Annotated in this window: 76 protein-coding genes and 1 tRNA gene; 38 read left to right on the plus strand and 39 right to left on the minus strand. The window is 39.5% G+C overall.

The features are described 5' to 3' along the window. Positions 1 to 46: 46 nt before the first annotated feature. Positions 47 to 1,212, minus strand: a protein-coding gene (locus tag AC2SLT_RS07590; protein WP_486547055.1) for an IS3 family transposase whose coding sequence is annotated in 2 segments (ribosomal slippage) — positions 47 to 942 and positions 942 to 1,212 — 1,167 coding nt in all. Because the reading frame shifts where the segments join, the coding sequence is not laid out codon by codon here. Positions 1,213 to 1,234: 22 nt separating this feature from the next. Further along, positions 1,235 to 1,552, minus strand: a complete 318-nt coding sequence (locus tag AC2SLT_RS07595) for a LysE family translocator (protein WP_486547056.1) — start codon at positions 1,550 to 1,552, stop codon at positions 1,235 to 1,237. A gap of 378 nt (positions 1,553 to 1,930) precedes the next feature. On the opposite strand from AC2SLT_RS07595, the gene AC2SLT_RS07600 reads away from it, so the two are divergent. From AC2SLT_RS07600 to AC2SLT_RS07610, 3 genes are all read left to right on the plus strand, one after another. Beyond that, positions 1,931 to 3,355 (plus strand): aminotransferase-like domain-containing protein, encoded by a 1,425-nt coding sequence (locus AC2SLT_RS07600; protein WP_486547057.1) that lies wholly within the window; start codon positions 1,931 to 1,933, stop codon positions 3,353 to 3,355. Between the two features lie 444 nt (positions 3,356 to 3,799). Next, positions 3,800 to 4,078, plus strand: a complete 279-nt coding sequence (locus AC2SLT_RS07605) for a type II toxin-antitoxin system RelE/ParE family toxin (protein WP_486547058.1) — start codon at positions 3,800 to 3,802, stop codon at positions 4,076 to 4,078. 57 nt (positions 4,079 to 4,135) lie between these two features. Continuing rightward, positions 4,136 to 4,435 (plus strand): HigA family addiction module antitoxin, encoded by a 300-nt coding sequence (locus AC2SLT_RS07610; RefSeq protein WP_486547059.1) that lies wholly within the window; start codon positions 4,136 to 4,138, stop codon positions 4,433 to 4,435. Positions 4,436 to 4,479: 44 nt separating this feature from the next. On the opposite strand, the gene bioD is transcribed toward AC2SLT_RS07610, so the two are convergent. From bioD to AC2SLT_RS07630, 4 genes are all read right to left on the minus strand, one after another. Further along, positions 4,480 to 5,214, minus strand: coding sequence for a dethiobiotin synthase (bioD, locus tag AC2SLT_RS07615; protein ID WP_486547060.1), 735 nt, complete (start codon positions 5,212 to 5,214; stop codon positions 4,480 to 4,482). Positions 5,215 to 5,489: 275 nt separating this feature from the next. Then, complete coding sequence (gene bioA / locus AC2SLT_RS07620) at positions 5,490 to 6,803, minus strand: adenosylmethionine--8-amino-7-oxononanoate transaminase (RefSeq protein ID WP_486547061.1); 1,314 nt, start codon at positions 6,801 to 6,803, stop codon at positions 5,490 to 5,492. A 618-nt stretch (positions 6,804 to 7,421) separates the two neighbouring features. Continuing rightward, complete coding sequence (locus AC2SLT_RS07625; RefSeq protein ID WP_486547062.1) at positions 7,422 to 7,910, minus strand: bile acid:sodium symporter family protein; 489 nt, start codon at positions 7,908 to 7,910, stop codon at positions 7,422 to 7,424. A gap of 189 nt (positions 7,911 to 8,099) precedes the next feature. Continuing rightward, positions 8,100 to 9,395, minus strand: a complete 1,296-nt coding sequence (locus AC2SLT_RS07630; protein WP_486547063.1) for an NCS2 family permease — start codon at positions 9,393 to 9,395, stop codon at positions 8,100 to 8,102. Positions 9,396 to 9,678: 283 nt separating this feature from the next. Between AC2SLT_RS07630 and AC2SLT_RS07635 the strand changes: the two genes are divergently transcribed. From AC2SLT_RS07635 to guaD, 4 genes are all read left to right on the plus strand, one after another. Then, positions 9,679 to 11,370 (plus strand): xanthine dehydrogenase small subunit, encoded by a 1,692-nt coding sequence (locus AC2SLT_RS07635; RefSeq protein ID WP_486547064.1) that lies wholly within the window; start codon positions 9,679 to 9,681, stop codon positions 11,368 to 11,370. Between the two features lie 65 nt (positions 11,371 to 11,435). Next, positions 11,436 to 14,105 (plus strand): xanthine dehydrogenase molybdopterin binding subunit, encoded by a 2,670-nt coding sequence (gene xdhB, locus AC2SLT_RS07640; RefSeq protein ID WP_486547065.1) that lies wholly within the window; start codon positions 11,436 to 11,438, stop codon positions 14,103 to 14,105. Then, complete coding sequence (gene xdhC, locus AC2SLT_RS07645; RefSeq protein WP_486547066.1) at positions 14,098 to 14,931, plus strand: xanthine dehydrogenase accessory protein XdhC; 834 nt, start codon at positions 14,098 to 14,100, stop codon at positions 14,929 to 14,931. Before xdhB ends, xdhC begins: the two co-directional genes overlap by 8 nt. A 55-nt stretch (positions 14,932 to 14,986) precedes the next feature. Beyond that, positions 14,987 to 16,357 carry a guanine deaminase gene (gene guaD, locus AC2SLT_RS07650; protein WP_486547067.1) on the plus strand — a complete coding sequence of 457 codons (1,371 nt, stop codon included), beginning with the start codon at positions 14,987 to 14,989 and terminating at the stop codon, positions 16,355 to 16,357. Between the two features lie 138 nt (positions 16,358 to 16,495). Here guaD and AC2SLT_RS07655 read toward each other — a convergent pair whose 3' ends face one another. The 7 genes from AC2SLT_RS07655 to AC2SLT_RS07685 all read right to left on the minus strand — a co-directional run bounded on the left by AC2SLT_RS07655 (position 16,496) and on the right by AC2SLT_RS07685 (position 27,897). Beyond that, positions 16,496 to 17,734 (minus strand): OmpP1/FadL family transporter, encoded by a 1,239-nt coding sequence (locus AC2SLT_RS07655; RefSeq protein ID WP_486547068.1) that lies wholly within the window; start codon positions 17,732 to 17,734, stop codon positions 16,496 to 16,498. Positions 17,735 to 17,851: 117 nt separating this feature from the next. Then, positions 17,852 to 19,537 (minus strand): AMP-binding protein, encoded by a 1,686-nt coding sequence (locus tag AC2SLT_RS07660; RefSeq protein ID WP_486547069.1) that lies wholly within the window; start codon positions 19,535 to 19,537, stop codon positions 17,852 to 17,854. Positions 19,538 to 19,989: 452 nt separating this feature from the next. Beyond that, complete coding sequence (locus AC2SLT_RS07665) at positions 19,990 to 21,687, minus strand: AMP-binding protein (RefSeq protein WP_486547070.1); 1,698 nt, start codon at positions 21,685 to 21,687, stop codon at positions 19,990 to 19,992. A gap of 321 nt (positions 21,688 to 22,008) precedes the next feature. Next, the gene (locus AC2SLT_RS07670) at positions 22,009 to 23,079 is read right to left on the minus strand and encodes a CaiB/BaiF CoA transferase family protein (protein WP_486547071.1); all 1,071 of its coding nucleotides are present in this window, start codon (positions 23,077 to 23,079) and stop codon (positions 22,009 to 22,011) included. Then, complete coding sequence (locus AC2SLT_RS07675; RefSeq protein ID WP_486547238.1) at positions 23,072 to 25,219, minus strand: 3-hydroxyacyl-CoA dehydrogenase NAD-binding domain-containing protein; 2,148 nt, start codon at positions 25,217 to 25,219, stop codon at positions 23,072 to 23,074. The genes AC2SLT_RS07670 and AC2SLT_RS07675 overlap by 8 nt, the downstream gene beginning before the upstream one ends. Positions 25,220 to 25,344: 125 nt before the next feature. Beyond that, positions 25,345 to 26,553, minus strand: coding sequence for an acetyl-CoA C-acetyltransferase (locus AC2SLT_RS07680; protein ID WP_486547072.1), 1,209 nt, complete (start codon positions 26,551 to 26,553; stop codon positions 25,345 to 25,347). A gap of 192 nt (positions 26,554 to 26,745) precedes the next feature. After that, entirely contained in the window at positions 26,746 to 27,897 is a 1,152-nt protein-coding gene (locus AC2SLT_RS07685) for an acyl-CoA dehydrogenase family protein (protein WP_486547073.1), read from the minus strand. A 193-nt stretch (positions 27,898 to 28,090) separates the two neighbouring features. Between AC2SLT_RS07685 and AC2SLT_RS07690 the strand changes: the two genes are divergently transcribed. The 16 genes from AC2SLT_RS07690 (at position 28,091) to AC2SLT_RS07765 (ending at position 50,240) form a co-directional block, all read left to right on the plus strand. Further along, on the plus strand, positions 28,091 to 28,747 hold the full coding sequence (locus AC2SLT_RS07690) for a TetR/AcrR family transcriptional regulator (RefSeq protein WP_486547074.1): 657 nt from the start codon (positions 28,091 to 28,093) through the stop codon (positions 28,745 to 28,747). A 284-nt stretch (positions 28,748 to 29,031) separates the two neighbouring features. Then, positions 29,032 to 30,309 (plus strand): NRAMP family divalent metal transporter, encoded by a 1,278-nt coding sequence (locus AC2SLT_RS07695; protein ID WP_486547075.1) that lies wholly within the window; start codon positions 29,032 to 29,034, stop codon positions 30,307 to 30,309. A gap of 97 nt (positions 30,310 to 30,406) precedes the next feature. Further along, positions 30,407 to 31,669 carry an NRAMP family divalent metal transporter gene (locus tag AC2SLT_RS07700; RefSeq protein ID WP_486547076.1) on the plus strand — a complete coding sequence of 421 codons (1,263 nt, stop codon included), beginning with the start codon at positions 30,407 to 30,409 and terminating at the stop codon, positions 31,667 to 31,669. Between the two features lie 250 nt (positions 31,670 to 31,919). Continuing rightward, on the plus strand, positions 31,920 to 32,669 hold the full coding sequence (locus AC2SLT_RS07705) for a hypothetical protein (RefSeq protein ID WP_486547077.1): 750 nt from the start codon (positions 31,920 to 31,922) through the stop codon (positions 32,667 to 32,669). A gap of 97 nt (positions 32,670 to 32,766) precedes the next feature. Continuing rightward, positions 32,767 to 33,723 carry a LysR family transcriptional regulator gene (locus AC2SLT_RS07710; protein ID WP_486547078.1) on the plus strand — a complete coding sequence of 319 codons (957 nt, stop codon included), beginning with the start codon at positions 32,767 to 32,769 and terminating at the stop codon, positions 33,721 to 33,723. Positions 33,724 to 34,065: 342 nt separating this feature from the next. Next, positions 34,066 to 34,959, plus strand: a complete 894-nt coding sequence (prpB, locus tag AC2SLT_RS07715) for a methylisocitrate lyase (RefSeq protein ID WP_486547079.1) — start codon at positions 34,066 to 34,068, stop codon at positions 34,957 to 34,959. A 147-nt stretch (positions 34,960 to 35,106) separates the two neighbouring features. Beyond that, positions 35,107 to 36,237 carry a bifunctional 2-methylcitrate synthase/citrate synthase gene (prpC, locus tag AC2SLT_RS07720; protein WP_486547080.1) on the plus strand — a complete coding sequence of 377 codons (1,131 nt, stop codon included), beginning with the start codon at positions 35,107 to 35,109 and terminating at the stop codon, positions 36,235 to 36,237. A gap of 310 nt (positions 36,238 to 36,547) precedes the next feature. Next, positions 36,548 to 39,202, plus strand: a complete 2,655-nt coding sequence (gene acnD / locus AC2SLT_RS07725; protein ID WP_486547239.1) for a Fe/S-dependent 2-methylisocitrate dehydratase AcnD — start codon at positions 36,548 to 36,550, stop codon at positions 39,200 to 39,202. Between the two features lie 319 nt (positions 39,203 to 39,521). Further along, positions 39,522 to 41,069, plus strand: a complete 1,548-nt coding sequence (locus tag AC2SLT_RS07730) for an alanine/glycine:cation symporter family protein (protein WP_486547081.1) — start codon at positions 39,522 to 39,524, stop codon at positions 41,067 to 41,069. Positions 41,070 to 41,279: 210 nt separating this feature from the next. Then, positions 41,280 to 42,209 (plus strand): hypothetical protein, encoded by a 930-nt coding sequence (locus AC2SLT_RS07735; RefSeq protein WP_486547082.1) that lies wholly within the window; start codon positions 41,280 to 41,282, stop codon positions 42,207 to 42,209. A gap of 139 nt (positions 42,210 to 42,348) precedes the next feature. After that, positions 42,349 to 43,608: a 2-methylaconitate cis-trans isomerase PrpF gene (prpF, locus tag AC2SLT_RS07740; protein WP_486547083.1), complete on the plus strand. Its 1,260-nt coding sequence runs from the start codon at positions 42,349 to 42,351 to the stop codon at positions 43,606 to 43,608. Between the two features lie 155 nt (positions 43,609 to 43,763). Continuing rightward, a complete protein-coding gene (locus AC2SLT_RS07745; RefSeq protein WP_486547084.1) occupies positions 43,764 to 44,306 on the plus strand; it encodes a GNAT family N-acetyltransferase in 543 nt (180 codons plus the stop codon). A 117-nt stretch (positions 44,307 to 44,423) separates the two neighbouring features. Beyond that, positions 44,424 to 46,271 (plus strand): ABC transporter ATP-binding protein, encoded by a 1,848-nt coding sequence (locus AC2SLT_RS07750; protein ID WP_486547085.1) that lies wholly within the window; start codon positions 44,424 to 44,426, stop codon positions 46,269 to 46,271. 14 nt (positions 46,272 to 46,285) lie between these two features. Beyond that, the gene (locus AC2SLT_RS07755; RefSeq protein ID WP_486547086.1) at positions 46,286 to 46,903 is read left to right on the plus strand and encodes a GNAT family N-acetyltransferase; all 618 of its coding nucleotides are present in this window, start codon (positions 46,286 to 46,288) and stop codon (positions 46,901 to 46,903) included. A gap of 84 nt (positions 46,904 to 46,987) precedes the next feature. Further along, positions 46,988 to 48,334, plus strand: a complete 1,347-nt coding sequence (locus AC2SLT_RS07760; protein ID WP_486547087.1) for a DUF2868 domain-containing protein — start codon at positions 46,988 to 46,990, stop codon at positions 48,332 to 48,334. A gap of 274 nt (positions 48,335 to 48,608) precedes the next feature. Next, positions 48,609 to 50,240, plus strand: coding sequence for a DUF3482 domain-containing protein (locus AC2SLT_RS07765; protein ID WP_486547088.1), 1,632 nt, complete (start codon positions 48,609 to 48,611; stop codon positions 50,238 to 50,240). A gap of 91 nt (positions 50,241 to 50,331) precedes the next feature. Here AC2SLT_RS07765 and AC2SLT_RS07770 read toward each other — a convergent pair whose 3' ends face one another. From AC2SLT_RS07770 to AC2SLT_RS07790, 5 genes are all read right to left on the minus strand, one after another. Further along, positions 50,332 to 51,324, minus strand: coding sequence for an ArsA family ATPase (locus AC2SLT_RS07770; protein ID WP_486547089.1), 993 nt, complete (start codon positions 51,322 to 51,324; stop codon positions 50,332 to 50,334). A gap of 88 nt (positions 51,325 to 51,412) precedes the next feature. After that, entirely contained in the window at positions 51,413 to 51,679 is a 267-nt protein-coding gene (locus tag AC2SLT_RS07775) for a cory-CC-star protein (RefSeq protein WP_486547090.1), read from the minus strand. 242 nt (positions 51,680 to 51,921) lie between these two features. After that, entirely contained in the window at positions 51,922 to 53,589 is a 1,668-nt protein-coding gene (locus AC2SLT_RS07780) for a carbon starvation CstA family protein (RefSeq protein ID WP_486547091.1), read from the minus strand. Positions 53,590 to 54,003: 414 nt separating this feature from the next. Continuing rightward, the gene (locus AC2SLT_RS07785) at positions 54,004 to 56,283 is read right to left on the minus strand and encodes a hypothetical protein (RefSeq protein ID WP_486547092.1); all 2,280 of its coding nucleotides are present in this window, start codon (positions 56,281 to 56,283) and stop codon (positions 54,004 to 54,006) included. Between the two features lie 73 nt (positions 56,284 to 56,356). Beyond that, complete coding sequence (locus tag AC2SLT_RS07790; RefSeq protein WP_486547093.1) at positions 56,357 to 59,011, minus strand: hypothetical protein; 2,655 nt, start codon at positions 59,009 to 59,011, stop codon at positions 56,357 to 56,359. A gap of 322 nt (positions 59,012 to 59,333) precedes the next feature. Between AC2SLT_RS07790 and AC2SLT_RS07795 the strand changes: the two genes are divergently transcribed. Both AC2SLT_RS07795 and AC2SLT_RS07800 read left to right on the plus strand, forming a co-directional pair. Continuing rightward, on the plus strand, positions 59,334 to 59,999 hold the full coding sequence (locus tag AC2SLT_RS07795; protein ID WP_486547094.1) for a hypothetical protein: 666 nt from the start codon (positions 59,334 to 59,336) through the stop codon (positions 59,997 to 59,999). An 89-nt stretch (positions 60,000 to 60,088) separates the two neighbouring features. Further along, complete coding sequence (locus AC2SLT_RS07800) at positions 60,089 to 60,652, plus strand: hypoxanthine-guanine phosphoribosyltransferase (protein ID WP_486547095.1); 564 nt, start codon at positions 60,089 to 60,091, stop codon at positions 60,650 to 60,652. A 345-nt stretch (positions 60,653 to 60,997) separates the two neighbouring features. Here AC2SLT_RS07800 and recD read toward each other — a convergent pair whose 3' ends face one another. The 3 genes from recD to AC2SLT_RS07815 form a co-directional block, all read right to left on the minus strand. Further along, entirely contained in the window at positions 60,998 to 63,343 is a 2,346-nt protein-coding gene (gene recD / locus AC2SLT_RS07805; RefSeq protein WP_486547096.1) for an exodeoxyribonuclease V subunit alpha, read from the minus strand. A 68-nt stretch (positions 63,344 to 63,411) separates the two neighbouring features. Then, the gene (locus AC2SLT_RS07810; RefSeq protein ID WP_486547097.1) at positions 63,412 to 67,995 is read right to left on the minus strand and encodes a UvrD-helicase domain-containing protein; all 4,584 of its coding nucleotides are present in this window, start codon (positions 67,993 to 67,995) and stop codon (positions 63,412 to 63,414) included. 25 nt (positions 67,996 to 68,020) lie between these two features. Continuing rightward, positions 68,021 to 72,685 carry an exodeoxyribonuclease V subunit gamma gene (locus tag AC2SLT_RS07815; RefSeq protein ID WP_486547098.1) on the minus strand — a complete coding sequence of 1,555 codons (4,665 nt, stop codon included), beginning with the start codon at positions 72,683 to 72,685 and terminating at the stop codon, positions 68,021 to 68,023. A gap of 442 nt (positions 72,686 to 73,127) precedes the next feature. Between AC2SLT_RS07815 and AC2SLT_RS07820 the strand changes: the two genes are divergently transcribed. From AC2SLT_RS07820 to cysE, 7 genes are all read left to right on the plus strand, one after another. Further along, positions 73,128 to 73,203, plus strand: a tRNA-Arg gene (locus tag AC2SLT_RS07820). Positions 73,204 to 73,561: 358 nt separating this feature from the next. Beyond that, on the plus strand, positions 73,562 to 77,194 hold the full coding sequence (dnaE, locus tag AC2SLT_RS07825) for a DNA polymerase III subunit alpha (protein WP_486547099.1): 3,633 nt from the start codon (positions 73,562 to 73,564) through the stop codon (positions 77,192 to 77,194). An 896-nt stretch (positions 77,195 to 78,090) separates the two neighbouring features. Next, on the plus strand, positions 78,091 to 78,783 hold the full coding sequence (locus AC2SLT_RS07830; RefSeq protein ID WP_486547100.1) for a hydrolase: 693 nt from the start codon (positions 78,091 to 78,093) through the stop codon (positions 78,781 to 78,783). Between the two features lie 186 nt (positions 78,784 to 78,969). Next, entirely contained in the window at positions 78,970 to 79,200 is a 231-nt protein-coding gene (locus AC2SLT_RS07835; RefSeq protein ID WP_486547101.1) for a DUF1427 family protein, read from the plus strand. A gap of 56 nt (positions 79,201 to 79,256) precedes the next feature. After that, on the plus strand, positions 79,257 to 81,149 hold the full coding sequence (locus tag AC2SLT_RS07840; protein ID WP_486547102.1) for an amidohydrolase: 1,893 nt from the start codon (positions 79,257 to 79,259) through the stop codon (positions 81,147 to 81,149). A 326-nt stretch (positions 81,150 to 81,475) separates the two neighbouring features. Beyond that, positions 81,476 to 82,447 (plus strand): RNA methyltransferase, encoded by a 972-nt coding sequence (locus AC2SLT_RS07845; RefSeq protein WP_486547103.1) that lies wholly within the window; start codon positions 81,476 to 81,478, stop codon positions 82,445 to 82,447. 131 nt (positions 82,448 to 82,578) lie between these two features. Next, complete coding sequence (cysE, locus tag AC2SLT_RS07850; RefSeq protein ID WP_486547104.1) at positions 82,579 to 83,493, plus strand: serine O-acetyltransferase; 915 nt, start codon at positions 82,579 to 82,581, stop codon at positions 83,491 to 83,493. 1 nt (position 83,494) lies between these two features. Here cysE and AC2SLT_RS07855 read toward each other — a convergent pair whose 3' ends face one another. The 6 genes from AC2SLT_RS07855 to pheA all read right to left on the minus strand — a co-directional run bounded on the left by AC2SLT_RS07855 (position 83,495) and on the right by pheA (position 90,688). Further along, on the minus strand, positions 83,495 to 84,166 hold the full coding sequence (locus AC2SLT_RS07855; RefSeq protein WP_486547105.1) for a hypothetical protein: 672 nt from the start codon (positions 84,164 to 84,166) through the stop codon (positions 83,495 to 83,497). A 39-nt stretch (positions 84,167 to 84,205) separates the two neighbouring features. After that, on the minus strand, positions 84,206 to 84,568 hold the full coding sequence (gene folB / locus AC2SLT_RS07860; protein ID WP_486547106.1) for a dihydroneopterin aldolase: 363 nt from the start codon (positions 84,566 to 84,568) through the stop codon (positions 84,206 to 84,208). Positions 84,569 to 84,644: 76 nt separating this feature from the next. Further along, positions 84,645 to 85,604, minus strand: coding sequence for an EamA family transporter RarD (gene rarD / locus AC2SLT_RS07865; protein ID WP_486547107.1), 960 nt, complete (start codon positions 85,602 to 85,604; stop codon positions 84,645 to 84,647). Between the two features lie 320 nt (positions 85,605 to 85,924). Further along, positions 85,925 to 88,222, minus strand: a complete 2,298-nt coding sequence (locus AC2SLT_RS07870) for a bifunctional prephenate dehydrogenase/3-phosphoshikimate 1-carboxyvinyltransferase (protein ID WP_486547108.1) — start codon at positions 88,220 to 88,222, stop codon at positions 85,925 to 85,927. Positions 88,223 to 88,417: 195 nt separating this feature from the next. Beyond that, on the minus strand, positions 88,418 to 89,521 hold the full coding sequence (hisC, locus tag AC2SLT_RS07875; RefSeq protein WP_486547109.1) for a histidinol-phosphate transaminase: 1,104 nt from the start codon (positions 89,519 to 89,521) through the stop codon (positions 88,418 to 88,420). Positions 89,522 to 89,593: 72 nt separating this feature from the next. After that, positions 89,594 to 90,688: a prephenate dehydratase gene (pheA, locus tag AC2SLT_RS07880; RefSeq protein WP_486547240.1), complete on the minus strand. Its 1,095-nt coding sequence runs from the start codon at positions 90,686 to 90,688 to the stop codon at positions 89,594 to 89,596. Positions 90,689 to 91,189: 501 nt separating this feature from the next. On the opposite strand from pheA, the gene AC2SLT_RS07885 reads away from it, so the two are divergent. Beyond that, the gene (locus AC2SLT_RS07885) at positions 91,190 to 92,137 is read left to right on the plus strand and encodes a transaldolase (protein ID WP_486547241.1); all 948 of its coding nucleotides are present in this window, start codon (positions 91,190 to 91,192) and stop codon (positions 92,135 to 92,137) included. A gap of 184 nt (positions 92,138 to 92,321) precedes the next feature. Here AC2SLT_RS07885 and AC2SLT_RS07890 read toward each other — a convergent pair whose 3' ends face one another. Next, positions 92,322 to 92,828 (minus strand): adenine phosphoribosyltransferase, encoded by a 507-nt coding sequence (locus tag AC2SLT_RS07890; protein ID WP_486547242.1) that lies wholly within the window; start codon positions 92,826 to 92,828, stop codon positions 92,322 to 92,324. Between the two features lie 586 nt (positions 92,829 to 93,414). Here AC2SLT_RS07890 and AC2SLT_RS07895 point away from each other — a divergent pair. From AC2SLT_RS07895 to AC2SLT_RS07905, 3 genes are all read left to right on the plus strand, one after another. Then, positions 93,415 to 93,579 (plus strand): rubredoxin, encoded by a 165-nt coding sequence (locus tag AC2SLT_RS07895; protein ID WP_486547110.1) that lies wholly within the window; start codon positions 93,415 to 93,417, stop codon positions 93,577 to 93,579. 249 nt (positions 93,580 to 93,828) lie between these two features. Beyond that, entirely contained in the window at positions 93,829 to 94,788 is a 960-nt protein-coding gene (locus AC2SLT_RS07900; protein WP_486547111.1) for an alpha/beta fold hydrolase, read from the plus strand. A 380-nt stretch (positions 94,789 to 95,168) separates the two neighbouring features. Continuing rightward, the gene (locus AC2SLT_RS07905) at positions 95,169 to 96,167 is read left to right on the plus strand and encodes an alpha/beta fold hydrolase (protein WP_486547112.1); all 999 of its coding nucleotides are present in this window, start codon (positions 95,169 to 95,171) and stop codon (positions 96,165 to 96,167) included. A gap of 253 nt (positions 96,168 to 96,420) precedes the next feature. On the opposite strand, the gene AC2SLT_RS07910 is transcribed toward AC2SLT_RS07905, so the two are convergent. The 8 genes from AC2SLT_RS07910 to cysS all read right to left on the minus strand — a co-directional run bounded on the left by AC2SLT_RS07910 (position 96,421) and on the right by cysS (position 107,177). Next, a complete protein-coding gene (locus tag AC2SLT_RS07910) occupies positions 96,421 to 96,825 on the minus strand; it encodes a DUF4377 domain-containing protein (protein ID WP_486547113.1) in 405 nt (134 codons plus the stop codon). 362 nt (positions 96,826 to 97,187) lie between these two features. Continuing rightward, positions 97,188 to 98,429 (minus strand): bifunctional glutamate N-acetyltransferase/amino-acid acetyltransferase ArgJ, encoded by a 1,242-nt coding sequence (gene argJ / locus AC2SLT_RS07915; protein WP_486547114.1) that lies wholly within the window; start codon positions 98,427 to 98,429, stop codon positions 97,188 to 97,190. A 212-nt stretch (positions 98,430 to 98,641) separates the two neighbouring features. Then, complete coding sequence (gene xthA / locus AC2SLT_RS07920) at positions 98,642 to 99,457, minus strand: exodeoxyribonuclease III (RefSeq protein WP_486547115.1); 816 nt, start codon at positions 99,455 to 99,457, stop codon at positions 98,642 to 98,644. A 118-nt stretch (positions 99,458 to 99,575) separates the two neighbouring features. Beyond that, positions 99,576 to 100,235, minus strand: coding sequence for a pyridoxamine 5'-phosphate oxidase (pdxH, locus tag AC2SLT_RS07925; RefSeq protein ID WP_486547116.1), 660 nt, complete (start codon positions 100,233 to 100,235; stop codon positions 99,576 to 99,578). A 72-nt stretch (positions 100,236 to 100,307) separates the two neighbouring features. Beyond that, positions 100,308 to 101,666: a phosphoglucosamine mutase gene (gene glmM / locus AC2SLT_RS07930; protein ID WP_486547117.1), complete on the minus strand. Its 1,359-nt coding sequence runs from the start codon at positions 101,664 to 101,666 to the stop codon at positions 100,308 to 100,310. A gap of 198 nt (positions 101,667 to 101,864) precedes the next feature. Beyond that, positions 101,865 to 103,337 carry an IMP dehydrogenase gene (gene guaB, locus AC2SLT_RS07935; protein ID WP_486547118.1) on the minus strand — a complete coding sequence of 491 codons (1,473 nt, stop codon included), beginning with the start codon at positions 103,335 to 103,337 and terminating at the stop codon, positions 101,865 to 101,867. 196 nt (positions 103,338 to 103,533) lie between these two features. Continuing rightward, positions 103,534 to 105,498: a mechanosensitive ion channel family protein gene (locus AC2SLT_RS07940; protein ID WP_486547119.1), complete on the minus strand. Its 1,965-nt coding sequence runs from the start codon at positions 105,496 to 105,498 to the stop codon at positions 103,534 to 103,536. Positions 105,499 to 105,719: 221 nt separating this feature from the next. Continuing rightward, positions 105,720 to 107,177 carry a cysteine--tRNA ligase gene (cysS, locus tag AC2SLT_RS07945; RefSeq protein ID WP_486547243.1) on the minus strand — a complete coding sequence of 486 codons (1,458 nt, stop codon included), beginning with the start codon at positions 107,175 to 107,177 and terminating at the stop codon, positions 105,720 to 105,722. Positions 107,178 to 107,723: 546 nt separating this feature from the next. On the opposite strand from cysS, the gene AC2SLT_RS07950 reads away from it, so the two are divergent. After that, positions 107,724 to 108,356 carry a cob(I)yrinic acid a,c-diamide adenosyltransferase gene (locus AC2SLT_RS07950; RefSeq protein WP_486547120.1) on the plus strand — a complete coding sequence of 211 codons (633 nt, stop codon included), beginning with the start codon at positions 107,724 to 107,726 and terminating at the stop codon, positions 108,354 to 108,356. Between the two features lie 309 nt (positions 108,357 to 108,665). On the opposite strand, the gene AC2SLT_RS07955 is transcribed toward AC2SLT_RS07950, so the two are convergent. Further along, a complete protein-coding gene (locus tag AC2SLT_RS07955) occupies positions 108,666 to 109,643 on the minus strand; it encodes a hypothetical protein (RefSeq protein ID WP_486547121.1) in 978 nt (325 codons plus the stop codon). 493 nt (positions 109,644 to 110,136) lie between these two features. On the opposite strand from AC2SLT_RS07955, the gene AC2SLT_RS07960 reads away from it, so the two are divergent. Beyond that, entirely contained in the window at positions 110,137 to 110,952 is an 816-nt protein-coding gene (locus AC2SLT_RS07960; RefSeq protein ID WP_486547122.1) for a glycerophosphodiester phosphodiesterase, read from the plus strand. A 125-nt stretch (positions 110,953 to 111,077) separates the two neighbouring features. On the opposite strand, the gene AC2SLT_RS07965 is transcribed toward AC2SLT_RS07960, so the two are convergent. Then, positions 111,078 to 112,748, minus strand: a complete 1,671-nt coding sequence (locus tag AC2SLT_RS07965; protein ID WP_486547123.1) for a fatty acid--CoA ligase — start codon at positions 112,746 to 112,748, stop codon at positions 111,078 to 111,080. Positions 112,749 to 113,528: 780 nt separating this feature from the next. Beyond that, positions 113,529 to 115,187, minus strand: a complete 1,659-nt coding sequence (locus tag AC2SLT_RS07970) for a fatty acid--CoA ligase (protein ID WP_486547124.1) — start codon at positions 115,185 to 115,187, stop codon at positions 113,529 to 113,531. Between the last annotated feature and the right edge of the window lie 156 nt (positions 115,188 to 115,343).

The following is a 115,343-nucleotide window of genomic DNA, read 5'->3' on the forward strand; positions in this document are numbered from 1 at the left end:
TGACCCCTGCTGTCAAATCCGTACACCTAAACTTGGGAGATTTTAATCAGGCAGCTTGACGATAGAAATCCATCCAAACTTGTCTTGGCGATCTCATACCTAAACTCTGCTGAATCCTGACTTGATTGTAATCTAACTCAATATATTTCAAGATGCTGTTGATTGCTTCAAATCGAGTTTTATAATTATGATGATATACCAGCTCATTCTTTAAAACGCCCCAGAAGCTCTCTATTGGCGCATTGTCATAACAGTTACCTCTCGCACTCATAGATCCTTTAAAACCGTGTTTAGTGATCATTTTGCGATAATCATCGCTGCAATACTGACTACCTCTATCTGAATGCACAATAAGTCCTTGGCTAGGTCTTTTATCTTTGATTGCTTTATTTAAGGCCTTACAGACTAAATCAGTCTTCATGCGTTTATCGATAGCGTAGCCAACCAGTTCTTTGGTATACAAATCTTTAACGCCTGCCAAATAAAGCCAGCCCTCATCTGTCCAGATATAGGTGATATCACTGACCCAGACACAATTAGGACGATTAACGCCAAACTTCTGTTTAAGCAGGTTAGGATAAACACGCTTGTTATGCTCTGAGTCCGTTGTCACTTTAAAGCGCTTATGACGTCTACATTTGATACCATGTTCTTCTTTGATACTACGTACCATATACTTGCTGACATCGTGTCCTTGTTCATTTAGGTGAGCATGCAGACGCTCATAGCCATATCGTTCTTTGGTCTTCCTGTGCGCAGCTTTTACAAGCAGCTCACAGTGATTGCGATGTATTTGCTGAACACTGATGTCACGCTTTTTCCAGTCATAGTAGCTTGATGGTTTGATATCAAGGTTTTTGCACATGGCTGTGATACTAAATTCATATTTGTGATGGTCAATAAAGGCGTACCTTACTGATCGTGTTTGGCAAAGTACGCCGTAGCCTTTTTTAATATCTCTCGCTCTTCTTGTGCTATTTTTAGTTCACGCTTTAAACGCTTAATTTCTTCAAGGGCTGAAACAAGCTCTGGATCGTATTGCTTAGTACCTTTGAGTTTGCCTTGATTGGCTTTTCGTTGCCAATTGGCTAGTGTCTGCATTGGTAGCCCTAAATGCCTTGCTGTGGCACTGACATTGCCACCATTATTCTCTATTGCTTTGACCGCTTCTGCTTTAAATTCTTCACTGTATCTTTTAGCTTTCTTTGTCATGGTAAACTCCTAATTGTCTTCCTTAGTTTACCAAGTTTTTATCTACGGTTTTTTCAGCATAGCTCATATGGTAAGCCAGCCATAACAAATAGCTCGTTCCCAATATTTTAATCATCAGCATCATAGTAGGGTGATTAACAATGACTGCTGCCATACCCCAATAACTCAGCCACAACATAATACCGACACCAAAACTGATACCCAGCATATGCCAACGGCATCCCCAATAGCCCCGTTTAAGACCACCTTGCAAAAGCATAATATTGTTTGGGCCAGGTGTAATTGAGTTGATTATCATAAAGACGGCTAAAGCTATAACGCTACCCTCAATGGCAACCATATCTAATTTCCTTAATAGCTAAAACCTAAAGACCATGTATTATTTCAATTGCGGATAAACTAACTATATAGACTATTAACTACACAATACCTATGCAATTAAAATAACAGTTAACAAACTGTCATGATTGGTAAAACATAACAGTTTTATAGTTTAAAGAATTTTAATTTTTTATTTAAAAAATATGAACCCATACAGTACAATACAGATTAAATAGCAATACTTATAATGCTATGATGGGTTACCTATGCAGTATGAATAGTAGACAGCTTTTTGCATTAAACCCGATAGTAGCAACTCCCGATAGTATCAACACCTTATCAATCAAACTGTCATTCATTACCAATTATTCAATACCTATCAAAAGAGCGTCATGTTATGTCTGAGACTTATAGCCTAAATCCAAACCTGACTAAGACTGAAGCAATTATAGAGTGGATCAATAAGCGCATTGAATGGCACGTTTACAAACCAAATCAGCGGGTGCCATCGGTAAGGAAATTAGCGATATTACTAGGGGTTTCAAGTTTTACCGTGTCTCAAGCGTACGAGCAGTTGGTGGCGACCAATGTATTGACAGCAAAACAAGGCTCAGGTTATTACGTGACTAATTTAGCCTTTGAGGATCAATCGCTAATGTCCACTGTCAAAGAGCAAGACAAGACGACTGATAAGACTCTGGAGATTGACACTAAGTGGCTAGTGCGACAGATGTTTTCTAAGACGCCATTAGATCGTTCACCGGGTTCTGGCGTATTACCGCTTGACTGGGTACGTAATGATAAGATGGCGTGGGCAATACGGCATGTTACCCATCAGGCGGATGATTTTATCTATGATTATGGAGATATTCAGGGCTATATGCCGTTAAGACAACACCTTGTCCAGTATCTAGCGATGCTTGGTATGCAGACCACGGCTGAGAACATCATCACCACAGCTGGTGTGTCGCAAGCTGTGCTAATCGTCACCCAGTTATTACTCAGTGAGGGAGATGTTGTTTTGGTTGATGAGCCTGGCTGGTTTTGGCTATCCAGTAGTTTGCAATTGCAAGGTATAAAAGTAATTGGCATTAAACGGGATCATCAAGGTCCAGATATAGAACAGATGACACTGATGTTTGAACGATATCGGCCAAAGCTATACCTGACCAATAGCGTCTTACACAATCCCACGTCCTATAACCTGCATCCCGCGCGTGTGCATCAGGTCTTAAATCTAATACATAAGTATGATGCTTATATTTTGGAAGACGACTTATATGCCGCCTTATTACCAGACAATACGGCACTTCGCTACTCAAGTTTGGATCAGTTTGAACGGGTATTTTATGCCACAGGTTTTTCTAAATATATGGCATCAGGTTGGCGAGTCGGGATGTTAGTTTGCCCCGATAAATTCATAGATGACATTATTGGCATAAAAACGTTAAGTAATATGACCACGCCTGAATTTGGAGAGCGAGTGATACATAAGCTCTGGACGCATGGCGAAAGCCGTCGTCAACTCAAGAAGCTGCAACAGCATTTGTATACGGCGCATCAACAGCTACGTCAAAAACTGACTAAGATGGGAATTGAATATCCTGAACACACTCAGTCAGGGATGTTTGTTTGGATTGATGTTGGATGTGATACTGCAAAACTTGCTCTTAAAGCGCATAATGACGGTTGGCTCATAGCACCGGGGCAACTGTTTAACCCAAATGGTGAATATTCGACAAACTTACGCCTAAACGTTGCCACTACCAGTGATGAGTTTTTGCAGTGGTTAGAGGGTTATATCTCTGATGCAAAAAAATAGTGAACACATGATTTTAAGCTAATCCTGCCATCCGCTTCTATCTTACTTGCCCACTGGAGCGGTGTCTAATAGCTAGAAATGTTCCTGTTATCTCGATACCACTTCTAGCTAAGTCACCACAACCAGTGGTCAAGCAAGTATATCCGCTACTGTCAGGGCTAAACCGCTCCTTCGAGTTAACCTTCGATTGCATCTACGAATCATTTAATCTGGAAAAAATACAAACTCAAACCCAATTCTCCAGTTTTAAATCGGGCACTCGCTCAAACTTTTTCGTGTTAAGGGTGTTAAGGGTGTTAAAGTGTTTGAAGGAACAATAACGAGGTGAAGTGATTATACATAATAAACTAATTGCTATTTATCGCTTATCGATATACAATAAAACCTAGTCAGTTAATTCATATTTGTTAGCACTACAAACAGAATACAGGTTGTCAAGATTTTATGATTGTTGATTTTAAATGTAGTGCAACACAAGCTCTTTTCGAAACAGGTAAGACTAAACGTTGGTCAAGTATTATTAGAGTAGCCGAGCGTAAGCTGTTACAGCTAGATAATGCCGTAGCCTTAGATGACTTAAAAGCTCCTCCAGGTAATCGATTAGAGCCACTAAAGGGTAGTAGAGAAGGTCAACACAGCATTCGCATAAATAACCAATGGCGACTATGCTTCGTATGGACAGAACAAGGCGCAACACAAGTAGAAATCGTTGACTATCACTGATTTGTATATTCCCTTAGCCATTAAAAAATAGCAGTAAGAATTTAGAGAGACAATATTATGATTAAAAATGGAATGCGACCTATTCACCCGGGTGAAGTATTGAGAGAAGATTTTCTTGAGCCTCTTGATATGAGCGCCAATGCTTTGGCTAATCATCTTGGTGTCACGCCAGCCCGTGTCAATGAAATTGTTCGTGAAAAGCGAGGTATAACAGCAGATACAGCATTGCGACTGGCTAAATATTTTGGAGGTAGTGCCCAGTTTTGGTTAAACCTACAATCGACCTATGAACTAAGACTGATTGAAAGTCAGAACCCCTCCTTTTTAGATGGTATTGAGCCTATTGAATATGCTTAATACTTTTTAACGGTAAGTTGTATTAATTTGTTCACTTCGTAATTCTAAATCAAACACTCGGCATAACTTTCAATAGTAGAATTGCAATCTTTATGTGTTGTTTCATCGGTATTAACGGCTAATTTATTAGGCAAATCAACCCAGTAAGTATCAGGATGATTATTAGCTAAGTAAGACTGTAAGTAGTCTTTAGTGCTATCCACAATCTCAACATCGGGTTCATAATTTGACGCTAAACGTTTGTCAGGTTGCCAATGATTGTAAATGACAGCATGTAAGGGCAGTGAACGAGACTTGATAGCCTCAATGCTCAGTAGCGTATGATTAATACTACCCAATCTTCCAGAAGTGACTAAGATAACAGGATAGTGTTGTGACGCAATATAATCCAAAGTTAATAACGAGTCAGTGAGTGGCACCATAAGCCCACCAGCGCCTTCTAACAGCACAATGTCATATTCTCGTTTCAGCGTATTGGTTGCATCGGAAATACGGCTTGGCTCAATAATTGTATTATCAAGTTTTGACGCTAAATGGGGCGAGGACGGCTTTTGAAGTACATAGGGACAAGTCGTCATATCGTTATCGCGCGCCTGTAAGTCTATGCCCATCATATTTCTATGCGTCATAATATCTTCAGCGATGCTGTCACACCCTGTTTGTACTAACTTTTGAGTGATGACTTTACAGCCTTTTTGATGTAAAACTCTGGCTAAACTGCCAGTAGCAATAGTTTTGCCAATATCTGTATCAATCCCTGTTATAAAATACACGCTCATAATTTTATTAACTCAATAGTATAATGAATAGCATAACCTAAATTCGTGATAATCAACTCATCAAATTTAAGGTTATAGTCATCCCTCTATAGCAAAGCAATGCATCTTATCTTTTGAAAAAACGGTCATTTATCTCATTTTAAATCTGTAAAGGTTAGCTCCCTTTCTTTTCCAAAGGAAGGGTTGGGGATGGATTTTTTAAATAAAATGGTAACAATGTCTTAAAAACACTTATCCAAAATTCAGTTTAGTTATTAAATTAACCATTGTTAAAACTATGGATTAAAATAGTCCGTTAAAACCTGCTTCAATCTATCGCATAACATCAATACTTCATCTTCCGTCATGATAATTGGCGGCATAATATAGACCAATTTTCCAAAGGGCCTAATCCAAACATTATGTTCAATCAACAAACGCTGAAACCTTGACATATCAACGGCGTCATGCAACTCAATTACACCAATAGCTCCAAGCACGCGTACATCCGCTACCTGATCAAAAGTGATTAATGGTTGCAAATATTGATTAAGTTGCTGTTCAATATGTAGCGCCCGTTTAGGATAATCATGCTCAATAATGAGCTCAATTGACGCCAAGGCCACAGAGCAGGCGAGGGGATTGCCCATAAACGTAGGGCCGTGCATTAAAGCAGAATATTCACTATTGGCAATGCGTTCAGCAACGTGACGCTGACACAATGTCACAGCAAAGGTCATATAGCCACCCATCAGCGCTTTACCTACTGTCATAATATCAGGCGATATGTCTGCATATTCACACGCAAACATCTTACCAGTACGCCCAAAACCTGTTGCAATTTCATCGGCAATTAACAAAATGTCGTAGTCATCACATAATTTACGTAGCAGCGTTAAATACTCAGGATTGTAAAACCGCATACCACCCGCACCTTGAACCACAGGCTCAATGATAAAAGTGGCCATTTGGTGCTGATTTTTTGCAAAAAATTCTGTTAGTTGTTGTTTACTATCGTCGTCTAAAGGTGTTTCAAATCCAGACTTAGGCTTATCAAAAAACAGTTGTATCGGTAACTGTTTGCCATAAATACTATGCATACCATTAACAGGATCGCAGATACTCATCGCATGCCAAGTATCACCATAATAGCCAGATCGGGTTGTCGCTATTTGATTGCGTTCAGCCTTATTTTGAGCCAATTGATACTGAAGAGCCATTTTTAAGGCAACTTCGACTGCAATACTGCCACTATCTGAATAGAATATTGCATCGAGGCCATTGGGTACTATTGTAAGAAGTTTTTTACCCAAATCGATTGCAGGTTGGTGTGTAAGACCGCCAAACATGACATGTGCCATCTTATTTAATTGGTTGCGAATAGCGTCATTCAATATAGGATGATTATAACCATGTATTGCAGCCCACCAAGATGACATGCCATCAATAAGCTGTTCACCAGATTTTGTATAAAGATACACACCATCAGCGTGATCAATGACTATGTTCGGATATTGCGGTGGCAATGTTGCGTATGGATGCCAGAGATGATTTTGATCAAAGGTGTTATTAATACTTTTATCGAAGTTATCAAAGTTTGAGTGTGTCATTATGATAGTCAGATTAATTTGATGATAGATATGTACGGATTTTATATATTTTAAATACATTAAGCTTATACTAGCTTGTTCAAAGCAAAACTACTATAGCGAGTTCTGAGTAATAATAACACTTAACGTGATGTTATTTGATTGTATTAAGGCACTTAAAACCGGTTGGTCTGTTTTCGCATAATGTATATTATGTTAAATAAGGTCTATATACGTATTGCCTATTCATATTATTTGAATCTGATTTATATATATACTACTGCAAATACTTGGCCATCTTAATCTAACAGATAAAACATAATAAGTAATTATGCTTTAAAAACTGCACTTCAGATTTGCACATACCTAGAACTATCACCCTATCTTTTTTATTCTGTGCAAATCTGAGAGCTACCTTTTAAATTATTAAGAGATCAAATTACTTTTTAAATCTTCTTTTGATTTATCAGTACCTAATTTAGTATTAAAACTTTTATCTGCCTCTAATGAAATACTTCCCTTCCGTTTATCCCACCAAATAAACATATTGGCCAATACAGAGCCTGAAACTGAATGCCATATAGTAGCCACAGCAGCTACTACAGCTGATTCTGCACTAGTTGGAAAGAATTTAGTGCTTTATCCTGTCGCTAATCCAGCATTTTGAACACCAACCTCTATAGCAAGTGTTCTTTTTTTGGCAGCATTAGTACCCACTATTGCTCCTGATAAATACCCTAGTATATAGCCTGAAAAGTTATGTATGGCTATAGCAACAATGGCAATAAAAGCTGATTCAAAGAGTTGTGCACCAAATATTGCAGCAACACCGCCGACAATACAAGCAAATGCAATTACAGCAACGCCCGGCATGACCTTTCGTACTGATTCAAACCAAGTTTTATTTTGAAATAGGATGTTAAAGATTGAACCAATAGCAACAGGCATCAAAGTTACTAATAGCATAAACCTAAACATACTCCAACCGTTCATTTCAACCGTTTGACCTACTAAATAAATCATCCATAGTGGAGTCACCACAGGAGCAATAATTGTTGAAAGTGTTGTCATGCCCACTGAAAAAGCAATATCTCCTTTTGCTAAATAGCTCCTAATCCCTATGATCATTTAATTAAAAATGAAGTAAAATATTTATTAAAAGCTATCTTAAAAAGTTTAATAAATTTTTAAATATAACTATAATGGAAAAAATATTTTTACTTTATAACTTATTTTTATTAATTAAACGACCTAAACTATTGAAACCTTAAACTCGATCAAATATTTGACCTTAGTAAGCTAAAACTAATTTAGAAACTAAGCAAAAATGTATTTAGCTAAAAGAACAACAGTAATCACCCATACAGCAACACTGATTTGAGAAAACTTGCCAGTGATTAATTTAACAGCGGTATAAGTAATAAAGCCTAATGCGATACCATCTGCTATAGAAAATGTTAATGGCATCAATATTAATGTTACTGCAGCAGGTGCGGCTTCTGTTAAATCATCCCAATCCACATCTTTTAATGTATAAAGCATTAATACTGCTACATAGAATATCGCACCTGCAGTCGCATAAGCTGGAATCATACCTGCTAAAGGCGCAAAAAATAAGCTTAATAAAAACAGAACACCTACCGTTACTGCCATTAACCCAGTTCGACCACCAGCAGCTACTCCAGCTGTACTTTCTACATAGCTGGTTGTAGAAGATGTGCCCAATACTGCACCGGCCACAGTTGCAGTAGAATCTGCAATAAGCGCTTTACCTAAATTAGGCACTTTTTCATCTTGCTTCATCAACCCTGCTCTCTTGGTCACTGCAATTAGTGTCCCAGAGGTGTCAAACAAATCAACAAACAAGAATGCAAATATCACACTAATCATACCAATATCAAAGGCACCAGCGATATCCAATTGCATCAAAGTAGGCGCAACCGGTGGAGGCATTGACATAAATCCGCCAAAGGCCACTTCACCGTAGATAACCCCTAATAGGGTGGTTAATAAAATACCTATGGTTACCGCGCCAGGCACATTACGATAGCTAAGCCCAATAATGACAATAAAGCCTAAAACAGCCATCGCAGGACCAAAGGTGGTTATTTCACCTAAAGACACAAAAGTGGCTTCATTAGCACCGACAATGCCCGCATTTTTTAAAGCAATAAACCCTAAGAATGCACCAATACCTGCAACAATACCTTGCTTTAAAGTATGAGGTATTGAGTTAATAACCCATTCTCGAATTTTAAATAGGCTTAATAGGATAAATATACAACCAGATAAGAATACGGCTCCTAAAGCTATTTGCCAAGTATGACCCATACCTAAAACAACACCATAAGTGAAAAAAGCATTCAAACCCATACCTGGCGCCAAGGCCAAAGGCAATTTGGCATATAGACCCATGATAAAACAACCTACCGCAGCAGCAACACAAGTCGCGACAAATACTGCCCCTTGATCCATACCAGCATCAGCCAGGATCATAGGGTTAACGAAAATTATGTAAGTCATGGTCAAAAAGGTAGTTATGCCCGCAACAATCTCAGTTTTGACGCTACTGCCCTTCTCCGAAATTCCAAAATATCTATCTAATGCACTCATAATGAATCCTTAATTGAGTAAGATATAAAATTACATACGAAACTAAAACTCTTGGAGCAATAACCATACCAATACAAAAAAATTAACTTTCAATTGTGGTGGCATATTTATTGCTATAAGCTTATCTATATAGTTAACCAATTAGTCAAGTTTTAATTCTAGGGTTATATCCAAGTGTTTAATTGAAGTTGTTTTTAACTATTAAAACAGTTTTTAACAATGATTGAATCAATAATGTGTAACCCTTATCCCAGCATAGAGTTAATAGTCAATAGAGAGTTAAATGATTGAATTTAAAGTAAATAATAGAGAATATAAAGTTGATGACATCAATCCAAATACTACGGTATTGGACTATTTAAGAAATACCCTTAACCTTTTTGATGCTAAAGAAGGGTGTGCAAGTGGTGATTGTGGTGCATGCACTATTTTGGTGAGAAAAACCACGGATTTAAATAACACAGGACGCTTTTATACTATTAACTCTTGTATCACTTTATTATCGCTAATGAATGGTTGTCAGCTATTCACTGCTTCCTACCTTGCTGACAACCCTAATAATCATCCTGAACAAGCCAAATTGCACCCTGCTCAACAAGCTTTAGTAGAGTGTCATGGTTCTCAGTGTGGTTTTTGTACCCCAGGTTTTGTCATATCATTGGCTTGTCTCTATGAAAATCAAAAAATAGAAAAATCGAATCATATTCAAGTGATTGATAGCTCTAATATAAACTCGATTGATGGTACAACACCTGATAGTGCTAACAGTAACAATAGCAACAATTCAGTTAGTGAAGATAAAGTGATAGCAGCTATTGCAGGGAACCTTTGTCGCTGTACTGGTTACAGACCTATCGTTGAGGCAGGTATAAAGATGTTCCAACCTCAGAGTAACAAGGAGGTATTTTCTAGATTTGATGGACTGGATTTAGTCGAGTATAAAAGTAAAACTAGCGAACAAAGTTCTATTCAACAATGTAAAGATGCACCAATTCCAGCTTTAAGTGATCAAGAAAACCAATTGTTTATACCTAAATCTCAGTCTGAGTTAGAACAACTATTAGCCTTATATCCTGATGCTATTTTATGGGCTGGCGGTACAGATTTAGGATTGAGTATTACCCAACAGTTTGTTGATTATAAAACCATCATCCAATTATCGAATATTAATGAACTTCAGCAATGGTCATGTGTTGAAAATAAAGAGAAAGGTATTCAAACCCTAATATTGGGGGCTGGCATGACTTATCAGCAGCTACAGAGCCCTTTAGAAGAACACATTCCACAGTTCGCCAAAATACTCAAGCGTATAGCCTCACCGCAAATTCGTAATATGGGTACAATCGGCGGTAATATTGCAAATGCCTCACCTATAGGTGACTTGCCCCCTATCCTACTCGCTTTGGATGCCAAAGTTCATATCAGGTACTGTCGTCAAAATAGTTCAAATCATACTAATTTGGATACCGCTCTAGTAGGGACTGACACAACTATAAACGAAGATATAAAAGGATTTGTTGATGAAATCATACCGTTAGCAGACTTTTTTATTAGTTATAAACAGACAAAAATACAATCTGGAAGTTATATCAAGGCCATTCATGTTCCGCTATTGGCTGAGCACCAGCAGTTAACGATTCATAAAATTAGTAAACGCTTTGAGGATGATATATGTGCCTGTTTATTAGCGTTAAGAATAGACGTAAATGAAGCTTCTAATGAGATTATTGATAGCCGTATAGGGTTAGGCGGCATGGCTGCCGTGCCTTTATTGGCATTAAATTCACAGCAAAAACTTACCAATGCTGCGTTAGAGATGGAGAGCTTTAAAGCTTGTGCCGCCGCTTTAGCAGAGGATGTGACGCCATTAAGTGATGTAAGAGCCAGTCGTGAGTATCGCATGCAGGTTATCCAGCGACTCATCATCCAAAGTGGTAAACAACTACTCACTAAATACACCACTCTATCTAATTAATAGAGTTTGTGAGTGAATTTAAACATTTAAATTAATATATACCCTGAAAATATAGAGACCTATCCATGAGCCATCATTCAGCGTTATTTGACAGCTATGAAGTAAGACGCAAGCGTCCCCCTAAGCACAAAATTGGTTCCTCATCTAAACATGACAGCGCCATTAGCCATGTTATGGGCAGTGCCGCCTATGTAGATGATATGGTTAAGCCAAACAATACCTTGTACATGGCGATTGGCAAAAGCGATATTGCTCACGCCAAAATAAAAAACATAAACTTGGAGGCAGTTTGGGCGTCTGAAGGTGTTGTGGATGTTATTTGCTATAACGAATTGCCTGCTGCAACCGATATCGGTCCGGTATTTAAAGGAGATCCTTTGATTGCAAATACAGAGGTAGAGTATGTAGGACAAACTATTTTTGCAGTGGCTGCGAGCAGTCATAGAGCTGCCAAAAAAGCGGCTGCAAAAGCCATAGTAGAGTATGAGCCCTTGCCTGCTATTTTGACCATTACTGAGGCATTAAAACGCAAGCAATTTGTGCGGCCCAGTTATAAGATGCAGCGCGGCAATGTGCTATCTTCTTTTAAAAATTCGCCTATAAAACTCACTGGCGCTATCCACATGCTAGGTCAAGAGCATTTTTATCTAGAAGGTCAGGTCGCATACGTAATGCCTTGTGATGATGGCGGTTTGGAAGTTTATACCTCTTCACAACACCCTAGTGAAGTACAGCAGCTGGTTGCTGAAGTTACAGGACTCCCCTTTCATAGTGTTAACACCATAGTCCGCCGTATGGGCGGTGCATTTGGAGGCAAAGAGACACAGGCCGCAGCTTGGGCTTGCTTAGCAGGTATAGTTGCAAAACGTCATAATAAACCGGTAAGCATGCGTTTAGACCGTCAAGATGACATGGTTGTAACGGGTAAACGTCATGAATTCTATAATAAGTATTCGGTTGCGATTGATGAACAAGGAAAGATAAAAGCGGTAGACATGCAGTTGGCTGCTTTATGTGGCTACTCCCCTGACCTCTCTGATGCTATTGTCGATAGGGCCATGTTTCATTGTGATAATGCCTATTACTATCCGACTGCTAGTATAGTGGGTCATAGATGTAAAACTCATACGGTCTCAAATACAGCGTATCGGGGTTTTGGTGGGCCACAAGGGCTTATGACTGCCGAATACATGATGGACCATATCGCTTATTCGCTAGGTAAAGACCCTTATGACATAAGACTTAAGAATTTATATCAAAATGGACAGCAAACCCATTATGGTCAACCTATAGAACATTTTGACTTAGCTGAGTTGATGAATAGCTTAGCCACAGACTGTGATTATAAAAAGCGTCGTAATGAGATTATTAGCTCCAACAAGCAAGCTGCATTACAAGACAGTCCTAAAAGAAGGGGTATCGCTTTAACGCCTGTTAAATTTGGTATCTCATTTACTGTACAAACCTTAAATCAAGCGGGTGCTCTGGTTCATATCTATACCGATGGCAGTATTCACCTGAATCATGGGGGTACTGAGATGGGACAAGGTTTATTTGTGAAAGTAGCTCAAGTGGTTGCTAATGAGTTTGATGTGGACTTAGATACGGTGAAGGTATCCGCCACTCGTACTGACAAAGTGCCCAACTCCTCACCTACTGCCGCTTCATCAGGGACAGACTTAAACGGAAAAGCCGCTCAGAATGCTTGCCAAATTATCAAAGCCAGACTGATTGAATTTGCCTGTGACACCTTTGAAATCGATGACTCTGATATTAGCTTTGAAAATAATCATGTATATATAAAACGGGCTAATAGTAATAACCAAACTGCTTCTAAAAGGGAGTCAAAAGTCTTCACCTTCGCAGAGTTCGTTACGCTCGCTTATAGAAATCGGGTAAGTCTTTCTTCCACAGGATTTTATAAAACCCCGAAAATATTTTATGAACGAGACAAAGCGTGGGGTCGACCTTTTTTATATTATTCATTGGGAGCGGCTTGCTGTGAAGTTGAAATAGATACCATAACTGGCGTATATCAAGTTGTTCGTTGCGATATTCTCCATGATGTGGGACAGTCGATTAATCCTGCGATAGATAAAGGTCAAATAGAAGGAGGCTTTATCCAAGGTATGGGCTGGTTAACCCAAGAAGAGCTTTTGTGGGATGAAAGTGGCAAATTAGCCTCAAACAGCCCAGCTAATTATAAAATCCCGACCGCCCACGACATGCCAAAGCAGTGGCAGGTTAAACTTTATAATCGTAAAAACAAAGAGCAGACGGTATATAACTCAAAAGCGGTTGGCGAACCCCCTTTTATGCTTGCAGCTAGTGTGTGGTGTGCTATAAATAATGCTGTGGCTAGCCTTGCTGATTATAAACGCAATCCGGAATTAACTATGCCGGCCACACCCGAAGCCGTATTAAAAGCGGTGATTAATCTTGAAGGTGGAGATTGGGAGAATAGCAGCCGTACAGAAGTACAAACCAAAAAACAGCCACAAAACCAGCAGCAAAACCAACATCAACAAGGGAGCCTATTCAGTTTATATACCCCTTATATAGAACATGCCACAAAGACCAATCCACCATATGTCTCTATAACTAATATTGAAAATGTGAAAAACGTGGAAAATAAAGAATCCATTTTTAGCTCCAAGGTAGAAGGTGGTAGAGGTCCAGCGCATACTCCTGTGAATAGTAGTCAATCAATAGATTTAGGCAAAAACAATGAATAGCCATAACAAAAGCTGGCATAGTGCATTGAATGACTGCCAAAATCATGGCATTGCTCACGTTTTGGCGACTGTGGTCAAAGTTAGTGGCTCGGCCCCTCGTGACTTGCAAACCAAAATGGTAATTACAGAAGATAAAAGCTATGACACGCTTGGCGGAGGTGGCTTAGAATTTGATGTGATTGCAACTGCTAGAGAACTATTAAATAAAAATATAGCCTGCAATAATAGTTTTGGTAATAAGCATCAGCATACCTCTGTCATTACCAAACACTATCCCTTAGGCGCTAAGCTTGGTCAGTGCTGTGGTGGTAGCGTTACCGTAATGTTTGAGTGTTTTAATCTGTCGCCGCCGCTATCGCTATTAATATTTGGAGCGGGACATGTCGCCAATGCGTTGATAAAAATATTATCTGAACTTGATTGCCAAGTCACTTGGATTGATAATCGAGAGGGTATATTTGATAAGAATACAGTCAAAAATCTTCCTCCTCATATCCGTACCTTTATTACTGATGACCCGACCGAATTTATTAAAGCCTACCCCACGCCTCAGTATGTTTTAGTTATGACTCACGATCATGACTTAGATTTTAAGATCGTTAAAAAAACCATCGAAATTTCTACCCCAAGTTTTGCATTTATTGGTTGTATCGCTTCAAAGACTAAAGCCAATCGTTTTAAGCAAAAACTCGATCAACGTGGTTTTACTGAAGATGCACTAAGTTTGCTTCACATGCCTATAGGATTGCCTATCGGCGGTAAACAGCCTATGTCGGTAGCCGTTTCGGTGGTGGCACAGGTGTTGCAAAAGTTTAATCAAAGCTAATTATTAATTTAACTAGCTTCTTTTTAGCAAATACTATATTTAAAGATAAAACTCTATGACTCTTCAAATTTATAAAGCTCGCTTATTGCATTATGTTGCCTCAAAAGATACTACTCAGACCACCTCAATAATGCCAGTAAATAAGAATGAAAATATCGTACCTGAATATATTGAAGAGGGTGCCTTAGTAGTTGATGCTAAAAAAGGAATTATCGTTAATTATGGGAAGGCAACTGACATTTTCGAGCAGTATTCTCTACAGCAGAGCTCTAATGTAATAAATGGCAATAAAGAAATACTAATACATGATTACTCAGACCGCTTAATAATGCCAGGCTTCATTGATACTCATGTACACTATCCACAGTTAGATATGATTGCTGCTTACGGAGAGCAACTATTAGACTGGCTTAACAACTATACCTTTGTAACCGAAGCGAACTATAACCAACCTGAATTTGCGTATCAAAAGTCCCAGTTCTTTTTGAATCAATTATTGGCTAATGGTACGACAAGCGCCATGGTTTTTGCTACCAGCGATTACTCTTCAGCTGATCAGTTTTTTAAGGCAAGTGACACCTTGGGTAGCCGCATGATTTGCGGTAATGTCTTAATGGATCAAAACGCCCCTTCAAATTTATGTGTAGAAACTTCTAAAGGAATTAAAGAGACCCAAAAACTTATAGATGAATGGCATGGTAATGGGCGGCAATCAGTGGCTATAACGCCAAGGTTTGCGATTACGTCCAGTCCAAAGCAGTTAAAGCTGGCAGGAGAGCTATACGCTCAAAACAAAGGGGTTTATTTACAAACGCACTTAGCAGAAAACCAAGATGAGATTACTGCGGTAAGGCAAATGCATACTAATTATTCTGGTTACTTAGATGTCTATGACCAGATGGGTCTGCTGGGTAGAAGGACAACCCTTGCGCATGGCATATACTTGAGCGATAGCGAATATAATAGACTACAAGAAACCGGGACCCAGATATCTCACTGCCCCACATCAAATTTGTTTTTAGGTAGCGGGTTATTTAATTTACCTAAAACCCTAAGTTATACTGGAGTGAGTATCGCAACCGATGTGGGCGCGGGTACCAGTCTAAGTTTATTAACCACATTAAATGAAGCCTATAAAGTTCAGCAGTTACAAGGTAATCGTTTATCAGCGCATCAAGGGTTGTATCAGATAACGTTAGGTAATGCCCAGTCTTTATGCTTAGACGATAAGATTGGTAACTTTTCGATAGGCAGTGAAGCTGATTTTGTGATAATAGATACTAAAGCCACAGCACTATTGCAACAACGACAATCGCAAACTAAAAGCTTAGAGGAAGAGCTGTTTGTATTAATGATGTTAGGCGATGATAGGGTCATTGAGTATACGTACATTTCTGGTCTATGTAGGTATCAGCGAGACTCCTAAATAATTTTATCGTACTTGCTTTTTAAAGCTTAAACAGTACGGAACCTAATAAAAAAAAGGAGGCATACATTATTGTATGCCTCCTTTTTTAATACAAATTATCAAGTTTGGATAAAATCTAAGCTTGCTATGAGAGATTTATTTAGAAGCGTATTCTAGTTTCATACCGACCACATAAGCATCGTTATCTTCAAACTTACCCATAGGTGCTTTGGTTGAAGATAGCTGAGTATCCGCATCCCCTAACATAAGATACTTACCCCCTAACGCAACAGACCATTCTGGAGTAACATTGTATTTAGCACCTAAACCAATGCTGTAGTAGCCTTCAGCTGGGCCTAGTACCGTGACAGGATTTCCAGCTCCTTTATCCCATCCAATAGTTCCAGAAACTGCAAGAGCTGGAGATAGACGCTTACCCAAGCCTAACTCAAGCATATAAGAATCATCTGAGTAGGCAACTAGAGGCGCTTTAGCAGTTTGAGCTAGTGTCTTAACATTCTTTTCTAATAATGGCGGCGTGATTTCAAAGCTTCCCCAAGGTACCCAGCGCGCCTTTGCCGTCAATAACGTTGTAGGGTTAAGACCAGTTTGAAAATCAATATTTATAGATTCTGGTAATTCAATCGTCGCCTGTTCATTGGTACGTGAAACTAATCCAAGTTGCTGAAGTTGAGGGTTTAAATTCACATAATCAATAGCTGGCATATGTTCACCAAACTTGACATCATGCTCTATCTTGGAACGATAAGTTATAGCCGCTTTTAAGCCTATTTCAGGTTTGACAAAAGCTGCACCAACCATATAACCATAATCTTGATCTTTTGGGAGATATAAATTATAACCATTAATAAGCGATAAGTTTTTCAAATTGCCAGATGTTTCAGCGCTCGCTAAATTTAGATCGCCTTCAAGCTTGCTAAGTACAGGGCCACCATAAAGTCTAAAGTTGTCATTCTGGCCAAGCTTAAAGTTCACTAAACCTGTAAAGGTATCAGACTTTACACTTGCTTTAGTATGGACATCGCCATTCACCAGCGGATTGTTGTCGCCTTCAACTTCAATTTCGGCACCAAAGGGCTGATCATAAAAAACCCCAACACTAACTTTGTCGTTTAAATCAGTTTTAACGCCATAACCATAGCCATTATAATCTTGAGCAACACCGTCATATTTTCTAGTGACGCCGTTATCAGTATATTCTCCCTTGGTTTCTGGACTAATACGATAAGCACTAGCGTAGGCGTAAGTACCCTCGTTAGTAAACTCTGCACTAGGTTGACCAGAGCGATCAAGACCAGCAGCGCCAGCTATTGAAGCGAAAGACACCAATGCTAAAGCACTAGCAAATTGATTTAGAGTGAAAGTTTTTGACATTGTACATTCTCCATTGCAGTATTATTAGCCACATCCATTGCGACTAAATGAGGGTTATTTTTGAAGGTAAATGATGACATATTTTATTTACCTTAGAGGATTCATTGTTTAGTTGATCTATTCTTTATTGCTCAAGGTACGTAATTTATGTCTTAATATTTTACCAACAGTAGACTTAGGTAGCTCATCAATAAACTCAATATGGCGCGGACATTTATAGCCAGCAAGATTTTTCTTACAGAACTCGTAAACCTCTTTTTCCGTTAAGCTCTTGTCGTCTTTAACGATGAACACTTTTACTGATTCACCTTGGGACTCATCTTCCACACCCACTACAGAGCACTCTCTGACTTTAGGGTGCATTTCAACGACACTTTCAACTTCATTTGGATAGACGTTAAACCCACTGACAATAATCATGTCTTTTTTTCTATCAAAGAGTTTGACATAGCCCTTCTCATCGATAGACCCAACATCCCCTGTTTTAAGGTAACCGTCTTTGGTAAAAAACTTACTATTATCTAAGTTATGATACCCGGAGATGACATTACCGCCTTTAAGAACAATCTCACCAATCTCACCAATACCTAGCGGATTTTCATTATCATCATAAATTTTAAGATCGATACCACATAAAGGCATACCTATCGAACCCGTAAATTCCTTATTCGTTAAGGGATTTGCGGTGCCAACACCAAGTGTTTCAGACATCCCCCACCCTTCGATAATAGGGACGCCTGTTGCTTCGTACCATTTTCTCGCCATTTCAGGTGTCGCTGCCATCCCTCCAGCCAATGAAAGCTTAAGCTGTGAGAAATCAATATCTTTAAATTTTGGATGTAAAAGTAATGCGTGAAATAAGGTATTAACGGCGGGAAACAGATGTACAGGCTCTTTACTTAGTAGCTTGACAAAGGCATCAATATCTCGAGGATTAGTGACTAGAAGAATATGTTGTCCTTTACGTATTCCTAAGAAAGATATGATTAAGGCAAAAATATGATACATCGGCAGAGCAACAACACTCGTAAGCTGGCCAAGGTTATTTAAATCATCATAAATTGGATTAAACCATTCGTCGTACTGTTTTGTCCCATACACTACATTGCGATGACTTATTAATATACCTTTAGCAACACCCGTAGTCCCGCCTGTATATTGAATCATGGCTAAGTCATCGGGCTTTGGTTGAGGGCGGGTATATTTTAGATTATTAGATTCATTTAAAATGGATTTAAAGTGAAGTACGGCATGTTCAGAGGTGGTCTTAATATGGTATTTAGGTACCATTTTTTTGACATATTTAGCAGCAAAGTTAACAATGGCGCCCTTAGTGGTACCAAGCATATCCCCTATTGAACTAACGACGACGGTTTTAACTGGGGTTTTTTCAATGATACTATCCATAGAATGGCAAAATGGCTCTAATATAAAGATCATTTTCGCATCAGAATCTATAAGTTGATACTTAAGTTCACGAGGAGTATAAAGAGGATTGACTAAAGTCAGTACCATACCGGCTCTTAATGCCCCAATAACTATTGGTAGATACTGATGTACATTGGGCATCATGACCGCAATGACTGAACCTTCAGGTAGTCCAGTACTTTGTATCCATGCTGCTATGTTACGAGAGATGTGATCGACTTGCTTATAAGAGTACGAAACGTCCATATTCGTCATGAATTTGTCATCAGCAAACTCGTTAAACGATTTTTCAAATAGATCGATGAGAGTATCATTATCGAAGGGTACGTCAGCGGCGACACCTTCAGGGTAGTTCTGAGTCCAAAATTTATCCATTGTTAACCTTCCATTGGTAATTAAGCTTAATTAAGCTCGCCTCTTCAGTGAGGCAATTATAATGTTAAACCTTCAAAAATCTATGTCTTAATAAGACGTTCATTTATGAAATTATGTAATTTATATATAATAGCCAAAAAATAACGTTATTACACTATTTTTTAAGTTATTTAATAAATTTTTTTAATAAATATATATCTTTGAGCTTGTTATCATTACAGAATACGTTCATTATTTCAACGAATTCATCCAATACAGACCATGATTAATTGATTTCAAGACATGAATAAGGGGCTAAATTCTAAAGTAAAGATTTAGACCCTTACACAATAAGAACTTACAATCACAACCCACGATTGGAATTTTGTCTAAAAAATTGTTAACTATGGGTTTCTAACAACTGTAAGATACAATATTCTATGAAATACTCTTATGCATTAGTAATTTACTACTCAAGCCTCTTCAGCGACGTCTTTACTCTCTGAACGAAGCTGATGTCTTAAAATTTTGCCAACGGTAGACTTAGGTAATTCATCTATAAACTCAATATGGCGGGGACGTTTATAGCCAGCAAGATTCTTTTTGCAGAACTCATGAATCTCATCTTTAGTTAACTTAGGGTCGTCTCTAACAATAAATACTTTGACAGACTGACCTTGTGAGTCACTATCAACACCGACCACAGAACACTCTCTTACTTTGGGATGCATTTCTACGACACTCTCAACTTCATTCGGGTAGACATTAAAACCACTGACGATAAGCATATCTTTTTTTCTGTCAAATAGTTTGACATAGCCCTTCTCATCAATAGCGCCCACATCACCAGTCTTAAGATAACCATCCTTGGTAAAGAACTGACTATTATCAAGATTATGATAGCCTGAAATGACATTTCCACCTTTAATGACAATCTCACCCACTTCACCAATATCGAGCGGATTTTCATCTTCATCATAAATTTTAAGATCTATACCACAGATTGGCATGCCAATTGAGCCTGTAAACTCTGTATTGGACAAAGGGTTGGCTGTCCCTACTCCAAGCGTTTCTGACATACCCCATCCTTCAATTATAGGGACACCTGTGGCCTCCTGCCATTTTCTCGCCATTTCAGGAGTAGCCGCCATACCGCCTGCTAAAGATAATTTAAGCTGTGAAAAATCTATGTCTTTAAATTTTGGATGTAATAATAAGGCATGAAATAAAGTGTTCACTGCTGGTAGCAAGTGTACAGGCTCTTTACTAAGCAGTTTTACAAACGCATCAATATCCCTAGGATTAGTGACTAATAAAAGATGTTGACCAGTGCGTAACCCTAGTAAAGATATAATAAATGCAAAGATATGGTACATCGGTAATGCAACAACACAAGTCAGTTGATCCTTACTATTTAAACCCTTATGAATTGGCTTAAACCATTCATCATATTGCTTAGTGCCATAGACTACATTGCGATGACTAATTAAAATCCCTTTAGCAACACCAGTTGTACCCCCCGTGTATTGAATCATAGCCAAGTCATCGGGCTTAATATCTGGACGAGTGTATGTCATCGTTTTAGATTGATTTAAAAGAGTTTTGAAGTCTAAAACTTGATGGTTTGAATTAGATTTGATGTGATACTTTGGCACCATTTTTTTGATATGTTTGGCTGCTAAATTTATTAAAGCACCTTTGGCAGTGCCAAGCATATCCCCAATGCTGCTGACGACGACCGTTTTAACGGACGTCTTCTCAATAATGTTATCAAGACTATGACAAAATGGCTCTAATATAAACAGCATTTTAGCATCAGAATCTATAAGCTGATGCTTAAGCTCACGCGGGGTATACAGAGGATTTATAAGAGTAAGCACCATACCAGCACGAAGCGCTCCGATCACAATCGGTAAATACTGATTCACATTGGGCATCATTATAGCCACGGTAGAACCTTGAGGGAGTCCAGTACTTTGAATCCAAGAGGCAATCGAATGAGATATTTGGTCAACTTGGGCATAACTATATGAAACACCTAAGTTTGTCATGAATTTATTTTTAGCAAAATTACTTAAAACATTATCAAAAAAGTCAATAAGAGTTTCATTATCAAAAGGAATATCAGAGGCAACACCCTCAGGATAATTATTAGTCCAAAATTTAGTCATCGTTAACCTTCCGTGGGCTATTAATAAGAGTCTCGAATAAGAGGTACTCAGTAATTTAATTTAAACGTTTAAATCTATAAGTCATATTGAGGTTAAATTCATACAGCCTATAAAAATAATAAACGTTGCGAAATCAATTTAAGGACAAGCCTCTAGGAGTAAGGCGGAAAGATAGGCCTTATAAAAATTTAAGGTATGAAAAGTTTGTAAATTAAATACGAATAAATTGAGTTATACTAAAACAGTATTAAAGTAGCTCTACAACGTTTAGTTAAAACAAGATTTAAAGCTACTTTAACCTCAATGCCATCCCTAGCTAACCTAGCTTACAACTTGCCAACCGGCTGTTGCCCCATATTCATCCTGATGAGCAAAAAGAGGATGATTTTGAGCCTCTGAAAGCGTTAACACAGGAGTAACGCAGACATCCGCCTGTTCAAACAGTTTTGACCAGTGTGATAAAGGTTGACTCGCAAACGTTTCAGCAATGCTCTGCATTGCTGCTTGACTCTCAGGTAGGTTTGGCATTACACCTCGTTGCCAATGCGTATTTTTTAGATCCGGAAGATCTAATACGTCGCATAACCCTTGCCAAAACTTTAGCTCAAGAGAACCAACCGCCATATATCTATCGTCTTTGGTTTTATAAAGTCGATAACAGGGCAATAAGCCACCTAAAAAGTCATACTGCGGAGCCGGTTTCTTACCTGACATCTTTTCAATCAATTTGCCAGTTGCTTTTGGCATGACTAGATGATTGTACAAACTGTGAGTCATACTGGTATTAATGTGTCTACCTTTACCGGTGTTTTTCGCAGCAATCACAGCTGCTAAAAGTGCTATAACGGCCGTATCACTACCACCCGCTAGATCTGCAAACTGTATATTAGGCATCGCTTGATCACCATCAGATGATTTAAGCTGATCGAGGACACCACTAAGCGCCATAAAGTTAATATCATGTCCTGCTTTATTGCTCCAATCGTGATTAACACCCTCACCTTCGGTAACACCATAACCTGTAATAGAGACAATAACCAATTTGGGATTAATGTCATGCAAAGCGGTTACATCTAATCCCATACCATCCAAAACACCAGGACGGAAACTATCAAGCATGACATCTGCATTTTTGAGATGCTCTTTAATAGTAGCAATGCCTTTTGGATCACGAAAATCGACTTTAAGTGTCGTTTTTCCGTGATTTAACGCATTGAATAGCTCACCAAATGCGCGCGCAGGATCACCATTCATGGGTTCAATTTTGACAATTTCTGCACCTAGGTCTGCAAGTAATCTGGTTGCAAAGGGTCCAGGTAGGTTACGCGTTAAATCGACAACCTTTAAGCCTTGTAAGCAGTCTGCCATTGGATCAGATAGCTTATCAGTCATCGTTAAACTCCTGATTAGATTCAGCCATCTTAACTAGAATGTTAGCAGGCTCGAAACGTTCACCATAAGCGGCAGCTAATTCGCGACTACGCTCAACAAATTTCGACACGCCAATCGAGTTAATAAATTGTAGCGTGCCGCCTTGATTTGGCGCGAAACCCCACCCAAAGATTGAGCCTACGTTAGCATCTGCAACTGATCGAACAACATTTTCTTCATAGCACTTAGCCGTTTCATTGGCTTGTACATATAACAAACGATCCACTAAATCTTGTTGTGATGGTTGATCATCCTTTGTTGGATACAAGTCAGTCAATTCAGGCCACAAGTGCTTCTCACCACTTTCAGGATAATCATAGAATCCTTTGCCTACTTTTTTACCTTCACGACCTAACTCTTGCACCATTTTCTCAATCACTGGCTGAGCAGGATGCGGGGTGAATGTTTTACCTTCCGATTCTAAAGCGCGTTTAGTCTGCTGCATGACATGCAATGACAGACTTAAAGACACCTCATCTTGTAGTGCTAAAGGAGGCATTGGCATACCAGATTTCATACCAGCCACTTCAATACTGCGTGGATGGATACCCTCACCTAACATTGCAATACCTTCTGATACATAAGTACCAAATACGCGTGATGTATAGAAGCCGCGGCTGTCATTTACCACAATAGGCGTTTTCGAAATTTGACCCACAAAATCGAAACTTTTAGCTAATGTAGCATCGTCTGTCTTTTCACCAACGATGATTTCTACCAATGGCATTTTATCAACAGGTGAGAAGAAATGCAGACCTATAAACTGATTAGGTCGTTTGCTGGCTTGAGCCAATTGAGTAATTGGTAGCGTTGAGGTATTAGACGCATAAATTGCTGTTTCTGGAATGACAGCTTCTGCATTACGGGTACATTCAGCTTTAATATCGATATCTTCGAATACCGCTTCAATAATTAAATCGCAGCCTTCTAAATCGTCATAAGATACTGTGGTCTTGATACGTGATAACAACGCCTCTTTTTTCTCTTGGTTTGAACGACCACGGCTAATAGCTTTGTCAAGCAAATTAGTCGAGTAGCTTTTTCCTTTTTCTGCACCTTCAATACTGGTATCTAATAGCACGACATCAATACCTGCTTTAGCTGAAACATAGGCAATACCAGCACCCATCATACCGGCACCTAGGATACCAACCTTGCTGACTTTAGATCTCTCAAACCCTTCAGGACGTGATTGACCTTTTTTAATATTGTTCAGCTGCTTCCATAAGGTGTTAATCATGTTAGTAGATTCAGGAGACAATGCACAAGCAACAAAATAGCGAGACTCTATTTCAAGTCCATTATCAATATCTACTAAGCAGCCCTCAAACACACATGACATGATATGAACAATAGCTGGATAATTGCCATGTGATTTTTGATTTGCCATAGCAGGGGCAATCGAGAAAACCTGTGCAACTTTAGGATGCTTACTATCACCACCCGGTATTTTAAACCCTTTTACATCCCAAGGCTGACTGACTTTAGGGTTATCTTTAATCCATTGTTTTGCTTGAGCAAGCATATCTTCTTTGTCGCTAGCAACAGCATTCAACAGACCAATTTCAAGCGCTTGTTGTGGACGCAGCTCTTTGCCTTGCGTCATCATCTCTAACGCTTTTTGAATACCAACAATACGTGGTAAACGCTGAGTACCGCCACCACCGGGTAGCAAGCCAAGTTTAACTTCTGGCAATCCAATTTTTGTTTTTGGTGAATCAACGGCAATACGATAATGACAGGCTAAGGCAAGCTCCAAACCGCCACCTAAAGCCGTACCAGTAAGAGCAGCAGCAACAGGCTTACCCGCTTTTTCAAGTTTACGTAAACTGGTTTTCAAATCTTCGACTAAATCAAAAGCTTGTTCAGCAGTTTTAATTTCAGCCAGTTGGTCAATATCAGCTCCCACCACAAAGGTAGATTTACCAGAGGTTAAGATTAAACCTTCGGCTTCCTCATCCGTAATAAAAGCATCGGTTAAAGTGGCAAAAGCTTCATTAAAGCCCTCACCAATAACATTCATTTTACGATCCGTTTGATCAATAGTAACGGTTACGATGCCGTTGTCAGCTTCTGCTGTAAAGTTATCTAGGGCATTAATGGCCTTTACGCTAGCTATACTCATTTTATATCCTTATTCATTATGCGCTAATTCAATATGCGTACGTTATTTACATGTCTTGGCTTCACTAAATATTAAGGTCAAGCTCTTAGACACGTTTAATATCACACACGCTCAATAATAGTTGCGATACCCATACCACCACCGACACATAGTGTAATCATGGCAGTATTTAGGTCACGACGTTCAAGCTCATCAAGTACCGTTGTCACTAACATTGCTCCAGTGGCACCTAAAGGATGTCCCATAGCTATTGCGCCGCCATTCACGTTGACTTTATCAAGTGACACACCTAAGTCTAGTGCTGTATTCATCGGAACGACAGCAAATGCTTCGTTAATTTCCCATAAATCAATGTCACTAGCCGTCATACCTGCTTTACGAAGTGCTTTCTGACATGCTGGCGTTGGGCCCGTTAACATAATAGTTGGTTCAGAACCTATGACTGATGCCATTGTGATCTTAGCACGCGGTTTAAGGTTTGCTTTTTCGCCTGCAGCTTTGCTACCGACTAAGCAAAGTGCCGACCCATCTACAATACCTGATGAGTTACCTGCGTGATGCACATGATTCACTTTTTCAATGGTTGTATATTTATCAAGTATCACACTATCAAAGCCCATTTTACCAGGCATAATAAAGGAGGGATTTAAACCTGCTAAAGTCTCTACAGAAGTATTTGGACGGATGGTCTCATCCTTGTCCAATAGCAGCATGCCATTAATATCCGTGACAGGAACGACGGACTTATCATAGTAGCCCTTCTCCCATGCAGCAGCGGCTCTTTTGTGAGATTCAGTGGCAAAAGCGTCAACGTCTTCGCGCGTAAAACCACGCAACGTCGCAATAGCATCCGCACCAACACCTTGTGGTACAAACTGAGTAGCATCATTAACACGGGGGTCCATATACCAGGCCCCGCCGTCTGAACCCATAGGGACACGGCTCATTGATTCTACACCGCCAGCCACAACCATATCTTCCATACCAGACATGACTTTAGTTGCTGCTAAATTAATAGACTCTAAGCCTGATGCACAAAAACGAGACAGAGTAACGCCTGCCACACTCTCATCCCAATCAGCATCAATAATAGCAATACGGGCGATATCAGACCCTTGCTCCCCTACAGGAGTAACACAGCCTAATACCAGATCATCAACCAAGCTGGTATCGAGATCATGACGTTTCTGCATTTCTTTTAATAGAGTGCGCACCAACCATATCGGCGTTGCTTGATGCAGTGAACCCTCTTTTTTACCTTTGCCACGTGGTGTACGAATGGCATCATAGATATAGGCAACTTCAGTCATATAAATCCCTTTTCTAGTTTTTTACAATAATTTATTTTAGAGCTGTTTGTTTACATCAAAACAGTTGATTAACATTACCATATTAGATCATGTTAAAGATAGTAGATTAAGCGAGAGATAAAAGTTTTAAGCCTAACTATTTGATGACCTGACATCATGCTCAAGTCACCAAAGTTTAGCTTAACGGATGCATTACATAAAACGTGAGGCTAGCTCTTTCATGATTTCATTGGTGCCACCATAGATTTTCTGTACACGAGCATCAGCATACATACGAGCGATTGGGTACTCACTCATATAACCATAACCACCAAATAACTGTAAGCATTCATCCATTGCCTTACATTGCTTTTCAGTTACCCAGTACTTAATTAGTGAAGCATGCGCTGCGGTTAATTTACCTTCTATCATTGACTCAATTGCAGCGTCACATAACGCACGTACTGCCAGATAATCTGCTTGAATTTCTGCCAATTTAAAGCGGGTGTTTTGGAACTTCCAAATAGGGCGACCAAATGCCTCGCGTTGTTTAACATAGTCTAAAGTAAGATCTAATGCTAGTTTGATAGCGCCACACCCACTTAATGCGATAATGAGACGCTCTTGAGGCAACTCTTGCATCATCTGAATAAAACCTAACCCCTCAAGACCACCAAGTAAGTTAGATTGTGGTACACGAACGTTACTGAAAAATAATTCTGAAGTATCCTGACCCGCCAACCCAGTTTTTTTCAGGTTACGACCACGCTCGAACCCTTCAAGCCCGTCTGTTTCGACAACGATTAAAGAAACGCCTTGTGCACCTTTATCACGATCTGTTTTACACGCCAATATTATAATATTGGCATGTTGACCATTGGTTATAAAGGTTTTTGAACCATTGATGATATAGTCATCACCATCTTTTACAGCATATGTTTTAATGGCTTGTAAATCAGAACCGGTAGTAGGTTCTGTCATTGCAATGGCACCCACATATTCGCCAGTCGCCATTTTCGGCAACCATTTCTTTTTTTGCTCTTCTGTACCCAAATGCAAAATATAAGGTGCCACGATACCTGAATGTACCATACCACCATAACTTGCTTGGTTAGCGTGTGCTTGGGCAAGTAAAATAGCCGCTTCATGACCAAAATCTCCGCCACCGCCACCGTATTCTTCTGGCATAGACGCACATAAAAAACCCATTTCACCCACTTCATTCCACGCTTCACGGTCAATCATACCGTTGTCGCGCCATTGCTCGTCTTTGTCTTCCCAGCTTTGGAACAATTTTAAGGCGCTTTCATATACCATTTCATGTTCTTCAGTCATCCAATTGCTTTTAAACGTATCAATACCCATCTCGTTAATCCTTAACCCATAAATTAGATTGTTGTATTAATGGTAATAATTATTACCAAAAAATATTACAATAGATGTGGTTCAAAACTCATATCTATCATTACTTACCGTTCAATCTTACAAAAGATTATTTTGCTAAGCAATCACTTGCTATAAAATAGTAATTATAATTACCGTATATTAAGGAGCTTTTATGAAATCAACTCATCCTCATCAACATGACTCTTTATTAAATGATAAAGCGCTAGCGCCTTTATCAAAAATTCGACCTGCGACCCTTGATAAAATTGAAAGAGCGGTTCACGAATTATTTGCTGGCGCTAATGCTCAAGACGTCACTATGATTCAAATCGCAAAAGAAGCGAATGTCTCGTTACAGACTTTATATAAATACTTTGGCGATAAGCACACGGTATTCCAAACGATTATGGATATCGTACTTGGGCGCCTTGCGAACCGGATGATGGATCATCTTCAAGGTATCGATAGTGTCAAAGAGCGTCTAAGAAAAACCTTGTGGGTTTGTTTCGATTTTGTGGACTCTCATCCTGATGCGGTGATGGTTTTAACCTCTGTATCTACTACAGATATACGTAAGATATCAATTTACGAAAATAAAGAGTTGATTGATGCCTTTACCAGTGTTTTGGCAGATGGTCAACGTCGAGCAGTACTCAATGATAAGGTACCGCTTTACGTCTTATTTGATGTGTTTATGGGCTTTGTAATGCGTATTGGTACCATGCAGGTCATTCGTCACGCACCGATGCCGTTGACTGAAAACTTTGATGACTTATTCTCCATGTTATGGCGTGCTATCTCTAAACCTGATATTGATACAAAAAGTTAAGTTTATACTAAAAATAATTTATAAGATTACCTAACTATTTTTGCAATTATCGATTGACGGTGTATTGTGCTCACGTTATATAATACCCCTTCGTTTTTTTTATACCTATATTATTGCCATTTTAAACAATTCCGTTTTTCATTTAATATTTACCAAAACTTATCAATAAAACAAACTAATGAGCTTCTTGATATCACACGTTAAGTCATGGATGTACTTATCGACTGATACCAGCTTTAATGGTGTAAACATATCTAATTATTAACTGACTCATAGAGGGAATTATGACGAAAGTGATTCATGATACTAAAGAGGATTCAGACATCAACAAAAAGGACAAACTAAGCTGGCGTATCTTTGGCCCAGGAATACTATTAGCGAGTGGAGCCGTCGGTGGCTCCCATCTCATTTCATCTACTCAAGCTGGTGCCATCTATGGTTGGCAATTGGCGATTATGATTATTCTAGCGAACTTTTTTAAATATCCTTTTTTTAGATTTAGCACTGATTATGTCTATGACAAAGGCGAATCTTTAATTGCAGGATATGCCAGAAAGTCACCAATTTATTTATGGGTTTACACTATTTTATTGATAGGATCTGCCGTCATTAGTGTGGGTGCCGTTACCCTACTATGCTCGGTTATTTTAGGATTCATGATTCCAGAGAAATTTACGCCATCTGCTGCCCTATTATCCATTATCGTCATAGGGGTGTCATGGCTAATGTTAATTGTGGGTCATTACAAGCTGCTTGACCGTTTTAACAAATGGATTATGGCATCGCTAATTATTACCACCTTGATTACGGTGTTTATTGCAGCAGGAAATCCTACGCCTATTGCAGCTGACTTTGTTGCTATGTCTCCTTGGAATATGGCTTCTTTAGGATTTATTGTGGCGTTAATGGGATGGATGCCAGCACCACTAGAGTTTGCTGCTATTACCTCAATGTGGACCGCGGAAAAAGTCAAAACGGATAAGACAACTTACTATCAAGGTTTGGTTGATTTTAGTGCCGGTTATCTTTTTAGTGCACTGCTAGGTCTTTGTTTTCTAGCCTTAGGCGTCTTTGTGCAATATGGTTCAGGGGTAGAGATTGAAATACAAGGTGGTGCCTATGTCACCCAGTTAATCAATATGTACACCGCAACCATCGGTGACTGGTCAAGATTATTAGTCGCCTTTGTGGCATTTATGGTGATGTTTGGCACGACGATTACCCTAATTGATGGCTATGGTCGTGCCCTTGCAGAGTCTACCCGTCTCATTAAAGGTGAATCAAAAGCAAGCAACCCGCAAATCCTATTTTGGACCAGTTACTCTGTTATAGGCTCATTAATCATTATTACCTTTTTCAAAGGTCAGTTAGGGTCTATGTTGAAATTTGCCATGATTTCAGCATTTTGTTTTGCGCCAATCTTTGGTTGGCTGAATTATAGCTTGATTAAGAGCGAGCAAAAGCTGTCTAAATCAATGACGATCTATAGTATAGCTGGGCTACTGTTTTTAGCTGCAGTTGCCCTATTATTTGTGGTTCAATTGATAGGTTTTATCGATTAATCCGCTTATAACCAACCCCCTTATGTCAAATCAAATCAGGCGGCTTGTACTTTTTTGTCTTTCACGCAATTCAAACTTAACTTAAGGGCATTATGTTATGACTCACCCAAATTCAGCATCGTCTACTGCACACTCTGAAACTATGCGATGGCGCACTTTTGGACCAGGAATCTTATTGGCAACAGCTGCTATTGGCGGTTCACACCTTATATCCTCTACGCAGGCAGGAGCCATTTATGGCTGGCAATTGGCGATAATGATAATACTGGCAAATTTTTTTAAATATCCATTCTTTAAGTTTGGCACAGATTATGTCTATGAAACTGGTGAATCATTAGTTGCTGGTTATGCTAAAAAATCGCCAGTTTATTTATGGGCGTTTTTTATATTATCTTTAGCGGCTTCTGTGATTAGCACGGGTGCGGTAGCGCTTATTGCAGCTACTATTTTAGGGTTTATGCTCCCTGAAAGTTTAGCAATATCCACCACGATTTTGTCATTGATCGTCATGGGTGTGTCTTGGTTAATCCTAATTTTAGGTCATTATAAGATGCTTGATAAAGTGACCAAATTGATCATGGTAGCATTAACTGTGGCAACCTTGGCTGCTGTATTCATTGCCGCTGGAAAGCCCACAGTGATGGCACCTGATTTTGTTGCGCCCTCTCCTTGGAACATGGCGACTCTTGGTTTTATAGTGGCGTTAATGGGCTGGATGCCCGCACCATTAGAATTCTCTGCGATCAATTCAATGTGGATATCGGCCAAAGTAGAATCAGATCATACAACGCATCGTCAGGGTCTGGTTGACTTCAATGTGGGCTTCATTTCAACCGCGCTTTTAGCATTAGTATTTTTGGCGTTAGGGGTCTTTGTACAATATGGCACTGGGGTTGAGATTCAGACACAAGGTGGTGCGTATATTAGCCAGTTGATCAACATGTATACCGCTACTATTGGTGAGTGGTCACAATTTTTAGTGGCCTTTGTGGCCTTTATGGTCATGTTTGGTACGACGATCACTTGTGCAGATGGCTATGGCCGAATCAATGCAGAAAGTTGGCGTTTAATAAAAAATGACGTCAAGATGGATGAAAAGCAGCTCTTATTTTGGATCACCTATACCTCAGTTGGTGGCTTCATCATCATTACTTTCTTTACCGGTCAACTTGGTTCGATGCTTAAGTTTGCAATGATTTCTGCCTTCGTTTCAGCCCCTATTTTTGGATGGCTGAACTATTCATTGGCTAAAAATCATCAAAAACTATCGCCAAGTATGAACTTATATAGTATTGCAGGATTGATCTTTTTAGGCGGTATCGCGCTTTTATTTATGGCTCAATTATTGAAGATCATTTAAAAGTTTCATTTATCGGTCAATTATATGATTAATGTAAGATAGCTATGTGTCAGACGTAAATAGGGCTGTTTGATGACAGCCCTTATTTATGTAGTACTGCTTGTTGATTTGGGTGTATCTATTAAATAGTTGTGGTGCATCGCCGCTATTTCATTGTATATTTGCTTATACAGTCTTTAATCTGCATTTTACTTTTAAAATGAATTGCTTTTAATAACAATAGTGACATGCCGGTTTTTACAGGGAGTTTATGAGTCGTATGAAAATTAATAAAGCAAACTCTACATATACCAAACATCAAGTTGGTGTTCGTTTATTACGCAGGAACCGCCATATATTTAGCGGTTTAATTATATTATTTGCAGCCCTAGGGTGTGATACACAAAGTGATCACCCCATGAGTCAAACTGTGCCCGTTGAGTTTGAAAATTGGCAGAGTGAGATTCAGGATGCTTATAACGATTTATCTAACGATGAGCAGCAGTTACTGAGTCGTTATATGCAGCGTATGCAATTAAGTGACGCTCAACAACAAGGCGCTACAACTCAAGTCACTATTGACGAGGCCATTGAACAGCAGCGCAAATATGAAGAATTGCACCCGAATAATCCTATAGGTCAGAAGACGGATGAAAACAGGGAGTTACAACGGGATCAATACCCTATTACTTTACTGCCTTATAAACCGAGTGACACTGATACTTTAAATAACGTAAAACTGTCTTTTGTTATGACGAATAAGAGTAATGTCCCTGTTAATGGCTTTAAAGGGACATTAATGCTTAACCATCCTGATTTTGCAAAACCTAAACCCGTGGTTATATCTCTGGTAGATTTCAACCCACCTCTGGCACCCAATGCGAACTATGAGTTCGACGCTGACGTTAATATTTCCGATGCCAAAGTATATGAGGCGATCAAACATCCTCAAAATATCAGCATAGAGGTCACTAAGGGCAGTTTAACCTTAAAAGATGGGCACACAATGGATTTTGAATAAGCTATTTTTAATAGTAGCTATCATAAACAGCAGCTATAGCTATTTTAGGTCAATAAAGCGGGTTCTTGATAATTATCGGCACCTTTAAGAGAAGTTAATGCAATTAAAAAGATTAAAAGCATTTCATACTGTGGCGCAACTAGGAAGCTTTAGTGAAGCCATTGATGCGACGGGGCTATCACAGCCGACACTAAGCCGGCTAATTAAGCAGCTTGAGGAGGATATTGGAGTAGAGCTTATCGATCGCTATCATCGCCCCCTGGAGCTAACCCCTGCTGGAGCATTCTTTTATGAAAAGGTTGATTCTATATTAAGGGAGCTTGACAGTAGCATAACTCTTACTCAAAAACTGGCTTATCCACCTGACAACCTAAACATAGGCTTTGTACCTTCAGTGTTATACGGCCTACTCCCTACCGTGATTTCAAGGTTAAAGCTGCGTTTACCTAGTTTAGATATTCATCTAAAAGATATCAGCTCATTCAGACAAGTTGACGCATTAAAAGCGGGTGAAATTGATGTCGGTTTCGGGCGTTTTGCACATGATGATGCTAATTTAAACCAGATATTATTGCGTCATGAGCGTTATGTAGCCGCTTTACCTAAGACACATGAATTAGCAAACCAGAGTGATATTCACCTCAAGCAATTACAAGATAGCCGTATAATCTTATATCACCAGACACATTTACCGGTATCCAATGTATCCATTACAGTTTCTGATAATAACGATGCGCCTTTATTGATTAGTGAGCCTTTACTGCATCTATTTTCAAAACAGTCAGCTTTACCCCACCATACTACTTCAGTTAGTGATATACAGGTTGCATTAGGTCTTGTAGCAGCAGGTGAAGGGATAACCTTGGTGCCTGATAGTCTTAAATCGGTACGTTCAGATCAAATTAGCTACCGCTCATTAATCCATGAAGATGCAACCTCTCCTATATATCTTTGTGCACTACAAGCGCCCACACATCCCGCATTTTCAATACTTTTAGACGTTGTATATGATATATATGAAGAACGCGGTATTACCTATCGGCGGATAAAGTAGTCAGATTTTAATTGTAACTAAATGTAAATTAATTTTAATTAAGTTTAAGGTTTTAATTTCATGTTCTGAATAATAATGCTTCGGAATCACTCAAATACGAATTTAAGTATTTAAAAAATAAATAAGTTTAATTTATATTAAATGATAATAAATATTAACTTATTATTATTTAGCTAACTCAATAGTCTAACCTCTTTTATCTAATTCATTTTGCAGGTACTCTACCAATATTCTACTTCTATTTTAGATTTCTGGATATATATCCTATTAATTAATTTTCTAGTAGCTTTCATTAATTTGAAAAAGAGTTATTCTAACTCAAATACAATAAAAGGAATGCCCATGAGTACTGAATCTGCTGGCAAGCGCTTTCGTAATGCCATCTCTGAACAAACGACTAATAATCAACCGCTACAAATCGTCGGCACTATCAATGCTTATACAGCAATGATGGCGACTCAAGTTGGTCACAAGGCAATATATTTATCGGGTGCTGGTGTAGCGAATGCCTCTTATGGACTGCCTGATTTAGGTATGACCAGCTTAGACAATGTATTAGAAGATGCCAGCCGTATTACCAATGCGGTACAAACGCCGCTATTAGTCGACATCGACACTGGTTGGGGCGGTGCTTTTAATATCTCCCAAACCATCAAAAAGATGGAAAAAGCAGGCGTGGCAGCTGTTCATATCGAAGACCAAGTGGCACAAAAACGCTGTGGTCATCGTCCTAACAAAGAAATCGTGTCTACCAGTGAAATGGTGGATCGTCTAAAAGCGGCTCTTGATGCCAAAGTTGACCCAGATTTTGTGGTTATGGCGCGAACAGATGCGTTATCTGTTGAAGGATTAGAGGCAGCCGTTGAACGTGCCGTTGCTTTTGAAGAAGCTGGCGCAGATATGATTTTCGCAGAAGCGTTAACTGACATTGAGATGTATCGCAAGTTTACCGATGTATTAAATATTCCTGTACTGGCTAATATGACAGAATTTGGACAAACGGATCTGTATACGACTGAACAGTTATTTGAGGTCGGTGTAGAGATGGTCTTATATCCTCTATCTGCTTTTCGTGCAATGAACAAGGCCGCATTAAATGTTTATCAACATCTATTAGACGACGGTACGCAGGAAAATGTTGTGGATACTATGCAAACTCGTATGGAGTTGTACGATTTCTTAAATTATCATGAATTTGAGCGTAAGCTTGACGAGCTTTTTGCTCAGAAGAAGTAATGTTTATCAAAACTAGTCTAAAAAGTTATTTGATATCAATCAAAAGTCTTATATAACATATTTTTATATGGTTAATATTTTTAGTACCAATAATCAATATCTACAATATCTACACTAACGCAACCTAATTATTTAAAGGAAAGTATTATGGCAGCAGGCAAGCAACTATCAGGCGCAGGTTTACGTGGACAAATAGCAGGTCAAACCTCACTATCTACCGTTGGTAAATCCGGCTCTGGATTAACTTATCGTGGATATGATGTCAAAGATTTAGCAGAAAATTGCATCTTTGAAGAAGTGGCTTATCTATTATTATATGGTGAGCTTCCTACTCAGACACAACTTGATGACTATAAAGCTGAGCTCAAAAAGTTACGTGACTTACCGCAAGCTTTAAAAGATGTATTAGAGCGTATACCTCAATCTGCGCACCCGATGGATGTGTTAAGAACGGGTTGTTCAATGCTAGGTAATTTAGAGCCTGAAGAAAGCTTTGATCAACAGCTTGATAAAACCAATCGTATGTTGTCCGCTTTCCCAGCAATTATCAATTATTGGTATCGTTTCAGCCATAATGGTGAAAAAATCGATTGTATGACTGATGCTGAAACGCTTGGTGGCCATTTCTTACAATTGCTTAAAGGTGAGAAGCCAAGCGAATTGCATGAAAGAGTGATGAACGTGTCTTTAATTCTATATGCTGAGCATGAATTCAACGCTTCTACGTTTACTGCCCGTGTTTGTGCCTCTACTCTATCGGATCTATTCTCTTGTATTACTGGAGCAATCGGTACGCTACGTGGACCTTTACACGGTGGTGCTAACGAAGCGGCTATGGAATTAATTGAAGGTTTTGATTCTCCTGAAGCTGCAGAATCTGGCTTAATGGGCATGCTAGAGCGTAAAGAAAAGATTATGGGCTTTGGTCATGCTATTTATAGTGATTCTGATCCTCGTAATGTGATCATTAAGCAATGGGCTGAAAAATTAGCCGCAGATGTGGGTGATGACGTGTTATACCCTGTATCAGTAAGATGTGAAGAAGTAATGTGGCGCGAGAAGAAACTATTTTGTAATGCTGATTTCTTCCATGCGTCAACTTATAACTTTATGGGCATTCCAACGAAATTGTTCACGCCTATATTCGTTTGTTCACGTTTAACTGGCTGGGCCGCTCATGTATTTGAGCAACGTTCTAACAACCGCATTATTCGCCCAAGTGCCGAATATATTGGTGAAGAACCAAGAGAAGTGCCCCCTATCGCTGAGCGTGGGTAATACTCTCTAAATTGGTAAAAAGGCTTCATCTTTATTATAAAATATTATGAGGATGCGGCCTTTTTAATTTTTAATACTCACTATCTCATCATCTAATATCTAGTCTACAAATCAACTTATATAAACCCTGCAAACAGAACTAAATGACAATGACCTTATAGCTTAACGAGCTTATCGACATATATTAAATAGTTTTTATAAAGATCTTATAAATCATATTAAATTTGCAATGAGTTTCATATTATTCTAAGGACAGCCAACTATGCCAAATCCCAATCAGCCCGTTCTCACTCACAAACACCCACAACCAATGAATTCCGACTTCAAAAAGCCATTGCCATTACCCAATGGTGAAGACAGTGGGTTATATTATTTCGATGTTGAACAAGCGGTTAATGATATTGAACCTGGTGCCTATGCCAAGCTACCTTTTAGCTCAAAGGTATTATGTGAAAATTTAGTACGTCGTTGCCCGCCAGAAGATTTAACCGAAGCCCTTTCGCAACATATTTATCGTAAGCAAGATCTAGATTTCCCATGGTATCCAGCGCGCGTTGTTTGCCATGATATCTTAGGACAAACGGCATTTGTGGATCTTGCAGGTTTGAGAGATGCCATCGCTGAAGAAGGGGGTGACCCATCAAAAGTAAACCCAATCGTTCCTACTCAGCTTATTGTTGACCATTCATTAGCGGTTGAACATGCAGGCTATGAAGAGAATGCTTTTGAGAAAAACCGTGCGATTGAAGAACGTCGTAACGAAGATCGTTTCCATTTTATCAATTGGTGTGAATATGCCTTTGATAATGTCAACGTTGTGCCTCCCGGCAACGGTATTATGCACCAAATTAATTTAGAAAAAATGTCTCCTGTGATCCAAGTAATTGCGGATAAAGCGGATGGTAAACCCGTTGCTTATCCTGACACTTTAGTCGGTACGGACAGTCATACTCCAATGGTTGATGCTCTTGGCGTTATCTCAATTGGCGTGGGTGGATTAGAAGCTGAAAGCGTCATGTTAGGTAACCCTTCTTATATGCGTTTGCCTAATATCGTTGGTCTAAATTTAACAGGTAAATTACAGCCAGGTATAACGGGTACTGATTTAGTACTAGCCATGACCGAATTCCTACGTAACGAAGGCGTTGTATCCGCGTATGTTGAATGCTTTGGAGATGGCGCTAGAAGTCTGTCTGTCGGCGATAGAGCGTCAATATCGAATATGACACCTGAATATGGTGCCACTGCGGTCATGTTCTCAATTGATGAGCAAACCATTGATTATTTACGTCTAACGGGTCGTACAGAACAACAAATTCGTGTTGTTGAAGCATATGCTAAGCAAACTGGGTTATGGGCAGACGGCATGAAAGATGCTGAATATGACCGTGTATTAAATTTTGATTTATCAAAAGTAGTGCGTAATATCGCAGGGCCTTCACGTCCGCATGCCCGTGTTTCTACCACTGATTTAGCGGAAGTCGGTATTGCTCACGCTGCTGACCAACCGCTTGTTGAGCCAGAAGATGGTTTGATGCCTGATGGTGCGGTAATTATTGCTGCTATTACCAGTTGTACCAATACCTCAAATCCCCGCAATATGATTGCTGCGGGAATCGTTGCCCGCAATGCGTTAGAGAAAGGTTTGGTTCGTAAGCCTTGGGTAAAATCTTCATTAGCACCCGGTTCAAAAGCGGTAAAACTGTACTTAGAAGAGGCTAATCTACTCCCTGATCTACAGCAACTTGGCTTTGATGTGGTTGCTTTTGCCTGTACGACATGTAATGGTATGAGTGGCGCCTTAGAACCAGAAATCCAGCAAGAAATCATTGACCGTGATCTATTCTCTACAGCCGTATTATCGGGTAACCGTAACTTTGACGGTCGCATTCATCCCTATGCAAAACAAGCCTTTCTTGCTTCTCCACCATTGGTCGTAGCTTACGCAATAGCGGGTACTATTCGTTTTGATATCGAAAAAGACTCATTAGGGAAAGATAAAGAGGGCAACGATGTCTACCTCAAAGACATTTGGTTTGATGACGCCGAGGTCGATGCGATTGTTGCCTCTGCGGTGAAGCCTGAGCAATATAACAAGGTTTATATACCCATGTTTGACGAAGGCGTTGTCGATGCAGAACGTCATGATGCAATTACTGACCCTCAGTACAATTGGCGTGAGATGAGTACGTATATCCGTCGCCCACCATATTGGGAAGGCACAATGGCAGAAGCCAATAAGCTTAAAGGCATGCGTCCGCTAGCGGTATTGGGTGATAACATCACTACCGACCATATGTCGCCTTCTAATGCGATTTTGCCAGATAGTGCTGCTGGTGAATATTTAGATACGATGGGACTACCAGCTGAGGACTATAATTCTTACGCTACGCACCGTGGTGATCATTTAACCGCTCAACGTGCTACCTTCGCTAATCCCAAACTATTAAACGAAATGGTTCGTGACGAAAATGGCGATGTCATTCAGGGCTCATTAGCTCGTGTGGAACCTGAAGGTAATGTGATGCGTATGTGGGAAGCGATTGAAACCTATATGACTCGTCAACAACCCCTTATCATTATTGCTGGTGATGGCTATGGTCAAGGTTCAAGCCGAGATTGGGCTGCTAAAGGCGTTCGTTTGGCGGGCGTTGAATGTGTTGTCGCTGAAGATTTTGAACGTATCCATCGTCAAAACTTAGTAGGAATGGGCGCCCTTCCCGTTCAATTTAAAGAGGGTACTACCCGTAAGACATTAAATATTGATGGTTCTGAAGTATTTGATATCGAAGGTGAAGTTTCAGCTGGTGGGGAGATGACATTGATTATTCATCGTACTGACGGTACAGTTGATAAAACGCCAGTTATTTGCCGTTTAGATACGGCGGATGAACTTAAAATGTATAAGTCTGGCGGTATGTTACAACGCTTTGCTAAAGAGTTTTTAGCCGGTGAAGTGATTTAAGTTATTTATCTTAAAAGACATCAATCCGTCTTAAATCACTTATCGATATTTATAAGGTTTTCTTAAGTTTTATTCAAAAGCATGACTTTCACTTTGTAGGAAGTCATGTTTTTTTATACCAAAATTCAAAATAAATTAAAAATATTTTTGAGTAGTTACAAATAATAATATATATTAACCTTAATGTTAGTTAGAAATAATAAAACGAAATCTTATTTACATATAAATAATTTACTTTATTTTATGCATTTTAACTAGCAAATATAAATTTACTTACTCGATGTTTGGGTTTTGCAATAAATTACTTAAAGAGAGACTTATGAAAAAACAATCCTTAATGGCGTTTATGCTGCTACTGTGCTCAACAGTAGCGCTAGCCGCAGAATCCGAACTGACGTCGTTGCAGAAATTTAGCGCTGGTGTTGATACAGCCATGGCCAATACCTTTGGCTGGTTTGTAAATGCAGTTTTCTACTCCGTACCCATTGCTGGTACTGCCTTTCCACTTATTGCTGGCTGGTTATTAATTGCAGCATTAATTTTTACCTTCTACTTTGGGTTTATTCAATTTAGAAAAATTGGACTATCTTTAGATATCGTACGGGGTAAGTATTCTGACCCCAATAAAAAAGAAGACGGTGAAGTCTCCCATTTCCAGGCTCTTGCTACTGCGCTATCAGGCACTGTGGGACTAGGAAACATTGCAGGCGTAGGTGCTGCATTAGCTATCGGTGGTCCTGGTGCAACATTTTGGATGATTTTAATCGGTCTTTTAGGCATGGCCTCTAAATTTGTAGAATGTACGTTGGGTGTTAAGTACCGTACTATTTTACCTTCAGGCGCCGTTTCAGGTGGTCCGATGTATTACTTAAGCCGAGGCCTAGCTGAACGGGGTATGGGCGGTTTGGGTAAGTTTTTAGCCGTCGGCTTTGCCCTTATGTGTATCCTTGGTAGCTTTGGTGGCGGTAATATGTTCCAAGGCAACCAAGCTTTCGCTATTATGAGCTCTACTTTTGATATTCCTTCACAATACGGCGTATTCTTTGGTATCGGTTTAGCGATTTTAGTTGGCATGGTTATTATTGGTGGTATGCCAAGAATTGCCACGGTTACCTCAAAGCTCGTGCCTTTTATGGCTATTCTTTATATCGGTATGAGTATTATTGTACTTTTTGGCAACTTCGCGCACATCGGTGCTGCATTTGGTCAAATTATTGATGGTGCCTTTACAGGTTCTGGTGTGGTTGGAGGATTTATAGGCGCCTTGATCCAAGGTTTAAAACGTGCCACCTTCTCAAACGAAGCGGGTATCGGTTCAGCAGCTATTGCTCACTCGGCAGTAAAAACGAACGAGCCTGCTACAGAAGGTCTGGTTGCGTTACTTGAGCCATTTATTGATACCGTTGTTATATGTACTATGACCGCGCTTGTTATTACTATTTCAGGTATGAATACTGCTCAGAATATCGCATTGGCAGGTGGTGAAGGTGCCTTAAGCGGTGTGGATCTAACCCGTGCAGCCTTTATGGAAACTGCCCCAATCTTCCAGTATTTCTTAGCCGTTGCCGTTATATTATTCGCTTTCTCTACAATGATATCATGGTCTTATTACGGTCTTAAGGCTTGGACCTATCTGTTTGGTGAAGGCAATATTAAAGAGTTAACCTTCAAATTAATATTCTGTGTGGTGGTTGTCATTGGCGCTACTATTCAGTTTAGTTTTGTTATCGATTTCTCAGATGCTGCCATTTTCGCAATGTCATTGTTTAACATCGTTGGTTTATACTTCTTAATGCCTGTCGTTAAGAAAGAAGTTCAATCTTATATTGACCGTGTTAAATCTGGTGAGATTAAAAAGTATAAATAAGCTTAATTAATTGTAATACATAACAGTTTGTTTATTATAAAGTCTCTTAAATTAAATTTAGGAGGCTTTTTTTATGTGGGTCATTTATTTCAGTCACTTTTGAGTATCAGGTGACATTTAGTGAAATTCATAAATTTAACATGGTTATAAAATACAAATTCCATCGTTTATTTTTAAATTGTAGATATATTAATAGGATATATTAATAGTTTGATAAACCCAAACGGTGTAATGATGATGACATCCAAGAGATATTTATTTTTATCAAGCGTTACAATGATTGCTTTGATCCTACTTGTATGCCTTACATATCTTGCCTTTGAATTTGATGATGGCAAGAACGAGTTTAATGCTAATAAATTTTTAGCCTCAGTAAGCCGCTTAACTCCTTTAAATAACTCCCTACCCCGCGATCAAAATAAAGCACCTATTTCCCTACAATACGAAGATCCCATTCGCTATATACAAACTAAAACCAACAGCAACGGCTATATAACCTCACCCCCGACTACAAACATTTCTTATGATGATGCAATCGCTAAAATAGAAAAAATTAGAACACAGCATCAACTTGACTATCAGAATGCTGTTTCGAAGGTGGAAAAACAACGTGTCATAGATAATGCTAGACAAGACTTTATAAAATCAATAACAACACTGCTGCCTTATTGGTATGGTACACCTTGGGACTATAATGGCACTTCAAATACCCCGCAAAAAGGGAAAATAGCCTGTGGTTATTACGTGACCACAGTTCTAGAGGATATCTCATTAAAAGTTGAACGTAATACATTAGCTCAACAAGCCTCAGAAAATATTATTAAAACACTGGCTGGCGAGAATCAAATTAAACGGTTTAGTAATAAGTCACTTGATGAATTTAATGACACGCTTAATAATTGGGGGGCAGGTCTATATGTCGTTGGCTTAGATTATCATGTCGGCTACATTTGGCATGATGGACAACATAGTCAATTTATCCATTCTACAATCATAGCCCCACGTGGTGTATTATCTGAACCTGCTAGCCGCTCAAACATTCTTGCAAATTCAAACTATAGAGTGCTTGGTAAAATTTCAGATAATGACACCTTAATATTAAAATGGATACTAGCGACTCCAATTCAAACCATCACTTAACACCCTCACTTCATTGTAATCTCTATAACCATTTTTAAATTTTAATCAATAGTTATGATTTAAGTGTCATTGAAAGTTATAATAAATAATAAATAGCAAGTTTTAATTTATAATTCATTTTTTATTTTAGGAATATGACATGTCTAATATGATCGACTCTCAACATTCATTCTCCCCTCAAATCTCTGTTCCCGCCACTTATATGCGTGGCGGTACGTCAAAAGGGGTATTCTTTAATTTAACTGATTTACCTGAAGCCTGCCAAGTGGCTGGGAATGCTCGTGATAACTTCTTAATGCGGGTAATAGGCAGTCCTGATCCTTATGGTAAACAAATCGATGGCCTAGGTAATGGCTCATCTAGTACCTCTAAGACAGTGATTTTGTCTAAGTCTGACCAACCCGATCATGATGTCAATTACTTATTTGGTCAAGTTAATATTAGCAAACCAATGGTTGATTGGGGTGGTAACTGTGGCAACTTAACCGCTGCCGTTGGCGCCTGTGCTATTAATATGGGACTGGTTGATTCAGAAAAAGCAGCCGCTAGTGTGGACGGTGCAATTCAAGGAATATGTGAGGTTCGTATATGGCAGCAAAATATCCGCAAAACTATTATTGCTCACGTGCCTGTCTATAAAGATGCTAATAATCAGGTGCAGGTTCAAGAAACCGGAGACTTTGAATTGGATGGGGTCACCTTCCCTGCCGCTGAAGTTAAAATTGAATTTATCGACCCCGTTGATTCATCGAGCGCCATGTTCCCAACTGGGAATCTTGTAGACGACTTTGATGTTTCTGGCTGCGACTTAAAACATGATAAAGTGCAGGCTACTTTTATTAATGCAGGTATACCGACGGTATTTTTGAAGGCTGAAGATTTAGGATTTAAGGGCACTGAACTTCAATCTGATATTAATAGTAATGACGCACTGCTTGCCAAGCTTGAGACCATTCGTGCCAAAGCTGGGGTGGCTATGGGGTTGTTCCAAAATGAATCAGAAGCTGCCAGTAGCCAACATATTCCCAAACTCGCTTGGGTAGCGCCTGCACAAACCTATACGGCCTCAAGTGGTAAAACAGTCAATGCGGGCGATATTGACTTAGTGGTCCGGGCGATGAGTATGGGGCAATTACACCACGCCATGATGGGTACAGCAGCGGTAGCCATTGCTGCGGCAGCAACCACGCAAGGCACGTTAGTAAATAAAGCGGCTAGTGATGGAAATGACACTGAACAATTATCCGAAGTTCGCTTTGGACATCCTTCTGGCACCTTACTGGTCGGAGGTAAAACGGAACTCGTCGAGGATCGCTGGCAGGCTAAAAAGGTATCAATGAGCCGTTCTGCCCGCCGTATTATGGTGGGACAAGTATTTGTGCCAACTGATAGTTTTTAAGGTATAGTCGCTATAGATAACTTGTATTCACAGTTTAAAGCTGGCTCTTTAAGAATAGCAGTAGCTTAATAATTCAAGGTTTTAGATACAGTGCCTGATTTGTATTACTATATCGCTATTACCTCATGTATCTTAATTTTATTGTAGGGATTAAAATGTTTATTCGAAGGATTGATGATTCATTGTCTTTAGCTTTATTACAACCCAGTTTTGCAAAAGACTATATCGCTATACTGGAAGATGAACGTGAGGAGTTATCCAATTATCTACCTTGGGTACAGTATGCTAAAGATGAAGAGTACTTCTGCTATTATATCAATAAAACGTTGCATGATTACGCAGAGGGCTCTTCACTTATTTGCGCCATTATTTATGACAAAAAGGTTATTGGTAGTGTTGGCATTAATGCGATCGATTATGAGGTTGAAAAGGCAAATTTAGGATACTGGATTAGCAAGCATTATCGCGGCAAAGGCATTATAACCCGTTGTACCAAAGAGATTATCCAAATAGCTTTTGATGAATTAGGTCTTAGTAAGATTGAAATTAAAACCGTCGTTGAAAACTTAGACAGTCGTGCTGTGCCTGAAAGATTAGGCTTTGCATTAGAGGGTATCATCACTCAATCAGAGCGAGTACATGATAGACTTGTTGATCAAGCTATTTATGGTCTACACAAAAGAAACTTTAGCAACTAGGCTATCCTTATTATTATAAAATTTACAAGGCTTCTGATAAATTTTAATAATTTATCGTATGATGGACTAACTGATAGTTCATTAGTTATTTTTATTTTTTAATTTAAGATAACCTATATGACTACTCCTCCACGTCGAGTCCCCTTGGATAATAAACCTCCCACAAAAAAAACAGAACGTGGCGCATTGCTTTGGTCAATTCTTAAAAAGTTGGCTGGGTTTGCCAAGCCTTATCGTACCCTAATTATTCTGACACTTACTTTAACAGTACTTGGGTCGTTTACAGCTCAGGTTAATGCGTTTGTACTTCAGTATACGGTCGATAGCTTAACCAACATAACAGCTCTACCTGATCCTTGGGAAGAAGGAATCAGGCTTTTAACATTCATCAGTGTAGTGCTACTTATCAAAGAGGTTCTGAATGCTGGTATATCGTTTGGTCAACGCTATTTTGGTGAGCGAATACGCATTAACTTATCTCGCGACTTATCACAAAAAGTGGTTGACCGAATTTTGACCTATCGAATGGCCTTTTATACCAGTCAAGAAAATGACAGTGGTAAATTACAAACCCGTATCGATCTAGGCGTTAGCAGTCTCACAAGCTTAGTTCAAAACTTCTTTATTGATATGTTGCCTCTATTTGCGACCGCTATCGTTTCGCTAGCCATCATGTTTAACGCCAACTTCTGGGTTGGTATGGTTGGGCTGATTATTGTACCCATCTACTTCTATGTCAGTCAAAGACAAGCCAATCGTCTACAAGGCTTTCGCCGTCAAATGCGTCAATACCGCGAAGCCAAAAGTGGCATGGTTATCTCGTTAATCAACTCTATTACAGTTATTAAATCTTTTGTGCGTGAGCCTATTGAATCTGAGAAGCATTTTGAGGTTCAGAAGGATATGACGGACAATCAACTTAAGATACGCAGTATTGCCTTTATTTATGATGCTTTAAAAAGCTTTATTGAACAAATTGGCGTCGTGGTTATTATTGTCCTAACCGCCTACTTCGTATTAAATGATCAAATGACCATTGGGATGATTATGTTTCATGTCATGCTATTTCAAAATGTGGCTGCCCCTATTCGTCAGATGCACCGCATATATGATCAGATAAACAACGCCCTAACGTATGCAGAAGGCTTCTTCGACATTATCGAAGACGATAGTCAAATTGAAACGGCAGGCAAGCTAACTTGTAAAGATATCAAAGGTCATATTGAGCTTAAGCACGTTGACTTTAGTTACCCTAATGGTAAGCAAGCATTGCAGGACGTCAGCTTTGAGATACACCCCAATCGTATCACCGCGCTTGTGGGTCTAAGCGGCGCTGGTAAGAGTACTATCATCAATTTATTGGTGAAGTTTTATGATCCGAGTCGTGGCACAATTTGTCTAGATGGTCGTAACCTTGAAGACTATAATACCCATGATTTAAGGGAACAGATCGGATTGGTATTGCAAAAAAACCATATTTTCTCAGGCACGATTAGTGAAAATATTAGTTATGGTGATATGGATGCCAGTAAAGAGCAGATTATTGATGCGGCTAAAAAAGCCTCTATTCACGAGCAAATTATGGGGTTACCTAAGGGTTATGATACCGAAGCTAAGTCGTTATCAGGGGGTCAACAACAGCGTATCGCACTGGCACGAATGTTTTTAAAAGATCCTCCCATTGTCTTTTTGGATGAGCCTACAGCGAGTCTCGATGCGGTAGCAAGTCAACAAATTAAAAAGAGCTTGGATCTTATTAAAAAGGACCGCACGGTTATTATTGTCTCTCATAATATCGCACAAATTATTGATGCAGATGATTTAGTGGTCATTGAGGAAGGACGTGTGATGGAAACAGGTACTCACGAAGAGTTGTATGCCCGTCAAGGTAAGTACTATGAGATATTTAATGCTATGTCCGATAGCCTAAATCTAGACAAAATCAGCCAGACCTTAAACAGCTAAAAAAGATATTAAATATGAGTGTAAGTTTTACAATAAAAAAATTCGATGAGCTAAGCGTAGTTGACTTGTATTATATTCTGCAAGCTCGCTCGCAAGTGTTCGTCGTTGAACAACACTGTGCCTATCAGGATATTGATGAGATTGACTTTGATAGTCTGCACTTGGTCGCCCATAAAAATAAATCATTGGTGGGGTATTGTCGTATTATTCCCCCTAATGTTATGGTTGAAAACATTAATCATACCGCCTCTGTAGGGTCTAACCAATCAAACCCTAATCCACGTATTGGCCGAGTTTTAGTGTTACCAGAACATCGAGGTAGCGGACTGGCGCGCGAGATCATGACGCGTGCTATCAAACACTGTTGCAGTAAATATGGCAAACGCCACATTAATATTGCCGCTCAAACTTATTTAATCGATTTTTATCAGTCTTTAGGGTTTGAGTCGGTCGGTCTACCCTATATGGAAGATGGGCTTGAACACATCGATATGGTGTTAAAGCAATCAAAGCGTAAAGCTGTAGCACTGCCTAAGATGTCATCTGGGTTAAGTGCTAAAAGCATACTGATTAACTTATTTTTATTTATAGTAGCGGTTGGTATTATGGGTCTGCTGTATCTACTCATTTAATACTCATTTAATTTTTACAGTATAGTTTGACTTATATTCTCTGACATAGTTTGTAACGGCAGACCCTACTCGATAAGGAATTACATGCTAACTAAACAAGACCAACTTACTGAGCTGGTTCGTATGCTTGAGTCCAGCAATCATGTCTTTGCAACAGATCCTCTGTTGATTACTGAGCGCCTGACCGATGAGGAGGCCACGCCTTTACAAAAAATACATCGCCGCGCTGAAAGGATCGATAGTAATGGATCCTTAGCAGGCATCCTCAACAAAATTGATGGCCGTATCAAAGGCATTATTTTGGCCATGAGTATATTGTGGTGTGTGTCAGGTTTTATGGGGTTGTTTGCGCTCCTGCAAGCCAATGTGGTTAATTTCTTTTATGTCCTTGTTTGTCTGCTTGGCTTTCATACGTTGATGCTGGTGGGATGGTTATTATTTACTCTCGTCAATAGAGGAAGCCAAACACCCAGTTTTATTACCAGCTTTATCAGTCCGAAAGCGCTCATTCGTGGTAAGGATGATGTCACTCAAGCAGCCGTTGAGCTATACGACCAGCAACTTCATCATACTGGCATGCGTTGGTATCTTAGCAAGTTTAGCCATCAACTTTGGCTTGCCACGCTCACGGGTATGTTATTTGCCATTATATTTTTGCTAATAGTACGTCAATATAGTTTTAGCTGGGAGTCGACCATACTATCTAACGAGTCGCTCCTGACCTTAACCCACTGGCTAGGCTGGTTACCTAGTATGGTTGGATTTAATGTACCGGATGCCGATGCGATTATTCAAAGTCGATTGGCGACTGAAGCGATGCCTTTAAGCATCGCTCGGCAGTGGGCAAGCCTTTTAATAGGCAGTTTGCTGATGTACGGTATCGTCCCTCGTGCTATCGCTTGGGCGTTTTGTGCGTTAATGTTTAATCGCAATAAAATGAAGCTAGATCTCTCATTACCTTACTATCAGAAAATCATTAACTTTTGGCAGCGAAAGGTCGTTGATAAAGATGATTTCGTCGAAAAGGTACAGCCTGTAGCGCCAAAGGCTAAGGTTACTCAAGGGAATAAATTAGTCGCACTCCTAGAATATCAGCACAGTGATCCGAACTGGTATCATGCAGCAGGTCAACCCTTTCAAGTACCATCAATTGAAAACTTTGGGGTACTTGATGATCGTGATGATATGGATAAACTGCTTGAGTATCTTCAGCATAATGAGGTTCAAGTCCTTATTGGCATCCAGTCATCTGCACTCCCAGATCGCGGTACGATGCGCAAACTTGATAAGATAGCTCAACATGCCAAGCATGGTTTAATTGTGCAACTTATTGAAAATAATGACGCAATGCAAACTAGTCAAACTGACCCTGTTCGCAAACAACAGTGGCAAACCGCGTTGGCTGAAAGAAATATAGGACTAGTGAATTAAGTTTGGTGCATCAAGTTTGGTAAGTTAGATCTGCAAAGCTATTTATAAAATACTCTTTATACTTTATTCTTTATAAAAAGGTCTTTTTTAAAACAATCGTCGTTAACACTATTTCGACTTGCATTTGCGACTTCCATTAACGTTATTAAAAGTTCATGGAAGACATAAGTCTGAATCTAGAAGCCATCAAAATGCACTTAAAATATCAAACATAATTTAGAATATTAGCCAGCCCTCCTCTTGAGCTAAAATATAATATAGCAGTGAGCTAAATATGACAACGCAAGACAATCAAAATAACACGCCACAATCCAAAGATTTATCCGATGATGCTTCATCAGGGGGCTTATTTAGTGATAAGGCATTTAAAACTGCCACGACTGACAATACGCCTAAAGATGAGCTTGAAGAAGTTAACCCGACTTTAAAATCTGAACCTACAAAAGAATCTATTTCCGAGTTCAGTGTTAATAGCTCTACCAAAAAAACGCTGGCAGAAGGTGAGCCCTTAAAGCTTGCTGTTGTCGGTCATACCAATACCGGTAAAACGTCGCTTTTACGTACCTTATTACGTGATATGTATTTTGGTGAGGTTAAAAATGAAGCGGCAACCACGCGTCATGTTGAGCGCGCTATCATCTCAGATAGTCAGACTGGATCGGCTTTAGTAGCTTTATTTGACACACCAGGCTTAGAGGATGCGTCTGGGTTAATGGACTGGCTCGAGGACAATACAGCCAGTCGCCGTGATGGAATTGAGCGTTTGCAACAATTTTTAGCAAGCGACATCGCTCAAGGTGGTGAACTTAATCTTAACAATGATTTGGATGACTACTCTCAAGAAGCCAAAGTCATACGCCAATTACTAGCAAGTGACATGGCAATATATGTCATTGATGCCAGAGAACCGGTCCTTGGTAAATATAAAGACGAGTTAACCGTTTTGTCTTGGTCAGCCATTCCAGTGATGCCAGTGTTTAATTTTACAGACAGTCAAGATGCCAATATTACTGAGTGGCAAACTATGCTGGCACGGCGAAATCTACATATCTCAACCCGATTTGATTCAGTGGCGTTTGAGTTTGAAGATGAGATGACACTATGGCAAAATTTAGCGACCATGTTGACGCATTCAGAGACCCTCAGTCAGCTTATCAATCGCCGTAGAGAGGACTGGGCACAGCTGTATGAACAGGCCATCACTATCATTTCTCATTTTCTTATAGATGTCGCCGCTTATGTACGTGAGGTCGATGAAGATGCCGATCCGATGCCTGTATTGAATGAAATGCAAGAAGCGGTACGTCAAAGTGAGCGCACCATGCAAAATGAGCTGCTTAATTTATATAAATTCTATGACAATACCGCAGTAGTAACGCCGCTTGAGCTCAATGAATATCAACAAGATCCCTTTGATCCTGAATTGCTAAAAAGTTATGGATTACGTACCACTTCTGGTGCTGCTGCTGGTGCTTTATTAGGGCTTGGTATTGATGCAGCCGCTTTGGGTACGACCCTAGGACTCGGTGCTGCTATTGGTGGTATTGCAGGGGGCATATTGTCTAACACCACGAGTATTGTCGATAAGCTTAGCGGGGTTAAGCGGCTGTATATAGATCCAGCGACATTGACATTATTAGCCACACGATCCTTAGATCTATTGGCATCACTTCGCCACCGTGGTCATGCGGCCAGCCCAGATACGCCTATTGCTGAATTACAAGAAACCACTACCCCACCTTGGGACCCAAACAAGCTACCTAGTGAACTTAAAAAGGCAAGAGGCAAACCGCAATGGAGTAGCTTATCCAGTGGTAAAAGCCAGCTATCTGCTGAATTGCGTGCTGAGGCTGCTTGGTCGTTGTCCGATAAACTACGACGCTCTAGATTAGAGAATAAGGGGTAAAATTTTGAGCACTTTAATCAAGCACTTTAATTTGTAATTAAAGCGCTCGGTTTTACTTTCTGATTTAACGGATACTAAGTTATGTGATGATTTAATTAAGCTGTTGTAGCGCATCAAGACCACGAACATCAGACTGTTGCAAATAAAGCTCGTACAATGAATAGTCTTTGAAATGATGCTCAATTTCTGCCAGTAGTTTTTGCTGGCGAATAGCCCTCTTTTGCCAAAACTCGTCTTGCTGTTGTGCAATTATTAGTTGATTAATTACGATAGCGGCAGGCGCAAGATGAGCCTCTGTTAGCTGGCTTGCCGCTCGTCGTGTCTCTTCAATAGGCAAGTTTTCAGCCGTCATTACCAATACAACGGCTGTTTGAGACTTATTATGCAATAACGCTCCTGCCTTTTTAAATAAAGTCTTACGCTCGTTTAGTACATTCACCGCTTGCTGCCATTTGTCGACTGGCTCTGATTCTGCAAAAGGATTTGCTAAAGAAGACTTAGGTTTGAGACTTAAGCCAGCTGCTGCCTTTTTTAATTTAGCTTGACGGCGCTGTTGCGTAAGCAAACCTTCTGTCCACGCCTCCATCATCTCAGGTAGCATGAGCAGTCGCAAGGTGTGTCCTGTTGGTGCGGTGTCAAAAATAATATGTTGATAAACACCCTCCTCTATTGACGATACTAAATATCGACAAATAGCCTCTAACATCGCTGCTTCTTGTGCGCCAGGGGCGCTCTTTGACAACTGCAAATGCTGCCTAATTTTAGGAATCATATCAGGATTGGCATAGCTACTGATGGTTCGTTCAACTCGTTGGAAGTGCTCATCGATAATGCTTTCTGGATCAAGCTCAAGTGCATCAAGGTACGTGCTGAGTGAGTGCTTTTTATGAGTCAGTGATGTATCAAACACATCGCCTAAGCTATGCGCAGGATCAGTTGAAATAATTAAGGTTTTCTGCTGGCTTTTGGCTAACTTTGAAGCAAGCGCAGCGGCTGTCGTCGTTTTACCCACTCCGCCCTTTCCGCCTACAAATATAATGGGCATACTTTTGAGTTGATTGACTAAATTATCTAGTGACCGCATTTTATTCTTCTTATGTAGCTTATTTGTTTGGCATTCGTTCAGCTCTACTATCTATAACTTTAATTACTTACTTTTTCAACATTGAGTATTAACAACAGCCACCATGTTGTAAAGGACAGCGTGGCATTCCCATTCTCAAATGCCACTCGTGAAACTTTTCTAAGAATAGGGGCTGCAATTCTAATGTATAAAAGCTGGCAGGATTTTCAATACCAAGGCTTTCTGAAAATAGTAATAACATAAACAAGTCTTCCTCATCACGCGCTGCCCGGGCAAGGGTTTGACGATAAGGAGCATGGTAAAACTCGTTTAACCCTTCTTTAAAGCGCCTCCATAAACCATCTTCTTTGTTCATATTTCTAATCCTACTGCACTTGAAAATTTATTTTAATATTTATAGATAAAAGTTTATGGTACAGCAACTCTAAATTCACGTACTTTATAGGACTTACGCAAATATCTATATTCAAGCACTTAACGATATTTGGGGGGGCATTATTAAACTTCCGACCCCACCTTTCAGACAGTGCAAATCAGACAGCGTAAATAAAAAACCCCAGTTGCTATAAATTTTAGTTCTGCGTAAGTCCTATTAAGCTAGACTTTATGTTGTCTCCATTCACGACGTAGTACCGAGAAGCTTTCAAAAGTGACTAATATGGTCGCTATAAGAATAATAATATCCAAAACGATTAGCAGCCAATTGCCATCGGTATAGAAAGTCTTGAGTTGCAGTAATAAAGCAAAAATAGCCATCACCAACAGGAAACTTAAGGGCGCTAGCGTATACCAGACGGTTCTACCTTTGCGTAATAAGATAACGGTGACAATCATCAAGGTAAGCGCCGCCATTAGCTGGTTAGTGGTTCCAAATAATGGCCAAATAATCATACCCCCTGACCCATCCATGCCACCTGCACCAAACGCAAGTACTAAACAGCTACCGACAGCAAGCAGTGTTGCAACCACACTTTTTCTGAGTATTGGCAGATTATAAACTTCGCCAAACTCTTGGAAAATATAACGTTGCAATCGAACACCAGTATCCATGGTAGTCCCTGCAAACAATGCCGCCATCACGGTCAGGATGGTTTGTGATAAGACAATTTCAATACCCATACCAGCATTTAAGATCGTTGCACCACCATCGATAAAGGCACCAACAGAACCATCACCGAACTTTTGATAGACCCCTTCCCACGCCGCTAAGCTTGCAAATCCTGCTGTAGCGGCAAGGATAGCACCCAGAGCCAATAACCCCTCCCCGACAGCACCGAAATAGCCAACAAAGCGGATGTCTTCTTCTTTATCGATCTGTTTAGAGGTTGTACCAGTTGAAACCAAACCATGAAAGCCTGATATGGCACCACATGCCACCGTGACAAATAGTAGCGGCATAATTGATGGCGTATCGACAGGTAAGTTATGGTTTAAGGCAGGTGCAACAATATCTGGCGTTGCAATTAAAATAGCGCCAAATAAGAGTATTAAACCGATAAATAACTGTAAGCCATTGATATAGTCGCGTGGTTGAAGTAGCATCCATACCGGTAGTAAAGAAGCGACTGCAGCATAGACAAACAAAAAGATGATCCAAACGGCATTATCAGGCAAACCAAACATTGTTTCTGGCAATATAACTGGCATCAATGTACCCAAATATATCAAACCGTATAACGCAGCCACTCCCACAATAGATACCAAGACGAGGCTCATCTTAAAGCGGTAAATACATTGTCCAATAATAAAGGCGACCACTAATGCGCCCCAAACGGGTATGACTGCGGTGGGGGTTTTAATCATCATATTGGCTATGACCACACCAAATACAGCATTGACCATGAGTAGCAGTAAGAAGATAACGACCATCATTAAGGTACGTACACGACTGCCCATCACTGAGCCGGCAATAGAGCCAATGGATTGACCTTTATTGCGCACACTTGCCCAGACTGCGGACATATCGTGAATACCAGCCATGAATATGGTACCCAATACCACCCACAATACCGCTGGTACCCAGCCCCAAATGACAGCAATAGCCGGACCAATGATAGGTGCAGCGCCTGCTACTGACGTGAAATGATGCCCCCACAGGACATATTTGTTAGTAGGGACGTAATCAATACCATCTTTCATAGTATGGGCGGGGGTTGGCACTGAGTTATCCAGTCCCAAAATATGCTTTGCAAAGTATTTTGAATAATTAAAAAAACCGGCAAGCATAGCCACAATACCAAACAATAATACGAATGCACTGTTCATTCATCACTCCTTGAAAACATTATATCTTTTCTTTAAATAACCTTTTCTTCAAATAACCTAGTTTTGAAAATAAACTAAACATGCTCATCAAGCCTATAGTTAAACCTGTAATATAAGAGGCATCTAAATACCGTGGGTTACGCTTCGCTTCACCACACGCTACAACTATAGCTTATTAAAATACAAAAAATTAAAGGAATTATAAATTGAAAGCCGAACGAAATCCTAAATAACTATAACTATAACTATAATGATAGCGTCCTTGCTCAATTGTTAATGACACCCGTTAATTATACCTAAATATTTATTAATGGGGATAATAGATACCCTACTAAAAACATAAATAACTTAAGTAAAAAAAACCCAATTAGCCATTTAAGACCAATCGGGTTATCCGTCGTACAAGTGTTAAAATTAAGGCAGTTGCAGCTGCAAACCTTCCATTAATTTAAAGAACTCTTTACTATATTCAGTACCTTCACCTTCTTCATATCGTGAGTGCAAATCGTTAAGATAATCTTTTAGATTGACAGTATTATTAGAATTTGGTGTTGAAGCTCCTTCAGGTAAAAATCTGAAAATTGGCTTGGTGGGTAATACTCCATTATAGCGGGTTAATGTCTCTAGTCTCAATCCATTCTTAAGGTCATCAAAGTTTGAGAAGCCACGAGTATCTTCACTAATATGACGCTGTGCTAGGTGCCACGTGATACGTTGCTGATTGTCTAGACCATAGACATCACGCCACAACCACTTATTAGGATTATCAGAGTCCTCTTTTTTAGCATAGTCTATTGAAGCGGGCACTTCACGCACTTCTATCACATTTTCAGCCTGTTCTTCATCGTCTTCAATGACAGCCACTTCGCTATTGTCACCACTGGCTTCCTCAGCATTGGCCTCTTCTTTACTCTCAGCATCCTTTGCCGCTTTAATGATTTCGAATAGTTTGCTCATTATAAAACGACTGTTTAATACCTGATCATCTTCATCGTTTTCAATTTCAACAGCTTCCTCTGCAACGCCCACTATAGAACTTTCGTCGTCTACATCAAAATCTGCCATGGCTTCGTCTGCATTAGACTCGTTTGCCATGGCTTCGTCTGCATTGGTTTCTTCTTCATCTTCATAATCGTCTTCATATACATCATCGTCTTCATATACGTCGTCATCTGAATAATCACCATAACCTTCCATTCGGTATTCATTCAATTTTGATTTAAAGCTATACTCTTTGGCACTTTTTTCAAACTCTTCAAATAATTCAGGATATTTATTGGACATTTGATTGTATAAAAGATCCAAATAGGTCTGAATATCTTGTTTCAGTTCAGTGTCATTAATTTTGCGTTCAAGGATGCTTGGCGTGTTAGTAAGATAAGGGCGATGCTTTTCATCCGGTACTGGACTAAGACTCAACAAATCCTTATTCGAGATAAAGCGATATTGTTCTGGCGATGAAGTGGCATACATTTGGTCTTGAGCGGCAAGATGACTTTTTAAGAGATCAGTCATAAATTCTTGTGGAAGACTACCATCATTTAAGTCTATTTTTATCCATTTATTGTGCATGCTGGTACCTAGTTTTTCATCTAGATACGTGGACAGCAATAAGGCAAACGAATCCGCCCATAAATACACCGCACCTTGTTTGGCATCAATATACACAAAGTCGGTCGTTGATAGGGTCACATTACGCGACTGATATTGTAGCGTGGGCATGATGCCTATTTTGCCAGTATAGGGTCGATATCCTCCCTCGATGGTTATGCTAAGTGGCTTTAACAAATAGGCATTGAGCAAGTTAGCTCGATGGGCATCAAGCTTAGTATGGGACGCATCATAATCAGGTAGAAACTCACTGATTTTGCCAGAGTCTACCTCTTCACTAAAATACTCTAAATCATCACCATTTTCATAATAATAGTTATAATCTTCTTCAGCCGCTGCAATAGCCGCATCTGTTTCATTATATTCGCTATAATCTCCGTAATCATCATAGTCATCAGAATATTCGACTGTTTCCGTTTCGGCTGCTGCCGCTTCCGCTTCAGCGGCCGCTGCCTCAACTTCTGCTATTAAGTCATCGTCATCATACTCACTCTCATATTCGTCATCATACTCACTCTCATATTCGTCACCCTCCATTGCAGCGGCAATGGCTGACTCAAACCAAGCATCACTATAGGGCTGTTCGCCTAACCACTCATCATAATACTCTTTACAATCAAGATATGCTGACTTTAACGCTTGACGAGTCGTTGCATATTTTGGATCATCAATTTCCAAACCATCCTCTTCAGCCCGATCTAGTAAGTCAATATAAGCTTCATCGTGTATATGTTCACAATGAGCCTCTGGATCATCACTCATTGACAGTTGCTTAGCACTTGCATTCGCTAGAGCTGCTCTTTGCTCATCATTCGAAGCGAGTATATTGACATGATAATCGTAGTTGCTCATACGTTGCTTTTCTAGCGCTTTAATCAATGTGCTTTTAGCAAGTTCAGGTTGAGCACTTAATAACAGGGCAGAAGATCCAGATTGATTTTGATTGAAAGGGGTTGTGGACTGACAACCACTTAATACCATGATGGTCACAGCTGATAAAGCGGTTAGTTTAGACAAACCTTGTGTGTTAAATCTGGAGCGTACTACTCGATTATTCAATGTCTCTTTTGAAATGATTTTCATTGCCTATCCTTATGAAGCTATTCTTATGCGTAATATGTTGGGTTATAAATACTTTTGAATATTGCTTTTGAATTTAGAACTGGTGATCATCTTCAATGTCTTGATCCATATCCTCATTAACATTACCAGAATCTATAATTCCAATAGCAGATTCGTAATCATCACTGTCAGTTGCTTCATCGGATGACATCTCTTCAGAGATATCAATAAAGTCATCTTTACCTTCACAGTATGATTCATCATATTCATCATCATATTCATCATCGAATGCGTCATCGTATTCAGATTCACCCTCACACACATCCATGTTCTGATTTCGATATTCATAGCGCGCAAACGAGGCTTTCTTTAACTTTTCTTCTCGTTGATTAATTTTGTCGATCCATGCATTGCCATCGGTGCTGGCTGGCATATCATCTTTAAACGGTGCGCCAAATGACTGCTGGAATAAGCCGTATAGAGGATCTGCTTTAAAACTATTTTTGTTGAAACTGGTTTGGCTTAAAAGAGTTGATTTAGCACCTAATATATCGCCGCCAATAATAGTCTGAGTTTGAGTACCAAGTAACTGACCTTTACTATCTAAATAAAAATAGTTGGTTTTATTAAAGGATATCGGCATGATAGCCTCTATCAACTGAAATAAAGTACCTACATCTTCGCTCTGAAATTTAGCATTATTTTCTTGCCACTTCTCTAAAGCAACTTGCACAAGATTCACATCTTCAAATTTATCAGGATGACTCTCTATATAAGCTTCTAAAGCTCGTGCCATATGCTTCACAGTAACACCAATTACTTTTCCCGTTTGCTTACTATCAAAATTGACTTTTACCGCTGAGCTTGCGCCTAAGCTTTTGGCATAATTATCATTATGGATATCTAAAGCCGTAAAATAACTTGAGTCTAGCTCACTCATACTATAACCAACCGCATCAATAAAAGCGTCATAGATTACACTGGCAGGTATTTTAGAGCTAATCTCTTCTGGCAAGTGAAAAGCCACCATAGTGGTGTCCAGCTCTTCGGGTAACGGGGTATTTTCAGGGCTCAACATTGCCATAATTGGCAATATAGCACTCGGATCTAAGGTGATAGTATCTTTCCCAAAATCTAATGAGACAGGCAATTGAATAGAATAGTACGACGTTGGCGTCACAAAGTCATAGCTATATAAGGTATTTAACTGCTTAGCACTACTATTAAATTCACTGATATGACTAAATGTCATATTCTGGTTTTGATAAAAATTAGTCGCCTCAATTTGTGAAGGCGTTCGGTGGTACATATTGAATAACATATCAATTGTTTTGCGAAATTCACTTTTCTCACTGTCATCTTCATTAACATCTTCATCAGCCTCTGCACTTTCACTTTCTGAATCATTGCTGTCTTCTTCATTAGCCATTGAAGTTAACTCTTTAATGCTATAAGCCTCATCTTCTGCGTTATATTTTTCATCTTGTGCGTCATATGTACACTCTTCGTTTTTATAGTAAATATCAACATAGGTTTCAGGATCGTTTGTATAAGTAATGCCTTTTGACGCCGCTTGTTGTTGCTCATGAATCATCTCATCCGTACAATCAATGATGTCTTGTTTATACTTAATAATATACTCAGGCCACCCTTCATCTAAATAATAATAAGGCTCCGTCTCATTAAGTAATCTAATGCTACTATCGCAATCGTCATAACTTTCATATATCGTATTGTAACTACTAAACTCGATAGATTTTGGTTTTCGGTTTGGATCTAGGATATTATCAATTTGTTTGTCAAACCGACCCGCACACCCTTTTTGTCTTTCAATATACTTAATTTGATAACCTTTAGCAGACTCAATAACTGAGGCATTAGCGTCATCATTTTGAGTTAAACACTGCTTATAGCTGGTTTTTAGCGCTTTGACGTCATTCGATTGACTGGTAATCAAAGGATCCTCCATTACCAAATCATCTAAAGAAGATGAAAAATCTAAGACACACTCATAGATTTCATCTGAATAATAGATGACTTCTTGAGTACCTGTAATATAGTCAATCGACAAGCCTGTTTGTCTATCAATGTTATATCCAGCAAAAGGAATGCCCCCCTTTTTTTCATCACCATAATTGAAATATAAGGAGTTCAACTCCTGACTATGATTTTCATTGATCGATTTATTATCAGTGTCTAGATAATCTTCTTCCGTACGATATGCAGGACCATAAAATATATTGCCATTTGAGTCGTAGGTGCCAATGTCGTCCATTTCATAATCATACTCATATAGATCTGAAGGGCTTCTATTGAAATACTCATCTAAGGCTATCAATAAGGCTTTTAATACGGTTTCTGACCCGGCATCGACACTATTTTCAGCAATAAATGGAGCATCATGACTACGCGTTTTAGTCACTGAAACGTGGTCCGAAGTAAGATGCTTTTTAAATGCAGTGAGCAGCGCTTGCTGAGCCTGATCATCTACTTTTAAGCCTGATTTGTCCGAGAACTGATCTTTGAAACTTTTATTCGTCATTGTCAATTGGCGACGATGTTCAAGACTAGTGACGATGGGTTCTGCAATTTTATTATCTTGAGAAACCGTCAAATCTGGTTGATTAGGATGAATGGTTTGGCACCCCATTAAGGTAGTCACGCAAGTGACTAATACTAAAACTGAGACGTTTTGTTTGGAAAATACCAAATCAGTAGTAGGCTTTATAGATTTCAATTTTAATTTCATAATTTTGCGTGAATCCTAATTTCAACAAGTGGTTTGAGGTTAAGCAATCGTCATATTTTTTTGCATTACTATAATAATAAAAAGTGGTTACTTCTCGAATTGCTATAAAATATGATTGACAAATACAGTATGTTGAATAAAATCAAAACATTCTATATGCTGTTAACACCTTAGCGTTACTAAAAACAGTATTGCTAATAATTTATCACGTTATATTAGCACAATAAATAACTACATTTAGTTACAAACAACTGTTTTTAGGCATTATTTTACATTATTTCTTAAATTAAACTTAATTCTACCTCTCATAAAAGGATTTAAAATGACCTACTATTTTGGCTTTGAGCCATCCACCCCTCTTATCGATGATATCTCACATGCAGAAGAAGTCATCAGTTCTGGTAGTGATGAGCCTTATTATCCGCTACGCAACAAAATTTCTCAGCAAATCGGTCGTGAAATTATCGACAATTTATTGATTAATCTAATCAGTGTAATACCTGATGAAGAGCGACAAGCTAAAATGAGAAGTATCGTACAAAAGATTGAAAGCGCCACCGAGACGATGCTTAATATATTGTTAGGTAAAGATAAGAATAAAGACGTCCTTCCTAACTTTGAATATCTTAAAAATGAAACCGTTTTTGAGGACAATCAAGGCAACTTGCGGGTAGGTTTTAAACTAGATGACAAGACTGCTAACACCATACTTGAAGGATTCAATGCCACTACCCCTGAGTCTGTCGATAAAGAGAAGTTGATTGAATCTTTGTTTGCAATGAATCATGCAGTCGTTGACCATTTTATAACGCGCTTTTCTGAAACCCTGCCTCTAGGTATGATAAAACGTAAATCAGTGCCGATGGCAAAAGCAGGTATTAATAAAGCATTAGAAATGGCGATCAATAAGTTATTTCCTCAGTTACCAAACGACTCGTTAAATCGTCTCGTTCTGTTTTATAGTCACTTTATTGTTGAAAAAGAATAATATCGACGCTAAAAATATATAACAGGAATAGCTGAACTTCTTGATTCCTGTTAAAATATTGGCTTTATCATTACATCGTGCCGAATACTATGAGCCAAATTAGCAATCAAGAGATCGAGAAAACCTTACGTAATTCAGAATGTTTAATCAGTAGTATTGAAGTTGCTGCTGCATATGAGCGTTTGGCTGCTCAATTAAACTTACATTATGCGGGCCTGAACCCAATTGTCATGGTTGTGATGAACGGTGGTTTAATTCCTGCAGGTCAGCTGTTAACGCATCTTACGTTCTATCATCGCATGCACTATATTCATGCGACACGCTATCGTGAAAATGAAGGGACCAATGAGTTGTCATGGAAGTTTAAGCCTGATGTGAACATTGAAGGTGAACACGTTCTATTGATTGATGATATCTTTGATGAAGGTATTACTTTAAAAGCCATCGTTGAGGATCTGAAAAAAGAAAACCCAGCCTCTGTCGATTGCTGTGTATTACTTAATAAAAATCACGATAGAAAAGTGAAAGGCTTTAACGTTGACTTTATTGGTTTAGATGTTGACGATAGATATGTGTATGGCTGTGGTATGGACTTTCATGGTTATTTACGCCACCTTCCTGGCATCTATGCGATTAAAGAAGACAAACTTTAAGGCGCCATTGCCGAATTATCCTAAACTATCAGTATAAAAAGTTAAAGCAAAGTTATTATTAATGACTTTGCTTTTTTTAATGAATAATCTCAATTGGAGATAATAAATTTTGTAAGACATTGCTTTTATTTGATTTAAAAAATCCATCCCCAACCCTTCCATTGGAAAAGGAAGGAACTAACCTTTCCAAAGTTAAAAAGAGATGAATGACCGTTTCTTTAAAAAGTGAGATGTATTGCTTTGCAATAAAGGAGTGCCTGTAACCTTAACTTTTAAGTTTGATTTATCCCGAATTCATGTTTGAATAGGTTTTAACCTACTCTAGCTTAAGAAGCTGCTAGGAAGTTAAAGGTTTGAATTGGATTGGTCAAACTGTAGCGCCAATCCTGTATGGCGCTGAGTCGGGGTTAATATTGCTTTCTCAAACGAAGATGGGGTACTAACAATAGTCACCTGCTGCTTTGCTCTGGTGACGGCAGTATAAATCAACTCTTTACTAAGTAGTCGAGCATGGGCATGATCAAAGGTTATTGCCACATGATCAAACTCAGATCCCTGCGACTTATGAATGGTCATAGCGTAGGCAGTCGCAACCAGATCGTCGTTAAGCAAATTAATTGCAATACCTTGGCTTTTATTTTCAAAGAACACTTCTAAGCGACTACCCTCGCCTTTTGTTTGTGTCATTAAACAAATACCGATATCACCATTAAATAGGCCTAATTCATAATTATTTTGAAGAACCATTATCGGCCTACCATGAAACCAGCTTCCATTTCCAAGGGGTAGCTTTAAGGTATTCATATGCCATTGTGTCAGATAGTTATTAAGATAATGATCGCCCCACTCCCCATGATGACCAGCTGTTAGTATTCTAAACTTATTAAATTCAGTCATTAACTCATTGATGGTGTTAGTTACTCGAGTTGGCTCGGATTTAGCTATTGGGTTCTTTTGTAGAAATGATATTTTATTTATAAAATTTTGATAGTGATTTGAAAGCTTGAACAATATTTTTCTTTTGCTTAGGCTATTTATTATAGATAATGGTTTAATCTCATTATCAACATCGGTAACTAAAGTATTCTGCCTATTTTCATTTTCACCTCTTTCATGTTCACTTATTTGATTAATACTTATAAACTCTAACGTTTCCTCATGTATAAGTAACTGCCACACCTTATCAAGATTAGTTTCTCGTTGATTAATTTGATGGGCTAGCTGACCAATACCTGACTCTGATCCAAATCGCCTACTTTCTATAAGCTCAACATGAAAAGGTTTTAACATAGCGATGCGGCATAGATCAGCAAGGACTGCACCGGCATCCACGGCGGCTAATTGATTGGCATCACCTAGCAAAATGAGGCGTGCTCCCGGTTTAATAGCACTGACTAGATAATTGGCCAGCTCTACCCCTAACATAGAAGCTTCATCGACAATGATAATATCCTCACCCAATGGGTTATCGGCATGGTATCGCGGCTGACCATCACGGCCAATGCCCAAGAGACGATGAATGGTCTTAGCCTCTTGCAACTGTACATCAACCTGCGAATTATCTAAGGCAGCTTGTAAAGACTCTTGCATACGTTGTGCCGCCTTTCCAGTTGGTGCTGCAAGGGCTAAGCTTGCGCTATCTGTACTAAATCTAATGCGTGATGACCTAAGATTACTCTCCCCTGCTTCATTTATATCTCCAGCGCTATCAGACTCATGACGCAACTGCGCTTGATGTAACGCAATAACCAACTGAGCGACGGTATACGTTTTTCCAGTGCCCGGTCCTCCCGTTATAATGCTAAATGCGTTTTCATTGGCGGTAGAGACCGCCTGAACTTGTTGTGCATTTAATCTTTCTGGAATGGTGATGTCTAACGGGGTTATTTGCTGTGCTAAAATATTTTTAATAGTATGGGCGAGATTGTATTCTGCTTGCCATGTACGATGTAGCCATATGGTTAAGACTGAGCTATCTTGTGTTTGGTTATAATGATGAATAATTGGTTGGTTTGATTTAAATGGTTTGCTTAGGCTATTTTTTAAATTACTTTGGTTGAATAGCGGGGTGAATAGCGGGTGCTGTTGTAGACACTTGTTTAAATCATCTAAGCTTGCAAATATAGATTGAGTCGCGTTTGTTTGGACTATTAAGTGTTGAGTTAAATCAAAGAAGCGCTTCACTAAGTCAAGTCGGTCCGAGAGTTGCGCCTTATCGGCCTTTGATATTGCCAACTGCGACCAAAGTTGTGACTTTCTGGTAAACAAAGCATCTATCAGGTTAAAAATCTCGGACTCAATATGAGCCTTATTCTTCCCTTTTAAAGGTTCGGTATGGTCATCTACTATTCGTTCGAACAATGGCGCAGCTAATATATCTATTATCTGTAATTGCCATCTATAGAGCGTTGTCGGTTGCTGTAAGACAATCCCTTCAAGTGGCGGCTCGTCATTATTTTGACGTAATACTAAAACAGTATGCCCTTCCTCCAATTGGTTAGCTAAAACAATAAAAAGAGCTTGAAATAAGGTGTCATTTTGTAATTTAAGACGTCCTTGTTGTTCTGATAATGGGTTGTTAATGCCGGTATAAGCTCTATAGGTTTGTTCACGACGTTGCAGGATATATTCACTAATACTACTCGCCCAGCTCTCTGAAAGTATTTGATTGGTTGTATTATTTTTAGTCATCTCGTTAAGAAACCTTTTTACGTTGCCATGTGTGTCGAAATGTGTAGAGAAACTTTATTTGTAAAAATTCAATAGCTAGGCTTACCAAATAAAGCATCTAACGCCTTCACAAACTCTATCGGAATATCCCAAGTTACTCGCCCATAACATTCAATTAATGGCTCAGGGTGCTCAGTAACTAGTCCATAGCGTACATTATCACTATCACTACTGTTTATAGTTCCTCTTAAAAAGACATACTCAACAGGTCCTAAATAATTTTCTTCATTGCCTTTATAATCTTTAATACGCAATGATAAAAAACGATGTAAAGCTACTTGATAAATGGCGGCTTGCAACCAGTATCCTGCTTTTGACATGGCTTGTTTTAAAGTGTCCTCGCTATAATTGCTTAGGCTATTTCCTAAGTAATTACTTTTATAATCGACAACGTAGAACTTGCCAGCATGTTGATACACTAAGTCAATTTCACCTCTTAAGTAACGATACAAGTAGCTACTATTTAGTGAGGTTAACATCACATGTTTATCTGTGTCATCAGGCAAATACTTTTGAAATATATGATTGATATCTTCTGCTTTGAAGCTATCAGATAGCCCCATGTTAAAACCCATCTCTGCAATACGCTGATTTTTTTTAATATCAATAAGTGGTTGACCCGAGGCTAATAACGGAGTATTTAAAACCTCTTTAATCCAAGTTAATAAACCATCATGTTGATTGGTTAAAGCGTCTTGATTCTGAGTGTTGGTCGAACTGTTGTTGTCACTATGGGTACTGCTATAGATTATCGGCAACTGATAGCTCTTAATCGCCCTATCAATAACCGTTGACCAATGAGTGGGATTGCCAAAGTCAATTTTCTCAAATACTTCATGCAAGAAAGTTCCTGCATTGGCCCCTTTAACAAAGGTAAAGCGGATATCGTCTTCTGCTTTTGAAGCTAGTAAAGGTTTATATAGCGTTGAGTGTCCTGTTGAATTCCCAGTTGTGTCTACTACAAGAGCACCATCAGATACTGATTCTGTCACGCTGCTATCTGTCTTTCTCAAGTCTATATTCATCGCATCATCAATACGCTCATCAACGACAGCAACCGCTTGTGTAGACTCATCTAATTGCCTTGATAAGGCGGTAAAACTGGTTTTTGCCCAGCCTTGAAATCTGGTTGTCTTCATGACGTCATTAAAGTCATCATATTCAATTCGCTCAATTGTATTATGATTAGCGTCATCTTCCACAAAGCGATCTGAATGATTAGCAATATAGTTGGTATAGAAGTCAGATATAGTATTCGCCCGAATAAACCCTATGACATCTTTAAGACGTTCTGGCAGCTCATAACTAGGCTCATTGGTATCAAACCAAAAGAACACAGGTTTACGACTCATATCTCTAGTATCACTGGGATCTTTTAAGACAATATATAACTGCTCACTGGCTCGGGTAAAAGCCACATAGCCCAGTCTTTTGCGTTCATCAAACTCCTCTAAAGTCTCTAAGTCGGTAAAAAAGGTGGCATTCGTTTGCGTGCCTTGAACAACAGAAAACCTTCTCTGATTGTTTAACGGTTCAGGCAAAGATTTAGTCTTGTTTAATTGCTCATTATTGTATAAATATAGTCCATACTCCTCGCCTTTACCTGACTTTCTACTGGCAGAATCCATACCCAATACATAGACGATAGGAAACTCTAGACCCTTTGACTTATGAATGGTCATCAGTTGCACCCCTGAATCGGTGGGTAGCGGTAGCTGTTTTGCCCATTCACTGCTAGGTGCGTCTTCTAAGTTCTGTCTAAACCACGATAATAACTCATACTCTCCCATACCCAGACCATACTCCGCCAAAATATCCATAATATGACGCAAATCCATAATATGACGGTCACCCTCTGGAAGCTCTGCCAAAGCTTGCCAAACCCCCTGTCGCTGAACTAAATTACTATCAAACAAGTAATGTAAAGCCGATAAGATGCCATATCGTTGCCAACGTTCAGCGCCCTCTTTTAAATAGGCAATAAAGTCTTGATAGCTTTTATTACTTATGCCTTGTGATAAGCTTTGGCATAATCTTTGAGAGTCACTATTTGAACTCAGGCTTATAGTCGCCTCATTACCCTCAGCGATACCCGTTTCATCATCCAGCATCATCGATTTTACTTCTTTAATGCTTAACCCATATAGATGACTGGTCAGCACCCGATTGACCATATCATGCTTATAGGGATGCAGCATCGCACTGAGTAATGCGGCCACATCTTCAGCAATGACAGTTTCAAAAATACTGACATCACTGGTGGTAAGGGTAGGTACATTTAGTTTGACCAATTCATCTTCAACCTGCTTCAGATCTTTCTTGGCTCTTGCTAGCACTCCGATATCACTTGGCTTAATCGGCTTTCCATTAAGACGTTCTCCACTATTTAAGAGTGTGGCGATATGGGAGCTAACAACTTCAAACTCACTAAGGGTAGCATCTTTATCATTTGCGATATGAATAACGCTGACAGGGCGATTTGGTAGAATATCATCGTATAAAGTTGTGCGTTCGACTTGAGCTGTTTCTTCAAGGTCAGGATTTAGATCAGAGTTGTTTTTAGAAATGTCATGTACATTAGACTGACCGTTAGGTCGCATTTGTTCCACTAATTGAGTAGCTAATTTAGCATCCCTATCGAGCCATGACAGCTTGGCATTTGGGTTAGCGGTTTCAATAAACTGATAGTAGATGTCCGTCCCTAACTCAGCCAGCTTATTTCTTTTTTCAGCAACATCGCTTGGTACGCTAAACCAATGATTAAGGCCGTTTATTAAACCTTTATTCGAGCGACGATTGGTATTTAGTGTCCATAAATGCTTATTATCAAACTGACGTTTCATAACGTTGTAATTAGCAACATCACCTCCCCGAAAACCATATATCGCCTGTTTTGGATCACCCACTAATAATAAAAATTCATTAGTAGAGCGCGTGGATTTGGAAGGCTGATCTGAGTTAGACGAGTTTTTCGCATTTTTGGGTAAATAAATATTTTGGATCATCATCGCTTGCTCACCATTAATGTCTTGCGACTCATCAATCAGAGCAATCGGATAATGATGCCGTATATAGCGTGCCAGCTTTTCACCCTGCTTGCCAGACAGCGCTTGGTTTAAACGTACCATTTGCAAACTAAAGGTCGTCTGACCGCGCTCTTCCAAAATAACGGGCAACCTTGCCCGTACTTTTAAAACTATTTGTCGATTTAGATTTGCCTGTACCATTAAAATATGCTGATTTAAGCTCTCAACCTTATCCACAATGACCATTAACTGACTGATTGTGTTGAGCTCATAAAAAGCTTGGTGTTGCTTTTCTTTATTTTTATTAAACCCCTTTATCTTGCCCTCTTCATTAGGGTATCTCGCGTCTTGCAGTGCAGTAATAATCTTATGCTCATTATCATTTAGATGATTAAAAAACATGAGCTGGTGCTTGGCTATTTTTTGATGCACATCAACCAAGGCTTCAAACTGTTTAAATAAATTAGAATTGCCATTAAACCCCTGAGACTTCCTATAATCTGGATTAAGATAAGGCTGAATATCGACAATATCTCGTTGTGCAAATTGAGTCAGTAGTTGTTCATATTCTGCAAAATCAAACCCTATTTCACAGTTAACCTCATCAATAGGTGCAGAAATAAAGTTTAGCGAACGGTTCACATATTGTTTATGATCGCCTATATCTGTCAGCTTACCTTGCTGTTCCATAATCTTATAAAGCTTAGGCTGTTCATGATACAAGCGGCTTTGAAACTGACGCAGCTCATCATGAATAATACTGTCAGTCACTTGCTCAATACTATGCTCTTCAATAATGGCCATGCCTTGCTGATGACCTGTCTCACTACTGTATTCATTGAGCCATTTTTGCGCCAAACTATCGAGCGTACCCACAAACAACTTATCAAGGGTCGTTAATACTAATGCTGTACGTCTAATGGCCTCCGTAATGGGATAACTATGGACATGATCAAGTAAATAACTCACTAAATGCACGTTAACTGGGTCCTGCATGAGACCCTCTATACGAGCAAATTTCGCCTCCTCTACTAACCACTCAGCACGGGCTTTATTGACTTTGGCTTTCTCTTCAGCTTCTTGTTGTTTGTCATATGCTAAGTCTTGGTTTAGCTCATTAGCGCCCATGTCACTAGTACTAATGTTACTACTACCAAGGTCACTTTTTGAACGTTTATTTTTATTTGTGTCTTTATTCGTATTATTGCTGTTTTTAGAACTTCTTTTATCACTGTTGTCAGGCGTCACCTGCAAGACTTTAGGATACAAATGCTCTTTATTGCTAGGATTGGCGCTTAAGTTTTGAATCCATTGTAATAGTTGATAGAACTCTACCAATCTATCGTGTATTCGTTGACGCATTTCCGCTGCTGCTGCGCGCGTAAAAGTAGTGGCGATTATTTGTTCTGGAGAACGACGGGCTTCTATTAGTAAACGCAGTACAATACCGGTTAGCGTCCACGTTTTACCGGTACCCGCTGACGCCTCAATTAGGTGTTGTCCGGTTAACGCAACTTCTACAGCTGGAATAACCTCTTTTTTTATTAGATCTTCCTTCAAGCTGTTAACCTTTTCACTTATTGGCATAGGGAACATCACTTATGTATTAGGTTTAGCTATTTAAACGGTTTAATGAGTCAAAAAGGGGTTGATAAAGGGGATGAGACAATGTGGTTAAAGAATCTATTAAAGCGTCAAAAGGCTCTTGATCACGCAATACATATTGCCAAACGGCATGTTGTACACAAGTATCATAGATAGTATATGAGTGATATCCAGGCGCTAACCACGCTGAGAAGTCGGAACGTCTCGGCCAATAGTTGTTGTCTGATTCACGTTCCTTTTCAACTTTAGCCAAGTATGTTAGCGCGTAGTCAGGTAGCAATGTCATCGGAACCAGCCCTGCCAGCTTGGCAAATATAGTCCATTTTATGAGCTCAATTGCTGCGGTTTCATATAATATTGGCGGTAATTGAAACGCAGTCACGTTTTTATAATAATCCACCTGGGTGCTTGACTTATTAAAACGCCAAATACTTACTCCGTCATTTAAGGCGACTTGCTCTGAAGTGGTGTGCCGAGCGACCTGCCAATACAAATGTGATAACCAAAATTTGAGTAAATGCTTGGGACTGGCAGAGTTTGGCAATATATTGAGCCAGTATTTAGGTGATAGCTCTAAGTCAGACTTATTTGCATCCTGATCAAAACTATCTTGCTCAACACTATTAGAGTTATTAATATCGTCAAGTGGTTTAATAGGAACCTTACCCTTAATCTTAATAATGCGGGGTAAAAGATGGATTAAGTCGGGCATATCCTGAGTCTCAAACAGCTTTCTTATATCAAGCTGCATAGGTATCTCTTTGGTGGGGGTCAACAAAAACTGATGATTCGTTTTGCCTGATAGGTTACCTAACCCCTCTAACTCAATACCGTTATGAGATAACTGCTCTTTAAATTCATCACACTTTTGACTTAAGATCTGCTGTTGATTGTTCAAAGTGGTCTGACGAGACACACCCGCTGGCATGATGTTATCGTATATAAGCGCGTGCTGAAACAGATCTGGCTCATTAAGGATTTTGTCAAGGCTTTTATCATTGGTACTTTGTTCGCTTATAACTTGATCGCTATTGCAATGTTCACTGAGCTGTTTATTTGATGTCAATGCTAAGTTATTAATTAAGTACTCATTAATCTGATAAGCCGATAAACTGTCCAAAAATAGAGGCTCCTGTTGCGAGATTGCCTCTTGACCCTGAATAATATGAACCTCTTGTGTCCGCAAAAATGCTCTTGCGGGATGGCGAACTTGGTACACTAAAGATCCTTCGATATCTATCTCCTGAATATCAAAGATTTCCTTTAGAAGACTGTCATATAAAACGCTTTCTTTTAAAAAGCTCTTATTCAAATAATCTGGGTTTGATAGTTTAGCATCAGCTACTGTATCAATAGCTGGACTCCCCCCTTGAAGTAATTCGGTTAGTGAATTAATTACTTGATTATCGATACTACCAAGCTTCCCTAACCCCTCGCCAAGTAGTGTTGCTATAGATTGGTAATGCTTTTTAGTCGGTAGCGTTACTCTTAACGTTTGCTGGCGCGATCCACGCTCTGACAAAGTATCAAATACAGCTTGCCACAAAGGTGCAGGTGGAAACTGACGCTGCTGAGCTAACTTAGTTTTGCTCATCGCGTCATTTAACATCTCGTCTAATTCATCTGCTGAATTATAAGCTTCGTCGTATATAGTCACGTCCGCTGTATTGGAATTAGATTGAGATTGCAGAATTACTTTATTTTGATCGCTCGTGGTCTCTACTTCAAACAGGCTCTTATGAAATGGCAAAGCAGGATGTTCTGTCACTAACCACTGCTTAATTAATTTTGGTAAGTAACGTTGTAAATTTTCAGTTTCAGGGTCAATATCATTCGGCAGCGTATCTAGTGAATTAACTTGCCACTGAACCTCACCTTGCAAGAATTGCAATAGCTCACTAACGGGGTTGGCCGGTAGATGCTCATGGGTGTCAGTTAGACTTTGACCGTTATAAAATATCCAACAGGCACTACGCGCGCATAATAATGCATCCAGAAAAGCACCATTGTCATCATCTTCACTCACCCTATCGCCCCTTCGTGACAAGGTAGCTTTCATCAAATCATAACGATTATCACGATCTCGATCTGGAAACTCTGACAGATTCATATTTAACATGACCACCAGATCAAATGGCACATTTCTTAAAGCCCCAAAGCGGCCAAAGGTGATTACGCCAGTTGGTTCAGCACTGACCTGTTGGCTTTCAAGTTCATCTTCTATACTATCCAGCATAAAGCTTAGCTTAAGTGGCAGCTTCTCCACACCTGCCAGCGTCTGCTCAACCTCAAGATTTGAGCTTACGGCATTAGAATATTGTTTATAGTGACGATTGGCACGTAAGCTTGATTTAAAGCCATTCATCGCGTTATAAATGGCACGCATACTGCGACTTTGATCCACGTCGCTAAAATAGCGATGTATCACATTTTCCTCAATTTCACTTAACCAATCTTCTGCCTTTTTAGGATGTTTATAGTCATTGCGATGTTCAAGCAATCCAGTATAGATACGGCATAGTACCTCGATAATCGGCGCATCATTTAAGCTTACCTTTGCCAATGGCAAGCTCATTTCTGGTAATGCGCTTTTTGGCCATTCATCCTTCTCTAAAGGATATAGACAAGCACTTAATTCGGCCTCTGGCATCACCAAACCTAAAGCCAATTTATCCAATGCTTGAGCAAAGCTAAACCGATAATCATAGTCATTGCTATCTAACGTTTGCTGCAAATGCGCCTCATCAAACCCACGTATAAATCCTGCCTCTAATAACAAGTCACAGCCACGACTCATTTGTTCATGGGTCAACCCAAAGCTTTCATACAAAGGTGGTAACATCAACCAATCTAAAAGCTCTGACGCCTCAAAGCGAGCACTATCACTACCCAAAAGCTTATAGAAGCCTGTGATTGCTTCCCATAATTGACGAATTTCTGAATCAACAACACCGGTTACTTTCGCAGGCAAGATCAAGCCGTCTTGCCCTCTACCATTGACAAATATAGAGCTAATTAAAGCATGATGACGCTCAACATCTGGCAATAACACCACAATGTCCGAAATATGACGTTTCTTTTCGCCATCGCTCACGGGTTCATTCAGCCAGCGTCCAATCATAATGCGTAATACTTCGAGTTGACGCTGTAAACTATGACAAGAATGAATGCTTAGGCTATTATCCCGTGAAGATATTTCCCAATGTCGCACTTTGTCATAACGCTTATTTTCAAGTACCTCATCGGCGTAATAATCCACTTTAGGCTCAAGGCTAAGCTCAATCTGTTCACTGATTTCTTTAGAAACTTGAGCTGCTGTAGCCTGTTGAGTTGCCGTTTCATCAAGCATTAGGACATCGTTTTGAAGCTTTCGAAGCAAGCTTGGCCGCTCGTTAGAAAGTTTAGATTGTTTAGATTGCTGAGAGTGTGAGGTATTCGCCTGTGATGAGTTGTGTTTGACCTCATAAGAATCGTAATCGTCAAAGTCATCCTTAAGGTTATCTCTAAAGTTGTCCTGCCACACCACTCGCGCCTTATGATAGTCATCGTTTCCAGATAAGTTCGCTAACATGGCAAAGGTATCACGAGACTGCTTACCCAGCCTTGATAGCAAGCTATGACCATAATCACGTAAAAAAACACTTTCAGGATTAATGATTTGTTGACGCTGTAACCAGGACTTATCGACAATATCCGCCCAAAAAAGCTTTGAGGGGTTATAGTGTAATAAAGTTATGTCCATATACTGAGACAAGCGCTTTAGGAAATCGAGCTCAGTTTGTGGCAACTGCTGAATAGTAAATATTCGTAGGACCTTAGGTAGCTTATTGATCTCGCCAGCCTTATTATCCGCTAACGCTTTCCAAAACTCAGCCTCTAGGTCCACACGGTATAAATGAACATCTGCAAATAAATGTACCCACAAATAACGTTGAGCTGCCTCAAGCTCTATATAGTGATCCATCAACCAATCTGGAGTGCCACGAGAATACTTGTCAAACCGCTCAGATAGCCTGTCTTTCTCTATAATTAATTGCTCAACATTAAGTGGTTTATTTTTCGACCATAGCGTTAACCAGTCCTCACGGTGCGTAAGATATCGATTAAACACACGCGCCAAATCGTTCGCAAACTGCCAAAGTCTGGCATCTCGTTGTGCCGCATCCTGATGTTTGTTATCAGAATCATCATCTTCAGACGGCGCACTTATTAAAGAGGACAGTAGTGGATATAAAGGGTGGTTGTCATCTTTAAGTATGATGTCTTGATAATAAGTAAGATAGCCAAAAATACGCCACTGCATCACCGTAGGGGATAAAACAGCAACTTCAGGAACGTTTAAGGTCTTAGCATTAGGATCATTTTGTAATAAATACTGATTGTGATGACTTAATACATCCTGCATTAAAGTCCACTGATACTGTCCCCAAAACTTAGTCATTACCAGTGTGCTTATGCCTGCCCGACTTGCAATAACTTTATCCAGCCAATCACCTAATACCATTGATGGCACGATGACCACAAATGGATCGAAAATAGCTTGTTGCTCTGATTGATAGTCAATGAGCAACTCTTCAACAAGATTTTCGGTACGATGAGATTGGATGATTTTGAACATAGAGGGTTTATCTTCTAATAAATTCGACTGTTTATCTGCACAAAATTTAGGCACATCCTAAGAATTGGTTTTATGACATAATCATAACCGATTAAGAAGATAAAAAAAGGTATATAACACTTAAGACGACATAATCTGTCGTTTATATCGATATTTAGTGGATAAAGTGATGTAAAATTAAATAATGTGAATTAAGTAGTTTCACTCTATGTGATTTCAATAAAAGGTCTTTAAAGTCTATGGATTAAAATGTACGTGTCATGGGCGTGTAATCGAATAGCATCTTAAGTGTCACATTAACGTTATAACTGTATGTGTTATAACCATGGTGAAATTAGTCACTCATTTATGATAAAATCGTGAGCTTGTTACCGTTATTTGAATTGCTATATTAGTATAGCCAAATGCTCACTTTATGATGTAGAAGAGAAAAGCTTAACCCAAGGTTTAACCTTTAACTATTAGAATGATAACATTGTATAAGATGATTTATTTAGTGCCTATAGCTCAACAGGACAGAGCAGTCGCCTCCTAAGCGATCGATCGGGGTTCGAGTCCCTGTAGGCACACCATTTTCATTATACAAACCTTTCCCATCTTCTTAACGAGTACTTTATAAAACCCCCTAAATGGCACTTATTTGTCTAAAGCCTACTCTTCCCATCACTAACAATCTATGGCTGAAAATTGATAAAAATGCTATAGTTCGATTCCTACTTGTTTATGACCACTTCTTGGCAAATATTCTACAATCTGGACACCTATTCAACTATTTTCATCTTTTCAATGCATAGAATTGCAAATGATATGACTTAACAACAATTAGCTCTATTTGCTAAAGCATAGGCAAAGCTATCTTCGTTCTCAATGTCATTTAAACAATAAATATAGACAAACCTTTAAACAATTATTAAGACAATCAGGTCGCATATGGCGTTTGTACATCTTGGAATTCACAGTGAGTTTTCAATCACTGACTCAATTATTCGCATTAAACCTTTGGTCAAAGCGGCTGCTGCTGATGGTCAGACAGCGTTGGCACTCACAGACTCATCAAATTTGTATGCGACGGTAAAGTTTTATCGTGCTTGTTTAGATGCGGGTATCAAGCCAATCATTGGTACTGAGATTATTCTGGATGACGAATCGACGCACTTGACTTTATTGGCAATGAATAATGAAGGCTATCAAAGTATTACCCGCATTGTGTCCCTAGGGTTTACTGAAGGGCGGATGAATCCTGAAAATAGAGGCGTGCCGATCATTAATAAAGAACACCTATTTGCTAATCCTGAAGGTGTCATTATTTTATTTACCGAAAGATCAGATGTTGGACAGGCCCTTTTGGGTTCAAACCCAGAGCGTGGACATCAGCTGATCAGCGATTATCAATCGGTGTTTGCCGATAGACTGTACTTTGCGATAAAACGTACACAACGCATCAATGAAGATACGTATATTGAACAGGCAATTAATGCAGGTAGTCGTCATGGCATCCCTATTGTTGCCCACAATGATGTGCGCTTTCTAAATGAAGAAGATTTTGATGCCCATGAAGCACGTGTGTGTATTGCCTCTTCTCATGTATTGGCAGACCCCAATCGACCTCATGATTACTCTAGTGAGCAATACCTAAAGACTCAAGAGCAAATGACGCAGTTATTCTCTGATATCCCCCAAGTCATCGATAATTCTGTTATTTTGGCGCAGCGCTGTAATGTCACTTTGACACTAGGCATCAACGTCTTACCCGAGTTTCCGATTCCTGAGGGAGAAACCATTGAGTCGTTCTTCCGTGCAGAATCCCAACGTGGACTTGATGCAAGGCTTAATAAACTATATCCGGTCGACCAGCGTGATGACAGCTGGCCTGATATAAGAAAGCCTTATGATGAGCGCCTAGAACATGAGCTTAGTATTATTCTTGAGATGGGATTCCCAGGTTACTTCTTAATCGTGATGGACTTTATCCGCTGGGCCAAGGCCAATGGAGTGCCAGTGGGGCCCGGTCGTGGCTCTGGAGCAGGGTCTCTTGTCGCTTATGCGCTTAATATTACTGATCTTGATCCCTTGCACTACGACTTACTATTTGAACGCTTTTTGAATCCTGAGCGGGTTTCCATGCCCGATTTTGATATTGACTTTTGTATCGAAGGTCGAGACCGAGTCATCGAGTATGTGGCAAGTCAATATGGACGTGAAGCGGTTTCGCAGATTATTACGTTTGGTACGATGGCCGCCAAAGCTGTGGTTCGTGATGTGGCACGGGTACAAAGTAAGTCGTATGGACTTGCCGATAAAATATCCAAACTTATTCCAAAAACACCTGGTATTTCATTACAAGATGCCCTGCTTGAAGAGCCTCAATTAAAAGACTTACTGTCCAATCCTGATAATATGGACTATGAAGATGCCAATGAAATATGGGAGATGGCGATTAAGCTTGAAGGCATTACTCGAAATGTGGGTAAGCATGCGGGTGGTGTTTTAATTGCTCCAAATAAAATTACTGACTTCTGTGCTATATACTGTGATGATGAAGGTCATAGGGTCAGCCAGTTTGATAAAGATGACGTTGAGTCTGTGGGTTTAGTGAAATTTGACTTTTTGGGGCTACGCAACTTAACGGTTATTAATGCTGCTGTAAAGAATATCAATGAGCGCCGTGCTCGTGAGTCAAAACCACCAATAGAGCTTGAAGATCTGCCTCTTGATGACCCTAATGCCTATACGCTATTGCAAGAGGCTAAGACGACCGCCGTTTTCCAATTAGAAAGCTCAGGCATGAAGAAATATCTGACTAAGCTTAAGCCGACTAACATTGAAGACGTTATTGCAATGTGTGCGTTATACCGACCTGGTCCATTAGATGCTGGCATGGTCGAGATGTACATTGACCGTAAGCATGGACGGGAAGAGGTTGTTTACGACCATCCTAATCTTGAGCCTATCTTGGAGAACACTAACGGCGTTATTGTCTACCAAGAGCAAGTCATGCAGATCTCGCAGGTCATGGCAGGCTATAGTCTTGGTGGTGCCGATATGCTACGCCGTGCGATGGGTAAGAAAAAACCAGAAGAGATGGCCAAACAGCGTAACATTTTTGTCTCTGGCGCCACGGATCAAGGTATCGACCCTGTGGTATCAGGTGGCGTGTTTGATCTGATGGAGAAGTTTGCGGGTTATGGCTTTAATAAGTCGCATTCAGCCGCTTATGGGGTTCTTGCTTATCAAACTGCGTACTTAAAGCACTACTATCCCGCTGAGTTTATGGCAGCGGTACTCACTTCAGATATGAACAACACTGACAACGTGGTGTTCTTTATTAATGACTGCCGAGAGAATTTTAATTTAACCGTCGACAATCCTTCAGTTAACCGTAGTGAATGGCATTTTGTGGCCGATACTCCTACCAACATCATTTACGGACTAGGGGCTATAAAAGGGGTCGGTGAAGGCGCGGTAGAATCGATTGTTCAAGCCCGTCAATCAGGAGGCAAATTCTCAGATCTTTATGATTTTTGTCGACGGGTAGATATCAAAAAGGTCAATAAACGCACCTTAGAGGCTTTAATAAAATCAGGCTGTTTTGATGACTTTGCCATGACACTGCGCCCTGATCTAGAGGCCGATCAGCGTCATCAAATCCGAGGTGCATTGATGGCTCAATTACCGAGCGCAGTGCAGGCAGCAGAACAGGAGCGTCAAAACAATGAGCTCGGTATGATGGATCTGTTTAGCGAAGTTGATAATGCAACCACTGCACCTCCCTTGCCAACAGACCATGATCTCATTTGGGGTGATAAGCATCGACTTAAAGCTGAAAAGGACACGTTAGGTCTTTACCTCACTGGGCATCCGATTGACCAATATCGTAAAGAAGTGGCGGTTTATACAGCGAATGCGCGTTTAGATGATCTGTCTGATACAGGTTATAATGGTAGTACTTTATTTGCAGGGCTAATCATTGACATTGCAAACTTTGGCAATCGCTGCGTTATTATGTTGGATGATGGTACCGCACGTCTTGAGGTTAGCTGCTATGCTGAACGCTTCAACCGTATCAAAGATAAACTAAAAGTAGATGAGGTCATTGTCATAAAAGGAGGCATACGCGACCGAGATGGTCGTATGTTTGCCAGACTCGACAATGCCTATACCCTTCTTGAGTGTCGTCAGCGCTGGATCAAGAAAATTAGTATCAAAATCCAATCTGAAGATACTCAACTATTAGATGCTCTACTTCCTTTATTAAAACCAGCTCAGTTAGATAATATACCTACTATTAGCGCCCCCGTAATAGAAGACAGTAACGACGATAGTAGTGGTATGGAGGGTGGTATGGACGCGTACTATAATAGCAATGAATATGACATGGCTTCCAATCCAGTAACTGCTTTAGACAATGATGGCTGTATACCCATAGCGTTAAATGTATATACGCCGTTTGCTATTGCCAGCGTCAGTCTTAATGATGACTGGCGACTGTACCCGACTGATGATAATTTAATGAAGCTGAGTAGTATGATTGATACTGATAATCTTTATTTTCATTATTCGTAAGGACTTATCTTTTATATTAAAAATGGCATTCATCACAAAGGGCACTTAATATGACCGTATAATCACCGATACAAATCTCTATACGTATAACTCATTATCATATGACTACTTTAATACCTTAAATAATAAATAAGGCGTAAACACTTTACGGTGTTTAGGCCTTTTTTATTGATGTTTTATCTTATTTCGGTGCGATACTATCATTTTAACTTCTAAAATAATCTAACAATATAATAGATGACTCTAAATTAAAAGCAAAATTAAAAGCGAAATTAGATGAGAATTAACGATAAATTTTTAAATAATATTTAAATATAATTTAATTTATATTAAATAATTAAGTTTTGATATAGCTATTTATTTTGATGTTTTAAAAACTAATTAAACTCGTTAAATAATTTATTATTGGTATTCTTAACACCTTATGTTTAAAGATAATCTAAGTTTATACTTATAAGCATTTCTAAATAATTTATTGCAAATATTTTAGTGATTGGCAATTCAAACGACGTAAAATCTTGAGGTTATTTATAATTATACGACAATATTTTCACCTAATATACCATCTTTTCATTCGTTTAATATCTTCTCTAAACCCTTATAAAATAGGGATTTACATTGTACTACGACTGTAAATAGACACTTGTTTGAATAATTTAATACGACTATAATAATTCGCATCGGCGCTTTACTTCATCCTTAATCTTAACGTTAGGGATAAAATGAAGTGTCCAGATAAGTTAAGCTATCCTTCACGTTATTGATATTCAGATAGCTTATGCTAGTTACCCCCTTTATTAATATAATTCGCTTATCATTATTGTTGGGTTAATTGGCTTTTCAAAAAAATAAATTAATATAAGTGAATAACTTATAATTACAAAGGAAATTTAAAAATGTCTACTAAATTAGAACTACTAACTCCAGAAAACAGTCAACTGATTTTTATTGATCAACAACCTCAAATGGCGTTTGGCGTTCAGTCTATTGACCGTCAAGTGCTTAAAAATAATGTCATTGGGTTAGCTAAAGCGGCTAAAGCTTTTAATATTCCAACCACTATTACTACCGTTGAAACTGCCAGCTTCTCTGGTCATACTTTACCTGAATTATTAGCAGTACATCCTGAAAACAATCTTCTTGAACGTTCTTCAATGAACTCTTGGGATGATCAAAACGTTCGTGATGCGTTAGCTGAAAATGCTAAAAATGGTCGTAAGAAGGTCGTCGTATCTGGTCTATGGACTGAAGTTTGTAACTTATCTTTCGCATTATCATGCCTGCAAGATACTGATTACGAAATTTATATGGTAGCGGATGCTTCTGGCGGTACGACTGCCGAAGCACATCAATGGGCTATGGAGCGTATGATACAAGTCGGTGTTATCCCTGTAACATGGCAACAGGTTATGCTGGAATGGCAACGCGATTGGGCTAACAAAGCCACTTATGATGCCGTAATGGATATCGTTCGTGAGCATTCAGGTGCTTATGGTATGGGTGTCGATTATGCTTATACTATGGTACATAAAGCACCGGCTCGCTTTGCTGCTGCCGGTAGCGTGGGTCCAAATCCAGCTGCTAAATAATGGTTAATTATGTTATTGGTAGCAATTTAACCAACAGTTTAATGAAAGATTAACGGGTTATATCTCGTTAACTACTAAATCATTAGCTGCTTAAATGAGGGGTTAATCAAAATGAGATATTTATATTATTTATTAATATTCTCTGCTTGATTAATCCCTTTTTTTGTTTAAACCATTAGAGTATAAATGATGAGAATTTATATTGCGTCTTTAATTGTGGGTATTTTGGTCGGAGTGATTTATCACTTTGTCAATGTACGATCCCCTGCTCCACCTACCTGGGCGTTGGTTGGATTACTCGGTATGCTCATTGGAGAGCAAGCCATACCTTTTGCCAAACAACATTTTTTTAATACCTCGGCCGAAGTTCAACAAGTCAATCCACCAGCTAGTACTGATACATCATCTGATAACTAAGCTTAATTTTAAAAGTAGTGATGACATTCTACCTATAACAACAATAGGATAATAATATGAAAAACCCAGATATTATTTATTACAACGGAAATATAACTACACTCGATACGAATAACCCCACAGCAACGGCTGTGGCTATCAAAGAGGGACGTTTTATCAAGGTTGGCAATGATTCTGAAGTACTAGACTTAGCCGGCGATAATACGAAATCAATAAACTTAAAAGGCCGCAGTGTCATTCCTGGATTATTCGACAACCACACTCATGTTATCCGTGGCGGTCTAAACTACAATATGGAACTGCGCTGGGATGGGGTTCGTTCTTTAGCAGATGCGATGGCTATGCTCAAGCAGCAAGTAGACAATACGCCAGCGCCACAATGGGTACGTGTCGTAGGCGGATTCACTGAGCATCAATTTGCTGAAAAACGTTTACCGACCATTGATGAAATTAATAAAGTTGCACCAGATACTCCTGTCTTTATTTTACACCTTTATGATCGTGCTTTATTAAATGCAGCAGCTCTGCGCGCAGTCGGATATACCAAAGATACGCCTGAGCCTCCTGGGGGTGAAATTCAGCGCGATGTGAACGGCAACCCCACTGGTTTGCTGCTCGCTAAACCCAATGCATCTATTCTTTATGCGACGCTTGCCAAAGGACCAAAATTACCCTTTGACTATCAACTAAACTCAACCCGTCATTTCATGCGTGAGCTTAATCGTTTGGGTGTGACCGGTATTATTGACGCTGGGGGTGGTTCTCAAAACTTCCCAGATGATTATGAAGTAGTGCAGAAGCTTCATGATGAAGATCAATTAACGGTACGCATGGCATATAATCTGTTCACTCAGAAGCCAAATGAGGAAAAAGAAGATTTCTTAAATTGGACAGCCACCACTACTTACAAACAAGGTGATGATTATTTCCGCCACAATGGTGCCGGTGAGATGTTGGTATTCTCTGCCGCTGACTTTGAAGATTTCCGTCAGCCACGTCCAGAAATGCCTGCGAATATGGAAGAGGATCTTGAAGAAGTCATCCGTATTCTTGCTCAAAATAAATGGCCTTGGCGACTCCATGCAACCTATGATGAGACCATTGAGCGCGCCCTCAATGTGTACGAAAAGGTCAGCAAGGACATTCCTTTTGAAGGTTTAAATTGGTTCTTTGACCATGCGGAAACCATTTCTCAACGCAATATAGATCGTATTGCAGCGTTAGGCGGTGGTATTGCGGTACAGCATCGTATGGCGTATCAAGGTGAATATTTTGCTGAGCGTTATGGTACTGCTGCGGCGTCAAACACGCCACCTATCAAGCAAATGCTGGACAGTGGTGTCAATGTGTCAGCCGGTACAGATGCGACGCGGGTTGCCTCCTATAACCCTTGGGTGTCATTAAATTGGTTGATTAATGGTCAAACCGTAGGCGGCATGAAGCTATATGATCAAGATAACACGCTTGATCGCGAAACAGCACTGCGTATGTGGACTGAAAAAGTAGCCTGGTTTACCAATGAAGTTGGCAAACGTGGACGTATTGAAGAAGGCCACTTAGCAGACTTCATCGTACCTAACAAAGACTACTTTAAAGTGCCCGATGAAGAAATCCCATACTTGACCTCAGACCTAACTGTGGTTGGTGGTAAGCCGGTGTATGGTGCTGGCGAGTTTAAAGACTTCGACACTCCACTTCCACCGGCTATGCCAGATTGGTCACCTGTCAATCAGTACGGTGGCTACGCAGCTTGGGCTGATCCTGAAGGTGCTGGTAAAAACTCGTTGGCGCCTATGCAAAATCAAGCCATCATGGCATCTTCATGTGGTTGCTCGAGTGCTTGTGCTCTACATGGACATAATCATGCGAAGGCTTGGGCATCAAAAGCGCCAGTGTCAAATCTTAAAGACTTCTTTGGTGCATTCGGATGCTCTTGCTGGGCCGTATAAGCAGGTATATCTTAAATTAATTTAATTTCATGCTTTTTTGAAACCGTTGAGCGTCATGCTTAGCGGTTTTTTGCTGTTCAGACTTATCTTATATAATATTATTGGCTGTGTTTTTAGCTTTAACTAGCTTTCTACAACCTATTAAGATAGGTTATTCGGATGTTAAAAAATTTAACGCATAGATTTTAATCGTTTTTATCTTTAAACTTGATCATCTTAACACCTTAATATCTACAAAAATATTCCTATTAAGCACCGTTAAGCTTAGATCTCAATCATTCTGGCAGTAAATCCTTCAATATAATTCGCTGACTATCGGAAATACAATGACGCACCCGACGACTGAAAAGCAAGATCAAGACCTTATTACTAAAAGTCATAATAACGTATTCTGTCTACCTTCACTGTTAGAGAGCATCCGTATTGTAATGGTAAATACCACCTTACCTGCTAATATTGGTTCAGCTGCTCGTGCCATGCTCACAATGGGTTTAAAAGATTTGGTGGTGGTCGATCCAAAACATCCCATCGATGATGAGAGTGTTGCACATGCCGCAGGCGCACAGAGTGTGTTGGAAAATTGTCATATTGTTGAGAATTTAGATGAGGCCATTAGCGACTGTCAGTTAGTGTTTGCTGCCAGTAGCCGTCAACGTTACATACCACGCCCTGTGGTCACGCCGACACAAGCAGCGCAGCTTATAACACGCTTTACTGATTCCTATAATACGGTGGATTCTAAAGGTTTTGACCTTAACCAATCGATGAAGGTTGCCCTCTTATTTGGCCGAGAAGATCGCGGATTGACTAATGATGAATTAGCACTGGCCGATTATCATATTCAAATTGATGCCAACCCAGAGTACCCTGTGTTAAACGTAGCGTCAGCCGTTCAAGTAATAGCCGCTTTCTTTTATAGTCATTTTGTCGAATATGATCAACAGCTTATGAGTAGTAATGACGCATCGTTTCAACCGCTAATAGAAAAGGCGACTGTTAACACATCTATGACTGATAATACTAGTAACGATAGGACAACCAATCCACTAGACTCTAAGGTTGATATCATTTTACGTCAAGTATGGGACTCGCCAGCCATTACTCATGGACAAAAGCTTAGTTTACAATCCCGAATATTAGACTTAATGTATGAACTTGAGTTAATTGAAAGTACTGATACTACCACCTTAAAATCGTTACCAAATCGCCTTTCAAGGCTACTATCTAGATTGCAACTAGATACAAAAGAGTTTGAGCTATTAAATTCAATTATTGCTAAAGTAAACCGTAGAATTTAGAATGTTAGAATTTAGAGTACAATTAGGTTAAATAATTTTTTGATTGTCAATAATATGATATTTCTAATCCTATTATTTGGGGCAGAAATAGCCCTATTGAGTACAACTATTATTAATTACAAGATAACATTATGAGATTACTTAAAGCCCTACGCCACGCCAAAGCCTCATTACAAGAAGACATTGCCGCAGTCTTTAATCGGGACCCTGCCGCCCGAAATAGTGTTGAGGTTTTATTAACTTATCCGGGTATTCACGCATTACTATTACATCGTGGTGCACATTATTTATGGAATAAAGACTTTAAATTTAGTGCACGTGCTATCTCTTACGGCTCTCGTATGATTACAGGCATTGAAATCCACCCTGCTGCTCAAATAGGCCGACGATTTTTTATAGATCATGGTATGGGCGTTGTCATTGGTGAAACGGCTAAGATTGGGGATGATGTAACGTTATATCATGGCGTGACTCTTGGTGGCGTCTCTTTGGGCAATGGCAAACGTCACCCTACCCTAGAGGATGGTGTGATTGTCGGGGCAGGAGCTAAAGTCTTAGGCCCCTTTACCGTCGGTAAAAATGCTAAAATTGGATCAAATGCGGTGGTCGTCAAGGAAGTCCCAGCTGAAGCTACTATGGTAGGTAGTGCAGCAAGAATGATTTCACAAAGTACGCAACCTGCTAACCAAAAGTCTGATAAGTCTTTAGATGAAGCGCAAGCTAATAAGAACCAAAGCCTTGATCAAGGTTCGGATAAAACTTCTATCGACTCATCTCTTACTAACATTGACACTCAGTCTATTAATGCAACTCTAAGTAAAGAACAAAGAAGGATTACGGAAAGACTAGACTTTAGTGCGTATGGATTAAATCCAGACTCTGAAGATCCTGTCGCAGAAGCTTTTGCTAAAATACTCAATCATATTCAGCAATCTGAAACACGAATTAGTGAGCTTCAAGATGCCATAATCAAGCTTGATCCTAGTTTTAAGCCAAAGGACTGTCATATTATCAATGCGGATGAATTTGATATGATCAATAAATAGATTAGTCGAAACAACCTTGATTGATTAGTTCATTTATCCCTACCCATTCATGTGCTTTGAATGGGTAGCGCTCTCTAATAGCGACCATCCCCTCCTCAGCTTTGATAGCCAGCACATCGATATCAATAATAACTTGTCGATTTTGCGTGTGCTGTTTAACACTTTTTAACTCTTTACTAAAATATTGCTGCACCCGCGACTCTATTTGTTTGGTGAGCATTACGACTTCATCTAAATATAAGTCAGCTACTTTATTGTTACTAACAAGGGTGAAGTAACCACATTGATTGGTATAGTCAGGTTTAGGGTTTGACACTGTTGCGGTATAATCTGGGTTAATGAATTCGGTAGACCACCGAATATTTCCATACTCAGATTGGAGAAGCTCTCTCGTTAAGGCTAGAGCCTGCGGAGCATTCAAATTGCTGCCAAGCGCTATTAAAACGCCGATCGCGTTGCTACTTTCAAGTTGATTGAGCGGCTTAATAGCGTTAAAAATTGACTCACAAGGTGCGTTTGACATTGTTTGATAAGGTGAGCTAAGAGATATTTGTTGTGCATTATTTTTTAGTTGGTTAAATATACTCTGCTTACCTTCGCTTAGGCTATTTTTATTAACATTATTTCTCTTTCTCTTTTGCTCACTCATCGCGTCTTGGCTGATACTATCCATCAATAGGACTTCCCGTGGATGATAACTTGGTTTTATGGATTATTTAGTGCTACGTACGATTTGTACAGCGACAGCATCTGCTTCTTTAATAGCCGTCGGTTTAGCCACACATACCTCAACCTCATGGGTGTTATATTTACTTAGTAACCCCTGTGCAATAATTTCTGCCAGTTTCTCAATCAGTAATGCCTTGGTATCTTTGCACCATAAGGTTATATCATCACACACTTCTTTGTAATTGATAGCATCTTCAATATTATCACTCGCAGCGGCAGCACTAATATCTGTTTTCATTGTGACATCAATCACTAAAGGCTGTTCAATCGCTCGCTCCCAGTCAAACACCCCTATTACCGCGTCAACCTTAAGACCCCTTATTTTTACTTCATCAGCTTGTTTCATAGGTTCCTACTTCATTCGTTCATTTATTTAATATTTTTTTGACAGCCTTTAAGGGATACTATTTAATCCAATATCATTATCTTTGTTCGGATTCAAGATTTTTAAGTAATTTGCTAGGACGATTGCGCCATAGATCTATACTAAATATCACCAAACCAATCCAAATTAACCCAAATATCATTAATCGTTTAGTATCAAAAGGTTCATGGTAATAAAACACTGCTAACAAAAAGATGATGGTAGGCGTCAGGTAGTTCATAAAGCTTAAGATGCTAAAAGCAACCATCTTCGTCGACTTATTAAACAGTAGTAAAGGTACTAATGTCACTGGTCCTGCTAACATTAAAAACCATATGTCACTACTAAACCAAAAAGATAGGGAAGAGCTTGCAACATCTGACGTCATAAACCACCAAATACATAGGGGAACTAATAAGGCTGTTTCTAAAAACAAAGCATCTAACGCTTTTAAGGGTGTTCGTCTTTGCATGACCCCATACACACTAAAAGATCCTGCAAGCACTAGCGATACCCAAGGTAGTTTACCTAACATAATAACCTGAATAATCACCGAAGATATGGCAAAACCGACAGCAATCCACTGCAAAGGACGCAATCTTTCTTGCAGCAATACTAACGATAGCAAAATACCAATAAGGGGACTAATAAAATAACCGAGACTCGCCTCTAAGATTTGATTGGCATTGACTGCCCATACATAGGTTAGCCAGTTTAAGGCAATAATAAGACCCGACACAAGGGTGATACCTATTATTTTAGGGTTCGACTTTAGAGTCTCAATCCACTGCCATTGTTTCTTGATGGTCAAAACCACTATAAGACAAACAAAGGTCCAAATGATACGATGACCTATAATTTCAACCGCATTATAGTGACCTAATTGCTTAAAATAAAATGGGAAGTTGCCCCATATCAAAAATGCAGCTAACGCCGTAATGATACCTTGGCTGGTAGTCTGAATGACAGTAGATTTAGGTTTATCTGGCGTGCTATTAGTCGGTGTAGCGAGTGACATATTAAACATCCAATAACGAGAGCGTGTCCTCTATAAAGCTTGATATGCTTGAGAGACGACTGGATCTTAAGAAAATAGTAGTATGTTCATGCTCAGTAACAGCATAACCCTTTACGTATCCTAAAAACAACTGATGGCTTAAATATAGCTAGAGTTCCAAATAAAAAAGGAAAGCCACCCTAATACTGGATGGCCTTTATTACTTTAAAATCGTTATTTAATTAGGGTCTGTTGAACATTCCTTGCTTGTTAGGAAACCATTTAAAAAACTCAAACTGGTTGTCTATTTGGTTGTCTACTGATGAAAGATTAAATCTGTATTAAACATTTCTGGTTGCGATATTCATTCCTATCTTATTCGCTAATTCTGCAAAGCCTGGAAAGCTGGTGCTGACCGTTTCCACACCATGAATAGTAATGGTATCACTTGCCCTTAAACTTGCAATAGCAAAGCTCATGGCAATACGGTGATCATGGTGAGAAGATATCTCACCTCCGCCAAATACCTCATGATCCGTATCAGACCCTTTGCCTTCAATGATAATACCATCTTCCGTTACCGTACAGTCAATACCGAGTTGAGTCAGCCCTTCAGCCATGACGGCAATACGGTCTGACTCCTTAACCCGCAGCTCTTTTGCTCCCGTCAGCACCGTCTGACCACTCGCACAGCTTGCGGCTACAAATAATACTGGAAACTCATCTATTGCTAAGGGTACTAATGCTTCTGGGATAGTTATGCCTTTAAGTTGTGCAGATCTTATTGTAATATCGGCGACAGGCTCACCACCGACAAATGTCTCATTACTTATCGATATATCAGCATTCATCAACTTTAGAATATCAATAACACCAGTGCGCGTCGGGTTCATACCTACTTTGGTAATAGTAATCTCGCTGTCTCTAGCAATAGAGCCTGCCACCATAAAGAAGGCAGCAGACGATATATCCGCTGGGACTGCAATATCGCAAGCGCTTAATTGGCCTCCGCCTTCCACGCTTATTTTGTTACCGTCCACGATAACAGGATACCCAAATGCGGTAAGCATACGCTCAGTATGATCTCGGCTAATTTCCGGCTGAATAACGGTGGTTGTACCCTCAGCCCAAAGCCCTGCAAGTAACAAACATGACTTAACTTGTGCTGATGCGATTGGCATCTCATAAGAGATACCTTTAAGCTTACTTCCTCGCTTGTCACTACCGGTAATACTAATGGGAGCCGTTCCGCGCTCACCCGTGGTTTGTATCATCGCCCCCATCTGTCTTAAAGGATTTGCGACACGCTCCATCGGACGTTTGGATAAGCTGGCATCGCCGGTCAGTACACTATCAAACTTTTGTGCGGCTAGTATGCCTGATAATAGGCGCATGGTAGTTCCAGAGTTACCCATATACAAAGGTGTACGACTCGCTTTTAAACCATTGATACCGACTCCATGAATCGTCACTTCACCATTTTCAGGGCCTTCAATGGTTACGCCCATGTCTCTAAATGCTTGCAGGGTCGCTAAAGCATCCTCACCTTCTAAAAAGCCACTGACTCTCGTCACCCCTTGAGCCAAGCTACCAAACATAATACTTCGATGTGAGATAGACTTATCACCCGGCACGGTTATGCTGCCATTAATAGTGCTACTTGGGGTAATAATAAAGGTACTAGAGCCGTGGGTTGATGTCGCCATATCATTATCCGAATTAGAGGAGTCTGTTAATTTTTTAGTATAAGGGGTACTGGTCAGCATATGACCAAAATGCTTCCTAGCTGATTGGGCTCTACCTAGCAGCCCGAGAAGTTGGGTTGAATCATCATTGTCAATTAACCGTCTTAAATTCGCTAAGTACTCACTATATTCATCCAACGCATGTATTAAAGCAGGTTTGTTAGCGATAAAGATATCATGCCACATTACTGGGTCACTAGCAGCGATACGGGTAAAGTCTCTAAACCCGCCAGCTGCATAGCGAAAGATATCCATATTGTCATCATGACTGGCTAATTGATCCACTAGATTGAATGCTAATAAGTGCGGAAGGTGACTGGTGTAAGCCAACACGGCATCGTGATGGGCGACATCCATTTTCATAATAGTCGCACCCACTCCTTGCCATAATTCGCTTATTTTAGAGATGGCAGAGGGTGAAGTAGACTTCAAGTCACATATAATCACACTGTGATTAACAAATAAATCACTACGCCTTGCATGAAATCCTGAGTTTTCGGCACCAGCGATCGGATGAGCAGGCACCAATCCAGTAGGTAGATCAATAAAGACTGATGCAGCGGCATCTACTACATTTTGTTTGGTACTACAAACGTCACTGATGATACAGTCAGTGCTTATTAAACCCCGCTGCATAGATTGTTCTATATCTGCTAAGGCCACTTCTACAGCCTTAACGGGTATCGCAATAATGATACAGTCACTGCCCGCTACCACAGACTCAAGCTTAGTATCGCCCGCATCGATGACATTCGCTTCTATAGCTGCTTTCAAACTAGGTTCGTGTTTATCGACAGCCACCAGTTTCTTTGATATTTGTCTATCTTTTATTGCTTGAGCTAGGCTTGCGCCAATTAGGCCGAGACCAATAATACAAACCTGATCAAACAACATAGTCAATTAACCTATCTTACTTTATATGAGTATAAAAAATATATGAATATAAAAAATGTGAATACAATTATAGTTGAGAAATTCAATCTTGAGTCTTCAAAAGTCTATAAACCTTGATAGCCTTTTATACTCTTTGAGAACCTTGGAATAAAGAACACTAATTCAAGAATAATATCTAATTATCCAGCTTTAGTATTAAAGTGACTCAAGGGTATCACGTAAGGTATCAATAAGTCGAGTATTGTCCTCTGGCGTTCCCACCGTTATACGCAGCCACTCATCTAGTCCATAACCCGCTAAAGGACGCACGATAATGCCTTGCTTAAGAAGGGCCTTATTGACACCCTTGGCATCGCCCACATTGACCATCACAAAGTTAGCATGTGACTTAACAAAGCCTAATCCCAATGCATCAAATTGTTTGCATAGCCAACGCATCTGACCTTCATTTAGCTTATGCACTTTTGCGATGAAGTCTTGATCATCAAGAGCAGCAATGGCAGCAGACTGGGCCAATAAGCTCACATTAAAGGGTTGTCTCACTCTATTTAGCATGTCCGCCACGTCTGGATGGCTTAGAGCATAGCCCACCCGTAGCCCTGCTAAACCATAAGCTTTTGAAAAAGTTCGAACAATTATGACATTATTGAAGTGATCAATTAAGTCGCGATTATTACTTTCAGGGCTATATTCCACATAGGCTTCATCTAGTACCACCAGTACATCATCAGGAACTTGCTCAATGAAGTGTCGTATCTCTTCGCGCGTCAACAAAGTCCCTGTTGGATTATTTGGATTGGCAATAAATACCAAGCGCGTATTTGGGGTATTTTGCACCGCAGTCAACATAGCATCTAAATCATGACCATAGCGCTTTGCAGGCACTTCTACACCCGATGCACCCAAGATTTTTGCCAACATAGAATAGACGATAAATGCGTATTCACTATACACAATAGCATCTTCACTATTCACAAAAGTACGGGCTATGATATCTAATAAATCATTAGATCCATTACCTAAGGTAATCTGATTGATATTTGTATCGGTAAACCCGGCAATGGCTTGCTTAAGCTCATATCCATATCCATCAGGATAGCGTGCTAGCTGCGTTAGCTGTTGTGTAATCGCTAAGGTGACATAAGGCGAGCAACCAAGCGGGTTTTCATTGCTGGCAAGCTTCAAAACATCATTAACCTCATACTCACGCTTGAGTTCCTCAACTGATTTACCAACTTTGTAAGCTTGCAGACATAAAATACTGTCATAGGCAGGGGTTAAAAATGTTTTTTGACTCATAAGATTACCTTATAATTAACGGTCAGTTGACCTAGTCTCTTAGCATGACAAATTCAGGGGATGATTATGGATTTAGATGACTGCTTGCGGGTAAGAACCTAAGATACGAACGTCACGAACCATCGGTCTAATTTCATCAATAGCGGCGCGAACATTGTCGTCATTAATATGGCCTTCCATATCGATAAAGAACACATACGCCCACTTATTCGGACGCTCTGGACGAGTTTCGATACTGGTCATCGAGACACCATGTTTTGATAGTGGCTTAAGAATTTCTATAAGCGCGCCCGCTTTATTATGAGCAGAGACCAATATGGAGGTTTTATCATGACCTGACGGGGCGATATCTTCATGACCAATGATCAAAAAGCGAGTGGTATTACCAGGATTGTCTTCGATATTTTCATGCAACTTATGTAGACCATATTCAGCAACCGCTACATCACCTGCTATGGCAGCAGAATGCCATTCGTTTTTAAGACGACGCGCCGCCTCTCCGTTACTTGAAACTTGAACGCGCTCTACATTAGGATAATTAACATCTAACCAATGACGGCATTGTGCCAGGGATTGCTGATGTGAGTATATTCGGCTTAAACTGTCAATTTTAGTATGTTCTGCCACTAAGAAGTTTTGATGAATTGGTAACTCAACTTCGCCAATAATTTTTAAGGTCGATGATAAGAACCCATCTAAGGTATGATTGACCACGCCTTCAGAAGAGTTTTCAACAGGTACCACACCATACATGGCAGAGCCTGACTCTACTTCTCGAAAGACATCGGTAATGGTAGTCAATGGCACTGTGGTAGACGCTTTACCAAAGTGTTTAAGCGCTGCTGCATGGGTAAATGTGCCCACCGGGCCTAAAAAAGCAATCTTTTGCGGTGCTTCTAAGTCTAGACATACCGACATAATTTCGCGAAACAACCGTGCCATTTTTTCGTCACTAATGGGACTGTCTGACGCTTGATTGCGTTTCATAATATTTTTTAACACCTGAGCTTCCCGCTCTGGACGATAAAAAATAGGGTTAGACTCAACTTCTTGAGAGTGTTCTTTTTTAATAGATCCTACTTGTTGAGCAATCTTGGCACGGTTACTGATCAACTGCAGTATCTCACCGTCTACCTGATCTATTTTTTGACGCAATTCATTAAGCATGTCTTCTGGTACTGCGGGGTTTTCAGTTGTTTTTTTATCGTTGTTTGTCGACGAAGTCATAAAAAAGCCTATAGGTCATGTTATGATTATTTAAACCATTTAAGGTCATAAATTTGACTGCTTTGTAACTATAAATATTTCAAGCTTGATTATAGTCGTTATTTGTCTTTAGATACAGCGATGACTAATATTCTTCAGCACAAGCCTTGCTTATTTTGCTAACTGCTTTAAATGTTAGTAACCCCTTAAACTTTACTAGCCACTTTAAATTTTACTAGCCACTTTAAATTTTACTAGCCATTTTCAAGTTTCATTTTTTTCTACTCTTTAGTTCATAATAAAAAAACTATATCAAACTTAAGCCCTGTTAAGATAGCGGCGTTAAATTTTTAAAACATTTTATAATCCGTTTTATGAATGATTATATTGTAAACTAATCCAACTAAAATTAACCAATGTTCTTGACGTTTTAATCCCATTGATATTATTTAGGAATATATGATGAGTGCCTTATCACAATTACAAACCATGACGACCATTGTTGCTGATACTGGTGATTTAAGTGCTATTGCTCGCCTAAAGCCAGTAGATGCCACAACCAATCCTAGCCTTATTACCAAAGCACTTACCCATCCAGATAAACAAGCGATGCTCTCTGACACCCTAAATCGCTTTTCGGATCAGGGCGACACTATGATTGATAAAGTCATCGATGCGCTTACTATTCAGGTAGGTTGTGATATTTTACAGCTTATTGAAGGTCGAGTGTCCACTGAGGTTGATGCTCGACTATCTTATGATACCGATGCAACTATTGCTAAAGCCCACGAGTTTATGGAAGCTTACGAGCGAGCTGGCGTTAATAAAGACCGTATATTAATCAAGATTGCCGCCACTTGGCAAGGCATCAAAGCGGCAGAACAGTTAGAGAAAGAAGGAATTCACTGTAATTTAACTTTGATATTTGGTCAGCATCAAGCGGTAGCATGTGCTGATGCTGGTGTGACCCTAATCTCTCCCTTTGTCGGCCGTATTTTAGATTGGCAAAAGCGTGAACAAAATCGTCAAATCATACCCGTGAGTGATGATATGGGCGTACAATCTGTAAAACGCACCTACCAATACTACAAGCAACATGGTTATGATACACAGGTTATGGGCGCAAGCTTTAGAAGCGTTGATCAAATATTAGCACTAGCAGGCTGTGACCTATTGACCATATCCCCAGAATTATTAGATGATTTAGCCACTTTAGATGCCTCTGTGACGCGTGTCTTATCCCCTGATATGATAAGTGACACCATGCCAAAAGTCAGTCTAACAGCCGATGAGTTCAATAGCGCTTATGAGCAAGACAGCATCACTCAGCACCTTTTACCAAAAGGAATTGATGGATTTATTAGCGCCCGTGATGAGCTGGCGAAAGCGCTTCAGAAACTGAGCAAATAGAAAATAAATGATAGGGTTAGTCAATTTTTATATAGCCCCATAAACAACCTATCTATTACAACCAGACTTTATTAAAAAACTCTACGTGAAAACGTAGAGTTTTTATTGCGCTGATACCGTTTAATACCTTCTTAGAGTATTATCATTTAAGATAAATTATTTCTTAGCTTTAGTATATAAAGGCTTAACCCTCAAGTACGCTATAGACGGGAACGGGGAAAGCATCATGTAACTCAACTAGATCTAGTAACACCAGAACCCCAAAAACGTCATGACCAGCTTCACGACACAAATGGTAAGCGGTCTTTAAGGTACCTCCAGTTGCTAAGATATCATCGACTAATAATACTTTTTTGGAAGACATGCCATCTTGAATTTCAAGCGTATCACTGCCGTACTCTAAAGCATAAGATTTATTAGCCACCGGCGGCGGTAATTTGCCGGGCTTACGTAATAACATCATCCCTTTGCCAAGACGACCTGCTAATAAGCTGGCAAATATAAACCCACGTGCCTCGATAGCCACTAGGCAATCTACATCATCTAACATCCCTGTTGGCAATGCCCCTAACATAGCATCAATCACATCATTGATATGATTGAGCAGTAAAGGGGTGATATCATAAAAATCTATACCAGGTTTTGGAAAGTTAGGGACTGTTCGAATGGCATCCCAAAGTTTGGCTTTCATAAGCTGTTGTTGAGCGGAGTTTTGATTTCCAAAGCCTGTCGTATCTTTAGGAATATTGGTTTGATTATTCGATTGATTATTCGATTGATTATTCGATTGATTATTCGATTGATTATTCGATTGATTATTTGCTTGTGTATTGGCTTGATTATTTGAAAGTTTTTCTGAAGGTTCAGTCATGACGTTTTCCGCTACAAATGAGTGTTTTGGACCGTGTTAATTCTAACACAGTCTGATTATCAACTGAGCTGCATTTATAGGTATGCGTCAATTATTAAGTAACCGTATTTACCTCGGTAAGCCTACACTAGTCGTTTTTATATTCGGTTGACCTGACCCTCTACCTGTCTATGGTTATACTACCTACTTGAACCTTCTTTTTTTGCAAGTTTATGATCTATAAGTTCTCACTACGAATCAGTAATAATAGAATATGACAATTTAGTACCTGTTAAAAGCCTTGTTTGCTATAATCGAAAGTCTTAATTATAAAGAGCTTTCTATTTTTTGAAATTTTAGCTTTCTAGTTTTTAAAATTTAATGAGCTAATAATAACTTATAACTTATTTATATTAGAGATAATACGATGAAGAAATGGGAATGCATCATTTGTGGATGGGTATATGATGAGGCGTTGGGCTGTCCTGAAGAAGGTATCGCTCCAGGTACCAAATGGGAAGATATCCCAGATGATTGGACTTGTCCTGAATGCGGTGTGGGTAAGTTAGACTTTGAAATGCTTGAAATTTAACACTGCTTTTATTTCACTAGGGCGCATATGCTGACCCTATTACTTTATTTAAAGCTTTTCTTAGACCCTTATGGCTACATGATAAGACTCTACGTCAAATTTTTATACAATTAAATAATATTAGTCACAGAAAACTAAATGTGAGATAAGGCAACTTAGTGCAAGTCCTACTTTAGTAGGCTTAGTGAGGTTAATACAGTCGCTACTGGGTTTGCATAATGACTATATTCAAAAGGATTGATGACGATTATGCCAAAGCCTACTTTAGAACCACAATGGTATCCTTCTCCTCTTTCAGATTTAATGAAACAGGCAATTATAAAGGTATCTGAGGAAATTGAGTTGTGCGTTGAAGTAGGTGGAAATCCAAATAATCCGCCTTTATTGTTAATAATGGGACTTGGTTCGCAACTGATATTTTGGCCTGAATCTTTTTTAAAACGTCTTATTGACTCAGGCTTCTATGTTATTAGATATGACAATCGTGATATTGGTCTTTCAACAAAGATTAAACGTGACGACTTACCACCAGTAAACACGTTGTCAGCCATGTTCAAGCTCCAGTTCGGTTTGGATAATTCTAAAACTCCCGTGCCCTATCGACTAACTGATATGGCCGATGATGCCGTTTACTTGATTCGTGCTTTAGGCCTACGTCAAGTACATGTCTTGGGAGCGTCAATGGGCGGTATCATTGCTCAAATATTAGCGGCAAAGCATCCCCATCTAGTCAATCGCTTAGCCCTCATTTTCTCAACCAATAATAAGCCCTTTTTAACCCCGCCTCGTCCAAAACAGCTTTATACCCTTATCAAACGTCCTCAAAGTGGTGAAGAGGAAGACATGGTTGATCATGGTAAGTGGTTTATCAAAACAGTAGGATCTCAAGGGCATATTGATGAGGAATTGGTGACGAATCTAGCACGATTAAGATATCACCGCTGCTTTTACCCACGCGGATCATTGCAACAACTGACCGCTATACTGATGACAGGCTCTGTTCAAGACTACAGCAAACATGTCAAAGCCCCAACCTTAGTGATGCACGGCAGTGAAGATGGTCTCTTGCCGCCCTCACATGGTAAAAATGTCGCTAAAGATATCCCTAATGCCCACTTTAAACTTGTGAAAGGTATGGCGCATGATATTCCAGAATATTTTCAGCCTTACATCGTAGCTCAGTTAAAAAAACATATGCTTGTTATCTAAATTACAATAAGGCATGTTAGATTGAACTTACATCATCTCCTTATTAGATCTTTGCAGCGTTAATGCTTCATAATTGTAAGCTGAGTGTGATCATTTTTGATAAACGCATAGCACTTCATACAATCGTCATCACTTTGATATATCCTATCCTTTAGTCATAGAATAATTTATAGTCAAAGAAGTCTAAAATGGTTACAAGGCAACCGAGTACAAGTAGCAAGTAATACGAGAGCAGGCTTAACGAGGTTAACACTGTAACCATTCAGTAGTTCACTGACTATAAATGCATAATACTCCTATTTAAATCGTTATCTGTAATAAATTAATCCTTATCTTTTATTCTGTCTTTAGTTAATGACTAAGCTCTAGGTCTTTGTTTTATGCCTAAAACCAATTCAATTTATGACATTAAAACCAAACCATCAAAATATGCAGAATTTATGCAAGTGCATAAGATTAGGACGCCAAAATATAAGTTTTATCTAGAGCGGGGTGGTAACGAAGGGGATCCGATAATCTTACTTATTATGGGACTAGGTGCTCAATCTTTAGTATGGTCAAATGTTTTTTGCAAACGCTTGATTGAATCTGGCTTTCAAGTGATTCGATTTGATAATAGAGACATCGGCAAATCTAGTAAGCTTAAGCATAAAAATAAACTGACTAAAGAATATCAAAGTGCTGCTAAGAAATTAAAACTATTATCAAAGTTTAAGTTGGGTCTTCCTTTGAGCATAGATGATAAGAGCATCCCCTATACGCTGTTTGACATGAGCGAGGATGTGAATCAGCTTCTCAATGCGCTTGAAATTGAACATTGTCATGTCTTAGGAATGTCAATGGGCGGTATGATTGCGCAAATTTTAGCCTCGCAATACCCACATAGAATTACCAAGTTAGGGCTACTTGCTACTAGCAATAATAAACCTTTTCTTCCACCACCTAAGCTGGATGCTATCAGAGCGTTGACTAAGCCGCTCCCAGACGACAAAGATCCTAAAAAGATTATATATGATAATGTTGACATGCAGAGAGTCATTGGTTCGCCAGACTTGTTTGATGAGCGCCTCGCTTTAAAGAAGGCAAAACTATTGTATAAGCGCCGTTTTTATCCTAAAGGGGTGTCACGTCAATTATTGGCTGTTTTAGCGACCGGATCATTAGTAGATATAGACAAGCTTATCAAACAACCCACCTTAATAGTGCACGGTGAAAATGATAGATTATTGCCCCCTGCTCACGGAAACAGTCTTTCAAAAACCATCCCCCATGCTGACTTTAAATTAATACCCGGTCTAGGACATGATATTCCTTATGCGTTGGCTCGCTACCTTGCAGACTTGTTTGCAGATCACTTTAAAAATGAAAGCGACAATTAGTGCCTAAAAAGTCTCTTATAGCAAATTAAGAACCGTCAAAGTAATACAAATAAAACGCCAAAATAGTTGGATCAGTGATTCAAACTAAGTCTAACTAGGATAGAGTATTTTATAGAGAGGCATAAGTTCAAAACCATGAGTTATAAAAAAAGCACTCTAATATTTAGAGTGCCTTTTCAAAAAATATTTTGATATCGTTAAGTGGATAAATAATAAATTACCACATCATAAACTTAGTAAATTTTAGATTAAATTAAAGTTTTTCAGAAGTTTTAGAGATAACGTCGTTTAAAATCCATACAGGTCTAACCACACCATCCGTTTCATCTTTAACCGCTTCTTGGCGGATATCTAATAAGTAACGGTATCCTGGCTCAAAGGTAAAACCTTGGATGTCACCAGAAAGTGTATTGAAGTTTTTCTGGAATGGCTGACGATACTGTAAACATTCACTTTGAACCACAGAACCATCAGTAGCAGTTAAGTTACACACTGCTTTATTAGGATCAACTTCGATTTTGATGCTAGGGATATCAATAACCTTAACCACTTTGGCTTCACCATCGACCACCATAGCACGCTCGTCGTCATATTGAGTGGTCGTACAACCAGCTAAAGCAACCGTTGCAAGTAAAACAGATGATAATAAATATTTCATAAATAACCCCTTAGATAATTGAAAATAGAACAACTAGAAATTGAAAATAATTGTGAATTATAAAAATAAAAACAACACACCAATATAAATCTATTTCGATAAAAAAGATTTATAGCTAGAAACTAACTTATTACTAATAGCTTAAAATTAAATGAATGACAAATATTATAAATCACAACTTGTTATATCAAAGTTAATTATAAAGACAACTTTACATTGCTATCTATATTCAATTTGTAATCTTCAGTTACAGAAATCAGTTAATAAACACTATTTGTTAATTAGGTGTACAAACATAACAAAACGCCATTTTTTTATGACCTAACTATAATTAACCAAATTAGTGCAAACTACAGTCAACTTTAACTTCGATAATCGGCATTGATGCTGACATAGTCATGAGATAAGTCACACGTGTAGACCGTATCACTCGCTTCACCCAGGCCCAAATCAATCTCAATGGTGATTTCAGGCCGACTCATCACCTCTTGCCCTTGCGCTTCGGTATAACTTGGGTCTAATTGTCCTCGGGTACAAATGGCAACATCATCAAGTTTCACACTGACTTGGTTAGCATCAAGATTTTCAGCACCTGAGTAACCCACCGCTGCCACAATACGACCCCAGTTTGGATCGCTGGCAAAGAATGCTGTTTTAACGAGTGGTGAATGAGCAACAGCGTAGGCCACATCGCAACAATCCTGAGTCGTTTTACCCCCAGTAACTTTCACCGTAATAAATTTAGTCGCCCCTTCCCCATCACGCACAATTAACGTTGCTAAACGCAAAAAGACGTCTTCAAGCGCTTCATAAAGCTTTTCAAAGTGAGGATGGTCTTTAGAGTCTATCAACTCTGAGTTTGAGGTTCCTGTTGCTACTAAAACACAGCAATCATTGGTTGACGTATCACCATCTACGGTAATGCGATTAAAGGATCGATCTGTTAACTCGCCCAATATTTGTTGTAACAAGGATTGTGATACATGAGCATCAGTAGCCACAAAGCCTAACATGGTAGCCATATTAGGCCGAATCATACCGGCACCTTTTGAAATACCAGTAATAGAATAGCTCGTCTGAGCATCAACTTTAACCTTCGTACTGGCTACCTTAGGTATAGTATCAGTCGTACGAATGGCATTGGCAGCTGGCAACCAGTTATCGGGCTTTAATTGACTTAAACAGGATTCTAGCCCTTTAATGATTGCGTCACTATTGATAGCTTCCCCAATGACGCCGGTTGAAAAAGGCAGTACCTGATTGGTATCTACCCCCGTTTTATCAGCCAATGCAGTACAGGTTTCCAATGCACGGCTGTACCCTTCTGTACCGGTTGCCGCATTGGCATTTCCCGTATTAATTAATAGAAAACGAGGAGACTTGCTTTGATCATTGAGCTGATTTAGATGCTCACGAACCAATAATACAGGTGCTGCACAACATTTATTAGTCGTCGTCACACAGCTTACGGTTGCAGTCTCACTTAGACGAAACACAACTAAATCATCTCGGTTTTTATAACGAACACCAGCCGCAGTGATCCCTATATCGATACCTTGAATGTCATAAATAATATCTGGCGGTGCAATATTTCCAACAGGCATATAAATCCTTTGTAAGTATAGTTATTAGTCATACCTTTTCTATAAAACAACTTATCGGTTTAACGCTCGGTTAGGCTCAATGAACCTACTATTAATAGCACTAGCATTCTAGTAGTATTAGCATTTGCCTTCCGCGATTGGTTATTTTGTAGATTGAGTATAAAGTGAAAACGGTAATAGTACTTCACTCACCCCTAACAAAATAATTAACTTTAAAACTCAAATGAAGCCCAAATCGGCGCATGATCAGACGGCTTTTCCATCGCCCGCAACTCATAACTGATACCAGCATCTATACAGTTATCTTTGATATCTTCAGTGCATAAAATATGATCAATCCTTAACCCCCGTTTTGGATCATCATCGAAGCCACGGCTGCGATAATCAAACCAACTAAACTTCTCATTAGAATCAGGGTAGTGAATTCGATACGTGTCAAATAACTGACGACTCATTACAGCACTATACCATTCACGCTCTTCAGGTAAAAAGGATGTTTTTCCAGTTTTCAACCAGCGCTGAGCATTTTTCTCACCAATACCAATGTCGATATCTTCTGGCGCAATATTCATATCACCCATTATAATAAGCGTCCTTCCTTCTGTCTTCAATGAGTCAATATATTTATTCAAAGATGCATAATAGTCGCGCTTCATTGGGAACTTAATAGCATGATTACGGTTTTCTCCTTGCGGAAAATAACCATTTAACACATCAACTTCTTGCCCTCCAAACTCATATCGTGCATGAATAAATCTCTTTTGAGACTCTTCAACGTCATCAGGAAAGCCTTTTTGGACAAAAATAGGCGCGACTTTTGATAATAAGGCGACACCATAATGCGCTTTTTGACCAAAGTATTCAACATGGTAACCCAGCGATTCGATATTCGCTAAAGGAAACTGTTCATCATGAACTTTGGTCTCCTGTAGACCCATAACATCTGGATCTATAATATCCTTCACCGCTTCTAGCTGATGTTGACGGGCTCTAATTCCATTAATATTAAAACTGACAAAACGGGTCATAAACCTACATATCCTAAATCTTTAAAATGAATTTATCCTGCTAATACTTGTACTTAATATTCTACTTTATTTCGTTAATTAGCAGTTTATATCGTTAATTTGCACGTCATATCGTTCATTAAGGGAGCAATCGTACTACTTGCCAGCCTTCACCAACGAATGAGTTCATATTTTTTTGTTTATAAAGCAGTCGATCGTGTAATCTATTGGGACGCCCCTGCCAAAACTCTATTTCAGAGGCTTTTATTTGATAACCTCCCCAGAAGTCTGGCGTTGGGACCTTTTTACCTTCTGGGTACTGTTGCTTTAATTCAGCAAAGCGTTTATCTAGGACTTCACGGCTTGCTACTTCGCCACTTTGAGGTTGGCTGACCCAAGCACCAATCTGACTCTCATAGGGACGCTTTTGAAAATAATCATCTGTTTTAGCACGATCTATCTTTGCAATAGTACCTCGAACTCTCACTTGTCGCTGCATATCGTGCCAAAAAAATAAACTTTCCGCCTGAGGATTTTCAGCGATATCTTCACCTTTATGACTAAGGTAATTGGTATAAAATACGATACCAAAATCATTCACCTCACGAACCAATACCGTCCGAACAGAGGGCTGCTTATCAGCACCACAAGTTGCCAAGCTTATGGCGTAAGGCTCAGGTACCTTAGACTCTATTGCCTCATTAATCCAACGTTTTAGCAATTCAAAAGGGTTATCAGGTAGCATCTCTTCATACAGAGCCCCTTTTTCATAAGAGACTCTTTGATCGGAAAAATCCATACTCTACTCTCACAAAGTTATATTAAACTAGTTATCGTTATATGGGTCGTTATTAAATGGTTTATATTGACCTTAACCCGCCATGACTTGCTTCACTTTATCCGCAAGCTCATTGGTCAGATTTTCACACTCCGCTTGATCGTCAAGCTCAACCATAACTCGGATTAATGGCTCTGTGCCAGATTTACGAATCAATATTCGACCACGACCTTCAATATTTTTAGAGGCATTATCAAAGGCTTGTGCCAGCTCTGGAAAACTATAAGGGTCTACCATTTTCTCCACCCTCACATTGACTAAATGCTGCGGTAATAAACTAAAGCCTGTCATTAACTGACTCAAGCTCTGCTTCGTTTGCACCATGACTGCTAACACTTGCAGTCCTGCAATGATGGCATCCCCAGTACGGCTTTTGTCCAAACATAAGATATGACCAGAAGGCTCTCCCCCTAATATCCACCCATGTGACTCAAGACCTTGCATCACATAACGATCGCCCACTTTAGCTCTTTCAAAAGTGATATTATTTGATTCGAGAGCTAATTGTAGTCCCATATTACTCATTTGGGTACCTACGACGCCTTCAACTTTGGCTTCCGTCTTAGTCGCTAATATATATAAGATACCGTCACCATCAACCAATTCGCCATTTTCATCGACCATAATAATACGGTCGCCATCACCATCTAAGGCAATACCCACATCGGCTTTATGCTCAAGTACTGATTGTTGTAGAGACTGTGGATGGGTGGATCCGCAGTTATCATTTATATTAATACCGTCAGGCGTATTGTGGATTGCAATAACATTAGCGCCGAGCTCACGTAACACGCGTGGACCCACACTATATCCCGAACCATTTGCACAATCGATAACGATGGTTAGGTCAGTCAAATCAAAGTTGTAGGGAAAACTACCTTTACAAAATTCAATATAGCGCCCTTTTGCATCATTGATACGGAAATGTTTACCTAATAGCGACGGATTATCTTGTTTATAATCTGCATGACCTTCTACCACTCCTTTAAGCTTACTATTGATGGCTTCTTGCATCTCATCACTGAGTTTAGTGCCATCGGCGCCAAAGAACTTAATACCGTTATCATAAAAGGGATTATGTGAGGCTGAAATCACCACGCCAGCATCTGCATGGAAGCTACGGGTCAAATGTGCAATGGCAGGTGTTGGTAATGGACCTATCATGTGAACGTCGACACCAGCAGAATTAAACCCTGCTTGAAGAGCGGCCTCAAGTACATATCCTGAAAGACGGGTATCTTTACCAATTAGTACACTCGGTTTTTTATTACTTTTTGTATGGTTTTCAACTAATACTTGACCCGTCATATAGCCCAATTTAAGAACAAAATCTGGTGTGATAGGAAACTTTCCAAATAACCCCCTAATACCATCCGTACCAAAATAACTCATAAAAACCTCAAAATATTTAAAATTTAAAAAAGAAAAATTTAAAATAGAAAAATTAAAAAAAATAGGACACTATTACCTATTATTAATATACTACAAAAAAAAGACCAAAAGATAATGTCTTTTGGTCTTATTATATACAAATTAAAGAAAGGTCTTTATAACAGAGACTCAATGCCTCAATGAACGTCCAAATTTTAATTAGTTCACTCGATAGTTCGGGGCTTCCTTAGTAATTTGAACATCATGAACATGAGACTCTTTCATACCTGCCGAGGTCACGCGAATAAACTCAGGTTTGGTGCGCATCTCATCGATAGTCGCACTACCTGTATAGCCCATTGATGAACGTAGACCACCAACTAACTGGTTGATAATACCATTAACCGGTCCTTTATAGGGAACACGTCCTTCGATACCTTCTGGTACCAGCTTCTCAACACCATCTTTTGCGTCTTGGAAATAACGATCTGATGATCCATTAGAGCCGGACATAGCGCCTAAGCTACCCATACCGCGGTAAGCTTTATAATAACGCCCTTGGAAGAGTTCAACTTCTCCTGGCGCTTCCTCTGTACCTGCCAATAAAGAACCCACCATGATACATGAGGCACCAGCAACAATTGCTTTTGCCATATCACCAGAGTAACGAATGCCACCATCGGCTATCAATGGAATACTGTCTTTTAAAGCAGATGCTACATTATCAATTGCAGAGATTTGGGGGACACCAACACCGGCAATAATACGCGTGGTACAGATTGAACCAGGACCGATACCTACTTTGACAGCGTTTGCACCTGCGTCACGTAGCGCAAGGGCGGCATCACCTGTCGCGATATTACCGCCAATCACTTGAATGTGAGGAAAGTTCTTTTTAACCCAAGCAACTTTATCAATAACACCTTTAGAATGTCCATGCGCCGTATCCACAACGATCACGTCTACTTCTGCTTCCGCTAAAGCTTCTACCCGTGCTGGCGTATCAGGTCCAGTACCGACTGCTGCGCCAACCCGTAATCGACCATGCGAGTCTTTACAGGCATTTGGATTGTTTTCTGCTTTGTTAAAGTCATTGACCGTGATCAAACCTTTTAAGGCAAAATTATCATCAACAACCAATACTTTTTCGATGCGGTGTTCATGTAGCAATTTCTTAATATTTTCATTGCTCTCCCCTTCTTTAACTGTCACAAGCTTATCTTGAGGGGTCATGACATTTTTAACAGGTTGATTGTGATTGGTTTCAAAACGGACATCACGGTGAGTCACGATACCCACAACTTGTCCACTGCCAGGCTCAACGACTGGAACACCGGAGATGTTATTTTCTTTGGTAATACGAAGAAGCTCACCGACACTTATATCTGGAGATACAGTAATAGGATCAACCACAGTACCGGCCTCAAACTTTTTGACACGGCGTACTTGCATAGCTTGGCGATCAATATCCATATTTTTATGGACGATACCCATACCCCCAAGTTGTGCCATAGTGATAGCCATCTCTGACTCCGTCACCGTATCCATTGCCGCAGAGATTATCGGAAGATTTAAAGAGATATCCTCGGTTAATCGCGTCGTTAATGAGGCTGATTTAGGTAGCACATCAGAATATGCTGGCAGGAGTAAAACATCATCAAAAGTTAAGGCATCATCTACGATTCGCAACATACAAACCCCTTGGCTAGAAAAATAAGCACTGTATTATAACAAAATAATTTATCAGGTGAGGTAATGAATTCACTCTACTATCAATACTAAGTTGTTGAAAGGTAACTAACTAAAGTTAACTAATTAAACTGGATGGTAATATCATTTATTCGTTATTTTTTAATTTACATTTATTTGGGGGCTTCACTATACTATTTCAACGCTCTCTCGACGTTAAGGTAATACGATCAGTTGGTAAACAGTAATTATGTTCTTCGCTTAAGTAATCAAGCATTTGTTTGCGTACATCACAGCTTAAATCCCATACTTCAAGCGGTCCTGCGGCACTTACTTTACCGCGAAGTTTAATCGTATCCTCAGTCACATCGGTTACTTGCACATCAGGCTCAGTCTCATTATCCCAAAGTTCATGGGCTTTGGTAAGCTCGATGAATTTTTGTTTAATTGCCTCAATATCTGCGCCGTAATCAACAAACAGGTAAACCGGATGCACCTGAGTGGTGGTAGTGTGTGACCAGTTTTCAATCACCTCTGTCACAAAGTGTTTCATAGGTACAATTAAGCGTCTATTATCCCATGTTTTCAAGACTGCGTAGGTATATCTTAAGTCTTCTACCTCAGACCAAATACCACTCAGCATCACTGTATCCCCAATACGTACAGGCTGAGTTAGGGCTACCTGAAACCCTGCTATAATATTTCCGAGAGTCGGTTGGGCGGCAATACCTATCACCGCACCTGCAATGCCTGCAGAAGTCAATAATGTCTTGCCAAGCCCTTCTAAGTTTGTAAACTCTGTTAAGCTAAACCAGAGTCCACCTAATACGATAACAAATATGAAAATGCGTCTAAATATCGATACATAGGTCATGCGCACGCGCTGAATATTAAATTGCTCTTCATCAAGCGCGTCAATCTGGTAATCTTGATATCGGTTAGCAAAGAAGTTAATACTTCTAATGCCGAGCCACAATGCACTTATTATCAACCCTATCCAAATTATAGGGCGTAGAGAGGTGGCAATAGCATCCACTTTAGGGAGGCTTCCAGATACCAAGGCAAACATCATTGAGAAACTTATAAAGACGGTTAAAGGTCCTGTTATTTTGTTAAATAAGTCGGTAATGCCTTTACCCTGTAAAGACATCTTATTGTGCTCGTCCTTGTTTAACTGTTTATTAGAATAAGCCTCAGTCAGTTTGGCGGCGCCCTTACTCATTAACAGACCGAGCCCCATTGTCAGTACCATCAAGATCAGTATGGCTAATATCTCCCAGATTCTTAGACCAAAAACCTCTATCGATAACCAATCTGGGAAATTACCTTCGAATTGAGCCGGCTTATGGATATCATACAAAGCATCAATATTCATGACAGTTTGCGATGAAAACACCCAAATCGGTGCCTGACCATCTACTTTTATGCGCTCTAAATAAATTGGTACACTGCGGTTTTTGTAATCAATAGATCCAAGCTTGATTGAGCGTCTTGGCACCCCATGAATGGGATTATTACCGCCTATCGATGGCTGTACTAAACCGTCTGCCCGATCGGGCATATCATCGAAAACGTACAAGTCTTTTTCGGATAATAGATAGTCAAGCTTTTTGACAAGCTTTTGGGCAAGCTCAATTTGCTGCGAGTCTTCAATAGAGTTGAGATTAAGTGAGTAGGCGGCCAATGCAAAGTTGTTTTGTAGATTGGCTGTATTAAAGAACTCTAGTGTTGCCAAGGGCGTTTCTAGATTAGGCGGGATGCTAGGCTTAGGAAGACCAGCGTTTAGTTTCTTAACTACATAATAAGCCTGGTTATATTCACCGATCAGTTCTGAATTGGCTTGAAGCTTACGGGTTGGGTAATTGTCTTCTTCCCCTTCTTCGTCGATTCGCTCTTTGATATAACCAGTTAGTGTCTTAGGTTGTTGAGCAATAGCCACTTCATCAGCGCTTGCATTAGTCACTTCATCAGCGCTTGCATTTTTCACCTGTGATGAAGATACCAAATTATTGTTATCTGAACGCTCAGCAACACCGCCTTCGGCATGGGCAGTAGGAAATACAGTAACCATCAATATACTAATGAATAGCGCCACCATCCACAGTCTCAAATCATTAACCCGTATTTTCTGGCTACTTCTGATTGGCTTTGAATGACTGTCCATACCCACCTTTGCTAGTAACTATTCATAGTAGCTATTAATAGTAGCTATTACTCAATAAGTTTATAAGACGTTTTACCGATATCAAGCTAAGGGCTACGTCTCATTAATAGTGTTTATAAAAAAACCTGCACCACTAATGAGCAGGCTAGTCCAAAGACCTTCTACTTACATTGACGTCATAAATAGTCGAAGTTTATAGTCTTTTTCTTGAAAATAATTAACTAAATACGGCGCCACGTCGTTCCACCTTTGCCATCTTCAAGTTCGATATTGCTATTTTGTAGCAATTCTCGAATTTCGTCTGCTCGTGCAAAGTTTTTATTGGCTTTAGCTGCTAATCGCTCGTCAATAAGAGCTTGGATTTGATCATCACTCATTTGATTTTCGCTATTTGCACCAATTTGCGCTTGCAAAAACTCAGTAGGAGGCAACTGACCGATATTTAACATACCTGCCAATGCTCTTAACTGCTCAGTCTTACGAGTTAGAGCAGATCTGACGCCTGAATCATCAGCCTCACGTGCCAGCTTATTGACTTCTTTTGCTAAGCTAAATAGCACACTGATCGCCAGTGGCGTATTAAAGTCATCGTTCATTGCCGCAATAAAGTCGGTGACATGGCTAGAATCGGGTAAGCTTTCATCGCTATCTGTCTGTGTCTTATTGCTATTTATATCATTACTAATTAGTTCATTGTCATTAATTTGGCTCAATACAGCATCCGCTGCCTTCAAAGCTTGATAAATACGGGTCAATCCAGAGTGCGCTTCTTTTAAAGCAGCATCCGAGAAATTTACCTGACTTCGATAATGACTGGATAAAATGAAGAATCGTATTGTTTCGGGATGGAATTTCTCCATCACCTCGCGTATCGTGAAGAAGTTACCCAATGACTTGGACATCTTTTCACCATCGACATTGATAAAACCAACATGCATCCAGTTGTTAGCATACGTACACCCTGTGGCAGCTTCAGACTGAGCGATTTCATTTTCATGATGTGGGAATTGCAAATCGTGACCACCACCATGAATATCAAAACTATTACCCAAGCATCTAGTCGACATAGCAGAGCACTCAATATGCCATCCAGGACGCCCACCGCCCCAGTGTGATTGCCACTGAGGCTCACCTTCTTTGGCCGCTTTCCAAAGTACAAAATCAAAAGGATTTTTCTTATCAGTATCCACCTCTACGCGAGAACCTGCCTGCAAATCCTCTAGTTTGCGTTTTGATAATTTTCCATAATCATCAAAGGTTTCCACAGCATAATAGACATCACCGTTCGACGCTGCATAGGCATGCTCTTTTTGCTCAAGTTTGCCAATCATGTCAAGCATATCATTGATATGATCAGTAGCACGTGGCTCCAAATCTGGATTCGTACAGCCTATTGCTGCCGCATCGTCGTGCATCGCCTCAATAAACCGATGAGTGAGCTCCCCTATCTCTTCTCCATTTTCATTAGCGCGTGCAATAATTTTATCGTCAATATCGGTTATATTGCGCACATAGGTCACCTCGTATCCTAAGTGACGCATCCAGCGAGAGATCACATCAAATGCCACCATAACTCTGGCATGACCTATATGACAATAATCATAAACGGTCATTCCACACACATACATCCCAACCTTACCTGCAACAATAGGCTCAAAGTTTTGTTTTTTGGTTGACATAGAGTCATAAATCTTTAAAGACGCTTGATGTTGCTGTAATTGACTTGCGATGTAGTCAGGCGTTCGTATTATATTAGTGTGTGATGACATAATGAAAAACCTTAAATTATATATACTGTTAACATAGGCGTACTAATAGATACAATGCTAGGTGCTTTTGCTAGCATATAGTTACTAGCATATAGTTACTAGCATATAGTTACTAGGATTTAGGTAGCTATTAGGTAGCTACATTGAACCGTTTAACTAATTTTTTGATGAGAGCCATCTTACCTAAGCTTGACTAAAAATGCTATATTTCATGACAATAGTTCAGCTATCGATTGAAAACGTTGTCTCATCACAAACGTTTTAATTTATAAACATCTTAACTTTAATCAGCTTCGTTTTTCGCTTAGTTAGATGTTTTAATTATTTCTTGAATTAGTGATGTAATGGTTGTGTCGATAGTAACTTTCAATAGCTCATAGATTCAATAGGTCTAAGAATCAATAGGTCATAGTAATAGCACTGAAGTTGTCACTCAAATAAATAAAGAGGCGTTCAATGGGAAACCGACTTACCAAGATATATACTCGCACCGGAGATGATGGAACGACTGGATTAGCAAACGGAGATAGAGTCAGTAAAGCAGATCAAATTTTTATCGTCATGGGTGATGTGGATGAGCTAAATGCCCATATAGGCATGATATCAGCATATGCTAATACACTCATAATTAGTCACTCCTCGTCAAATCCTACCTCTAGTAATCAGGTAGATAATCCATCTTTATCGTCCCTTCTTGAGACCATGAGTACCATTCAGCACCTATTATTTAATATAGGTGGTGAATTAGCAATGCCAGAGTATAAAGGTATTGATGAGGCCCATATTGCATGGTTAGAATCAGAAATTGACGTGATGAACAAACACCTTCCGCCTTTAAAAGACTTTATTCTGCCGGCAGGCTCGCTGTTGGTTAGCCAGATTCATATTGCCCGAACCGTTTGTCGTCGCAGTGAGCGTCAAGCTGTTCTTTTAAACAATATTAAGTCAGATTCATTGTCAAAAAACTCTGTGACATTATTGAATCGACTCTCAGATTGGCTCTTTGTATTGGCAAGATATTGCGCAAAACTTGAACACTCTCAAGAAGTATTATGGGATAAAACAATTTTAGATAAGTTCAGTAGATAGAATATTGATATATAGAGAGCGATTCCAATACTTGTTGCCCTAATACCAATTGTTGATATTACCCTATTTTGAAAGGCATACCTACACGTTACCAATATAGTCGTAGGCAACTAAAAAGCTACAGCGTTAACCTCACTTAGCCTACTAGAGTAGTACTTGCGCTTTGTTGCCTTGTATCTCATTTAGTTAACTATGACTATAGGTGCTTATTATAAAAATCTATAAAACAAAATAGTCCACTAAATGAGGACTATTTTGCTTGAAGAGGAGTTATCATAAAACAGTATAAAAATATACCGACTAAAGAAGTTAGTACGTACCCTCTTCTTCAATGATCACCATTTCAATATCATCGTTTTGAGGAACTTTATGATCTACTTTTGGCTCAGAGGGTTTACTACTGTTATTGGATGACGATGCATTGGTAGGTGCATTAGCAGTCGGTTTAGAGGCACTGCTATTATCGGCTGACGATGTATTGGGTGTAGAATTATTAGTACTTGGATTATTCGTATTCTGGCTTGGCGGCGTTGCAGGTCGTGGCTCAGGCTCGGGGCGCACGCGTGGCTCAGATCTTGTTGAAGGTTCGGCTGGTAATGCTGGAGCAGGTCTAGGCTGTACGACTCTAGGAGCCTCACGCTCTACATCAAGAGTGGCTTGAAACTGGGACTTAGCAATAATATCAGACACTGCTGCTAAGATAACAGGCTGTCCCACTATTCGTGAAGTGGTTCGTCCGCCTTGCATCCCTACCACATAATTGAAATTGTTACTGACCAGCATATTATTATTTAAAGTAATATTATCTGCCAGTAATAAATCTTTTAAATTACGATTTTCTAGGGAGTCATAGACTCTAGTAGCTCGAGTAATATCTTGATTGGGTAATGTTAAGCTTAAACTAGCACTACACGTGACCATACCTTGAGCATTCGCTTCTTGCAGTACCGTTGGATTAGCAACGTCTATTAATATAGAACCAACCGCATTATTAAGATTAGATAGGCTTAATGACTCACCTGCACTTTCAGCGTAAGCATTAAACATACTTTGTGTTTGTGAGTTAAGATTAGACTTGATAGACTGCGACAATTGAGTTAGTGCCACGGGATCATCACACTGTACCGTTTGTGGCGCTGTATTGGTAGTGACTTCAACCGGTGTTTCATCAGCATTTTTATCAGTAGTATCTTCTTTTTTGCCACAACTTACCGCCGTTAAAGCGCAGATTAAAGCGACACTAACTAAGCCTTTATTTTGGGAAACTAGATCTAAACTTAACTTCATTTTAACCTCTTGGAATACCTATACTTATCTATAAATCATCAACTCAAAATTTATAATTAAGTAGGTCGAATAGTGACAAATTTTAATAAAAATAATGCATCATTAGATTAAATAAGGATTTAATACTACATCTAGAAATTAACATATCAAGGAAGACGAATGCAAACCCTACAAATAGTAGGTGCAATGAGTCTGCCCGAGTTTAAAAAGGATAAGTTATTTAATAGAATAAGTTATGTAATAGAAAAGGAATTATCCGCTCTAATAGCCATTGTGCAGTCTATTATACGTCAAACCTTCTCAATATACTAAATAGTATCTTTAATTTGCAAATTTAAAATTGTATTTAGCCTTTTAGTGAATGCTTTACTTACTCCCTCATATAATACTATACGGACGTAAGTGTTTTGGTGTAGACCTAGCTATTTGAAGAAACTAGACCAGAATACGCTTTATCAAATAACTTTTATATCAACTCAATAGGCACTCTATTATGATCAATCACCCTCAACCATCAATACCGGCTCTTCTAGATCGTACTTCCACTCGAATGATGGGGCATAGAGGAGCGCGCGGAGAAGCATTGGAAAATAGCCGTGCTGGGTTTGAGCACCTTCAACAGCTATGCTGTCGATCCCAAAACAAATTAGTGGGTGTCGAGTTCGATGTTCAACTGACATTAGATGGTAAACTTGCCGTCTTTCATGATGATACTTTGCAAAGAATATACGGCAGCCAGTCGCGTATCGATCAGTCCAATAGCCAAGAGTTATTCAATAAAACCAATCAATCACTAGCGATAGGACGTCATCCAATACTACTACTTGACGATATGCCCTCAATGCTAGCAGGCTATCAGCATATTGAGCTTGAAATAAAAACGCATAATAGAACCAACTATAATAAATTGACAGAAGCTTTAGCTGATAAACTCAACTCAAAGTCTTTTAAAGACTTACCCATAACGCTAACCAGCTTTGATATCATGCTGCATCAACATCTACAAAGACATCGTTTTTTAGCACAATTTGATCGCGGACTTTTAATTGAACCTCTAGCAACTCAGGACAATATCGTCAGTACCAGAATGCCACTTTCTCAAACTCCTCAAATAGCCTTGCGTTTAGGGTGTCGTAGCGTTGGGCTGTACTATCCCCTTTACTCTAAGGCTATGATACAACTGTGTCGTCGTTATAATCTTTCAACCACTGCTTGGACAGTGAATAGTAATGAAGAGGCGATCCGTTTAATAAAGCTAGGCGTGGACTATATTATCACTGATTATCCGTCTAGAATGCTAAAGCTATAAGGGTTAAATAGATTAAGTTTGATTAAGGTTTTGATAAAGATTTAATCTGGCTATGACTATAATAACAAAGCTGCCACATAACGTATGCGGCAGCTTCATTTGTCATTAAAATTGAAGCAACTAACCTATAGGGTCGTCTGACCGGTAAACATCTGACGCATTCGTTTTTTATCATGCTTACCAACGGATGTTTTGGGCAGATCATCAACGATTTTGAAGTATTCAGGGACTCCATATTTTGGAATCATACCCTTCTCTGCCGCTTGCTCAACCAAGGCTTTAATATCTTCAGGCTTGGTATCTTGACAGTTTGGCTTCAGCACAATAGCGGCTAACGGACGCTCTCCCCATTTTTCATCACGCACACCTATCACTGCAACGTCAGCCACAGCAGGATGCAATGACAGTATGGTTTCAATCTCAAGTGACGATATCCATTCGCCGCCAGACTTAATCACATCTTTTAGGCGATCAGTAATTTTTAAGGTACCATTATCAGTCATAAAGGCGATGTCTTCAGTGTGCATATAGCCACCTTCCCAAAGCTCTACGCCGGCATCGGTATTTTTAAAATAGCTTTGGGTTAACCATGGCGCACGAAGTACTAGTTCACCCGTTTGCTCGCCATCTTGAGGCAAGGCTTTACCCTCGTCATCCCAAATTTTCGCCTCTACCATAATCACAGGCTTACCAGTCAAGCTACGACGTTTGGCGTCCTCTTCAAGACTCATCTCAGGATCATCAGCCCTAAACTCAGTGAGACTAATAAGCGGTGCTGTTTCTGACATACCATAACCCGTATAGACCTCGATACCAGCCGATAATGCCGTTTTTGCCAGCCCTTCTGTCAAGCGCGACCCGCCGATAATCATCTTAAGCCCATCAAACGTTTTACCCTCAGCATCGGCTTGTTTTAAAAGCATCTGCAATATCGTAGGCACACAATGGGTGATGGTCACTTTCTCGTCTTCGATAAGCTTCAGTAGCACATCAGGGGAGTAGCGACCTGGATACACCTGTTTCATGCCAAGCATCGTGGCGGTATAAGGAAAGCCCCAAGCCAATACATGGAACATCGGCGTCATCGGCATATACACATCACCCAATACCAGACCCTGCTTCTGTGGCAATACCCCTAACGTTGCCGCTTCCGCTAACGCATGAAGCACCAATTGACGATGACTAAAGAAGACTCCTTTTGGATCACCCGTAGTCCCTGATGTATAGAAGGTTGAGGCAATCGTATTTTCATCGAAGTCTTCAAACTCAAACTCATCACTGGCCTCCTCTATCAAGGTTTCATATTCGCCTAACACTCGAGACTGGTTGTCACCAAACACGCCATCACTGCTCATACCATTATCATCTAGCCAAATAATATGCTCGATTGACGAGTTTTCAAATTGATAGTCTTTCACCATCGGCGCAAACTCAGAATTTAATAGCAATACTTTGGGCTTAGCATGATTAATGGTATATAGGACTTTTTCTGGGGACAGTCGAATATTGACAGTTTGTAGTACATATTGCGACATAGGCACAGCAAAATAGGACTCTAAAAAACGGTGACTGTCCCAATCCATCACAGCGATCACATCACCCTTATCCAAGTTCAACTTATCGAAGACATTGGCAAGCTTTGCAATGCGTGAAAACAGCTCAGTATACGTCATATGCTTTTTATCAGCATAGACGATTTCCTCATTTTGTGAGGTTACTTTAGAGCGATTAAGCAGTTGCTTGATAGTTAATGGGAAGGTGTACGCTTGTGGCGCGGCAGTATAGTGATTGGTCATGTGATAGTCCATTTATTCGTTTGATTAGTGTGGTTCAAAATGAGGCATATTTATGCTCCCACTTATCATCCTGTTATTTGATTTAGATGGTATTTATACCATTTAATTATGGTTTTAGAGCTGGTTTTTAATATCTGCAAGAAGAATTTCAGATCGTTGATAAAGCCAGTTACTTTAAAAGCAAGTTAGTTTAGAGTTTTCACTTTAGAGTTTAAGTCAATATTTTAAAAACCCAACTAATTATAACTACGTTATTCTATGGTAGCTAATCCTGCCATCCGCTTGTATCTACCAGTCTTGGCGGAGCGAGGACTAAGTCAAGATGAGTTACTGTTTTCTCGATACCTCATCTTGACAAGACCTCGCAGTCCGCCCAGACCAGTAGGATACCGCTTTTGTCAGGGCTAAACCGCTCTCACGGTTCACGTTTAATAGCTCACAGTTAAATCAATTTAGACTTACTGACTCTATTAAGCCGTCAAATAATCATATTTAAATCAGTGGTGTCTGTAAAGCCATACCTTATAAAAGCAACATTTAACAAACAACCTGATATCATGTTCGAATATCAGGTTGTTTAAAATACCTCATTCTCAACTCTTAACGTAGGCTTTGGCTTTAGCCCAGCATTATGATTGAAGGTCTTGATTTACTGAGTAAAACACCATCCATGAATAGTGGATTTTAAAAAGTTAAGCGCGGAGTTTAAATATTAAATTATTCATTGACTGACCATTTAGTTTAATAATCATTAAGCCTATATGACGCCTATATTTTAGCTTAATTCCCAAACATCTCGCGCATGCGTTTTTTATCATGCTTACCCACCGATGTCTTAGGCAGCTCGTCAACAATTTTATAGTTTTCAGGGATACCGTATTTTGGAATAATTCCTTTTTCCGCCGCTTGGACTGTCAAGGCTATAATGTCTTCAGGATTGGTCTCTTCAAAACCCGCCTTAAGCACAATAGCTGCTAAAGGACGCTCACCCCACTTTTCGTCTTGAATACCAATGACGGAGACATCAGCGACAGATGGATGAAGAGATAATATGGTTTCAATCTCAAGTGACGATATCCATTCACCGCCGGTCTTGATCACATCTTTTAGGCGATCAGAGATTTTTAACATTCCCTCTGTACTCAGATAAGCAATATCTTGGGTGTGCATATAGCCACCCTTCCATAACGCTTCACCTGCATCAGGATTTTTCGCATAACTTTGAGTGAGCCACGGCGCCCGTAATACAAGCTCCCCTGAGTTTTTACCATCAGCAGCAACTTCATTTCCCTCATCATCCCAAAGCTTCATCTCCACCATCATAACCGGTTTCCCTGATAGACAGCGACGCTTCACATCCTCTTCGAGACTCATCTGTGGATCGATGGCGCTGAATTCAGTAATACTAATTAAAGGCGCCGTTTCTGACATACCATATCCCGTATAGATTTCTATACCAGCTGATAATGCTCTTGTCGCAAGACCTTCGGTAAGATGAGAGCCACCTGTGATCATTTTTAAACCATTGAATTTTTTGCCGTCTATACGGGCTTGTTCAAGCACCATTTGCAAAATGGTTGGCACGCAATGTGTGATTGTGACCTTTTCAGACTCAATTAAATGCAACAATTTTTCAGGGATATAGCGTCCAGGATAGACTTGTTTCAGACCTAACATGGTAGCGACATAAGGAAAACCCCATGCCATCGCATGAAACATTGGCGTCAGCGGCATATAAACATCGCCATGAACCACACCTTGCTTCTGTGGCAACGCGCCTAAAGTCGCTGTCTCAGCTAGAGTATGAAGTACTAACTGACGATGACTAAAAAATACCCCTTTAGGATTTCCTGTGGTGCCTGAGGTATAAAAGGTAACTGCCGTACTATTTTCATCGAAATCTTCAAACTCAAAATCATCACTGACGCTATCTAACAGCTGCTCATATTCACCCACTAGGCGTGATTGACTAATGCCCAATACGCCATCACTACTGGTACCATTATCATCTAGCCATATCACATGCTCAATTGAGGAGTTTTCAAACTGGTAGTCTTTGACCATAGGTGCAAATTCGGAGTTTAACAGCAACACTTTGGGTTTTGCATGATTAATGGTATACAATACTTTTTCAGGTGAGAGTCTAATATTAACCGTTTGCAAGATATATTGTGACATGGGAACGGCGAAATAAGACTCTAGAAATCTTGGCGTATCCCAGTCCATCACTGCGACGACATCGCCTTTTTCAAGATTTAAAGACTTCAGCACATTGGCTAACTTAGCAATCCGACTAAATAGTTCCTTGTAGGTCATTCGCTGTTTATCAGCAAAGACAATCTCTTGCTCTTGGGAGGTGGCCCTACAGCGGTTCAACAAATGTTTGATAGTTAGAGGATAGTCGTAAGCTTGTGACGCAGCGGGGTATTGATTATTCATGATATAGTCCATTATGTCATTGATTAAGTTGTATCTGATGAACGCTTCAACGCGGAACATTCAAGCAGAGTTCTTACGAGGTCTGATATTTTGTACATTACTCAGACTTTTTACTCGAAACTTAAAAGAGGGTTTTAACAAGCTGGTTAACAGCTT

The organism is Psychrobacter sp. CX18 (genome assembly GCF_057396215.1).

Excerpts from the sequence above, each read along its gene's own strand:
- AC2SLT_RS07595 (WP_486547056.1), bottom strand. The coding sequence starts at position 1,552 with ATGGTTGCCATTGAGGGTAGCGTTATAGCTTTAGCCGTCTTTATGATA.
- xdhC (WP_486547066.1), top strand. The coding sequence starts at position 14,098 with ATGAATAGCCATAACAAAAGCTGGCATAGTGCATTGAATGACTGCCAA.
- prpC (WP_486547080.1), top strand. The coding sequence starts at position 35,107 with ATGGCAGCAGGCAAGCAACTATCAGGCGCAGGTTTACGTGGACAAATA.
- AC2SLT_RS07970 (WP_486547124.1), bottom strand. The coding sequence starts at position 115,187 with ATGAATAATCAATACCCCGCTGCGTCACAAGCTTACGACTATCCTCTA.
- acnD (WP_486547239.1), top strand. The coding sequence starts at position 36,548 with ATGAATTCCGACTTCAAAAAGCCATTGCCATTACCCAATGGTGAAGAC.
- AC2SLT_RS07800 (WP_486547095.1), top strand. The coding sequence starts at position 60,089 with ATGAGCCAAATTAGCAATCAAGAGATCGAGAAAACCTTACGTAATTCA.
- AC2SLT_RS07810 (WP_486547097.1), bottom strand. The coding sequence starts at position 67,995 with ATGCCAATAAGTGAAAAGGTTAACAGCTTGAAGGAAGATCTAATAAAA.
- prpB (WP_486547079.1), top strand. The coding sequence starts at position 34,066 with ATGAGTACTGAATCTGCTGGCAAGCGCTTTCGTAATGCCATCTCTGAA.
- AC2SLT_RS07950 (WP_486547120.1), top strand. The coding sequence starts at position 107,724 with ATGGGAAACCGACTTACCAAGATATATACTCGCACCGGAGATGATGGA.
- AC2SLT_RS07845 (WP_486547103.1), top strand. The coding sequence starts at position 81,476 with ATGACGCACCCGACGACTGAAAAGCAAGATCAAGACCTTATTACTAAA.
- AC2SLT_RS07635 (WP_486547064.1), top strand. The coding sequence starts at position 9,679 with ATGATTGAATTTAAAGTAAATAATAGAGAATATAAAGTTGATGACATC.
- AC2SLT_RS07755 (WP_486547086.1), top strand. The coding sequence starts at position 46,286 with ATGAGTGTAAGTTTTACAATAAAAAAATTCGATGAGCTAAGCGTAGTT.
- AC2SLT_RS07885 (WP_486547241.1), top strand. The coding sequence starts at position 91,190 with ATGAGTGCCTTATCACAATTACAAACCATGACGACCATTGTTGCTGAT.
- AC2SLT_RS07780 (WP_486547091.1), bottom strand. The coding sequence starts at position 53,589 with ATGAACAGTGCATTCGTATTATTGTTTGGTATTGTGGCTATGCTTGCC.
- glmM (WP_486547117.1), bottom strand. The coding sequence starts at position 101,666 with ATGAGTTATTTTGGTACGGATGGTATTAGGGGGTTATTTGGAAAGTTT.
- AC2SLT_RS07610 (WP_486547059.1), top strand. The coding sequence starts at position 4,136 with ATGATTAAAAATGGAATGCGACCTATTCACCCGGGTGAAGTATTGAGA.
- AC2SLT_RS07710 (WP_486547078.1), top strand. The coding sequence starts at position 32,767 with ATGCAATTAAAAAGATTAAAAGCATTTCATACTGTGGCGCAACTAGGA.
- cysE (WP_486547104.1), top strand. The coding sequence starts at position 82,579 with ATGAGATTACTTAAAGCCCTACGCCACGCCAAAGCCTCATTACAAGAA.
- AC2SLT_RS07660 (WP_486547069.1), bottom strand. The coding sequence starts at position 19,537 with ATGGATAAATTTTGGACTCAGAACTACCCTGAAGGTGTCGCCGCTGAC.
- AC2SLT_RS07785 (WP_486547092.1), bottom strand. The coding sequence starts at position 56,283 with ATGAAAATCATTTCAAAAGAGACATTGAATAATCGAGTAGTACGCTCC.
- AC2SLT_RS07750 (WP_486547085.1), top strand. The coding sequence starts at position 44,424 with ATGACTACTCCTCCACGTCGAGTCCCCTTGGATAATAAACCTCCCACA.
- pheA (WP_486547240.1), bottom strand. The coding sequence starts at position 90,688 with ATGCTTAATGAATTGCGTCAAAAAATAGATCAGGTAGACGGTGAGATA.
- AC2SLT_RS07685 (WP_486547073.1), bottom strand. The coding sequence starts at position 27,897 with ATGGGTATTGATACGTTTAAAAGCAATTGGATGACTGAAGAACATGAA.
- AC2SLT_RS07770 (WP_486547089.1), bottom strand. The coding sequence starts at position 51,324 with ATGCGGTCACTAGATAATTTAGTCAATCAACTCAAAAGTATGCCCATT.
- AC2SLT_RS07600 (WP_486547057.1), top strand. The coding sequence starts at position 1,931 with ATGTCTGAGACTTATAGCCTAAATCCAAACCTGACTAAGACTGAAGCA.
- AC2SLT_RS07625 (WP_486547062.1), bottom strand. The coding sequence starts at position 7,910 with ATGATCATAGGGATTAGGAGCTATTTAGCAAAAGGAGATATTGCTTTT.
- bioA (WP_486547061.1), bottom strand. The coding sequence starts at position 6,803 with ATGACACACTCAAACTTTGATAACTTCGATAAAAGTATTAATAACACC.
- AC2SLT_RS07760 (WP_486547087.1), top strand. The coding sequence starts at position 46,988 with ATGCTAACTAAACAAGACCAACTTACTGAGCTGGTTCGTATGCTTGAG.
- recD (WP_486547096.1), bottom strand. The coding sequence starts at position 63,343 with ATGACTAAAAATAATACAACCAATCAAATACTTTCAGAGAGCTGGGCG.
- dnaE (WP_486547099.1), top strand. The coding sequence starts at position 73,562 with ATGGCGTTTGTACATCTTGGAATTCACAGTGAGTTTTCAATCACTGAC.
- AC2SLT_RS07605 (WP_486547058.1), top strand. The coding sequence starts at position 3,800 with ATGATTGTTGATTTTAAATGTAGTGCAACACAAGCTCTTTTCGAAACA.
- AC2SLT_RS07910 (WP_486547113.1), bottom strand. The coding sequence starts at position 96,825 with ATGAAATATTTATTATCATCTGTTTTACTTGCAACGGTTGCTTTAGCT.
- AC2SLT_RS07765 (WP_486547088.1), top strand. The coding sequence starts at position 48,609 with ATGACAACGCAAGACAATCAAAATAACACGCCACAATCCAAAGATTTA.
- AC2SLT_RS07900 (WP_486547111.1), top strand. The coding sequence starts at position 93,829 with ATGCCAAAGCCTACTTTAGAACCACAATGGTATCCTTCTCCTCTTTCA.
- AC2SLT_RS07840 (WP_486547102.1), top strand. The coding sequence starts at position 79,257 with ATGAAAAACCCAGATATTATTTATTACAACGGAAATATAACTACACTC.
- AC2SLT_RS07745 (WP_486547084.1), top strand. The coding sequence starts at position 43,764 with ATGTTTATTCGAAGGATTGATGATTCATTGTCTTTAGCTTTATTACAA.
- AC2SLT_RS07730 (WP_486547081.1), top strand. The coding sequence starts at position 39,522 with ATGAAAAAACAATCCTTAATGGCGTTTATGCTGCTACTGTGCTCAACA.
- guaB (WP_486547118.1), bottom strand. The coding sequence starts at position 103,337 with ATGTTGCGAATCGTAGATGATGCCTTAACTTTTGATGATGTTTTACTC.
- AC2SLT_RS07695 (WP_486547075.1), top strand. The coding sequence starts at position 29,032 with ATGACGAAAGTGATTCATGATACTAAAGAGGATTCAGACATCAACAAA.
- AC2SLT_RS07965 (WP_486547123.1), bottom strand. The coding sequence starts at position 112,748 with ATGACCAATCACTATACTGCCGCGCCACAAGCGTACACCTTCCCATTA.
- AC2SLT_RS07830 (WP_486547100.1), top strand. The coding sequence starts at position 78,091 with ATGTCTACTAAATTAGAACTACTAACTCCAGAAAACAGTCAACTGATT.
- AC2SLT_RS07855 (WP_486547105.1), bottom strand. The coding sequence starts at position 84,166 with ATGGATAGTATCAGCCAAGACGCGATGAGTGAGCAAAAGAGAAAGAGA.
- AC2SLT_RS07655 (WP_486547068.1), bottom strand. The coding sequence starts at position 17,734 with ATGTCAAAAACTTTCACTCTAAATCAATTTGCTAGTGCTTTAGCATTG.
- AC2SLT_RS07670 (WP_486547071.1), bottom strand. The coding sequence starts at position 23,079 with ATGACTGATAAGCTATCTGATCCAATGGCAGACTGCTTACAAGGCTTA.
- rarD (WP_486547107.1), bottom strand. The coding sequence starts at position 85,604 with ATGTCACTCGCTACACCGACTAATAGCACGCCAGATAAACCTAAATCT.
- AC2SLT_RS07870 (WP_486547108.1), bottom strand. The coding sequence starts at position 88,222 with ATGTTGTTTGATCAGGTTTGTATTATTGGTCTCGGCCTAATTGGCGCA.
- xdhB (WP_486547065.1), top strand. The coding sequence starts at position 11,436 with ATGAGCCATCATTCAGCGTTATTTGACAGCTATGAAGTAAGACGCAAG.
- AC2SLT_RS07895 (WP_486547110.1), top strand. The coding sequence starts at position 93,415 with ATGAAGAAATGGGAATGCATCATTTGTGGATGGGTATATGATGAGGCG.
- xthA (WP_486547115.1), bottom strand. The coding sequence starts at position 99,457 with ATGACCCGTTTTGTCAGTTTTAATATTAATGGAATTAGAGCCCGTCAA.
- AC2SLT_RS07665 (WP_486547070.1), bottom strand. The coding sequence starts at position 21,687 with ATGACTAAATTTTGGACTAATAATTATCCTGAGGGTGTTGCCTCTGAT.
- AC2SLT_RS07905 (WP_486547112.1), top strand. The coding sequence starts at position 95,169 with ATGCCTAAAACCAATTCAATTTATGACATTAAAACCAAACCATCAAAA.
- AC2SLT_RS07690 (WP_486547074.1), top strand. The coding sequence starts at position 28,091 with ATGAAATCAACTCATCCTCATCAACATGACTCTTTATTAAATGATAAA.
- AC2SLT_RS07955 (WP_486547121.1), bottom strand. The coding sequence starts at position 109,643 with ATGAAGTTAAGTTTAGATCTAGTTTCCCAAAATAAAGGCTTAGTTAGT.
- AC2SLT_RS07705 (WP_486547077.1), top strand. The coding sequence starts at position 31,920 with ATGAGTCGTATGAAAATTAATAAAGCAAACTCTACATATACCAAACAT.
- argJ (WP_486547114.1), bottom strand. The coding sequence starts at position 98,429 with ATGCCTGTTGGAAATATTGCACCGCCAGATATTATTTATGACATTCAA.
- AC2SLT_RS07940 (WP_486547119.1), bottom strand. The coding sequence starts at position 105,498 with ATGGACAGTCATTCAAAGCCAATCAGAAGTAGCCAGAAAATACGGGTT.
- AC2SLT_RS07835 (WP_486547101.1), top strand. The coding sequence starts at position 78,970 with ATGATGAGAATTTATATTGCGTCTTTAATTGTGGGTATTTTGGTCGGA.
- hisC (WP_486547109.1), bottom strand. The coding sequence starts at position 89,521 with ATGAGTCAAAAAACATTTTTAACCCCTGCCTATGACAGTATTTTATGT.
- AC2SLT_RS07960 (WP_486547122.1), top strand. The coding sequence starts at position 110,137 with ATGATCAATCACCCTCAACCATCAATACCGGCTCTTCTAGATCGTACT.
- AC2SLT_RS07680 (WP_486547072.1), bottom strand. The coding sequence starts at position 26,553 with ATGACTGAAGTTGCCTATATCTATGATGCCATTCGTACACCACGTGGC.
- AC2SLT_RS07790 (WP_486547093.1), bottom strand. The coding sequence starts at position 59,011 with ATGAAATTAAAATTGAAATCTATAAAGCCTACTACTGATTTGGTATTT.
- prpF (WP_486547083.1), top strand. The coding sequence starts at position 42,349 with ATGTCTAATATGATCGACTCTCAACATTCATTCTCCCCTCAAATCTCT.
- pdxH (WP_486547116.1), bottom strand. The coding sequence starts at position 100,235 with ATGGATTTTTCCGATCAAAGAGTCTCTTATGAAAAAGGGGCTCTGTAT.
- AC2SLT_RS07630 (WP_486547063.1), bottom strand. The coding sequence starts at position 9,395 with ATGAGTGCATTAGATAGATATTTTGGAATTTCGGAGAAGGGCAGTAGC.
- AC2SLT_RS07795 (WP_486547094.1), top strand. The coding sequence starts at position 59,334 with ATGACCTACTATTTTGGCTTTGAGCCATCCACCCCTCTTATCGATGAT.
- bioD (WP_486547060.1), bottom strand. The coding sequence starts at position 5,214 with ATGAGCGTGTATTTTATAACAGGGATTGATACAGATATTGGCAAAACT.
- guaD (WP_486547067.1), top strand. The coding sequence starts at position 14,987 with ATGACTCTTCAAATTTATAAAGCTCGCTTATTGCATTATGTTGCCTCA.
- AC2SLT_RS07700 (WP_486547076.1), top strand. The coding sequence starts at position 30,407 with ATGACTCACCCAAATTCAGCATCGTCTACTGCACACTCTGAAACTATG.
- cysS (WP_486547243.1), bottom strand. The coding sequence starts at position 107,177 with ATGTCAACCAAAAAACAAAACTTTGAGCCTATTGTTGCAGGTAAGGTT.
- AC2SLT_RS07890 (WP_486547242.1), bottom strand. The coding sequence starts at position 92,828 with ATGAAAGCCAAACTTTGGGATGCCATTCGAACAGTCCCTAACTTTCCA.
- AC2SLT_RS07775 (WP_486547090.1), bottom strand. The coding sequence starts at position 51,679 with ATGAACAAAGAAGATGGTTTATGGAGGCGCTTTAAAGAAGGGTTAAAC.
- folB (WP_486547106.1), bottom strand. The coding sequence starts at position 84,568 with ATGAAACAAGCTGATGAAGTAAAAATAAGGGGTCTTAAGGTTGACGCG.